Consider the following 115,343-nt stretch of genomic DNA (forward strand, 5'->3'; position numbering starts at 1 on the left):
AGCGCGCCAGAGCTGGTGACAAAAAGTATCAGGACTACTACTACACCTTCGAAACCCGCAACATCCCGGATATGTTCGAACAGAGCATGCCTGAAATATTTCCGGAGACATCGCCTGGAAACTTCACTTGGAACGAAGAAATGGGCCGCTGGGTTATGACCGTTTTCAACGATTTTCAGTGGGATCTCAACTACAGTAACCCTTCCGTTTTTATTGAGATGCTCAACATAATCCTTTTCTGGGCCAACCAGGGCGCCGATGTTTTGCGGCTTGATGCAGTGGCTTTTCTGTGGAAAAAAATAGGCAGTACCTGCCAAAATGAACGGGAAGCACATTTGCTCTTACAGCTTTTCAAAGACTGCTGCCAGGTCACCGCACCTGGGGTCGTCTACATTGCCGAGGCCATCGTTGCTCCTGTAGAGATGATCAAATATTTTGGGGAGGATGCGGTTATCGCCAAGGAGTGTGAGATTGCCTACAATGCAACCTTCATGGCGCTGTTATGGGACGCGGTAGCTACTAAAAATGCCCGTCTACTCAACCAGGGGATCAAGAACCTGCCGGTCAAACTGGAGAGAGCCACCTGGCTAAACTACGTTCGTTGTCATGATGATATAGGCCTGGGTTTTGATGACCGGGACATTTTGCTCTGTGATTACGAACCCGCCCGACACCGGAAATTTCTGGTCGATTATTTCACCGGAAAGTTTGAAGATTCCCACGCTCGCGGTTTGCCTTTTGGACAGAACGAGAAGACCGGCGACGCTCGTATTTCAGGGTCTCTTGCTTCACTCGTCGGTCTGGAACATGCCCTTGAAACCGGCGACAATAAAGCGATAGACGATTCAATCAAAATAATTTTGCTCCTGCACAGCATGATTCTATCCTTTGGCGGTATCCCGCTTATCTACTACGGCGATGAGATCGGCACCCTCAACAACGATTCCTACCGTGATGATCCCCTTAAAGCAGGGGACTCACGTTGGATACACCGACCATGGTTTGACTGGGAGAAAGCGGAAAGGAGAAACAGTCCAGGCACCGTCGAATATAAAATTTTCACTGCCTTGAAACAGATGATTTCCATAAGAAAAGAAATTACTGTCTTTGCCGATTTCAATAATCGAGAGCTTATCGAAGTAGAAAATCCGCACCTTTTTGTTTTTGGTCGTTACCACCTGCAACAGCCAAGCGAGCAGGTTCTGGTGGTGGCCAATTTCAGTGAGGACCCTCAGCATCTTAACCTCGACGACCTCGGGACATGGAAAGCGCAATACAAAACTCTGGTGGATTTGTACTGTGGGGAGAGCCCGGATATTTTTAAAAACAGTCTTGTCATTCCCGGATACAGTTTTTACTGGCTATGTGAAAAGTAGGGGGTTTACAAAGCGCTTACAAAAATCGGCGCAATGTCCGTGGCAAGTTTTAACTTTTTTATAGGTGGCGCACTTGGCACCTGGCTCAACGGTATGGTGATGAAACAATACGCTACTGAGCAGATATTTTACCCTACCTCATATATGATGCTGGCGGTGAGCATCCTTGCCGCCATATTTATTGCCCGGTTTGAAATGAGAAAGAGGCAACAGACCTGCAGCGTATTGAAAAACTGACGGGAGAAAGCGCTGGGGAAAAAACAGGTTACACATGTGGTCATGGCTATCGGCTCTAAAACATCAGTCTGCCTGATCCCAGGGCAGCCAGGGCAGGCCTTGTTTTAATCCTTCCCGCATCCGGTGGGCAGACCCCTGCCGGTAGCCGTATACCCTCATTCCGAAAATATTCAGCATCAGGCTTGTTGCCCGATCCCTGCTGACTTGGGAACCGAATTCTTTTTCAAGATAAGTTTCGTAAAGTGCTTCAATGGTACCTAATTTTTCAGATGCCAGTTCATAAAGTTCGTTACCTTCAGTAGCCAGTTCAAGTTGGGTCTTAACCAGAAAACAGCTGCAATAATCTTTTCGAGTCGATTCCTGGATATATTTTTCAAGAATGGAACAAATTCCTTTCCCTACGCTTGGTGCGTTATCCAGCACTTTGCGGATCTGCCGAAGTCCTTTTTGTGCATAATTGTCCAGCGCTTCCCTGAACAGGCCTTCTTTGTTGCCAAAGGCATGGTAGATGGAACCCGGCTTAAGGCCGGTGGCTTTTACAACCTGCTGCATGGAAGATCCGCTGAATCCGTTCTGCCAGAACAATTGGATGGATTTATCAATCACATCATCTCTATCAAATAGTGCTTTTGCCATAGGTCAACCTAATTTTTTAATAGTCTGCTAATTCCTTAAAATGTATGTAGTGTCCGACCGAAAATTGTAAATTCTTCTCGAGTACGAGACAGGTGAGAAAATTTCCAAGTTTTTGTTCAGACACTATAAATTTTAACACCACAATTTAAATTTACAAGATCTTTTTGATCGTTTGTTCAAAAAGTCATTGACACGAGATTTTTTGTGTTGTATTTTGAATGTACGTTCAAGATACATGTATTTGAAAATCATCAACACTGACAAATTTTAAAATTACATTGATATAAACAGCCATGGGCTGACTTGGTCTATCAATACCGAGGTTCAACCCACAACAAAGCATGAAAGTAATTCAGTGACTTATTGGAACCTTCATATAAAATTAACCATAAGGAGAAGTCCATGACTCTTAACGAACAACTGGCTGAACTCAAAGCCCAGAATGTTGCCAAACACCCCAAGAAAATCATCAACTTGCAGCTGGAAGATATGAAGAAAATGAAGGAATCCGGTATTGTTGACAATGCACCTAAAACAGGTGAGAAAATGAAGGACTTTACCCTGTCCGGCCCCCTTGGCATCCCCAGAAGCCTTGCTGAACTGAGAAAAAAAGGGCCGGTTGTGGTGACCTTTTACAGGGGAGGATGGTGCCCCTACTGCAGCCTTGAACTCCGTGCATACCAGGCGATTCTGAAAGACATTAAAGACGCCGGGGCTACCCTGGTTGCTATCACTCCCGAACTGCCCGATGCCTCCCTTTCCACGACTGAAAAAAACGAACTGGAGTTCGAGGTGCTGACCGACGTAAATTCCGAATATGCCAGGGAGATCGGCTTGGTCTTTACCCTGTCCGAACGCCTCCGCCCGGTTTATGCAGATTTTGGTATTGAGATTGAAAAACACAACGGGACAGGGCAATTCGATCTACCCTTGGCCGGTACTTTTGTGGTTGACACCGACGGCACGATTGCCTGTGCAGGTGTTGATGCGGATTACACCAAGCGGACTGAACCCTCTGAAGTGGTTGCCGTAATTAATTCTTTAAAAACCAAAAAAGAGAGAACTTGAAATGACAGCAAAAAATAAACTGACAATTTTGTGGACCAATGACAATGTGATTACCGCATAATCGGAGGTCAGCATGAGTTTAAAAGAGACTCTCACTGCAATGAAGCAGGAGTCCATCGCCACAAAACCGCCCGAGCTGGTTGGGCCTCTACTTGAGGAAACCGACACTCTGGTGAGAACCGGGATCGCAGACAAGGCGATCAAAATTGGCGAAGCTCTGCCTGAGTTTACACTTCCCGATGTAAAGGGCAGCATGGTCAGCTCAAAGGAGCTTCTCAAAAATATGACAGATAAAATAAAACTGGACATTCTTTCGGACGTGGTTTGCCCATGGTGTATTATCGGATACAAGCGGTTGGAAAGCGTGATTTTACAGATGGGAATAGAAGACAGGGTTGAAATTGAATGGCACCCTTTTGAGCTGAATCCCCATATGCCTCCCGAAGGTGAAGAGATCGTGGGGCACATGTCCGGTAAATACGGGATGACCCGTGCGGTTTCCCTGCAAAACCTAGGAAATATGGCCCAACTGGGTGAGGAGGCAGGGTTTAAACTCGATTTTTTCGACGGAATGAAAATGGTGAATACACGTGATGTTCACATCCTGCTTGATTATGCAAAATCTCATGGGTTGCAGACTCAATTGAAGCTCCGTCTCTTTGAAGCATTTTTCAGTGAACGCAAGGATGTTTCTGACCGTAAGGTTCTGGCCGGCGAGTTGGACGCTGTGGGCCTGGATGTTGAGAAGGGGCTGGCGGCCTTGAAGGACGAGGGCGCCCGGGAGCGTATTCAGATCCAGGAAAACTATTGGCTCGGCATGGGGATATCATCGGTGCCCACAATGGTCCTTAACCAGTCAGGCTTTCTTAGGGGAGCACAGGGCATTGACACCTATAAAATGGTCCTGACCGGGTTGATGAATAAAAAAGAAAAAATACTGATGTGATCGTAACTCCTGAAAGGTATAAAATGGCTTGTTTATGTGAACAGACAGCAGGGAACTTAGAGACATCGCCAAACTGTATCGGCAAACTCTGGGCTTTTCAAGATCTTCCCAGAAAAGAACTCATGGCAACCGTGAAAGAGGCCACAAGAAGAAAGATAAAAAAAGGTGATACCGTATTCATGCAGGGAGATGCGGCCGATGAAGTCTTTCTAATTAAAGGAGGGCGTATCAAGCTGACCAAGGTGCTTGAAAACGGGACCGAACTCATGCTTGATCTGCGCAGGGCAGGGGCCTTTGTCGGAGAAAATATGTTTTCCGAGGAAGGGGAATACCCTGTGTCTGCGGTCTGTCTTGAAGACACCTTGACCTGTGGGTTTACCCGGAAGCAGTTTGAAGAGTTGGTACCCAAGCACCCCAAGGTGGGGCTGCAGGTGATCAAAACCCTCAGCGAAAGGATTTCTTGGCTCACCACCCGTGTGGGCAACCTGACGGTAACCAATATTGAGGATCGGCTCTACCGGATGCTGAAAAACGTGGCAAAGGACCACGGTGCCAAAAGCCCTCAAGGGGTGGTGATTCAATTTCCTTTAACCCATGAGGACCTAAGCCTTCTGGCAAGGGCACACCGGGTGACCATTTCCCGGGCGATGAAAGCCCTGAAGGACGCCGGAAAAATTATTCTTGAAAATAAATTATTGATTTTGCCTGAGCTGGATGCGGCATAAAATACCAGAGGATAATGTCACATGGAAAACGAAATTTTAAAAATAAATATTCTTTCGAGGGATCGGTTTATATTCTTCCAAGTTAGCCTTTGCTTTGGGTGATATCCGTTATTTTCTTCCGATTCCTCCCATTGGGGTGGCCGCTTATATTTTTGTATTTAATCTGTTCAAATCCTATGATGGGCGGCTGCCGGAAAAAACAATGGTTGTGGCGTCGGAAATTTTTATTTCCACGGCAATATCCAGCTTAATTTTTTTTGCATTCACCGTTTTCTTAATAACGGCTATGGGCCGCCTTGAACGTTCGTCAGCGTGCCTACAACAAACCATGAAAGAATTCAGGTCGTTGGTGGTTCTTTCATATAAAACAGCCATGGGCTGACTTGGTCTATCAATACCGAGGCTCAACCCACAACAAAGCATGAAAGTAATTCAGTAACTTATTGGAACTTTCATATAAAAATCATCATCGGTATGTTCATAAAGTAACCGTAACGCATTCAGCTTAATCATGAAGGAGGGTTTTAAAATGCAGGCAAGGATTATAGGTATTTCAGGCAGTCCCATTAAAAACAGTAACACTGACCGGCTGATCCAGGCCATTTTAGGCAGCAGCGGACTGAATTCGGAATTCATAAAATTAAGCAAAATGAATGTGAAGCCCTGCATTGCCTGTCTGGGATGCAAAAAAGACAACATCTGTAAAGTTAAGGATGATTTCCCTGAACTTGCCGAAAAAATACGGAGGGCAGAGGCCATTGTTGTCGGTGGATATGCCCCATATGGTTCTGTGGATGGATTTACAAAGGCATTTCTTGAAAGATTGTTTTCTTTGCGGCATCAAAATGGGCTTAATCGGGGAAAATTTGCCGTTGTTGTGGCTTCGGGCATTGGGCGAGGTGCTCCGGGACTTGAAGAGACCGGTCAGCAGATTGAACATGCCTTGACTGTAGACGGAATGGAGATTTTGGGTAATCTGAAAATAACTGGGAATACGGAATGTCTGGTATGCGGGTTCGGTTCGACGTGCCCAATGAGTTCTCTTCCCTGGGTATTCGGAGACGATATTGAAGTCACCCCGGATAAATTCTGTAAAGTAGAAGATCAGTCCGATGTTTGGGAACGGGCCAACGAACTTGGACTGGAAATTGCTGAAAAAATTAAAAATCGGGCTTTGATGTAATCAATAAAAATAGAAATTATACCGATAAATTCGATCAAACAAAATTACATTCGTGGAGAAACCTTAATTCGAGCTGATGCCCTGCTGGTAGAACATCAAGAAATTTTATTATTGGCTAAACAATGGGGCGGTGGAAAGATGGTATCTGCTGATGGTATGCGTTTTGTGGCACCAATACGAACCATCAACGCAGGACCAAAATGACATTGCCCGAGGATCTGTAAATGTCCGAAGACGTTTGCCACTTGTATCCGTTTTTGTTTTCAGATACAAGGAAACCTTAGGAACAGGTCTTAAATAACTTGCCCATTTTGCTATATCTGAGAGCGCGGGTGTCCCGCCCGCATGTCCGTAAGTATTGTAACGATGTGGGCGGGGCGCCCGCGCTCCCAGGTTAAGTTATTTCGGACTCATTCCTTAAGAGCCTTTTATAAGAAGGCTTTAAATCACAAACGTAAGGATAGCCCCATGGCCCAAACAAGAAAACAGAATATCATCCCCAAAGAGCAGGCCGTTTTCTGGATGGATAAAGACGGCGCCTGGCATAATGAACACGGGAAACTGGAACACCCCAAAATTATAAAATATTTCAATCAATCCATTGCAAAAGACGACCAGGGATATTTTTTAAGCCAGATCATCAATGATGTTGAAGAAAAGGTCTATTTCCCTTACGAAGAAACGGCTGTTTTTGTGGTGGATCTCGTCAAAAAAGACGCCGGGATTGAATTGACTTTAAATACCCTTGAGACCATTGCCCTTGATCCCGACGTCCTTTACATCAATGCGGACGCCCTTTTTATGGAAACTGACGCCCATCTGGTCAAATTTACCCAGAACGCCTTGGCACAGATGACTCCTTTTTTAATAGACACCCCCCAGGGTCTGGCTTTAACTCTTAGCCGGACACAGACGGTTATTCGTGAAAAATAAATCAGCTTTTTGGGGCTCCATGATGAATCTTTTTAGATTTTGCATCGTCCGAACTTACCTGACCATCAGATATTTTTTTCATTGGGTGACGCGCACAGGCAGCTTTGGTCCGGGCCAGGCAAGGTCTCTTACTTCACCCCCCGAACTGTCCAAAGGACAAAGTCTTCAGGCGGCCCTGTTTCGCCACCATGTCAAGCAATACCATGAATCTTCGTGTTCGGTGGCTTCGGTGGTCTGTGTGGTCAATGTGCTACGGGAGCGGTACGGACGCCCCGGTCCCACAGTTACCCAGCAGGCCATTCTGGACAAGGTGAGAACTGCCCACTGGAAAGAGCGCATGGGGCCGGACGGGTATAATGGGCGGCGGGGGCTTCCTCTGGCGGTTCTGAGGACTGTGGTCCAGGACAGTCTTGTGGCCTATGGTGTCCCCTTTAAAGAGGTTGAAATGATCCAAGGCGCCTTAGATTCAGGCAGGAACAGGGTAAGGCGGCAGATTTTTGGGCACCTTAAAAAATTTCAATTCCTGGACAATTGTTTGATCATTGCCCACTTTGATCAGGGTACTTTTATAAAGGCGTTGAACATCCCCCATATTTCCCCTGTGGGGGGATTTGATCCGTCAACCGGTTTTGTCACCATCCTGGATGTTGATCCTGATCAGTTGGCATACGATATCCCCTTTGACAGATTTTACAAAGGTATCGCCACCGGATACGCCGGGGTATTCAGACCTTTTGGGTATGATCGGGGCGGGGTTGTGGTTGTTCATCTGGTCTGACGATGTAGACCCGGCAACATTGTTTTTTCAAGCCGGTCACGCAGGTCTTCAAAATTTTCATTTTCTTTGTCGCAGATGTGGATGGGGTCTGAAAAACGCAGCCGGACCCTGGCAAAGGGCTTGGGTAGCATGAACCGGTCCCAGGAATTAAAAAACCAGGCCCGATCTGCATCGGTGAAAAAAGGAACCAGCACGGCATTGGTCTGCAATGCCATTTTTATGATACCCGGTTTTACTTTTCCAATTGGACCGGTGGGGCCGTCCAGGATATGGGCGCCAAAGCCATGGGTATTGAGATGGGCAATCATTTCTGCCATGGCCTCTTTGCCGCCCCTTGAGGATGAACCCCGTGGTGTGTGCCATCCGCTACGCCGGGCTACGGCAGAGATAAGCTCGCCGTCCCGGCTTCTGGAAATCATCAACCCCGGATGATACCGGGCATATTTTTTAAAATGCCGAATGGCCGAAAAAAACTGCTGGTGCCAGGTCACCAGAATTACTGGCTGGTTTCCATTGAGCATGGCCTGCCAGCTTTTTTCATTTTCAACCTTTAATCTGAAGGTCGCAGAATAAAGGCGTACGAAATAATATATAAAGCAGATAAAGGGACGGGTATAAATAATAAATTTAAGTTGTTTGATCATTTCAAGGGTTCCTTGGGAGAGTAATGATCATGACGCTATCAGACAGGAAGAAAAAAGCAAGGAGAAAGTGGATACCCCTCCAGCGATTTTCGGGCCGGGCGGATAAATGGATTTATTATTGTTGACGGTGCAATGAATAGTGGGCTGGTGCCCAGGTTTTCATACTCGTACTTTCAGGGTTTAAATTTATTAAACCCCGTCGGAGAAGCCGCTTTGAGCAAGGCTTCCTTTTGGGATTTATAAAAACATCCCGATTGTTCTGTTTTCTCGTGGGTAATATCGTTGACAACGCAACTAACTTTACACGATACGCCCGTCATTCGGGCGGTTTTTTACTTGACTGTCGGGTTGCTCGGATAGTATAGGCCGATATCCTTAAAGCTTTTTATAGTTAAATTATAATCACTTTTAAATTGTGAGGTACCATGAAAAAATGGTCTGTGTTAATAGCTTTTTTACTGTGCCTGTCCTGGGTATTCCATGCTTCAGCCAAAACCACCCTTAGATACGCCAATTTTTTCCCGCCCACACACATCCAGAGCCAACTTGCTGAAAGCTGGTGCAAGGAAGTTGAAAAAAGAACCAATGGGGACGTGGTTATTCAGTACTTTCCGGCCTCCACCCTGACCAAAGCCCCCCAGACTTATGATGGGGTAGTCCAGGGTATTACCGATATCGGTATGACCGCTTTGGGATACTCCCGGGGCAGGTTTCCGGTGGCAGAAGCCATTGATCTGCCCATGGGATACACCTCCGGGGTTCAGGCAACGGCTGTGGCCAATGCCATGTACGAAAAGTTTAAACCCGAAGAATTTAACGAGAGCCACATCCTGTTCTTTCATGCCCATGGTCCGGGGCTGATCCACACCCGGGATAAGGGAATAAACACCCTTGAAGACTTAAAGGGTCTTAAAATCAGGAGCACAGGGACCAGCGGCCTGGTTATGGATGCTTTAGGTGCATCCCCCGTGGGCAAAAGCATGCGGGAGTGCTACCAGATGCTGCAAAAAGGCGTGGTGGACGGCTCCTGTCACCCCATTGAATCCAACAAAGGCTGGAAATTGGGTGAAGTGGTACATTATATGATTCAGAATTTTTCCACCGCTTATACCACCACATTCGGTGTATTTATGAACAAAAATCAGTGGGATAAGCTTACGCCGGAACAGCAAAGTGCCATTACACAAATCAGCCTGGAGTGGGCCGTGAAACACGGAGAGGCCTGGGATGAATCCGACAAGGCGGGCATGGCGTTTTTCAAGGAAAAAGGCGGGGTTGTAATCCCCCAGTCAGAAGAAGAATCTGAAAAGTGGCGTGGGGCTGCCCGGCCGGTCCTTGATAACTACATTAAAAAAGTCTCTGAAAAGGGTGTAGATGGAAAGGCTGTTGTGGATTTTATTAAATCCAACATGTAGTATCTATGAAATTGCTGGATCGTATTTTAAATCTTGTTTCCGACTTGCTTCGGTCTGCCGGTGCCCTTGCTCTGACACTGATGATGCTCATTACCGTGGCGGATGTGGCAGGGCGTTTTTTTAAACACCCTATTTTTGGGTCTGTGGAACTTGTGGGCTTTTTCGCTGTTGCCGTGGCCGCTGCGGCCCTGCCTCACACCTATAAAGTGGGCGGGCACGTGGGGGTGGAGATCATCACCCGTCTTTTGCCCCGCAAGATCCGTCTGCTGCTGGACCTGTTTACCCGGACCCTGACGCTGATTCTTTTTTCAGTGGTGGCCTGGCAGATGTTTGTTTATGCCAAAGACATGCAGCAGGCCGGTGAAGTCTCCATGAACCTGGAATTTCCACTGCACTATATTGTCCTTGTCCTGGCCGTGAGCCTTGCTTTTTTTTCAGGCACTATTCTCCAGCAGATTGTTGACACCGTCAACCAATTAAGAAAAGGCACAACCGGATGAGTCCCGTTCTTGCAGGAATTATCGGCATTGCCGTCATGATCATCATGTTCATGACCCAGATGCCTGTTGCGTTTGTTATGGCCCTGGTGGGGTTTATTGGCTTTTCAACCATGACAAGCCCGGATGCAGGGCTTGTCCTTTTATCCAGGAATATCTATGAAACCTTTGCCTCCTATGATCTGACCACGATCCCGCTGTTCATTCTCATGGGGCAGCTCGGATTCAATTCCGGCATATCCAAGCGCCTTTATTCCGCCGGTTATAAATTTTTGGGAAGCGTGCGCGGGGGCCTTGCCATGGCAACGGTCACCGCTTGTACGGCATTCGGGGCCGTATGCGGCTCAAGTCCGGCCACAGCCGCCACCATGGCAACGGTGGGATTACCCGAAATGAAGCGGTTCAATTATGACGATGCACTGGCCACGGGCTCTGTGGCCTCGGGCGGCGGCATCGGCATGATCATGCCTCCGTCCGTAGTGCTGATCATCTACGGTATTTTAACGGAGCAGTCAATTGGCCAGCTGTTTGTGGCCGGTATATTCCCGGCCCTTCTTGTTACTATGCTTTTTATCAGTGCTGTTTATATCACCTGTCTTCTGGATAAGAACGCCGGGCCTGCCGGGGAAAAATTCTCTTGGGCAGAGCGCTTTAAAGCGCTTTTTGGCCTTGGCGAGACCCTGATTATTTTTGCCCTGGTGGTGGGCGGTATTTTCTACGGACTGTTCACACCTACGGAAGCTGCGTCCGTAGGCGCTTTCGGTGTTCTGGTCATTTCTGTGATTCAACGCCGGCTCACCTGGAAGGGGTTCGTGAAGTCCTTAATGGAAACCTTGACCACCTCCTGCATGGTTTTAATGCTGATCACAGGGGCCGTTATTTTCGGTAAATTCCTGGCCGTTACCCGGATTCCATTTGAGATTGCATCCTGGGTGAGCGGGCTTAATATGGCTCCAGCCATGGTTATTGCCGTGATCATTTTCATCTATTTTCTGGGCGGTTGTTTTATGGATGCCTTGGCCTTTGTTACCCTCACGGTTCCCATATTTTTCCCGGTGGTCATGGAACTGGGGTATGACCCCATCTGGTTTGGTATTATCATTGTCATGGTCACGGAGATGGGGGTTATTACACCGCCTGTGGGCATTAATGTCTACGTGGTTTATGGGGTGGCCAAAAACGTGCTGTCCCATAACGTGCCCCTGGAAAAAATATTCAAGGGCATTACCCCGTTTCTGATCGCCTTGATTATCGGGATTATCATTCTCATTGCTTTTCCCTGCATCATTTTGTTCCTTCCCCATTTGATGTACTCCTGAAAAGCTGTTAAAAAGAAGATACATTCAAAGAGAAAAAATATCGGGGGGCTATTGAAAGATTTTAATACACTGCTGGAAGGATCGGCGCAGGTCCATGGTCATCTATGTTCGGGTCAGGTGATCGGGGTGCGTATGGCCATGCTCGGGTGCCGGCTCATTGGCCTGGATGAACCGTCAACACTGCCCCAGATCAAAAAAATCATTGTATATGTGGAGATGGACCGGTGTGCCACGGACGCCATCTCCTATGTCACAGGCGTAAAGCTTGGTAGAAGGTCCTTAAAATTCATTGATAACGGCATTATGGCAGCCACCTTTGTGAACCTTGAAACAGGGAAGGCGTTCAGAATCGTTTCCACGGAAACAGCCCGGGATCTTGCCCCGAAACTGATGCCTCACATTGAAGATCCAAGGCTTGCCCAACTTGAAGCCTACAAAATCATGGATGATTCAGAATTGTTTACGGTTACCCAGGTAAAAGTCAATGTCCCGGCGTCGGACATGCCCGGTCCCACACGGTTCAAGGCTGTATGTGCCCGGTGCGGCATTGTGGTCAGGGATAAAAAAGAAGTTTTTAAAAACAACCAGATTCTGTGCCGGCCCTGTGCCCTGGGAACCTATTATGAGCCTGTGGACCCCCATGAAAATGAGCCAAAAGAATAAGATGCCGTTTAAGGGAGACCCCCATGCAGACCATTGTCCAAATCATCGGCCAGCCCGGTTCCGGTAAAACCACCCTGGTGGCGGAGCTGGTGCGCCATTTCACTGAAAAAGGCCTGTGTGTCGGCACATTGAAACACTCCAGCCACGCTTATGAATTGGACAAACCGGGCAAGGATTCCCATTTACACAGGCAAGCAGGAGCCTGCCCCGCCGCCATGGTCAACGCTAAAATGGCCGCCTTATATTTCCCGGCCTCTGATCTCACCCGGCCCGAAAAACTGATCCAAACCTATTACTGCCATGCAGACCTTGTTTTCATTGAAGGATGGATTTCAGGACCCTATCCCAAAATCGAAATCTGGCGGCAACGTGTGGGTAAAGCGCCGTTGTTTACGCATGTGGAAAAGGTCTGTGCCCTGGTGTGCGACAGGGTGCCGGCGGACACAGGAAAACCATGTCCCCCAATTTTTGCCCTGGATGATATTCCGGACATTGCCGGTTTTATTCATTCATAGAGCCATTGCCTTATGTATATCATTGAAACGCTTTCATAGATCCAAAGGACTTTTGATTTCTTTCAATGTTTTAGATTTTATAAAAATAAAAGCTTCATCCTTAAACTATAAGGGTATTCAAGACAGTCTATCACCCGATGAACGTCATCCCTGGAAAGTACCACAAGTATAGTTTCCATCTATGGTAAAAGAATGCCTTTACTCTCGAACCAGAGGAATTATCATAGGAGGGTAATGCTCAGACATTGGTGATTGTGTTTGTTCTTCCAGCCCGGCATAGTATAATATCAGGGGCCTTCTGGGTCTGATCCTGCTGAAATGAATCCTGATTTTTGGATTTCAGTTTATCAACAAATAACGGCAAGCTTTTAATATCGGCATAGCCATGGTCATATTTTTTACAAAAATCAAGATAGTGCCTGAGCCATTTCCGGTAGGCCGGGTATTCTTTGGGCTGGGTTTCGCTGTTAATCAACAGCCGGTTATCTTTTTCAATTAATGCCGCCGTGAATCGCGGTGCTGACTTCGTCCAGTCACTGCACACCGATCAATCAAACTATCGTTTGCTTGATCGGCGCACAGCGCCGGTCAGCACCGCGATTATTTTTAATAAAGCTATCGTTGTTTGACATGACTTATTTAGCAAGCGACCTAAATTTAGTATGATATGAATTTATAGATAGGAGGATATTATGTATAGATTGAAGAGTAATCCATTATATGACAATTGGTTTAGCTTAGTATTATTACTGATAGTGGTATTTTGGATTTCAGGATGTGCAACAGAGTCTCACAGGATGGTAGCCTCAGATAAAGTTGAATCTTATGGCTTAGTTTACAATGGACCTAAAACGACAATGGTGGTTGGTAACTTTCAAAATCGTTCCGGTTACATGCAAGGCCTGTTCTCATCTAATACTGACAGGCTAGGCAATCAGGCCAAAACCATATTAAAAACTCATTTACAACAAACCAACCGATTTAACATTGTAGATCGCCAAAATTTGCAGCAAAATGAGCAGGAAGCAAAATTTCTGGGAGCCGAACAAAACATTTATGGCGCCCGTTACACGGTAACTGGCGATGTTACTGAATTTGGCCGGAAAGTAAGCGGAGATCGCCAACTATTCGGGATACTTGGCTCAGGCAAGAACCAGGTAGCTTACGCAAAAGTTTCACTCAATATTGTTGATGTCCTGACATCTCAAATTGTTTACTCCACCCAGGGTGCTGGCGAGTATGCCTTAAGTAATCGGGAAGTTATTGGTTTTGGTGGTACAGCAAGCTATGACGCAACCCTTAACGGAAAAGTATTAAATTTTGCCATTAAGGAATCAGTAAATAACATAGTACGCGATATCCAGAACGGCGTATGGACAATCCAACAGTGAGGTGAAGGAACAAATGATATGAATATGAACAAGTGGTGTGCGCTTCCGTTATTAATCATATTTTTGATGGCTGGGTGTGCAACCAATAAAGAGATATATTATTGGGGTGAATATGAACAATTGATTCATGATGCTTATATCAAACCAGGGTCCGCAGATCCAGCAACACAAATCGAAAAATTAAACGCAGATATTCAGAAAAGTGAGGCTATGGGTAAAAGAGTTGCACCTGGCATCTATGCTCATTTGGGCTTCTTATACGCCGTAGAGGGCAAAGATTCACAGTCAAAGGCAGCATTCAAGCAAGAACAGACTTTATATCCCGAATCAAATGCCTTTATTGAAGGAATGTTGAATCGCGCCAGGCAAAATGAGGAGAATCAGTTATGAGTACCTCAATCAGGCTGCACCATTTATTTTTTCTTTTTATCATTCTCATTACTTCAGGGTGTACAACAACACCCTATGACTACACTGCATTTGAAAAAAGTAAGCCAAGGTCTATCGTAGTTATTCCGCCAAACAACAACTCTATTGAAGTCAATGCACCATACATTTACTTATCCACTCTCACACGCCCCCTGGCAGAGAAAGGTTATTATGTTTTTCCGGTTTTTGTGATTGACCACTTCCTCAAAGAGAATGGCTTGCCTACACCTGCTGAGATGAATGGCATCCCACTGGATAAAATTGGCGAGCATATCGGGGCTGACGCGGTGTTGTATATATCCATAGAAGACTGGGGGCAGAAATACCAAATCCTACAATCTGTAACAAAAGTTCATGCGACTCTCAGGTTGGTTGATGTAAAAACCGGTGACTTTTTATGGGAGTCAATTGCCATAGCTCAACAGTCTTCTGGTGATGGCGGCGGCGGACTTGTTGGCGCACTTGTTGGTGCGGTTGTTACTCAAGTACTATCCTCTACCATCGTAGACCCTACACCTGATCTGGCTAGGCAGGCTAACAATATGGCAATATACAGTCAATTGCGAGGTATGCTTGATGGTCCGTATAAACGATCAACTGAAAAAGAATAAGCCACCTATAAATTTGTTTACAACATAACGGATAGGTCTGTTATGACGGAAGACGCCAAAACACGAACCCCGAAATGGCTTGTACCACAAAGAAATCGGCAAAAAAGCAGAGTACAAAACCACAGGAAACGCAGTACAGTCAGTCCCATGGTTTAAAATAAACAAATTTTGCATCAATTTCTAATGAAGGGGGGGGGGCTGCATTATTAAAAATCCGGCACATCTTCACACGAAGAGAACAAGTTGTGTGATCTGATCAACGTCTGAGACGGTGTCATCTAAATTTTTGCTTTGGCAGCCGGCCGTCATCCTCGGGCTGCCGAAACAAAGTGATTGATTTCCTTTTTTATCAACATTTTTTCGGTATTAATAATATCATTGTGACCGCATTGTTCGATTTCAAACAGTTCGGCATCTGATCTAAAGTTCTTAACCTGTTTTCTGGCAAATTTGATCGGAATAATATCATCCTCAATTCCGTGAAAAAGAATTGCAGGGGTGGTGGTTTCAGATGCCCAGACCGATGCCTCAAACCGGTGTCTCAACAGATATTGAACCGGAAGCCACGGATAGTGGTGCCTGGCGACATCAACGATGGCTGTGTAGGTTGAAATCAGGATAAGCCCGGATACCGGCGTCTGTGAGGCAACCCATGTGGCCACACCGGTGCCCAGTGACTCCCCCAAAAGAAAGACAGGAAGATGTTTATCGTTCCTGGTTTTGATCTCCTGGTTTTGATCTCCTGGTTTTTGATTTCTTTGACCAGCATCAATGCCTGTTCAAGGATTGTCTTTTCACCCGGTTTCCGGTTGTCTCCCCCGTATCCTGGATATTCGCATAACACTACATGGGATTTCAAATCGCTCAACAGATCAAAAAAATAAGTTCGGTCACAGGCGTTCCCGGCATTGCCATGGAAAACGATGATCCAGCTTTCAGCAGATTCTGTCCGTTTTAAATAATACCGAATCCCATTTGAGCTAATGGCCTCTGCTCCGTATCGTTCCATTTGACGGCAATTTCCAAAGATCTGACCCATGGGGAAAAACAGCATTTTCTCCTGGAAAAAATAAAGTACCGCCCCAAGCATTCCATAACAGGCTATCGCCATGGCAATTATCTGAATGACCAGTTTCATGATCGCTCCATGTTCAAACATTGATTTGTCTCAACCACCCAATCCTAACTGGGATGCGCAGTTGTAAAATCGCAATCCCCTTGCTATTATCTTCTGATAATACATGTAATATTCGAAATAGACCTTTTAATGTTTTGACATTCTAACAAATATGTAATTGGAAATCTAATTATGAAAGCCATGGTCCTGAAAAAACTTGGTCTTTTTGCTGAAAACCAGACTCCTTTGGATTTGGTTGATCTGCCTGTTCCTGTTCCAGGAAATGACGAAATTTTGGTTAAGGTATCTGTCTGTGGGGTCTGCCATACTGAACTGGATGAAATTGAAGGTAGAGCTGTACCATCAGTTCTGCCTGTTATTTTGGGACACCAGGTGGTGGGACAGGTTAAAACGGCCGGTAAAAATGTTAAAGGTTTTCAACTTGGTGACCGGGTTGGGATTGCATGGATTTATTCAACCTGCCGGACATGTGAATTCTGCCTGGCCGGCAATGAGAACCTGTGTGAGGATTTCAAGGCCACAGGGAAGGATGCCAATGGCGGGTATGCAGAATATATGGTCATTCCAGAGCATTTTGCCGTTCCTATTCCGGATGGGCTTAAGGATACAGAGGCTGCTCCACTTTTATGTGCAGGTGCAATCGGGTACCGCTCTTTGATATTAACAGGGCTCAAGAATGGGCAAAATATCGGGCTGACCGGGTTTGGTGCTTCGGGTCATCTGGTATTAAAGCTGGTCAGGTTTATATATCCTGATGCAAAGGTGTTTGTCTTTGCTCGAAATCCGGTAGAGAGAGAATTTGCAAAAGAGCTTGGGGCTGTCTGGGCCGGGGATACGGCAGAAGCGTCACCGGAACTGCTGGACTCTGTTATTGACACCACACCTGTCTGGAAACCGGTTGTTGAGGCAATGAAAAACCTTAAACCTGGCGGACGGCTGGTCATCAATGCCGTCAGGAAAGAAGAGATGGATAAGGATTACCTTTTAAAACTGGATTATCCAGCTCATCTTTGGATGGAAAAAGAGATCAAGAGTGTTGCCAATATCTGCCGTAAGGATGTAGTAGACTTTTTAACCCTGGCTGAACGGTTTGGAATCCGGCCGGAGGTTGAGGAATTTCCACTTGAAGAGGCTAACCAGGCCCTGGCAGCGCTGAAAAAAGGAACCATCAGGGGAGCAAAGGTCCTGAAAATAGGCTGATCAAGAAAGCTGAAATAAAACCATAGGCCAATGCGTCTAACTTTGTCATAAAGGTCTTCAATTATCTGGGAAATTGGGGACAGACCGAAAGCGCCGGGATAAACCGGCATAGAATAGGGGATGAAAGAGCCCTACATTGAAAGGAGAAGCTGCTCCATGATCTAAAAAGTAGCAGCAATGCTGGAGATTTGTTAAAACGCCAGGGGCAACGGTATGTTCAATATATCAACCGAACCTATAAAAGAACGGGTATCCTATGGGAAGGTATCGATCCTGCCTGGTTCAAGAGGAGAAATATTTGTTGACATGCCAGCAGTACATAGAACTGAACCCGGTTCGTGCGGGGATTGTAGAGCACCCGGGTGAATTTAGATGAGGGACTTATTCCGCTCTGATGAAATAGATCAAATCAGAAAAGCCACGAATGGGAATTTTGTATTGGGCCAAACGATTTCAGGATGAAATCAGCATAATGCTGGGCAGGCGTGCTTTTCCGGGTAAAGCTGGCAGACCGAGGACAAAAAAATGATAAAAACGTGGTCCGTACCTTATTTTTGTTTATGAACAACACACAGACATTTCAATCGCAGTTGCGTCCCTTACTTTTTCTGACTGCTATATTTTTTTTGAACTTCAGCATTCGTATTATCATATCCCCACTTTTGCCTACTATTCTACAGGACATGTCCCTGACAGGTGACCAAGCCGGCTCCCTGTTTTTGGTGTCTGCCTCGGGATATTTTATTACCCTGGTCTGCTCAGGATTTATCTCAGAAAGACTGCTGCATAAAAAAACCATTGGTCTGTCTGCAATCGTGACCGGTTTTTTTTTTATCTTAACAGGCTTATGTAACAGCCTGACCATGATGCGGGCCGGTATATTTATCACTGGCATGGGCGCAGGTTTGTATCTACCCAGTGGAATTGCCTTGCTCACTGCTTCGGTCGGTAGGCAGAACTGGGGCAAAGCCATCGGGGTTCATGAATTGGCACCGAATTTGAGTTTTTTATTGTCACCGATTATCTGTGAAGCACTGTTGTTGTTGATGTCTTGGCGCAGTATTCTGATGCTGACTGGAATGGTATCGGTGGTGCTTGGCATCAATTTTTTAAAATTCAGCAAAGTCGTGGATTTTCCGGGGCAAGCTCCTATGTTCAAAGCCCTTGTCCCACTGTTATTTATCCGTTCTTTCTGGATTATGATTGTGCTGTTCACGATGGGCGTACTCAGTACCATAGGGATCTATTCCATGCTTCCTTTGTATCTCGTAAACGAGCATGGAATGTTACAGTCCCAAGCCAATACATTGATTGCCTTGTCCCGAATTCTTACTCTGCCCGTACCCTTTGCCGCTGGCTGGATATCTGACCGGTATGGAATAAAAAAAACCCTGAACACAGTCCTTATCTTAACCGGGCTCTCCACCCTGGGTCTCGGAGTATTGTCCGGGACAGGACTTAAGACTGTGATTTTTCTGCAGCCACTTTTATCAGTCGCTTTTTTTCCTCCGGCATTTTCAGCTCTCTCCAGTATTGGAACCAAAGAAACCCGGAATATAATCGTTTCGTTTACTGTCCCGGTAGCATTTCTCATGGGGGGTGGCGGAGCTCCGACTTTGATAGGATTTCTTGCCGCTAATGGATTCTTTTCTATGGGGTTTATCGGTGCCGGAATTTCCATTTTAATGTTTGCATTTCTGCCGATTTTTTTAAAATTTAATGAATGATCTTTCATAACTTAAGAAGGCCAGGTACCAAAGGGCTGTTTTTCAAGTTTCATTGAACCGTCACTGTCCTTGTAAATGTTGATCCAGGCATTCCAGTTCTGGGTATCTATCTGGGGGTAATCCAGCCGATAGTGACTGCAGCGACTTTCTTTACGCATGATGGATGCCTTTAGCTTCATTTCAGCGCTGATAATCATGTTCGCGGTTTCAAAAGCCAACCGCAGTTCATGTAAGTTTGCCGCTTTAAGCATGGGCATGTGATGGTCTCTCAACTCTTCAACATAGGCTAATGCCGCTTTAAGAAGCTTTTCTTTCTTTATATATATTATGAAATTTGGAATCATGATGCCCTGCAAGGTTTGCGTCACCCATGCGGGGCTGTATCCGGCTTCTTTTTTTAACGGTGTAAGTATCTCTTCTTTTACTTCATTCATTTTCGTTTTTGAAATTTTCAGCATTTCAACATCCCGGCAATATTCAGCAGCAGCCTTCCCTGCAACCGCGCCCTGTACCGCAGAACCGGCCAATGAGGATCCTACCTGAGTATAGATTGCCCCGGCCATATAGGAGCCCAAAGCATCTCCGGCAGCGTATAGCCCCGGGATATTTGATTCACACTTTTCGTTGATAGGAACCAGGCCTTCTGATTTGTGAATGGACATCCCTGCAGAAGACCCGCCCACTATAGTTCCTGCCATTCCCGGAGGGGCACCTCCCTCTTCGTGCTGACCGGAAGGCCCGGGTCGCCCTTCGCCTTTGGGAGGGCGATTTCGTTTAAATTCATCCGGAACATAGGGCCCGCCTTCCGGTTCTTTATCCCCGGTTGCTCCGGGAGGGCCCATCTTAACGGGATTCCCGTTCATGTATGCCTTGTAATTCAAGTCCACACCCAGGTCATGATGTACTTCGACACCTGTTATGCCGGGCTTTCTTTCAAACATACCATGCCATCCGTCAAAGCAGGCGGCAGCGTTTTTCGCCTGGCCGGGATGCCCATCGTTCCATTCCTTACCCGTTACCTTGGCACCAATGTTATAGGCCATGACAGTACCGTCATGGGTGAGATCACAAATGGGAAATCCATTGGGCTTGAAGCCGCCTGCTCCGGTACACAGGATGATGCTTTTTGCCTTAAAAAAAAGGACCTTCTCTTTATCCAGGCTGAAACCGGCTGCACCACATATCCGTCCTTTTTCTTTAATTAAATGGGTGATTACAATCCGCTCTTTGACAGGAATATTTCTCTCTTTGACCGGGTTGCTGAAACTCTTATTATAAAGCGGCGAGTCAAAAAATCCCCATTCTTTGAGTTCATTGACACGGGCAAGGGAATGCTCCGCCATTTGCCGGGTATAAACCGGATTGTTGGTTCCCAATGCAGACCTGGAAACGGTGTCTGTAAATTCATCAAGACTGATTTTTGCGGAACTGGGATCGAATGCAAATATGCCTTTTGCAAATGGTGTCATGCCTGATGAACCCAAGCGGCCTTTGGAGACAAGCATCACTTTGGAACCTGCATCATATGCCTTGACGGCAGCAAATAATCCTGCCATTCCGCCGCCGATAACCAGCACATCCGTTTGGTTTTCAGTATATGTTATTTTATTGAGATCAATTTCAGGAACATTGGTGCTGCACGCTCCCTGCTCGGGAAGTAATCCCATGACAGACAGCGTTGCTATCCCTGCGGCTCCTCCTGCAAGGGTCATGAACCTGCGGCGGGACATGTCTTTTGAATTTTGAGATGTTGTCATTTTATTCCTCATTGGCTTTTATTTTTTTTAAAGTGTACGTTTTCAAAAGGAGCAGAACTCCGCTTGCCGTAAGCATGCTGATTAAAATTGACATGGCACGGTTTGCATGACGGCCAAGATCCATGACGTGCCATGCGGCAACTGAAATAAACAGCATGGCCAGAGTGCCGTGAAAAACGCGCCAGGTCTTGTATGTCATGGGTAGCCCGTTCCGTAAAAAAGAAGTAATACCCAATACCAGCATCAAGCACCATGCAATGATACCCAGCACACACCCCAGGTTGAAGGTGGTAATTATGGTAATAAACGCGTCAAAAGGGGATATGCCCGCTTCAAAGAACCGTGGAATCACCAGGTAAATCGGATGGAAAAATAAAATGGTAACGCATGTATACCCAATGAATTTATGGTATTTTACCACCTGGCTCATCTTAAGATCTGTCCTGACGGGCCTGCTGGTGCGTGTCCAGAAAAACTGTCCAATCATCTGGGAAAAGGACAAAATGGTTATGATGGAGAGTGATTCTTTTAACAAGGAACGCTCCGGGAAATTACCCGTGGACCAGATAACCAGGGGAATACCCACGAAAGCCAGTATGGATTGTCTAAAGAATCTGCTTTTTATATATGCGCCCATCTTTACCCCCATGAAACGACAACCGATATGGATTTTTCCGGTGAAATGGTGATGGCATCAACAGGACAATACATCCTGCACAAATGGCATATCTGGCAATCCGCCGGATATGCAATGAATGATTTCTTTGTCTTTGGGTCTTGGCGGATGACGTCGGTGGGGCATGTTTCTATGCATGTTCCACACCCAATACATCCTTGAATTTTTTCTATGGTCATTAATTTTTTCCTATATCATTGGTGGTTAAACTTACTATCCGTCATGCATGGATTCGATATTATATGCTTGGATCACAACCACCAAGGACGTTGCGAATTCTTTCAAGGGGATTGCGCAATGTATCAATTTCTTGCCGACTCAGTTCTGAACGGATATCCTCTTCAATCTGTGCCATCACGGTCAGGGCAAATTCTGCAGCCTTTTTTCCTTTAACTGTTAGTGTGACGATTATGATTCTGTCATCGTTTACATCTCGTCGACGTTCAATCAGCTTCGATGCTTCCATCCTTTTTACCATGTTTGTAACCGTTGCAGGTTTTATATCCAACCCTTCGCCAATCATCCTTTGCGTCAATTCACCATGTTCCATTAAGGATGTTAAGACTCGCGCCTGTCCAAAATGAATCCCACCCTTATCTAGGGAAATTCTCAACCTGTCATTTAGCAATTTTCCTATGTGCATAAAAAGATGCATCAAGGGTTTATCTGAATTTTTGTATTCCATAATCATCTTTGTTTTTTTATTTAGTAAGCTAATTATTAGTATGCTAACTGTCAAGTTGTTTTTTTTGAGTTTTTTTTAAAAATCAGGATAAATGCAAGGACTTTGCCTATGAAAAGGCTAATGTTGTGTTTTGGGGTTGTAAATTTAGGGACATGATGAAAAGGCCGGTTTATCCCGGCGCTTTCATAGATGTCCCCGGAATTAAAAAACTACCAGCTTCTTTTATTACCGGTGTCAATATGAATAAAATCCGATTCAGGATAGAAACCGACACCACCGTTGTTATATTTTATAGCTAAATTGCGAAGGTTCTTTGTATCGAACCCCGCCAGCCTGATATCTAAGGCTTTCCCCTTCATGTGGTAACTTTGTTTTGCGACGCCGCTGCTTTTTTTCCTCAACGACTCATTGGTTTTGGGCGACCTGTATCCGGAAATAATCTCGTAACAGGAACGACTGCCGCAAGAATGCTGAATGGTGGAAAGCACATCAAGAAGGTGGGGATCTATGGAATGAACTTCACCGGTACGAAAATCGCGGAAAAAATATTCAATTTTTTTACGCAACGAACCGGTATAGGTTTTTGAAGAATAATCTATGGAGATCCTTTCGCCGGTATGGGTGTGATAGAAACGCAACGGCCGGGGGGGTGATGATATCGCCAAAACCGATGAGGGGATAACTAACCCCATTACTGCTTGGGTCGATGCCAGTAAAAACGAACGTCTGCTTATTTTTTTCCTGAGATCAGGAATAAAGATAGATTCCAAGGTGAAAATCGCTTTCTTATTTTATGAATAATGCTTGATACAACTTTTCATCTCTTCTGTAAACATCCCCATTAAAATTGATTTGACCGTTTTTGTCAACCCATGCAGTTTGATAAGTGATGTGTATAGGTATCGTCGGACGAATTTTAAGCACTTTTCTTTTGCCCAGGTTAATCAGATGATTCACCCGTTCCCGATCCCATTTATTGTCCTTTTCGTTGAGGAGAAACGCTGCCAGTTTTTCCGGTTCCGAAACCCGGATACATCCATGACTGAAGGACCTTGTTTGTCTGGAAAATAATTTTTTTGACGGCGTGTCATGGAGGTATACAAAATACTGGTTGGGAAACACAAATTTTACCCTCCCCAGTGCATTGGCCGGCCCTGGATCCTGGCGAAGTTTGAACCCTGCCATCTGGGAAGGGGTGACCGCATTCCAGTCAATGACAGTCGAATCAATCTCAACACCGTCTTTCTGCCAGTTGGAAAAAAGCCGTATATTCTTATTTACAAGATAGTTGGGATTTTTTCTGAGTTTCGGCAGTTCCTCATTCTTGGCAATACTGGGTGGCATATTCCAATATGGATTGAGCTCAAGATATTTGATTTTGTCACTGAAGACAGGGGTCTGGTTCTGTAATTCACCGACAATCACAGGCATGCTGAATTTGAGTTTATCCGTTTCATAGGCAAAAAGCCTGTAGTTGGCGATATTAACCAGAATATACTTATCTCCCAGCGTATGATCATGCCAACGCCATCTTGTCATATTTACCTTTATCTGATCCAACCGCTCTTGTGGTGATTTATTCAGTTCACGCATGGTTTTAGGGCCTATGATACCGTCCGGTTCAAGACCATTATTCAGCTGGAAGCGAATCATTTTTTTCATCAGATCATCGTCAAAGAGTGAAAGATTGTCCGTCGTTAAACTCTCCACGCCGGCATTTTCCAGCAGTGCGATCCGTTTTTTGATCTCAATGATTTTCTCATCCTCATCTCCGGGCCTGATACTTTTTCTTAAGATCTCTTTTTGCCATAGCCCACTGTATTTCATGCCGCTATACTGAATAAGAGCATTTTTAAGCCCCATATATTGACGATGCTGGGGCGGCAATGATTGAAAAAACGCTTCAAGGTCTTCCGTTTTTCGAATGGTCTCCACCATTTTGAGGGGATCAAATCCTCTTTCACCGGCTTCGGCAAAAAGTTTTGGGTTGACCATGTAGGGCTTAAGTTGTCCGTAACTGACATCATGGATATATTTCACCATGTTGTAAGTTAAAAGCGTATCAAGTTCTGCCAACGAATTCAGGCTGAGATCAGCCCATTGCCTTTCTATTTTTTTTACCTGATAATCAGCCGGATTCAGCCCTTCATTGCCGGCATTTCTCAAATATTTCAATATGATTGCTGCGCGCTCCCCAGGTCCCTTCTCTGACACCCATAAGGGTTCAGCACCTGACTTATGATAAATGGCAGCCAGACAAACAGACTTCTTGATAATGATGGGATTTTGTTCCTCGAAGCTAAGTATCTCCAGAGGATAACACTGGAGATGGTCAGCCATTACCTTGGCAAGATCTCTTTCGCCGGCTTTGCTGTAAGCCGCAGATAGCCATAAACACATCAAACATACAATTCCAATAACTTTTATAATCTTCATTTTGATAGCGGCCTGCTTTTATTTTTATTAATTAAAATTTGGTATCTTGCTTTGTACCAAAAAATAAGTCAAATTGCTGATATTTTCTACCCCTTTTTTAGATGAAGATTATCAATCCTAATATTGATCGGTTCTGTTGCAAAGAATTCCGAATCCATGTTAAAAGCATTTCCTCAAACTCAAATACCGGGGAAAATGTGTTCATGATTTTAAAAAATCTGTTCAAATGGCGTCATTTTGAAAAAAAGATTATCCTTCTAAATGTTCGGTGGTATTTGCGTTATGCCCTTAGCTACCGGGATCTGGAAGAAATGATGCTGGAACGGGGGATAAAGGTTGACCACACGACCATATACCGGTGGGTTCAACGTTATTCCCCAGAAATTGAGAAACGGTGCCGGTCTCACCTTCGTCCGACAAATGATTCATACCGGGTCGATGAGACCTATATAAAGGTCAAGGGAAAGTGGAAGTACCTGTACCGGGCGGTTGATTCTCAAGGAAATACAATCGATTTCATACTGCGCGCGAAAAGAGATACCAAGGCTGCCAAACGGTTTTTTCGGAAAGCCTTAAAAGCCTCACATACGTCAACACCCCGGGTAATTACGGTTGATAAGAACCGCGCTTATCCTGCAGCGATCAAGGAACTCAAAGAGGAAGGATTCCTTCCGGAAACTTGTGAAGTCAGACAAATCAAGTACTTGAACAATATCGTTGAACAGGATCATCGGTTTATCAAGCGGCGGGTTAAACCCGGCCTCGGCTTTCAATCCTTTCACACGGCTTGGAGGACGCTCAGGGGGTATGAGACGATGCACATGATTCGAAAGGGCTCTGTTGAAAAAAATTTGAAGGAAAAGAGTAAGTGTTTGATCTTATTGAATATGTACCTTTACAGCGTGAAAAATTAATTCTAACTAAATCAACGACTTAGGGATTTTCAAGATTTTTTTGCAACAGAGCCGTTTTGACTGATGACCAACGCGAATTAATGCACAACCGGTTGATTCCGGGCTTTTACCTCCACAAAGTTGCCCAAAAGGAGACGGACCCCGAAAAAAGAGGGAAAATTCGACAAAAATCACAGGAATTACTTTCAGTTTTGAAGGACAAAACCGGGCCTCTTTCCGGATTTGATGATTGTGAAATCGACTTCATGGTAAGAACTGCCAAGGAGTGTGCTGGACTTTTTCAAAGATCAAGTTCCTGTGTAGAAGGACGAAATGCTCAACTATCTTTGCATCACCATGGAATGCACCGCCTGAGTGATCGAAAAATGAAGGGTTTGACAGTAATTCATAACTTCCATTTAAAAAGGCCTGACGGGACCACCGCGGCAGAACGATTTTTTGAAAACAAACCGATCAACATGTTTGAATGGCTTGTTGAAAATATGCCTTTACCTGCAAGGCCAAGAAGTAGAATAAAGATGGTGAGTTAGTGATAATGGCCGATCTTATGATCAACCCCCAAAATGGAGAGCCTGAATCAGGATATGTAAAAATTTAACCCCTGCCGGGCTCTCAAAAAAAGAGACCATGGACGGATCCGCATCAATTCGGTTCATACGGTTCAGCCAATTTTGGAGCGTCGTACGGGGAACACCGTTATCTTTAGCAAACTCCCGCTGGCTGAGTTTTTCTTTGTGGGTTTGAAAATCAATAATTTTCATGGAGACGTCGTCTCTATCCCACCTCTTTTTCAGATTTGCTTTTTGAGAAGACTCAGAGTATGTAATGGTCATGCTCGGTCTGTTGTTCCTTTATTTAGAATAGTTTTTGTTGGCGCAATATCTATTCTCAGACCGGGCTATTTTTGTCTATCTATTTTTCTCATAAATTTATTTTCTTTTGCTACCCCGTGGCCCATCTTATGATCAAGCCCGAACTGCATAAGCTGAAAAACTGGAAATCATGGCTGAAGGGAATTTATGACAAGGAAGGCATCCCGCCATCAATACTTGTTACAGGCAGCGCCAGGTTAGATACTTATAAAAAAGTGGGTGATTCCTTGGCAGGGCGATTTTTCCAATTTAGGTTGCACCCTTTGGATCTTAAAGAAATCAACACTTATTTGAAACCAGACGACCTTGAAATTGAGCTGGACAAACTTTTATCGATTGGCGGCTTTCCTGAACCTTTTTTAAATGGAACAACCCGTTTTTATAACCGTTGGAAAAAATCTCATCTTGATATCATTTTAAAACAAGATCTCATTGACCTTGAGAATGTTCAGCAGATCACTCAGATTGAAACGTTGATTCAATTGTTAAAACACCGGGTGGGAAGCCCAATTTCATATAGTTCCCTGGCCCAGGATCTGCAATGTTCAGACAAAACAGTAAAAAGGTGGTTAACGATACTTGAAAACATGTATGTGCTTTTTAAGGTACCTCCCTTTCATAAAAATATCGCCAGGGCTATTCAAAAAGCGCCTAAATTTTACTTTTATGATACGGGGCAGGTTATAGGTGAGCAGGGTGTTAAGCTGGAAAATGCCGTAGCATGCGCCATTCAAAAAGAGTTGCATTTCCGGGAGGATTGCCTGGGTGAAGAAGGAAAGCTGTATTATGTGAAAAATAAGGATGGCAAAAAAATTGATTTCTGTATTTCAAAAAACAACACTCCTTCCCTGTTAGTAGAGGTTAAATGGAACGACAATAACTTGAGCCCAAATTTTGATTTATTTAAAAAATTTTTCCCTGAAATAAAAATGGTCCAAGTTTCTAAAAAACTTAACAGGGAAAAGACTTTTCCAAACGGGGCAGACACCAGGCTTGCATCAAAATGGTTGTCAAAATTAACCTTATCCTGACAATTCAACAGGCACAGAAAAGAATTGCTAAACGATTTTTTCCAGGCAGGCGCTGATGGTTTCTTTCTGGTTCAATCCTTCTGCCCACTCCCGGGTTTTGTCATCCAGTCCTCTGTAAGCGGCCAGCACCATGGCCACTATCGCGGCCCGGGCGGCATTGTCCCCGCCGGCCATGACCGATTGAATGGCAGCGCCGGAGAGATCGTTCTCATGTCTGGTAATGACCTGAACGATGCCTGGAAAGGCGTCAAGGATCGAACAGGACTGACCGAACCGGATAATCGTCGGAACGCTTTCCTGATCAGCCGCGTCCAACCCCTGTTGGGTCCACATTGAAATTGGAGAATCCGAAAAACGACCTTGGGAAAGGCTTTTCATGGCTTCAGAAGGCGGTGTTCCCTTGAGGCATTCCACAACCAGCAGTGAAAAGAAAACCGCCGCGTCAACGGTATTTGTATCCTTGTGGGTCATTTGGGTCTGGGTCCTGGCTGCTTCAATCAATTGATCAGGATGATTGTACAGGCTTAAAATCAACGGGGGGATTCTTGCTGCCCCGGCAATATCATTGGACAGGGAGCCACAGTCAAAGGGCCCTTTTTTTTTGACGATATTTTTTAATGTGGTTTTTGTCGCTGAATCAAAATACCCGTTGTAGTTTTCAAAAAAGACCTTCCACTGCTCAAAAAAATCATTGAGATCAAAGCGGCCTGAATTTGCTACGGATTTGAGTAGAACCAGGGTCTGATCCCCATAATGGGTGAAATCACCTTTCTTTTTGGTGGGATGGTAAGAGTCCAGACCGGGTGCCATTAATTGATCTACAACGCCGTGATCTGATTTGATTGTTTCTGCATCATAAATCCAGTGGACCCCAAGTGCCAGAGAATCTGCTGCCAGGGATGCTTTGACCATGGCCCGTGCATTGTCTTTCATTATTTCTGCCTCCTTTTCGCTTTTTGTGATCACTGTTCACTATCAAAGATTTAAAACGAACTGAAAAATATTTTGGATTAGTGTTTTCTTTGCTGTTTATCTTGTTGCTTAATATCGGCTTTTTAAAAAGATATCTTCTATGGTTTCAGAAATGACAGCTGATGTAAATAACAAAAGTCGTATTCTTCGCATGAAAAGGGGGAGGGGAGCGCGGGCCAAGCAAATTATTGCCGAAAAGGGTATTTTAAGGGAATATGACCGAATAATTTAAAAAAATAAATAAAATCACGTGATGCAAAGACCTAACCGGACATCACTGTAACGGAATGTAACAGGATGATCTGCCGATGATCAAATGTTGATCAATTTGACCGACCCTGTTACGCTGAAAATAATTTTAAAATATCCATGCAGAAAACCTTGGGACCGCTTGCCCATTAAATGCCGGGATATCATCAATGCCAAGGTGTTGCTGACTCTTCCGGAAGGGGCATCAATGAAGGAAAGAAAAGCATTTTTATATGAAAAAGGCAGCAAAGGACGATTTCGAACATATTTTTCAGAAATCATACATCAGTCACAAGTCGGGCAAATTTTTCGAGGCGGAAAAAGGCTACAGGAAAATCCTGGAGATGAAACCGGAGTGGGGGGCGCCGATGAGTGCGCTCGGAATTCTGTACCTGGATCAGAACCGGCCGGAGAAAGCCAAACCGTTATTTGAAAAAGCAGCCGGTCTCACCCCACCGGATTTGTCTGCATGTTATCAATTGGGCCGGTTGAAACAGATGGAAAATGATCATCAAGGTGCCATCCCTTTATATCAGCAGATGCTTGAACAGCAGCCCGAGGCCGGCCTGATATGGAATAATTTGGGCGTGGCTTACCGGGAAACGGGGAAACCGGATGATGCAATGGAAAGTTTTCGTGCGTCTGTCCGGTTTGCGCCTGAAATGGCTGAAGCATGGAACAATCTGGGTGTGACCCTGGATGAGCAAGGTCAGGTAGAGCAGGCGTTAAACGCATATCAAAAGGCCATTGAAATTCAGCCGGATTATGTCTCCCCCCACTTGAATATCGGAATCATGCTTCAAAAACTCGAACGGTTCAAAGAAGCCGAAACCCATTACCGGAAGGTGCTTGAAAGTCAGCCGCAAAATGAAATCGCACAATTCATGCTCCAGAGCATCTGCGGGGGGGATACCCCGCCTGATGCCGCACCGGTGGCCCATGTTCGCAGTATTTTTAACCAGTGTGCCCAAAATTTTGAATCCATTTTGGTTGAAAAACTGGAATATAAAACCCCGGAACTTCTGTTCCATATGGTGCGTCCCTATCTAACCGAAAATATGGAGATCCTGGATCTTGGCTGCGGCACAGGGCTGGGTGCCGTGCTGTACCAGCCGTTTGCAAAAAGCCTGACCGGTGTCGACATATCGGAAAAGATGCTCGAAAAAGCGGCTGAAAAGAAACTTTACAGCTGCCTGGAGGTATTTGATATTCTGCAGGCATGGGTGTTTCCTGTAAAATTTGATCTTATTTACAGCTCTGATGTCTTTGTCTATTTCGGAGATTTGGAACAAATTATCAAATCAGCAGCAGCATCCCTTGCGCCGGGTGGGAAACTTGCATTTTCAGTGGAAAAATTAAAAGACAATTTAAAAAGTTATGAGCTTTATCCCAGCGGTCGGTATGCACATTCCCAAAAATATATTCAGACCTGTCTGAACCGGCATGGATTCAAACCACTGGCATTGGACAGCACGGATATCCGGAAGCAGTCCGGGGCGCCGGTTAAGGGCTTTTTGATTGTGGCGGAAAAATAAGAAGAGATACAAACAAGTTGTTGATTTCAAAATGTTGTACTGATAGGAGAGGGCGTTAAAAACATCTTTATTGGAGGCAAATTTTCATGAATCGAGATCTGATCCATCCCTCATTTTTATTATTGCTGGTGTTTTTTATTTCAGCCGTTTTTCTTGTCATGATAAAATCTTTTCTCATGGCTATTCTGCTGGCGGGCATTTTTTCAGCCCTGGCCTATCCGTTGTACCAGCGGCTTAATAAATGGCTGAAGGGCAGACAGGCCGCAGCCTCCGGGATCACCATCATGATTATTATTTTTATTGTTCTTCTTCCCTTAAGTGGTCTTCTCGGCATTGTAACCAGCCAGGCCATTAAAGTGAGCCAGACAGCAACACCCTGGGTCCAGAAACAATTATCTTCGCCCATAGCCATTTCCCAGTGGCTGGAAGATTTGCCGTTTTATGAACACATAGCCCCCTACAGGGAAACTATCTACACCAAGGCCGGGGAACTGGTCGGTGCCGCAAGTCAGTTTTTTGTCAACGGGCTTCAGGCCGCCACCATGGGCACAATCAATTTTATATTTATGGTGGCCATTCTTTTGTACACCATGTTTTTTTTCCTCATAGACGGAGATCTGCTATTAGAGAAAATCCTATTTTACATGCCCCTGGAGGATAAGGATGAAAGACGGCTTCTTGACCGGTTTACCTCTGTGGCGCGCGCCACGATCAAGGGAACGGTCATCATCGGTGTTGTTCAGGGCGGGGCATCCGGCATTGCGTTTGCCGTGGTCGGCATCCACAGTTCTGTTTTCTGGGGTGCTGTCATGACAGTTATGTCCATTATACCCGGCATTGGGACCGCCTTGATATGGATTCCGGCAGGCCTCTGGCTGGCCGTCCAGGGCATGTGGTTCAAAGCCGGCGCTCTGATTGTCTTCTGCGGGCTGATCGTGGGAAGTGTTGACAATCTTTTGCGGCCCCGGCTTGTGGGTAAAGACACGGAAATGCACGATCTTTTGATTTTATTTTCCACCCTTGGCGGCATTGCCATGTTCGGTATTATCGGCATCATCATCGGTCCGATTATTGCCGCATTGTTTGTCACCATCTGGGATATTTACGGCGTTGTGTTTAAGGATATCCTGCCTAAGGTTGGATCGTAAGGGCACCTGTCAGATAAAAAGTTATTTAATCTGTGGTCCTTCCTAAGAAATGCATTTAATATTCAAAAGATTATTTTGAACGGTCAATAGCAATATATGGAATAAAGGAAAATTATGAGACACGAATGTTATTTCTGTCATATAAGGACAATTGAAAAACTTATTGATAAGTTTAAACCTGATGAAAAAGTTGCAGAAAAATTTATTTTTTCAGTCCACAAACTTATTGAATCTAATCGGGAACTTCCGAACCCCCAATTGGCAACTGAAATTCACCGCATGGCCAAGGTTCATCTTAGCAATACGAACCTATATGCCGAAGAAAAATTAAAGGCCAATGATATCCTTCTAAAAGAATACCCATATTGGGAAACTATAGTGAATGAAAGCGAAAATCCTTTTTTTACAGCGGCAAAACTGTCGGTTATCGGCAATATAATTGATTATGGCGCCCAAAGTGTTAATGACGACATCTCGAATCAGATTGAATCTTTTTTCCATAAAAATTTAAAAATTGACATGACGCCGGAATTAAAAAATGAAATCAATAAAGCTAAAAATATTTTGTACCTAGGCGATAATTGTGGTGAAATAGTTTTTGATAAATTATTTATTGAAACAATGAAGCATCAAAACATTACGTTTGCTGTACGGGGAAAACCTGTCATTAACGACGCAACACTTGAAGATGCGAATCAAGTAGGCATTGATAAAGTTTGCAGGGTTATTTCCAATGGTTATGATGCGCCTTCAACACTTATTGAATTTTGTTCAGATGAATTTGTAGAAGCATATAATAATGCTGATCTTATCATATCCAAAGGGCAGGGCAATTTTGAAGGTCTTATGGAAAGTTCCCATCCAAATCAATTTTTTCTGTTAATTGCAAAATGTTACCCAATAGCAGATTTACTGGGTGTGAATAAAAATGATATGGTCATTTTAAAATCAGTTTTAGGCCCGCGAGCCTTATGATAACGAGACGTACATAAAATTATAAAATTAAGAAAAGGAGACAGATATAAATGCCATGGATAAATAAAGAGTCGTGTACGGGATGCGGAATATGCGTTGATGAATGCCCTGCCGGGGCAATTTGTATGGAAAACGACATTGCGTTTATAAATGACGACGAATGTATTCGATGTGGCATTTGTCACGATGTATGCCCGGAGGATGCTGCGCGTCATGACGGAGAGCGAATCCCTGAAGATGTGCAATCAAATTTAGCTTACGCCAAAAAGTTGTTAGCGCATGAATATTATGCCAATGATAATACAAAGCAAAAGCAGCTTATCGAACGTTTAAAACGCTTTTATACTAAACATAAAAAAGTGGCGGAAAAAACCATTGAGCAGCTTGAAGTTCTGAAGAACACGGAATACCTATAATAAGCTATTATTTTATAATAAGGATTTGAAGGTCACACACATTGGTGTTGGTAGGGCCGGGTTTAAACAGATGCCCTGCCGTATCAAAGTAGGTGTATGAATCATTTTGGACCAGGTATTCACTGATATCCAGACCTGCTTTTTTTCCTGCTTCCAGCACGGTCTGGGATGCAAATGCCCCGGCCGCATCCGTGGGGCCGTCATTGCCGTCCGTGGCCCCGGAAAGAAAGAATATGTTTTCAATTCCGGTCGGGCCGGCTTCAAGTTCCTGAAGAAAGGACAGGGCCATTTCCTGGTTCCGGCCACCTTTACCGTTCCCCTTTATGGTCACCGTGGTTTCTCCACCGGCAAGCACGCAGGCCGGACGTTGGGGAGGCAGGCTGCCAAGGGCGATATCCTGGGCCATGCCGGAAAAGACCCGGGCAATTTCCCGGGCTTCGCCGGTAATCCGGGAGCTTAACACCCGGGTATTGTAACCAAGGGTTTCCGCCTCTTGCCGGGCGGCATTCAGGGCAGATAAATTATTGCCTAAAAGAATGTTGTGAACCTTTGAAAAAATTTTATCATCACTGATCTGATTTTTGGCTGTTTTTTGCAGGGCACCGGATTCAAGCACCTTTGCCACCCTTGCCGGTAGCCTGGATGACAATTTGTATTTTTTGATAATGCCAAGGGCCTGGGCAAAAGTGGTGCCATCCGGTGCTGTGGGACCCGAGGCAATGGCGCTAAGGTCATCTCCCACCACATCGGAAAGGATCATATTCACGGATGTGGCAGGGTACATGTGCCGGGCCAATTTTCCGCCCTTGATGCCGGACAGCTGTTTTCTCACACGATTGATTTCGTTTATGCCGGCGCCGCAGGCCAGCAGAAGTTCAGTGGTTTTCTGTTTGTCTGCAAGGGTGATAGCTGCATCCCTGCATTCCCCCGGACAGGCAAGAAGGGCGGAACCGCCTCCGGAAATTAGATTGATGAACAGAGTGGTTTCATCTCCTTTTGATGCAATCTTAATGATCTGCTGTGCTGCCGAACGGCTGTTCTCGTCCGGGACCGGGTGACCTGCTTCAATGATTTCAATTTTGTTTAAGGTGTCGGTGTGCCCTTTTTTAACTGAAATGAGCCCTCCGGACAGCTTCGACCCAAGGATTTCTTCCATTGCCCTTGCCATGGGTGCTGTGGCCTTGCCTGCGCCAAGCACATATATATTTTCAAATTTGTCCAAGGACAGGTGCATATTTTGGTTGTCAAGACGGATATTAAGGGTGTTGTTGTCCAGGCTTACCCTTGACTGTACCATGGCGTAAGGGTTCACTCGTTTGATTGCTGCCTGGTATATGGCTTTCAGATCAGAAAATGGTTGTGAAGGATTCATGGCTTTTTCCTTTCAGCCTTGGCGGGTGGGTTAAATTGGGACGCGTCTTATTCCGTATGCCAGAATAATTCCGAAAATAGCCCCTATGGCCAGGTTGGCGGCAAGAGTTAAGGCGACGATGGTCACAATGACAAATAATTCATTTCTGGTGTGCATGTCGCTGATGGTCAGGGCAAGCTGGCCTCCGGCAAATACCAGCAATACGCCTAGGATGGACATGGGGATCAGAAAAAGCACATAAATAAATCCTGCCCCCAGAACCAGGGCAAGGCCTGCCATGATTCCGCCGATGATCAGATTTGAACCTGCGGTTTTGGCGCCGAACCGGTAGTGGGCGGCAAGACCGCCTGCCCCGTGGCACATGGGCATGCCCCCGAAAATAAAGCTTAAAAGATTACCGGCAGCCATGGAAAAGCACAATGCCGTGTAGGTCATTTTTTCGGCATTGTCTCCAAAATAGTCCTTTGAAAGATCGGCCTGGGCGATTACCGCATTGCCCAGGGTCATGGGTAGCTGGGGCAGAACCACGGCAAACAAGGCAAAGGTGAAGTCCGGCAAGGCAGGAAATCCATGGGGGAAAAGGTGGGGAAAATACAGGCCCGGTTTAAGGGTGTTAATGCCCTGTTTCGTGCCCAGAATCAGGCCGAATAACAGGCCTAGGGCAATCACGATAAGGGCGGCCGGCAGTTTTTTATTGTTTAAAAAGACCAGGGTAACAACGATTCCGCAAATGCCGATAATCAGGGTGATGGGAATAAAACCTGCGGACTGAATCGTAAGGTAGGGTTCCGCGACCTGCTCAGCCCCTTTAAGTAGGGCTTTGCCCAGGATCATTTTCATCCCCTTGACCATGAGCAGAAGTCCTGTGGATAACTGGATACCCCGGATTACGGATCGCGGGATGTATTTCCCGAATTTGTCCATGGACCCTGTGGCGCCGATCACCACAAGGCAGAGAAACATGAGAAATGCAGATGCCTGGATCTGGGGCGCTGTCATAGCAGTGGCAATGGCATAGGTGCCGATCACCTTCATGGGTTCCACCGGTACGGTGATGCCGTAATACACACCGCTGGCAATATAGAAGACGCCCATGGAAAAAAACAGCCCTACGGGGTCAAGGCCGTTGACCAGGATCATACCAAGTGCTATGGGCAGGATGGTGCCAAGATCCCCCATGGCGCCTGCAAATTCGTTTCGGTTAAATAGGTATCTGGGTTGCCGGGTTTCCATATAGCTTTCCGTGCCCATTTTAATAAGTTTTTAAATTATTTTCATGCGTTGTTGTGGGTTGATTCTTGCAAACCCATGGTTGTTATATCAAAATTTTAATCTGCGGTCCTAAATTACTTTATGCTTTGTTGTGGGGGGCAGTCTCGGTGTCATTCGATCAGATCAACCCATGGCGGTTAAATGACCAGTGGTTTATTGCCCAACAAAGCTCGGGCCTCAGGCCGGAGACCTGGGCTTTTCCAGGAGATCCGCCAGTAGCTTTTTTGCTTTTTGAATATAAGACACCGGCAGAAGGTCTTTCATGGCCTTGTCGTCTGCAAAGTGCATAAGCATGGCCTGGGCAAAGTACCTGTTACTCCTAAAAAATTGGGTAAAATGGGGAGCCTTGGGCCTGGGTTTGGAAATGACATAGGTATCAAAAAATATTCGGTAAAATTCCCTTTGGGGCCGGTAGTGGACGGCAAACGCCTGGAGCCGTTTATTGATTTCGGGAATGGCGTCTTTGGGCGGGACTTTTTTATCGGCATATTCTTCAAGGGTAAAAAAACTTTTTTCCATAAGTGCGGCACGTATACTGACCATGATTTCCAGGTCCGTATCATGGGTCACTTCACAGATCATGTCACAAAGGTTTAAGGTCGCTTCTAAAGATTTAAAGTCGGTTTTAAAAAGTAAAGAGATATAAGCTTCTTTTACCTCCTTTTTTTCATCCGTAAGCCGGGATTCGTCCAGAGCAAGGTTTTCAATGGCCCGCCGGATTTCAAACAACGCCCTTTCCACCTGCCCCAGGCCGGCACTGCTGTTATCCTCTTCCATGAACACCCGGTTCATTTTGTTTACAAGCCCCTTGAAAAATAGCTGGAAAAGATCATTCACCGGGGGCTGGAATGCCGGGTTCTGGGTAAATTCCCGGCAGAACTGTGTAATGTGGGGCACGCTAAACAGGATATTCATTCTGTGCCGCAGGGCGGAAACAGCTGTCTGATGAGGTATGTCTTCCTTTTCAAGCGCTTTGGGCCATACGTCGAAAAATAGCCACAGCATATTTTGCCTGAGCTGGGAAAATGTATCGCCGATGATGGATCTGGAAGGAATGTCCAGAATTTGACTCAACCTATAAGCCCTCGTCAGGAATCGGTCCATCTTTTTTAATATACCATAGATGGCGGCATCCAGCTTTTCCATGGAGCTGAAGTACTCTTTTTTGTTTTCTTGGCTGGTTACGGTCCGAGCACGGGTATAAAGCAGTTTGGTGAACATTTCATTGTAACTGGTGATTTCATGCCGGGATTTACTGGTAATGGAGCCCAGGGTTGTTTTTTCCATGCTCGGCAGCCTGGCACCGGCCAGACGGCAGATCAGGTCTGCGTCATTAATATCTTCGATATATTCAAACCATGGCTTGTCCTGGGCCAGGCTGAAAATAAGCCCTTTCAGGGTGTTGGCGACAAGACGCTTATAATCTCTGCCTGCCGTGCTTTGTTTAATAATGGACTGCATATCAGGGTTCAGCAGGCTGTCGTCCTGGTTTTCCAGATTGGATTGTGCCAGGTGAAAATAGGTAATGATGATATTTGTGGTGAGCAGTTCAATGGTGGTTCTATTATCTGCCTCCTGGATGTCCTCCTGGGAAATGCTGACCCCTATATCAAATGAGACCGCAGGCAGATCCTGGATCAGCAGCTTAAACAGCGTATAAAGTTCCTCGATATGCTGGTCCGGCAGCACAAATTGGGCCTTCCTCATCTCTTCAAGGAAAAATCGGGTAATTCTTTTGATGGGGACAAGGGGATAACCGCGCTCGTCTTCGGCGTATTTTTTTACAGGCGTTAGGCCTTCACCCCCCCGGCGCATGATTTCCGGCATGTCATTGGTATATAGCCTGTCCCGGAAAGCCCGGATTTTATTTTCATTTAGTATTGTCAACGATGTCTATTCCCAATGCAGTGTCTTCCTCTGTGGCGATAAGGGTTTGAAGAATTTTTACATTATTTCTGACCTCAATTATTTCCATGGATACATCCGGGCCGTTTATCATGGTTCCCGGAATGACCTGGCCTGAGACAACCGCCTGGGCGACCCCCGGATTGCGTTGCTGCCACTGGGTGAAATTGTTTTGTTCGCTTTTCAATTTTTCAAGGGTACTTTCCAGCCGGCTCCATTCAGCCTGGAATTTTCTTCTCTGACTTTTTCCCTTTTCAATACGGTCAAGCAGTTGGTTCAGCTCTCTGTCCAACCGCATCAGCAAATGGTTGTTCACCTGTATTTGGGATTTGAGTCCACGTGTGGTGGGATCTCCTGGGTTTTTTGACAGCAAAAAGTTTTCGTGTCTTGCCCTGTCGATTTCGTGAACCAGTCCCAACGTATTTGTTGTGTCACGCAAAATGTCTTCGGACAGGGAATCCAGCTTTTCATTGATGCGTTCCTGCTCGTCCATCGTGTGTTCAATCCGGTCCTGGATATTTTTCAGTTCCCGGGCAGTGAAGGTGTCAACACCAAACGTAACGGTGTTGGGCACGGATTTCTCGGTACCCAGGTGCTGGGTAAAAAGCCCTTTGTTGCAGGTGATGTCCGAAGAGATGATTTCTCCTCTTTTGATGATTACCGCACCGGAGGTGATGATCCGGCTATCCATAATTTCTTTGTCCACGGTGAGGTTGCCCAGGCAGTAAATAGTGGAGTTCTGCACAAATTTTATGCTGACATTGCCCCGGGCATATACACTGCCGCCGATCATCCCGTTGAGAACTGTGACATCTCCTGAGGCCCGGATTTTTCCGCCGTCCACCGTGCCGACACGGACCACATGTCCCACGGCTTTAAATCCGGCCTTGAGTGTACCTTTGATGACGATATCTCCGTCATAGTCAATGTGCCCGGTTTCGAAATTGACATCATTGGGCGCAGTAAAGGCATGGCTTACCTGAATTTTGTTAGATCGGTCAAGAGTCGGTGTGCCGCTGATTTCGGCATAGAGTTCAAGGCCGTCGGAAGAGCGGACAACCCCTGTGCCGTATTTCAGGGCCATGTCTGCCGCGGCAGGAACGGAAAGAACCTGGTCAAAGATATTTTTCCCCTCACCGGCTTCAGTCATGGGAAATTTTTTTGCCAGCAGACTTCCTTTTTTCACCCAGGGAATGGGGCCTCTGTCTTTGAAATCAATGTTGCCATCTTCGTCAATATCCCCGGCCTTGAGATGGTCTGTTTCAAAAAAATATTCGATCCTGGCATCCTTGCCCGGTACCGTATCCGTTCCCTGCGCCACCCGGAACGGCTTGGTTTTGAATCCAGAGGAATTTATGAATTTCTCCACTGCAGAGGATTCAACCAGACCGTAAACGATGCCGTTATCCTCCAGTTGTTCAATGATTTTTGCGGCAGCCACCGTGTCTTTAAACTTATCTGTTTTTCTTATAAATGCCGCCATACCGGAGGCATCCACTTTCAGCATTACGCCGCAGTCAAGTTCTTTGTCCATGGCGTAATCTGTCTGTTGAGGCTCAGGCGTTGCCGCAGACTTGGATGGCCGGGCCGTCCCCTGGGGGGCCTGTTCTCTTTGAAGCTGCTGCCTGATCTGCTGGTACTGTTCCTGGTTAAGTATCTGGGTTTGTATCCATATTTTACAGAGAAGCTCTGGTTGTTTCCTTTTCGCAAGTTTGTTTGTCTGCCGGGTCATCTCCGCATGGAATTGTTCTTTGCTGACAATACCTAGGTCAACGGCACAATTTCCGAATACCTGATTCTTCTGGATGGTTTTTAACGCAGCATAACTGGCCAGAAGCGCTTTCATCTGTTTGTCGGTAAGAATATTTTCTTTTTCAAAATAGTTTTTTAACGCAAGATCAAGGTTGTCTGCGTCACGACATGCTTCTATCGCTTGTGCGCACTGAGTTTTTGTAATGAATTTTTTTTGTATGGCTAGTTTTTCTAGCATATAGATCGTCGTATTAAATGATAAATCATATTGTGAAACTTAAAACGGCGCCTTTTATCAAGATTCATCCAGCTTGGAAATGAATTGTTTTATTGTGGCCTATCAAGGGTAAAACTTCAAGAAAAAACAAAATGGCCTAGTCATTTTGGATAATTCAGGAATGTTTTCCGGTAAAACCGTCGGGCGCTTGACACCCCCCAATTGATGTTTTTTAAGGCAGGGTCTTTGACAATAAAATTTGACAAAACCCGTGGTTTGGATTTATTACGGGGGTTGACCGCGTCTCGGGGCTGGCGGATGGGACATACCTGCACCATTTCTCATCTTAGGGTCAAGCGGAACCTGAGTGACTATAGTAAATGCATTTAAAAAAATAATGCCTATGTCTGTAGGAATATAGTTAAATAGGCAGATCTGCAAGGATGCATTTAAAACGATAACACGAAGGAGGTTTCTATATTGAGAAGCTACGCCATTGAATCAATCAAGAAAAAGAGCAGGCTTCCGGCCCGGCTGGATTTTCTCCAGAGCTTTACCGGTCTTGTTCTGGGGCTGTTCGTGTGTGTGCATATCGTTTTGAACGCCAGCATCATTCCTGGGCCGCGAGCTTTTAACTGGGTCTCCCAAAACATGGCTCTTTCATTCTTGTCCAACACCGGACAGGGCTATCCCATTGCCGTCTTTTTCGCCGTATTTGTTGTATCTACCGTGTTTATCGTCCATGCTTTATTAGGTATCAGAAAATTTCCCATTTCCTGGAAACAACACCGTATCATGAAAGACCAGATGGCCATGATGAAGCATCAGGATACCAATCTATGGTATATTCAGGCCTTGACCGGTTTTCTTATGCTTTTTGTCGGTTCTGTTCATCTTTACACCATGCTTACCCATCCAGGTTCCATTGATGCCTACCTGTGCGCCAACAGGGTGGTGTCCCACAATACGTGGTTTGTCTACCTGGTTTTGCTAGTGTGTGTGGTGTTTCACGGCAACATTGGCCTTTATAGGCTGTGCATGAAATGGGGTTGGTTCCAGGGGATTGATTATCAAAAGGGCAGAGCGAATCGGGCGAAACTGAAAAATTTGCGAAACAAGCTGATCATTGTTTTTTTGTCTGCGGGGCTCCTCGCTCTTACCGTCTTTATGATTAATGGCCTGCGTCACAAAGATGGTGAACTCGATCAGTCCTCCATCGCCGCCCAGACCTATGAGGCTGAGCCTGCAGCAGTGAATACGTTTCATGCAGAACCGCCTGACACTGAACCACTGCATGAACAAGTCGTACCCCCTATCGAAGAAACCGTGAGCCATGACAGCGTGCCTGCCGTTCATGAATTTGAACTCGCCTATGAAGAAAACGCCGTCGAAGGGGACGTCCAGCACATTATAGAAGGCAGTCATGGTCCACAAGGAACACTCTAAGAAAGGGAAAGCCCAATGAATATCATATATACGGATTCTCTCATTATTGGTGGCGGTCTGGCAGGGCTTCGCGTCGCCATTGCATCCAAGCAACGGGGCTATGATTCCATTATTCTGTCTCTAGTGCCGGCCAGACGGTCTCAATCTGCAGCGGCCCAGGGCGGCATGCAGGCAAGCCTTGGTGCCTGCATCAAAGGCGAGGGGGATGATGAAGATGTTCACTTTGCAGATACGGTTAAAGGTGCTGACTGGGGGTGTGACCAGGATGTCGCCAGAATGTTTGTTAATACGGCGCCTAAGGCCATCCGCCAGCTCTCTGCCTGGGGCGTTCCCTGGTCCAGGATTCGGGGTGGTGATCAGGAAGTCATTATTAATGGCAACAAGGAGACCATCACTGAGAAGCAGGAGGCCCACGGCCTGATTTCGGCCCGGAATTTCGGCGGTACTCAAAAATGGCGCACCTGTTTTACCGCCGATGGTACCGGTCACACCATGCTCTATACCATGGGCAACAAGGCCATTCAGATGGAGATCCCTGTCCATGACAGAAAAGAGGCTATTGCCTTGATTCACGAGGACGGCGTCTGCTATGGTGCCGTGGTCCGGGATCTGATCACCGGCGAACTTATCGCATATATTGCCAAAGCCACCACCATTGCCACGGGAGGATACGGTAGACTTTATGCCGTTTCCAGCAATGCCGTGATCTGTGAAGGCATTGGCTGTGCCATCGCCCTGGAAACCGGCATTGCCACCCTGGGGAATATGGAAGCCGTTCAGTTTCATCCCACCGGTATTGTGCCTGTGGGTATTCTGGCCGGCGAAGGGTGCCGGGGGGATGGCGGCCTGCTTCTGGATAGGAATATGTACCGCTTCATGCTCGACTACGAGCCCGATAAAAAAGAGCTGGCCTCCCGCGACGTTGTGTCCCGGCGTATGATTGAGCATATGCGAAAGGGTAAAGGGGTCCAGTCCCCTTACGGAGAGCATCTCTGGCTGAACATCACCCTTTTGGGCCGCAAGCATATTGAAAAGAATCTGCGCGAGTTCAAAGAGATTTGCGAATACTTTCTGGGCATTGATCCGGTTTCGGAATACATCCCTGTAAGACCCACCCAGCATTATTCCATGGGCGGGATCAGAACCAAGGCTACAGGCGAAAGCCCCACCCTTAAGGGACTTTTTTCGGCCGGTGAAGCCGCATGCTGGGACCTGCACGGATTTAACCGCCTGGGTGGTAACTCTGTTGCTGAAACCGTTGTGGCCGGCATGATCATTGGTGAATTTGTGGCGGACTATTGTGGTGCCAACAGCTTGAATATCTCCACCGCCACCATTGAACACTTTGTGAGCCGTGAAGAAGAAAAGATTGGCGGCCTGCTTACCCGGGAGTATGGGGAAAATCCCTTCCAGCTGAAAGCACAGATGCAGAAGATTATGATGGATAAAGTGGGCGTCTTTCGCAACGCATCGGATTTGGAACAGGCTGTGGACGCGCTTAAATCGCTTAATCAGCGGGCAAAAAATATAGCTTTGCGGAACAAGATCTCGTCGGCCAGCCCCGAGCTGGTGGAAGCCATTCGGGTACCCAAGATGATCAAATTAGCCCAGTGTGTAGCTTATGGTGCCTTGCTGAGAACCGAAAGCCGCGGGGCCCATGCCCGGGAAGATTTCCCGGAGAGAAACGACCGCGATTGGCTCAAGCGCACCCTGACGTCCTGGAAGGACGACGAGGCAGACTTGCCGGATGTCACCTATGAAGCGCTGGATGTCATGAAGATGGAACTGCCGCCGGGCGCCAGGGGATATGGTGTGGACAAGACCATTCACCATCCGGATACGGAAAAACGCGAGGCACAGATCAAAGAGATCAAAAAGGCCAATAAAAAAGCAGACCGCTTCGAGATGCAGGCGCTGCTTAATCCCACTCCCATCCCGGAAAAATTCAAAGGTAAAAACGAGCGTATCGGCAGGGGGTATAAATAATGAGTCAAGAAGGCAGAATTTTAAAATTTGAGATATTTCGGTATAACCCCCAGAAAAAGGGTGACGAACCGCGCATGGTACCCTACGAGGTCACCGAAACCCCGGGGATGACCCTTTTCATTGCATTAAACGAGATCCGGGAGCAACAGGACGCCTCCTTGCAGTTTGATTTCGTCTGCCGGGCCGGGAGCTGCGGTTCCTGTGGTATGGTGATCAACGGCAAACCTGATTTGGCCTGCCGGACCCTGACCTCAAAATTTGAGGATGGTCAGATTACCCTGCTGCCCCTGCCCGGGTTTGAACTCATTGGTGATCTGTCCGTAAACACGGGTAAATTCATGCAGGCCATGAGCGAGCGGGTGGAATCCTGGATACATGATATTGGAACTGATGATATGAACTTCAACAAGCTGGAAGAGCGCATGGATCCCGATATCATGGATGAGGTATATGAGTTGGAACGCTGCATAGAGTGCGGGTGTTGTGTGTCTGCCTGCGCCACAAAACGTATGCGGCCGAATTTTTTGTCCGCCGTGGGTTTCATGCGACTGGCCCGGTTTTATCTGGATCCCAGGGACAAACGGACGGATGAAGAGTTTTACGAGATCATCGGTGATGATGACGGGGTGTTTGGCTGCATGACCCTTCTGGGGTGCGAGGATCACTGCCCCAAGAATTTGCCTCTTCAGACTCAGATTGCATTCCTGAGACGCAGGATGGTCATGGTTAAATAGGAACACAGAAAAAATATAAAAGAAAATTGGACAATTGGTCCGGACTTTTATATTAAATATTTCAAATAATGGCGGCAGGCAGCAGGGAATTTAATACCTGTTACTTGTCAGATCTTCTAAAAGAGGGACAAACTACTAAAGAGGGAAAAACGAATGGAATTTAACTATGAACCCATGTTTCCGTTGAAAAAGGATGCAACGCAATACCGCCTGTTGACCAAGGACCATGTCCGGGTCCGGGAATTTGAGGGTAAGGATGTGGTCATGGTGGAGCCCGTTGCATTGACTCTGCTGGCCAATGCCGCGTTTAGGGATGTGGCCCATCTGTACCGGGCCGAACATCTGGCGCAGGTGCGGGCCGTGATTGATGACCCTGAAAGTTCTGACAATGACCGTTATGTTGCCCTGGAACTCTTGAAAAACGCTGTAATTTCGGCTGAAAAAGTCTATCCCATGTGTCAGGACACCGGTACCGCCATCATTATGGGCAAAAAAGGTCAGCAGATCTGGACCTGGTCCGAGGATGAGCGCGAATTGTCCAAAGGCGCCTTTGAAGCCTATACACAAACCAATTTGCGGTATTCCCAGAATGCGCCGCTTACCATGTACGACGAAGTGAATACCAAAAACAATATGCCTGCCCAGGTGGAAGTCGCTGCGGTCCAGGGCGATGAGTACAACTTCCTGTTCATGGCAAAAGGCGGCGGTTCTGCCAATAAAACAGCCCTGTTCCAAATGACCAAGGCCGTACTCAATACCGAAGAGGGCCTGATTGAATTCATGCTCAAGGAAATGAGACACTTAGGCACAGCAGCCTGTCCCCCCTATCACATCGCATTTGTCGTTGGCGGCACCTCTGCGGAACTTAATCTCAAGGCGGTAAAACTGGCATCGGCCAAATATCTGGATACTCTGCCCACCAAGGGCAGCGAAACCGGCCATGCGTTCAGGGACATTGACCTTGAGCAAAAAGTTCTGGATCGGTCCAGGGATTTAGGTCTTGGGGCACAGTTCGGTGGCAAATACTTTGCCCTGGATCTCCGGATCGTAAGGCTTCCCCGCCACGGCGCATCCTGTCCCATCGGCATTGGCGTTTCCTGCTCTGCCGACCGTCAGATCAAGGGTAAAATCACCCGGGACGGCGTGTTCCTGGAACAACTGGTTGAAAATCCGGCGGAATATCTGCCAGCCAGCGAACCTGAAATGGCACCCGCTGTTGAGATTGACCTGAACCGTCCCATGGATGAAATTCGCGCTGAACTGACCAAGTATCCAGTATCCACCCGCCTGTCTTTGACCGGTAAAATCATTGTGGCCAGAGACATTGCCCATTCCAAGTTCATGGAACGCCTTGAAGCGGGCGAAGGACTACCCGATTACACTAAAAATCACATCATCTACTATGCAGGGCCTGCAAAAACGCCCGAAGGCGAAGCCTCAGGATCATTCGGGCCCACCACCGCCGGGCGTATGGATCCCTATGTACCTATTTTTCAGAAAGAAGGGGGTTCCATGGTCATGCTGGCCAAGGGCAACCGCTCCCAGGTCGTTACTGATGCCTGCAAGACCTACGGTGGTTTTTATTTAGGTTCCCCTGGCGGTCCGGCCGCACGTCTGGGCAAAGACTTTATTAAAAAAGTCGAGCTGGTTGAATATGAAGAGCTGGGCATGGAAGCTGTGTGGATGATCACGGTGGAAAAATTCCCTGCGTTTATCATTGTTGATGATAAAGGCAATGACTTTTTTGAAGGCCTGGTATAAATATTAATCCAATACTCGATCTGTTTTTGTAGAAGAGCCTTTGTTTTTCTATGAAATCAAAAAAATAAACAGGACAGGAAGGGCTGCCGAATCTATTTACGGTGCCTGTCTGTCCTGTTTTCATCTCTGGACAGGAGAATTTTATGGACGTCATTTTGCTGATGGCCTCAACCGTGGACGGTAAGATTGCAAAGGATTCCAGCCAGATTGTGGACTGGGCCGGCAAAGCCGATAAAAAATATTATGTGGAAGTGACCAAAAAGGCAGGTGTCATGATCATGGGATCAAAAACCTATGACACCATTGGTAAACCCTTGCCGGGTCGCCTTAATGTCGTTATGACCCGGGATAAATCCAGGCAAAGTGATCAGGATAACCTGATATTTACGGATCAGCCCCCGGCTAAGATTCTTGAAGACCTTGAGCTTAAGGGGTACACCAGCGTTGCTTTAGTTGGCGGAGCTGCCATCAACACGTTATTTATCCGGGATAATCTGATCACCCAGATACACCTGACCTTGGTGCCCCGGTTGTTCGGCTCAGGGCTGTCCTTATTTGCCCCTCCGCTGGATCTTGATCGTGACTTGTTGTTGGAGTCCACTAAAGATCTCGGAGACGGGCACATTCTGCTCATTTATCATGTGGTAACCCATGAAAAACAGTAATGTTGCACATAAGAAAAAAAATTTCATTGTCCGCTTTTTTGAATGGATCGCAAAGGGGACTCAAAAGGCCAATCAACAAGGCCGTGGTCCTTGCAAATCCTGACGCCCGAAGAGATAATTGGCCCGGGGGGCCAACAATCCTTACGCTGTTTTTTTATATGAAAGTTCCAATAAGTCACTGAATTACTTTCATGCTTTGTTGTGGGTTGAGCCTCGGTATTGATATACCAAGTCAGCCCATGGCTGTTATAAAAAGGAGTGCTCATTATGTACAAAAAACAAAGAATCCGGGTTGCCCCCATCTGCTGCGGGCTTGCTTGCCTGTGTGTTTTACTGGTGTTGGCTGTACCCGTTGGTGCCTCTTCCAAGGAGAATACATTTAAACTGGATCAATTCATTGATCCCGAAACCTGTGGGGCCTGCCACGATGAGATTCTGGCCCAGTGGGAGGGTTCCATGCACCACCTTTCCCATAAAGACCCTGTTTATATCCGGGTGGCAAACTTTTTTCGTCAGGGACTGACTGATGCCGGTCAGATTGAGGAGGCCGAGTCCTGCGTAAAGTGCCATACCCCTGTGGGGGTGGTTACCGGTTTTCCGACAAAACTGTCCGATGATTTATCCCAGACCCCGGATATTCCTGCCCAGGGCATCCAGTGCGACTATTGCCACGTGGCTGTAGACGTCAGCCGGATGTATAATAACGGATTGGTTTTATCCCCGGGGCAGGGAGAGGATGATCCCGGTATCAAGTATGGTCCCTTTGATGATGCTGAACCTGATTTCCATGATGCCGCTTTCTCAAAACTGCATACGGATTCACAAATTTGCGGTACCTGCCACGATGTCAAGCATGCGGCCTTTGGCACCGACCTTGAAACTACATATACGGAATGGAAAAACAGTCCGTATAACAGCCCTGATCCTGAAAAACATGTTCCCTGCCAGGGCTGCCACATGTACCAGCGGCCCGGAGTGCCGGCCACAGGATCGACGCCTCGGCCTGAAAATCCGGGTAGTGCTGCGGCTGATGCCAAGCTGCGGCCTCATATCTTTACCCACAATTTTGTGGGCGCCAACTCAGGCGTGCCGGAAATGTTTACAGCCAAAGATAAATCCGTCATGGCTGTGGAACGTCTGAAACATGCGGCAGATATTTTCCTGGTCATGACAGATGATCACACCGCCCGGGTCGTTGTAACCAATACCGGTGCCGGTCACAGTCTGCCCACAGGGGTAGGGGATCTGCGTCAGGTATGGATTGAAGTCACCTTAACGGATAGTGACGGGAAAGCCATTTTCCAGACCGGTGTTCCCGGAAAGAACAATGAACTGCCGGAAAACACCGTGATGTTTAAAACCATCTTTGGGGACGGTCTTGGTAACCCGGTCATTAACATGGCCAAAGCAAAGGAAATTTTATCCGACACCCGGATCCCTGTGGGGAAAAGTGCGGCTCATTTATTTAATTTGAAGGCCTCACCCCAAAAGGGATACACACTGACCGCGCGGTTGCTGTACCGGTCCATGCCCCAGAAAATTCTTAATCAGCTGTCCGGCCCGGTTCTCGGGCCTTTGCCTGTGGTGGAAATGGCTGCGGTACAGAAAATGTTTTAATGCATTTGTTCGATATTGTTATTATCTCCATCGGACTGGCCATGGATGCCTCGGCCGTGTCCATGGCTGCCGCAGCCTGTGGGTATGCTCAAGACCGGCGGGCCGTATTCCGCCTGGCCTTTCACTTTGGCCTGTTTCAGTTCATGATGCCGGTGATCGGGTGGGTTCTGGGGACCGGATTTGTTTCATATGTCCGGGCTGTGGACCACTGGATTGCCTTTGGTCTTCTGGCCTTTGTGGGTGGGCGTATGGTCCGGGAGGGTATAGCTGATACCGAAGAATGCCTTCACAGGGATCCCTCCAAAGGCATGACCATGGTCATGCTTAGTTTTGCCACCAGCATTGATGCCTTGGCCATCGGACTGGGGCTGGCCGTGATGGATGTTAATATCTGGTACCCTTCGGCGCTTATTGGTATTATTACCTGCGCCATGTCCGTGGCCGCTATCGTCATTGGGAAGCGGGTGGGCGCGGCGTTCGGCAGCCGGATGGAAATTGTGGGTGGCATTATATTAATTGGCCTTGGCTTAAAAATCCTGCTTCCCGCACTTTTTTTAGGGGCCTGATTTAGGTATTAGAAATATTATTTGATTGTCCAAAATGAAAACAACCCATACGCATTATATTGGTAGTGCCGTAATGATGAAAAAGGTGGCTGACCGCAGTGTCGGCCTTGTGGTGACATCGCCGCCTTATCCCATGATTGACATGTGGGATGAAATCTTCAGTCGTCAGGACCGGAAAATTGAAAAGGCCCTTAAAAGATCGGATGGCATCCTTGCCTTTGAACTCATGCACCAGGTTCTGGACCGGGTCTGGAAAGAGGTGTTCAGGGTGCTTTCCCCCGGTGGATTTGCCTGTATCAATATCGGAGATGCCACCCGTACCATAGGGGATAACTTTGCTCTATATCCTAACCACGCCAGAATATTGACTGCCACCCAGGCATTAGGATTTACAGCCTTGCCCTGTATATTATGGCGCAAGCAGACCAATGCGCCCAATAAGTTCATGGGCTCGGGTATGTTGCCGGCCGGGGCCTATGTTACGTTAGAGCACGAATATATTCTTATCTTAAGAAAAGGGGGAAAACGCGAATTTACCTCTCCTGCAACCAAGGAAAACCGGCGGCAAAGCGCATTGTTCTGGGAAGAGCGCAACCAGTGGTTTTCAGACATCTGGATGGATCTTAAGGGCACCCGCCAGGCCATGGGAAAGCAAAAAAAACGTAACCGCAGCGGCGCCTTCCCCTTTGATCTGGCCTATCGCCTGATTAACATGTATTCCGTGAAACAGGATCTTGTCCTGGACCCGTTTCTGGGGACGGGCACCACAACGCTTGCGGCCATGACTGCCGGGCGAAATAGTGCAGGGTATGAAATCGATCCAAGCCTTCTGGAAAATTTTTACGATAAATGCAAAGATTCCCTTGGCCAATTCTCATCTGCCATCCAGCACCGCATAGACCTTCATAACGAATTCGTCCAAGAACGCCTGGAAGCCGGGAAACTCATCAAGCATGAAAATGCCTATTATGGGTTCCCTGTGATAACGCGTCAGGAAAAAGAACTTGTATTCAGTCTTCCGGTATCTGTTGAACAACAGGATGATGAAAGAATAGTTGTCAATTACGACGTCCCGTCTCGGGAAACCGCGACCACCGTTACTGCCACCCCCCAAAACACCCCGGCTGTGTCCAGGCCATCCGGGGCAAAGTCCAAGGCAGACGGGCTTTTATTTCCGGATTTTGATCCAGGTTCCTGATAGGCTCAGCCCACAACGAAAGTTGAAAGATCTGTGTCGCTTACACAGATCTTTCATATAAAAATTTAGGAGAAAAAAATGAAAAAATTAATTTTTATCGTCCTGTTGGTATTCTCCATTGCACTCCCTGCATGGGCAGTGGATGGCGTGGTTAGTGTCCAAAGCAGATTTAATGTAAAAGAAACTGCAGATCGAATGGAGAGCGTCTTGAAAGAGAAAGGAATGACTGTATTCAAACGAATAAAGCATTCTGAAGCAGCGAGTAAAGTCGGCGTCGAGCTACGAGATACTGAACTGATAATTTTTGGGAATCCAAAGATGGGAAGCCTTCTTATGAAATGTCAGCAAAGTGTTGCCATTGATCTACCCTTAAAAGCGTTAATCTGGGAAGATGGTAACGCTAAGGTCTGGATATCGTATAACGATCCAAGATATATAGAAAAAAGGCATAATATTACCGATTGCGAAGAAATTATATTAAAAATGGAAAAGGCACTGGCCGGCATAGCAAAATCAGCATCAACGAAATAAGGTAGTCTAATTGGGTAACCGGGGGTGGGCTTCTCCAGCCCTCACAACCCCCTGCATACGAGGCGGATGGTAACAATGTTCCCACCGCAAAACGATTCCTTTCAGAAGTTAAACAAGACACAGCTTGTCAAACGATTTGGAAATATAGCGACGTCGGGCACAACCAAGAAGGGAAAAAAGAAATTTAAATTTTGGCTACCGAATAACGCGGGATAGTTTGACCCGGTGATGAGAGTTATTTGTAATAAACCATAAAATTAATCCAAAGAATGTGAAGTACGATGTAGTGGATAGTTATGGAAAATTAATGGATGTTGTTGGCGTTGGTAGTGTTAATCCACGATTTTAAGCTGGAACGGTCAATCAATAATTCAAGCGTTTACATGGCAATGCCGGGAAGGTTTTATGGCTTTGGGCAGTGACCATCTTTTCATGTGGTTTGGAAAACTTGAAATATCAAATATCGCCATTATTCTTTACAAAAAGCAGGCATGGAAGATATTATAGTGCATAATTTTTCCAGATCGAATGTACGATTATTCAAACGAGACGTATTAAAACAAAAAAGGAGAACATTCATGGCATCTATTACACTTGGTGGCAATCCGGTAACTTTGGCTGGTGATTTTCCCCAGACTGGTGAACAAGCAAAAGATTTTACCCTTGTGGGACAGGATCTGTCAGATATCAAACTGTCTGCGTTTGCCGGTAAACAGGTAGTGCTCAACATTTTCCCAAGTCTTGATACCCCCGTATGTGCCACAGCTATTCGTAAATTTAATGAAACAGCGGGTACCAAGGAAAATACGGTTGTGCTTTGTATCTCAGGGGATCTGCCCTTTGCCCACAAACGGTTCTGCGTTGCCGAAGGCATTGAGAATGTTGTGACGGCTTCTGCCTTCCGTAATCCCCAGTTTGCCCTTGACTATGGTGTGGCCATGCAGGATGGACCGCTGGCAGGCCTTACGGCCCGGGCCGTGGCTGTCCTCGATGCATCCGGTAAAGTGGTTTATGCCCAACTTGTGCCGGAAATCAAACAGGAACCTGATTATGAATCTGCGCTGGCTGCACTGTCCTAACAGGTAAGCGCCAAAACACTTTGTAAAAAAGAGAACACGCGCCCATTCGGAAATCGGCTGAAAAGAGTATTTCCGGATGGGCATGACTAAAGAATGAGTCTTAAATAACTATATCCGGGAGCGCGGACGTTCCGTCCGCGCTCCCGGATATAGAAGAATGGGCAGGTTCTTTAAGACCCGTTCCTAAATACCTCAAGGAGTTTGGTATGGTCAGATTCTTAAAGTGGGTCATCGTTACGATAGGTATTCTCGCAGGTTTGATCATCGGAGCTGCTGTACTGGTCCCTATGTTTGTGGATGTCGGAAAGTATCTGCCGGACATTGAAGCTATGGTGACCCGGCAGACCGGACGCAGTTTCTCCATGGGCGACGATATCAAACTGTCCCTGTTCCCGTGGGCCGGGGTTCGTCTGTCTGACTTGACCCTGGGCAATCCTGAAGGGTTTGAGGACAAGCCCATGATCACGGTGAAAAGCTTTGAAGCCCGGGTAAAGGTCCTGCCCCTTTTTTCCAAACAGATTCAGGTGGACAAATTCATTGTGGAGTCTCCTAATATTGCGTTGGTTAAAAATAAGGCTGGTCAGGGGAACTGGGAAAATATAGGGTCCCTGGATATTGGCGCTTCGGATCAGGGTGATCAGGCCCAAGCCACCGACCCCGCGCAGGAGACCTCTGCAAAAACACAGACAGACAGCACAGACCTTCCCATTGAATCACTTATCGTTGACCGGTTTGCCGTTATCAACGGTTTCCTTTCCTATGTGGACAAGGGCAGCGGCCTGGCCAAAAAGATTTCAGATCTTAATTTAGATCTGTCCGACATCAGTCTTGATAAAGCCATTGACATTACCTTGGGTGCCAAGGTGGACGGAAAACCCGTATCGTTGACCGGAACAGCCGGGCCAGTGGGGAAAAATCCCGGTGCAACGGATATTGATTTTGATCTTATGGTCAAGGCGCTGGATCAGCTGGCCCTTTCCCTGAAAGGCCGGCTGATTAAACCCATGACCGAACAGGCCGTTGACCTGTCCGTTGATCTTGCGCCGTTTTCGCCTAAAAAGTTGTTTGTATCCCTGGATCAGATTTTTCCCATTGAAACCGGTGATGCTTCAGCCTTGGATAATCTCTCTCTGAAAGCTGTTGTCAAAGGGTCAGCTAAGGCAGTGAGCGTATCAGACGGGGTCCTGGTGCTGGATGATTCTATCATGAATTTTAGTGCCCAGGCCCGGGCGTTTGAAAAACCGGACCTTAAATTTATCCTTTCCCTGGATAAGATTGATGTGGACCGTTATTTGCCTTCGGCAACGGAGAATGATTCGGGCCGGGTTGCTTCAGCCAAGGACGGGTCCCCGGCCATGGACACCGGTAAGGACGGCAGAAAAACCAATACCATTGATTATGCGCCTTTGCGCAGGATGGTGCTGGATGCAAAAGTGAACATTGGCAGCCTTAAGGTCTCGGGATTAAGCATGGCCAATATTACAGCCTCTCTGGCAGGCAAAAACGGCGTGTTTACCCTGGATCCTTTTTCCATGGATCTCTACCAGGGAAAGGCTGGGGCAAAGGCCGGGATTGATGTGCGTAAAAATACCCCGACAACAAACCTGCACCTGACAACCAGCGACATTCAGGCAGGACCTGTGATCCGGGACAGCACGGGCAAGGATATTATTGAAGGGGCACTGGTCTCGGATATTTCCCTTTCCATGACCGGCGACACCCTGGATATGATTAAAAAGACCCTGGCCGGTAAAGGAGAGCTTAAATTTATTGATGGTGCTATTGTGGGTGTTGATATTGCCGGCACCATCCGTAATGCCAAGGCAGGCATTGGCCTGGGCGAGTACACAACGGAAAAGCCGAGAACCGATTTTGCTGAACTTAAAATTCCATATACAGCAGCCAAGGGCCTTGTGAAAATTCCTGAGGCCTCCCTTATTTCCCCTCTGTTAAGACTTGTTGCCAATGGACAAACCCATCTGGTAAAAGAAACTCTGGATTTCAGGATTGAGCCGAAACTGGTGGCCACGCTTAAGGGGCAGGGGGACACCAAGGACCGTTCAGGGCTGTTGATTCCCCTTTTGATAACAGGCACTTGGGGAAATCCAAAGGTGCGACCGGACCTTGAAGCCATATTAAAGAATCAGCTGCCCGACGCCAATGAACTCAAACAACTCATTAACGGTGATGGATCGGATTCTGGTAAGAAAACTGAGATTAAGGATACAGCCAAGGGGCTGATAAAGGGTTTATTTAACTAATTATTAGGAGGAGCGTTTAAAATGTGTAAAAAAAGAATCAGCGTTTCAGCGATAGCTCTTGTTTTTGCCTTTGTTCTGGGGGGGCAGGGATCTGCTCTGGCCGGAAATTCCCTGCTGGACCAGGGCTCGTCATTGATTAAATCCATGGGCAAGGGTGACACAAGTGAAAGCAGCAGTTCCGGGAGTTCCAGCAGCCTGAGCAACAGCGAAATTATTTCCGGTCTTAAGCAGGCGCTGGAAACAGGCGCCGGAACCGTTGTCAGCCAGTTGGGCGCTGAAAACGGATTTAATTCCGATGCCAGCATTCACATCCCTTTGCCCTCCTATCTTTCCACGGTGCAGACCTTGATGGATAAGGCCGGCCTGGGGTCCTATGCAGAAGATCTGGAACTGAAACTGAACCGGGCTGCCGAGGCGGCCACGCCCAAGGCGAAAGCGTTGTTTGTAAATGCCATTTCCCAGATGTCCTTTGACGATGCCAACAGCATTCTCAATGGCGCGGATGATGCTGCCACCCAGTATTTTAAGAAAAAAACCTCTGACGATCTCACAGAGGCCTTTACTCCGGTGGTGGAGGAGACCCTCGAAGACGTCGGGGCAATTAAATCCTATGAACAGATGATGGAAAAATATAAATCCCTGCCCCTGGTTCCCGATGTAAGGGGCAATCTGGCAGACTATACAGTTGACGAAGCTTTGGACGGCATTTTTTATTATTTGGCAAAAGAGGAAAAGGCTATCCGGGAAAATCCGGCGAAACAGACTACAGCCTTGTTAAAAAAATTATTTAACTGATGTTTAAGCCAAAACATTTTTTACCCCGGGCTATTTTCATAAACGGTTGAAGAAAGGGACAATCTATGGTTGACGTTGGATTTTTTGGAGCTGCTGGAGAGGTGACCGGATCCATGCATGTGCTGGATACAGGGGTTGATAAAATTTTATTGGACTGCGGTATGTTCCAGGGCCGGAGAAAGGAGAGCCGGGAGAAAAATGAGATCTTTAAAATAAACCGGTCTGAAATCACAACCATGGTTCTTTCCCACGCGCATATTGATCATTCCGGCCGGATTCCGCTGTTAACCAAAAATGGCTTTTCCGGCCGGATTGTCACCACCCGCCCCACTAAAGACGCGTTGAATTACATGCTTCTGGATTCAGGGCATATCCAGGAATCTGATGCCCAGTACCTTAACTACAAAGCCTTGCGTACGTTTCTGTATCAAGCTGAGCAGTCCAGAACCAAACAGCAGGTTTCCAACAAGGAAAAAGCCCGGATCAAAAAACTGTTGAAAAAAAGTTCCCATGAACTGAATGTGGATGTCATTGCCGCACTTCATAAGGAGTACAGCCTTGAAATGGTGACACCGCTGTATACCCAGGAGGATGCACTGGAATCCCTTTCTTTTATTGACGGATATCCCTTTGGCTCGGAAGTGACCATCGGAAAGGGCGTCACTGTGAAATTTTATGTGGCCGGCCATATTCTAGGGTCTGCCTTTTCTCTGATTACGGTAAAATCCCAAAACGGAGGTAAACCTCTTAAAATACTTTTTACCGGTGATGTCGGCCGGTTTGAAAAACCCATTTTAAAAGATCCCACCCTGGAATTTGATGAAGAGGACAGGGATATTGATCTGATGATCATTGAAAGCACCTACGGGGACCGGGAACATACCCCGGTGGCGGATCTTTCCGACAGACTGAAAGACACCCTGATCCGGACAATTGAACGGGGTGGCTCTCTTCTGATTCCTTCTTTTGCCTTTGGCAGAACCCAGGAGCTTATTTACATTCTTCACCAGTTGTATGAATCCGGCACTGTTCCCAAGGTGCCAGTTTATGTGGATAGTCCTCTGGCATCAAATATCACAAAGGTTTTTGGGGAACATCCGGAGACCTATGATGAGGACACCCATAAAGTATTCCTGGAAAAGGGTATCAACCCCTTTTATTTCAAAGATATCAAGTTTGTTGATTCGGTGGAGGAATCCATGCGCATCACCCAGGACGACACCCCGCATATCGTGATCTCGGCATCAGGCATGTGTGAGGCGGGCCGGATTCTTCATCACTTGCGTTATAAGATCCATAATCCCAAACATACCATTCTTACAGTGGGTTATATGGCCCAACACACCCTGGGCCGGCGTATTGAAGACCTTGGGTTGCAGGAACGTTCGACTGCAGACAAGGCGCCGGAAGTCAAAATTTTGGGGAAAGCTTATCCATTGAGAGCCCATGTGGAAAAAATAGGCGGATTTTCCGCCCATGCAGACCGCCATGAACTGATGAAGGTGGTTGCCGGCTCCAATCTTCGGGTGAAAGATATTGCCGTTGTCCACGGCGAAGCTGAACAGAGCGCGGCATTTGCCCAGCGCCTCAACGAGAAAGGATATAATGCCTTTGTCCCCAAATCTGGAGACCACTTTAAATTGCCGTGATTCAGGTTTACATTTATGAATAGGGAGGACGCAAGCAAGAGTCTGTAAAATATAGATACATCGGCTGCAATCACATGAGAATGGCCTCAATCCTCTCAAATTTTCGGCCAGTAGTCCGGCTGTGAATAGAAAATTTGAGAAAATTGGTTCTCATTCTCATGAGATTCGGAAAAATAATATTATTATTCTGTTTTTGTATCCTCATAGATTTTATAAAAACCTTGGAAATTCGGTTTTCCCGCATCCGGTTTCTTGGTGATACTTGTTTTTTTGGTAAAATATCTGCTTATGCGACGTTGGGGCAGACGCAGTATGGCTAAATTAAAATCGGAATCTATCAGCGTTTTTTAAAGGCCAGGCGTTCGCTGATTTTTGCAGCCTTTTCGTACTCCACAAAAGCCAGGATCTGGGAAGCGGAAACCTCACGCATTCTTAGGAATATTTCGTAGGCCACAGAAAGTTCCATTTTATTGACAATCTCTGCAGCCGCTTTGGGTTTCATACTGGCATACATTTTCACCAGACGGTTCATCTTTGCCTCAAATGCGGCTGCTTCTTCCCGTTCTTTTGCGGTTTTTTTCTTTTCAAGCCTGGCCATATCTGCTTCAATCTGCTTTTTAAGGGTCGTCAGCGATTCTATTTTTTCATCAATCTGGGCCTCATAGGTCTCGAGTTCTTTTTGTTCCTTGGCAAGCTGTTCACTGGCCTCAGCCACTGCTTTTCTTTTATCTTCAAGCCCCTGGAGAACGACCTTGGCAGGATCTGGACATTCGGGGCATTCCGGACAGGGTGCAGGCGCTTCTTCTGTGTTTTTATCTCCACCCGATGCAGTTTCAGGTTTATCCTGATCTTCTGCCAAAATCAGTGCGGGCTGACCCGAATGTATATATGAAACACCGACAAAGGCGATTGTGACGATAAGAACATTGACCCAAAGACCCGCTATCCAGCGCTTAAGTGCGTTCATTGTTCACCTCCCTGGCCGTTTTCAAGGATGTCATTTCATCCAGGCTTTTTTGCTCTTCCCGGATCATTTCATGTGTATATTCCCGGTCCTTTTTTTCCCGCAGCCGCTCCAGTGCTTTTTTGTCAATGGTTTTTTGTTTAAGGGTCTCCCGCTTTTCATCCAGAATTTTTTCAAGTTCGGTTTGTCTGTTACGTTCAAGATGGATCATCTGGTCTGTCGTAGTAATAAATTGTCTGTACCGGTTGAATTGGCCTGCCCCCATTCCTTTTTCCACCAGGGAATCAAGCAGATCCATCGCCGATATTCTGTCTTTTTTCAACTCAATTATGCGCTGCTCACAGGCCAGGACATCTGCCACCGCTTGGGCCATTTCCTGCTTGGCGACCTGCTCAAGATGGCGTTTGTACTTTAAAAGGCTTTGCAGTTTGAACTGGAATTTTCTCATGGATTAGGCTTGGTTTTTTTGGGTTCAGTCGGCGATCCTTTGATTCCCAACGCTCTTTTCAGGCCGGCTACACTGGCCTGCATATTCATTTTCTGGCCAATGTTCTGGCGCAGCAGCCGGTTGATGCCGGGCATCAGTTTCCTGGCCTGGTCCACATCAGGGTTTGACCCATCCACATAAGCACCGATGGTGATCATGTCTTCTGCATTTCGATATGCCGCCATGATATTGACGGCTTTGTCCCGCATGGCCATGTGCTCGGGTTTGCTGACATCCCGCATGACCCTGGAAACACTGGCCATGACATCAATGGCCGGGTAATGGCCGCGATTGGCAAGATCCCTGGATAAGACAATATGTCCGTCCGTTATGGAACGAACCGTATCGCCCACCGGGTCGTTCATGTCGTCACCCTCCACCAGAACCGTGTAAATGCCTGTGATTGAACCGCCGCTCTCAAGGACGCCGGGGCGCTCTAAAAGAATGGGAATCTGGACAAAAAATGAGGGCGTATATCCTCTGGTGGTCGGTGGCTCACCGGCCGCCAACCCCACATCCCTGGAAGACATGGCAAACCGGGTAATGGAATCCAGCATGAGCAGCACATCCTTTCCCTGATCCCTGAAGTACTCGGCAATGGTGGTGGCCAGATAGGCACCCCGCATACGGGTTAACGGCGGCGAATCCGATGTGGCCGCCACGAGGACAGCCCGCTTGAGCCCCTCCTCTCCCAGGGTCTCCTCCACAAAATCCTTAACCTCCCGGCCCCGTTCCCCAATCAGCCCGATCACCACCACATCCGCATTGGTATGTTTGGTCATCATGCCCATGAGCACACTTTTTCCCACGCCGGAGCCGGCCATGATGGCCACCCGTTGCCCCCGGCCCAGGGTAATCATGGAATTAATGGCCCCGATACCGACATCCAGGGGCTCTTTGATCCTTTTTCGTTCCAGAGGGCCCAGGGGTTTTCCATACAAATAATAGGAAGTTGAACCTGAAATCGGACCCTTATTGTCAATGGGATTTCCCATGCCGTCCAGTACACGCCCAAGCATGTCGTCGCCCACCGGCACCATGGGGGAAGAGGCCACCGGCACAATCCGGCTTCCCATGCTGATGCCCCTGATCTCACCAAAGGGCATAAACAGCGCTTTTTCCTGCCGAAAGCCCACCACTTCGGCCATCACTGCCAAACCATGGTCATTGATAATGCGACACACGCCGCCCACGCCGAGGCCTAAGCTGTCCCCTTCGGCAATCAGCCCGATCACCTGGGACACCCGGCCTTCGGGCGTCACGGTTTTAACCTTTTCCACCGCATTGGCATAAACGCTAAAATCCACTTTTTTAAAAAGATCGTTCATCATATGCCCGCCTTGGCAATGGCATCGTAAACCGCCTTAAGTTTAGACTCGGGATCTGTAGTAATGGTGGCGCCGGCACTTTCAATGCGACATCCCCCTTTGGGAATCATGGCGTCCGTATTCACTGTAATATGGGTCAAGGAGCGTATAGACTCAAAAAAAGTCTCTTTAATCATTTCTACATATTCATAGTCTTCGTCGGCCACACTCAGGGTAATTTCCTCCGGGGAGGCAAGTTGGGACAACGCGTCCAGGATTGTGTTTTTGATCACAGCATCGTCCGAGTCCAGTTTGGCCAGCACCACTTTCCCGGCAATCTGACAGACAAGTTCAACCAACTGGGTTTCATATCGTGCCAGCATATTTTCCAGCATCTGATCCGCGGTTTCCAATGCCTGCTGGAAAGGTTCCAGGATCTGCGCCATTTCCTGAACAATCTCCTGTTTCCCGTCATCACGCCCATCTTCTATCCCCTTTTCATAACCCTCGGCCTCGCCTTTGGCAAATCCGTCGGTCTCCCCTTGTTTAAACCCCTCTTTCCGGCCTTTTTCCAGCCCCTCTTCATAGCCCTTAGCATGGCCGGCTACCTGCCCTTTTTCCAGCCCTTGGGCCATACCCTGCTCATAGCCTGCGGCAAATCCCTGTTCTTCCGGTGTGGGGCGATCTTCCGGCTCATCCGAACCCTGGGCTTCCTCCAAGAGACCGGAGACATCCTTTTTTAGATCAGGCTTATCGGCATCCACATCCGCGCCCTGGATTAAGGGTTCAAACAATTCTTTTTTAAGTTGTTTGGTGATTTTATAAAGGGCCTCAAACCCACCTTCTTCCCTTTCAACTTCCAAGGGATCAAACAAAAGTTTAAACCGGTCAAAATCAGGCTGGGCATCCGACCGTGACACCTCTTTATCAAAATTGTCAAGGGAGCCCACATCAATGGCCTTGAATTCATCATCTTGTGACGGAAACGATTCATCTTTATGTTCGTCTTGATCAGACAAGGACATCATCTTTTCCTTTACCCAGGGTTATGGTACCGTCGGCCTCAAGCTCTTTAGCAGCCCTGACCACGGCCTGCTGGGCTTCTTCAACCTCTGCCAGGCGAACAGGACCCATGGCATCCAGATCGTCCTTAAGCATTTCACCGGCCCGCTGGGACAGGTTGGCAAAAATTTTGGACTTCATATCTTCTGTGGCGGTTTTCAATGCATAGGTGAGTTGCTGACCTTCAACCTTCTTGAGAATTTCCCTCATGGCAGTATCATCCACATTGGTCAAGTCCTCAAATACAAACATGAGTTTGCGGATCTCATTGGCCATTTCCGCATCATCTTCCTCAACATATTCCATAACTGCATCTTCGGTGGATTTGTCCACACCATTGATGATATCCACCAGGACTTCCAGGCCGCCTGCCTTACCGCCGGGTCCGACGGCGCCGCTGAGCTCATATTTCAAGGCTTTATCTACGTCCCGGACAACGTCTTCGGAAATCTGGCCTAGCCGGGCGATCCTCATGGAAATATCGCCCTTGAGTTCATCCGGTAAATTCATCATAATTTCCGAGGAAATTTCTGCAGGCATATGGGCCAGAATCATGGCTATGGTCTGGGGATGTTCACCTTCAATATATGTAGATAAAGTGCCCGTATTCACATTCCGGCTCCATATAAAGGGTTTGGCCTGTTTCTTTTTTTCCAAATCGTCCAGGATGGCTTTGGCTTCCTTGTCCTTCAGTGTTTTGGTTACCACATTCTTAATAAAGGAGTCCCCTTCAACAATCATTTTGGGCTCTCCTTCATATATGACATTGAAATCAGCACACACGGTTTTGAGCATGTCAGGCGTAATCTGGTCAACCTTGGACATTTCAAAGGCAATTTCCCCAATTTCCTGCTCTTTCATTCTTGAAAACACCTGGGTTGTATATTCTTCTCCCATGTACATGAGAAATACTGCTGCCTTTTGACAACCGTCTAAATTTTCCGGATCAAATGCTTTTGACATGGAATTAATCCTCCTCCTCTTCTTCCTCTACGTCACTGAGCCATCCCTTGATGATATTCACGGTCTTGAACAGGTCTTTTTCCGCATAATAACGGGCCTTTTCATGACTACTCATATTTGCTATGTATGCGTTCCGCTCAGCTGCAGTCATTTTTTGGATAAACTCTTCTTTCTGGTCTTCGGTCATCATTTCAAAAAATTCACGCTGCTGATTCGCATTCATCTCAATAAAGGCAGGTTCCTTTTCCTCTGTCTCAAGTTGGGCACGTTCTTCCGGCGAGGGTAACGCTTCCTGTTCCACCGTAACTTTGATGTCACGAACAGTTTTTATGATCGGCCGGATGATGAACAGGAACAATACAAAAACCAGCAGTAAATTGGCAATGAGACGCCCGTATTCCTTCTGGACCATGCGCCAGCCTGTAAGTCTCTCTTGGGTGCCCTGCATATCGTCGATGGAAGCAAAGGGGAAGCATTCCATGGAAACTTGATCGTTGCGCTCCTCGTTATAACCCATGGCTCTGGTTACAATACTTTGGAACTGCTGCATCTCTTCGGCAGACCTGGGCATATACACCCGTTTGGTGTCGCCATTGTCACCTGTCTGGAACTCATATTTCCCGTCAATCACGGCTGCGACCGAAAGCCTTGTGAGTTCCGCCATGGGTTTCTGGGTTTCCCTGGTCCGTCGACTGATTTCGTAATTTACCGTATCATCACTCTTATTGATCAGTTCCCGGTTTTTATCGCCGGCCTGGTCTTCATCTGTAATGGGATTGACCGATGAAGGAATACCAACCTGTTCGTCAAGCTGGACAACCTTTTCAGCTCTGTTTTTCCGGCTGCGTATGAATTCCCCGCCCCGCTCAAACGGATCATAAATTTCTTCATTCATGTTATTTTTGGAAAAATCCATTTCCGAAGTAACCCGGACAATGGCTTTATTCGCCCCCACGATGCGCTCAAGCATGGTCTGGAGTCTGCGTGTCAGGTTCTCTTCAAAGCGCACCTTATACTGATATTGCGCATCTGCAAGATTTTCTGCATTAATTCGGGCCTCTTCTTCTTCTGATTTTCCCTCAAACAGAATCCGGCCGGCAGTATCCACAATGGTTACCAGTTTTGGGGTCAGATCCTGGACGGAAGACGCCACCAGATGTGCGATGGCAGCCACTTCGTCTTTCTGAAGATCTGCGACCAGCTCCAGCAGAATGGATGCCGAAGGCTGTTTGGTCTCCTCCACGAAAACCGACTCCTTTGGCAGTACAATCATAACCTTGGCATCCTTGACAGCCTCAAATGCCGCAATGGTGCGTGCCAGTTCTCCCTGAAGCGCCCGCTTCTTATTTATTTTTTGGACAAACTCGGTGGTGCCGAATTCGCTTTTATCGAAAATCTCGTATCCAACCCCTGCGCCTTTGGGAATGCCTTCTTTGGCCATGGTCAGCCGGATATCATATACCATGGTGTCCGGAACCAGAATGGTGGTCCCGTCACCGGTCAGGCGATAGGGCGTATTGGAAGATTTTAATATTTCCACGACAGCGGCGGCATCTTCCTGGCTCAACTCTGAATATGCGGCTTTATAAGGGGTTTGGTTGGCCCATACAAACATGGTGATAAACCCTGCCACCACCACCAGGGCCAGCCCGCCTATAAGGACTTTACGGACCATGCTCATCTCTTTGAACGTGGTAATGATTTTTTCAATTACTGGATTCATTTAAGCGGCTCCTGCTCTGCAAAGGGTTATACCTGCAGACGCATAATTTCTTCATAGGCACTCATGGCCTTGTTGCGGACCTGTGCCAGTACTTTTAGGGAGGTGGAGGCTTTGCCTAACGCCATCATGCCTTCATGAATACCAAGCCTGCCTTCTATGACGGCCTCAACAGAATCATCTGCCACATGCTGATTATTATTCACTTCCAGGACGGCTGATTCCAGACGTTTCATAAATTCTGGGCTTCGCTTGGCTGCCCGGTTCGCCACGGATTCCCTGTACAAGGAGAGTTTGCCGGGAATTTGTGTATTTATTCCATCCATTGATTTCATCCTTTTCCCCCAAAAAATTATTTACCTATTTCAAGTGCTTTGCTAACCATATTCTTTGTGGTGGAAAGCGCCGTGACACTGGCCTCATAACTGCGCCGGGCAACCATCATGTCTGAAATTTCGGTTAAATGATCCACGTTGGGCATCTTCACATAGCCTGTATCCGGATCTGCATCGGGATGGGCCGGATTATACACCAGATGAAAATCTTCCTGGGACCTGACAATCTGATCCACTCTGACACCTGTGCCGTTATCCGGCTTTTTTTCCTCCTCAAACTCAATGTCCGATAATTCAATCCGGCCGGACCGCTCCTTTCGAATCTTTTCTTGGACCACGCTTTCAAAGGAGTCAATATCATCTCCTTTGAATACCACCATTTTTCTACGATAGGGTCCGCCGTCTTCGCTTCTGGTGGTATCCACGTTCGCCAGATTTTCAGCAATGACATTGAGTTTCATACGATGGGCCGCAAGGGCCGTGCCGCTGATTTTTGATGCATTCATTAAATCCATGGATTATTTTCCTCCTTCATCAATGGCATAGTTGAGTATGGTCATTTTACGCAGCAGCATTTCGGCAGTAGATCTGAATTTCACATTGTTTTCCATCAGATTCATCATTTCCGTATCAATGTTCACCGAATCCAGGTGATAGATATCCACATCCTCGCTGTCCATACCGTTAATTTGACCGGCTGACCCGTCAATATTGCCGGATAGATGTTTTTCATTGGTTTTGTCCAGATAGTCAGGTTCCGGTTCAGTCATGGCCCGTTTGAGCGCACTTTGAAAATCTATATCGCTGGGCGTATACCCGATGGTATCCATATTGGCGATATTGCCTGCGATCAGGTTATGCCGCCGGGTTGAGATGTCCATACTTTTCCCGATCATCTCGTAGGTGTTCCCGAAAATTCTTGAATCGGCCATGTTAACCTCCGTTTTTTAAATTGAGGGTTCCGGGTCTGCCTCTATTCGCATTTCCCTTAGATGCCCGGGGTTGATATCCGGGCAGGAATACCGGAATATCGACATCATAAACGAAAAATGCAAATTGCATGCCTGAAATGATAAACAGCAGGAATCGTCAGAGAGGTTCTTTGTATTCGTTCAGTTTATTGCGAAGAGTTCTAACACTGATCCCCAGAATTTTTGCCGCATGTGTTCGGTTTCCCTCGGTCTGATCCAGTGTTCTGAAAATCATTTTTTCTTCCATCTCTTTGAGGGATACTGCCGAAAAGTCCTCATTGGCAACGGAGTCTATGCCTGTGTCATCAAAAAAGGCTGTTTCTGCGCCATCATCCATGAGCAAATCAGAAGGGGTGATCATATCGGTTTCAGCAAGAAGTACGGCACGATGAATTATATTTTCAAGTTCCCGGACGTTGCCGGGAAAAGAATGATTCTTCAGCATGGAACGTGCCTGATCTGTCAATCCTTTGACAGACCTTGCGTCAATCCTGCAGTATTTTTTTATAAAAAAATCGCATAAGGGCTGAATGTCCTGACTACGCTCCCGCAAGGGGGGGATAATCAGCGGAATGGTATTGAGGCGGTAAAACAAATCCTCCCTGAATGCCTGGTCCTCTATGGCTGTCTTGGCATCCCGGTTGGTAGTGGCGATTATCCGGACATCCACATCCACGGGTTGAGTGCCTCCCACCCGGTCTACTACCTTTTCCTGGAGTACCCGTAGGAGTTTGGATTGAAGATGAAACTGCATCTCCGTGATTTCGTCCAGAAACAGGGTTCCTTTATCGGCCAGTTCAAACTTGCCGGCTTTTTTTGCCAATGCACCGGTGAAGGCCCCTTTTTCATGGCCGAACAATTCGCTTTCCAGAAGGGTTTCTGGCAGGGCTGCACAGTTGATGGCGATAAACGGCTGCTGCCGTCGGGTACTTTTTTCATGCAGAAATCTTGCAAGCAGCTCCTTGCCGGTGCCGCTTTCGCCCTGAATAAGCACCGATGCCGACGAATCCGCCACCCGGGCGGCAAGCTTAAGCAGACGCGCCATTTTGGGGTCTTTAGTAATAATCTGAACCGCTTTATGTTTAACTGTTTTTCCCTTTGCAGCAGGCACGGGTGCAAAGGCTGTGACCAAGGATTTTTTAACGCTGAGTTCAAGCTGTCTTGGATCAACCGGCTTGATCAGATAATCCATGGCACCGTGCTGCATAAGGCTGACGGCATAATCCATCACAGGATCCGGGGTAAGGATAATAGTCTTTGGCACCCCGGTGTCTGAATCCGCCGCCTGTTTAAGAAAATCCAAAGCTGAGAATCCCGGCGTACCATCGTCGGCCACAACTACCGCAGGTTTTTGAGAAAGCACGTGGGTGATGGCATCCGAGCCTTCGGGAACGGCATCAACCAAAAAACCCATCGTCTCGAACAGGTCGGTATAGGTCATTCGCTCTTTGGGGTTTTCAATTATGAGAAATAATCGTTGTCCAGGCACGTTGCCAAAGCATCCTTATGAATTTATCATTTTTTCCGCCAGTCCCATCGTGCTCAGCCGCTGCCGGGCAAGCCGGGCCCAGACCGAGTCGTACGACTGCGCTACCTGTTCAAAGGTTTCTTTCGCCTTATCCAGAACATTGCCTTTCTGGTAGGCGTCCCCCAGTAGAAAACCGATATTTGACTTGGCCCGGTCACCTTTTGAGAAATCAAGGGCTTTGGCAAAGGCATTGGCTGCCTGGCCATAGGATTTCATTTCCAGGTAAGTTGACCCCAGCGTTTTGTATGCGCCTGTCAGTATCTCGTAATTTTCGCCAGGCGATGCGGCAAACGCCTTCACCGCACGGGCCTGGAGTCCAGACGCCGTTTTTAAGTCTGACTTTTTTCGGTAAACCCCTGCGCGAAGCATGAGTATCCGCCCTTTATCCAGAGCGTCCTCCCCGGCCTTATACGCCGAGGCAAAAGCCTCATCTGCTTTTGAAAAACTGCCTTTTTCTATATAAATCTGCCCGATTCGGGTCAGGGCATCCACTCGGTTTTTATTTTTTGGAAATCTTTTCGTAAAGGCATACAATAATTTTAACGCATCATTGTCTCTGCCGGACTCATCCATGGCCTTGCCCAGTCCAAACAGTAGTAAAGCCGGCCGTTCTGCTCTTTTATAAAGTTTATAGGCAGAAATCAACTGATTAAATGCCTCTTCATATAGATTCGCCTGTAAATATGCACTTCCCACATAAAAGGGTATCAGTCGCCCCCCCATTTTTTTTAACTTGAACTGTTCTTTTTCATACCTCATCAATACAGATGTGTATTCATCGGCCTTCAACTGTTCTTTGAACAAGGCCTCATAGGCTTTTTGCATTAGTTTAACCGCCTCGTAGCGCAACCCCCTGGGATGAGTGGACAACAGGTCCTCAATTTCCTGGATGCATTTATCATACTCACCATTTTTTTGATAAATTTCAGCCAAGCGCATCATGGCGATCCGGGCATAGGTGTTTTCAGGAAACCGGGTCTTGATCATTTCGTAAATCTTAATTTTTTCAGCATTCGTTTTTAAGTACCTGGCAATTCCAATGGATGCATTGATATATCCAGGGGAGTCAGGATATTTTTCTCGGACCCGTTCGTACAACTTGATCGCCTTTTCTTCCTGATTCTCCATGCCATAGGCATCGCCGGCCTTGCTTAAAGCCATGTCAGGATCTTTAATGTCAGGATAAAGATTCAACAGCCGGATATAATTTTCCCGGGCGCCTTTGCTTAAACCCAATTCAAAATTGGCATCTGCCGTGTATTTGAGAAGGTCAGAAGAGTCATAAACTTTTTTTACATCATTTTTTATGACATAATTAAGAACGCTCAACGCGTCATAATACCGAAGGTTTTCAAACAGTGCCTTACCATACCCCAGCCCTGCATCCGATATATAGCCGTTACTTATTTTTGACTCAAATACCTTTTTATATAGGTTCAACGCTTTGTCATTATACCCTCTGTCATTATAAATCTGGGCCAGATGATACTCCACCTCCGGCATACCGGAATAGTCCGGAAAGTCCTTGCTGATAATATCAAAATATCCTTCGGCGGTTGCGCTGTTGTGCAAACGGGTATGAATCAATCCCATGGCAGCATAGGCAAATGGTATATAGCTTGATTTCGGAAAGGCGACCATGGCATCCTGAAACATACGTTCTGCAGTTAAAAGTCTTGCCGGATCATCGTTCTCAATACCCATAAAATTGACATAGGCCCTTAAGTAGTAGACTTGTTCCCGGCAAAAGGGGTTTTCTTCAAATAAATACTGTTCGAGAATGGCACTGGCTTCTTTGTACAATTGTTTTTTTACCAGAAGCATCGCATTTTCCAGCGCATTAACCTGACAACCCTGCAACGGATCCTCGTCCCGATACATATCGCTAATGTCGCCTTTAAAACGACTGGCCTGACGCTTTGGCGGTATATAAAGCGGTGGTTCCTTTATTCTCTCTTTTGTTTTAGATAGGCTGGCATCCTTTTGGGGACCGGTGTCCGACTTTTGGACAGTATCAAGGGGCTGTGCTTTCCGGGGCAGTTCGGTTTGGGAATGGGGAGCAGGTACTTGTATTGACGGCTCATTAGGGGCGTCGGCAAGGATTTGTTTTCCATCGGATTCCGTTGCCGGTGCTACCGACTGTTTTTCAGGTTTGGAAACAGCAGGCACAGCCGGTGCTGAAGGTTTCTGGATAGTCTTTGTCTGGGGTGCAGGAACATATTTGGGAACGGAAGAAGCAACATTTACGGCTTTATTTAAAATCACGGTCAACTGGTTATTTGCGGCATCAAAAGAGAATTTAATCTTTTTTTCACTGGCGTACTTACCCGTCACCATTAGGGCGATCACGTTGCCTTCAAGGGTTTCCACATGGACGGATTCGAGGTTGGGATTATCTTTTCCGCCAATGACAAGCCCTCTGGTAAGGCGTGCATTTTTAATGGCCACCAGGACTTCCCGCTCTCCGATACGGACAACTTTTACAGGGGCTTTACCGCTCATCTCAACCGTCACTGAAAAGGGATTGTCCTTGACGTGGATTGCTTTGACAACGGGGTGTGCGGCCATGGTCGTCGCAGCCTGAATGAATACACAGAAAACTACGGTCCAGGCCGATGATAAAACCTTCAGGTATGTGGGGATTAATTCTCTCATGATATATTAATATCCAAAAGGGTTCATGGTTGGAGAACTAAAAAGCAAGTAATATGCCATACCTATAATTGTGCATCATATCAGATTGAATGCCCTTTAAAAAGCACGTTCGGCAAATAAGTTCACAACGAGGGCTGGACAGGGAGTAGGGATTTCCGGCGGCAGGTGTCAAAAAACCGGCATCTCATCTTCCGGTTCGATATCCATTTTTTTTATTTTCTCAACCAGGGTCGTCCGGTTCATTTTCAACATTTCGGCGGCCCTGGCTTTTACCCATCCGGTTTTATTCAAAGCGTGGGTAATTAAAGATTTTTGATACGATTCCACTGCCTCATTAAAACCGATGTTTTTCTGGAACACGCCGGCCACACAGACCCGGGTGGTCTCTGTCTTGGCATCGGTCATACAACCCGGCAGATCAGCTATGCTGACGGTATCCTCTTCCACAAGGACTGACAACCGTTCCACCAGATTTTCCAGTTCTCTGATGTTTCCAGGCCATTCATAGGTCGCAAGCACCTGTTTTACCGAATCAGGAAATATTTTGGGCATGTATTCGGTATTGCGCCGTGCAAAACCGGACTGAAAATGGTCCACTAAGGGTATGATATCTTCAGGGCGTTCCCGCAGGGGCAGGATGTCAATGGGAATCACATTAAGACGGTAATACAGGTCTTCCCTGAATTCGTTATTTTCTATGGCTGCGGTCAGGTTTTTGTTGGTGGCCGAAATTACCCTGATATCCACCGATATGGTCTGGGATCCGCCCACTCGCTCGAACCGTCTTTCCTGCAACGCGCGTAAAAGTTTTACCTGCAGATCAGGGCTCATGTCACCGATTTCATCCAGAAAAATCGTACCTTTATCGGCAATTTCAAAACGCCCTGTCCTTGCACGGTGGGCACCGGTAAATGCGCCTCTCTCATGCCCGAACAACTCACTTTCGAGCAGCTCGCTGGGAATTGCCCCGCAATTGATTACCACCATGGGGCCGTCTTTTCTTGCTGAATTCTTATGGATGGCCCGGGCAATAAGTTCTTTGCCTGTACCGCTTTCTCCTGTGATAAGCACCGATGAATCAGAGCGCGCAACTTTACGCACCCGGTCAAGCACGGCCATCAGTCCTTTACTTATGCCGGCAATACCGTTGCGGTTGAAACTCGATACGTTTTTCGGCGGGGCGTCAACAGACCCCGTTGTTTTTTCAGCAGTTGCTTGGGCCATTGGAATTTAACTTACTTAAGAATTTTTTTGAGTTTGTCGGAAATAGCCTCTGCCGTAAACGGCTTGACCACGTAATTGGAGACACCGGCTTGTACGGCTTCTATAACGTTTTGTTTCTGGGCTTCTGCCGTGACCATCAGGAAAGGTGCGGTCTTGTACTGGGTGCTGGTCCGGACCTTTTTGAGCAGTTCAAGGCCCGTCATCTTGGGCATGTTCCAGTCGGAAATAATCAGATCAATCTTCTGGCTTTCAAGGACGTCCCAAGCTGTTGTGCCGTCATCGGCCTCCACCAGATTTTTAAAACCAAGCTGTTTTAAAATATTCTTCAGAATACGGCGCATGGTCGCAAAATCGTCAACTATCAAAATCTTGATGGATGTGTCCATTGCCACATTGTCCTCCTTAATTGGATTGAAACCCATCTTCTATCTATCAAAACACACCTCAATTGTAAATTCTCCACCATCGGTTTGGAAAGGGATCGCGATTTTAGGGCCATTCCCATAGTGCCTGATTGTATGTCTTCTCCCAGTGATCACTGATGGTATGGCAGCATTGAACATCTTGCCCATTTCATCAAGTTCCCGCCGGGCCTGTCCGGAAATCATATTTGTCAATTCCCCAACGGCATCGGCGATATCACCGTTGAGCCTGTCTATTTTTTCTCCGAACATGTTGGAAACAACTGTTAAAATACATTTCTCTTCAAAGGTTACGGCAATGGTTCCCTGGGCGACGCCGGTCAGTCCCATGACACCGGTGACATCACCCACGGCGATATTATCTTTTTTTAAATAGGGTTTCCCCGCAGAAACCGTAACAAAAGCCATTGTCTCCAATACGTTTATGGTTGCATTGATGAATGGATTTATCAGTGTGACATCCAAGGAACAACCCCTCCAGACGGTTTAAATTTAACTTCATATACTGCCGGGTAACTAATCAGAGCCTTCAATATTGTACAAAACCAACGTTTTCAGATGGGTATACGTATCTACGTCCATGGACTCGAACTCTACACCGAATCCGGTATTCGTGTGTCTGACGATTCGTCCTTGAATTTTCAGTTTGAGGTCGTCTATTCCTCCGGACAGATAAACATTCACCCGGCACGCCGTATCCAAGGAAGGCCGCTTATCTGTCTTGACAAATACGCCTTTCTGGCTCAGATTCTTTGAATGGGCCGTAAACTGTACGTTTTGTCCGGACTCATCAAGCATATGGATTTCGATTTTGGTTGTAAAAATTACCCTGGAATATTTTCGCCTATCGTCTTTGTCTGAAATGCTCAATGCAATTTCACTCCACGCTGAAAGATATAAAATGTTATACTCAATAATTTTTTAAATTAGATTAGCATATTTCATTTTCAGGCTCAAGTCATTAAGGACCGCAGATTAAATAAGTTGGGCAGAAATAACGCCGAATTTTGGTTCATCTACACGGCGCATGAAAGGTCGAATAGCAGGCCTGTTAAGCTTTTCATGCAACGAAGGAGATGGGCCAAAAGGCAAGCTATTTCGTTCAAGTTATTTAATTTGCGGTCCTAAAAGTCATCCGGCAGGTCCTGATTCGCCACCCGCAGAAAAACATCCACCACATCAGGGTCAAATTGAGTACCTGAATTTTTAATTATAATGCCGATGACGACATTCTTATCTTTTTTTTTCCGGTAGGCCCTGTCCGAGGCCATCGCGTCATAACTGTCGGCAACCGATAATATCCTTGCATGCTTAGGAATCTGTCCGCCTTTAAGGCCGTCGGGATATCCCGTGCCGTCAAAACGTTCGTGGTGATGCCGGATAATCTTCGCTTCTCTACCCCACAGACCCAGTTTGCTTATAATATCAGCGCCGATGGCAGGATGCTCTTTTACTTTTTCGTATTCATCTTCGGTAAGGCGTCCGGGCTTTAAGAGGATATCATCCCTAATACCTATTTTACCGATATCATGAAGGCTGCCTGCCACATTGATTATGTCCAGTTCTTCTTCAGTACACCCCATTTCCTCGGCAATGATCTGGGCGAATCTGGCCACTCTGCTGGAGTGTTTTCGGGTATAAAGATCCCGGACTTCAAGTGCGGTAACAAACGCAAACAGGGTGGAGAACAGATTCTCATATATATTTTCATATAAAGCTATGTTTTCAATTCCCGAGGCGGCTTTCTGGGTGATAAAATTTAAATAGTAAATATCCTTCTCTCCAAAAGAACGCGGCCCTTGGAAAATATAAGCCGACACAACACCGAAAATTTTATCCCGGATTTTCAATGGTGCAACCATAAAGGAGTTTACCTGCTCTTTCATTGATGGGATTCCGGACGCATCTGCGATGAGACAGGGCGTGTGATCGCTTCCCAGCGACTCTATAATAAATGCTTTTTCCTGTTCAGGAATATCTATGGAATAGGATGCCGGGCATTTTTTATTTTTCGCATCGGCTTTGTCCACAAGGACCAGGGAACTGCCCTGTTCTGAATACACATGGAAAAAGACCAGGTCCGCCTTGAGTTCTTCGACGCCTAATCGGACAACCTTGTTAAAAATTTCGTAACTGGAATCAATGGCGGCAAAATCTTCCATGACCCGGTTTAAAGTGTTGACATCCTCCACCTTTTTGATCAGTTCGTTGTTGAGTTGATGCAAGCGTTCCTGACGTTCCACCTCTTCTTTAAGGATCAGATTTTCAATAAAAAGTCCGCGTTCTCGCAATATCCTGCGAAGGGTCAACTCCATCTGTTCGAGGTTCACCGGCTTGATCAGGTAATCCACAACGCCGTTTTTCAGAGTCTGTATGGTATTTTCAAGGGAAGGATACCCGGTCATCACCACAACAGGCAGTGTATTGTCAATATGGCGAATTTGTTCGGCAAGTTCGAGCCCGTCCATCACCGGCATATTTATATCGGTGAAAACGCAATCTATTTTTTTTTGGTTGACAATAGCCAGAGCGTTTTCCCCGTTTCCTGCGGTATATACCTGGTAGCCTTTTCTTTCAAAAAATCCTTCGGTGACATCCAGAATGTCGTTTTCATCATCCACCACTAGGATTTTAATGCTATCCTTATTCATCCATCCAAACCTGTTGTTAATCGGAATTGACTTAAATTTTACATGTATACGAAACCCCACATTTTATCAACCAAAATCAAAATGTCTAAATCTTCGGCAAAACTCACGTGAAGAGAACTTGATTTGGTTTTTTTTTATTTATCAAGAATAATATTCTTGACTTTGTACAAAACAACGAATATTCTTTCTCGGGAATAAAACTTACATGATAAATTTAACTTAAATTGAATATAATTTAGTATGGATAAAACTGACCTGGAAATTCTTAAAATCTTGCAGAAAAAAGCCAGAATCCCCAATGTTGAGGTTGCCAGAACCATTGGCATGGCACCTTCCGCAGTGCTTGAGCGGATTAAAAAGTTGGAGGCAAAAAAGATCATCCAGGGCTATGAGGTGCGCCTGAACCCGGATATGTTCGGCTGTGCCATGACCGCCTTTGTCAGCATCCAGGTGACCCGCCCGTCCAAGATTCGGGAAACCGGCGAACAGCTGGCAACCATTGAACAGGTCCAGGAAGTCCATTATCTGGCCGGTGGCGACACCTTGATGATTAAAATAAAGGCATCCGGCAACATGGCGCTGGAAGAACTGATACAAACCCGGATCGCCGATGTGAGCAGCGTAAAGGCGACCAAAACATTTATTGCGCTTTCCACGTTTAAGGAAAGCGCCAAGATTAAACTGCCGGATGACGTTTAATTTGTGTTTGAGCGGAAAATCACCCATCTGCGGCGTTGTAAAAAACTTGCATCTGGACAACTTTTCACTCAAACACGGGTTTTCACTCCGGAACATTAATATAAAGGAATTATTATCATGCCCATGTCACCTGAATTCAAAGGAAGGCTGTCAGCGGTGGTCCAGGATGCCGTCGCAGCCTTTGGCAGCCCTTTTCACATCTACGATGAAACCGGGATCATTCAAACATGCCAGGCCCTGAACAATGCATTTTCCCCCATTGACGGATTCAAGGAGTATTTTGCCGTAAAGGGACTGCCAAATCCTACGGTGATGGCGCTTCTCAAAACCCAGGGGTTTGGCTTTGACTGCTCTTCGGTACCGGAAATAGAGCTGGCCCGTAAAGTAGGAAGCAATGCCGACGATATCATGTTTACCTCCAACAACACCACCCAGGAACAGCTGAAAGCCGCCATGGACAATGGAGGCAGCATCATAAACCTGGATGATATTTCCTTGATTGCAAAACTGCCGGCTATACCTGATCTGCTTTGTTTCAGATACAATCCCGGCGCGACACGCCAGGGGAACGATATTATCGGTAAACCTGAAGAAGCCAAATACGGCCTGACCCGGGACCAGATTTTTTCAGCCTATGACCAAGCGATATCCCTTGGTGTTAAGCGGTTTGGCCTGCATACCATGATGGCCTCCAATGAGCTTAATTTTCAATACATGATTGATACGGCGGACATGTTGCTGGAGCTGGTTGAAGAGATAAGCCGCACCCTTGACATCCGGTTTGAATTTATTAATATCGGCGGCGGGTTAGGCATTCCCTATACCCCGGATGCCAAGCCATTCAATCTTGACGGCATGGCCGGCGGCATCATCGCTTCTTTTGAGGCCTTTAAAGCGAAAAACGGCTGGGTACCCAAATTATATATGGAAAGTGCCCGGTTTATCACCGGCCCCCACGGCGTCCTTGTTACCTCTGTGATTAACCACAAAAACACTTATCGCAACTATGTGGGCGTGGATGCATCCATGTCGGCATTGATGCGCCCGGGAATGTATGGCGCCTACCATCACATCCACATCCATGGCAAACCGGAATCCGTCCCCTTGAAAATAGTGGATGTCGTCGGTGCGCTGTGTGAGAATAATGACAAGTTTTCCATCCAAAGACAGTTGCCCGAAACCCGGGAAGGCGACATTTTGATTATCCACGACACCGGGGCACACGGACATGCGATGGGCTTTAATTACAACGGCCAGCTTCGTCCCAAGGAACTTTTGCTTAAAACAGACGGCAGCATTGAACTGATCCGCCGGGCAGAGACCATGGATGATTATTTTGCCACATTAAATTTTGAGCCGCGAACCATCGTACCGGGACATAATTGCTGATGATCAAAATAAAAACAATTGATTATCAATTCAATGTATGGTTTGCTTTAGCCTGTACATGGGCCCAACGATTTCGACTCTGGCATTGACCCGGCAGGAGAAATAGCATGGATTTACAACAAATCTGTCCTGATAAGCTACTCACCGCACAAGCAAGTGTAAAAAAAATTCGCAACGGTTCACGGGTATTCATCGGTACAGGATGCGGAGAACCCCAGCACCTTATTCGGACCATGGTCGAGAATCAGTCCCTTCAGGATATTGTTGTATATCAGATGCTTTCAACCACCTTGGCGGAATATCTTAATGACGACAATTTTTCGTCCCGGTTTTCCATTAAACTGTTTTTTATTTCCATCCTTATGCGTAAATTTGCATTTGAAGGAAAAATTGACTATATCCCGGTCTACCTGTCACAGATCCCAAAGATTTTTCGGAACAATGAAATCGGCCTGGATGTTGCCCTGGTTCAGGTCAGTCCTCCAGACGCCCATGGTTACTGCTCTTTAGGCATTTCCGTGGATATCACCCTTTCCGGAATGAAAAGTGCACAAGTTACCATCGCCCAAGTCAATCCCCAAATGCCCAGAACCTGGGGAGATTCGTTGGTGCACATCGACGATATTGATTATTTAGTAGAATACGAAGAAGATCTTCTGGAGTCTCTGCCCAAGACCAAAAATAAAACCGTGGTCGAACGTATTGGGCATTATGTCAGCCAGCTGGTGGATGATGGTGCCACGCTGCAGATTGGTTTCGGGCATCTGCCCCATGCCATTATGCCCTATCTGGCTGGCAAAAAGGATCTTGGTATCCATACCCAGGTGATAACGGACGGCCTTCTGCCTTTATTCAAACAGAAGGTAATCACTAATCGCAAAAAGAATTTTCTCCCCGAACGGGCTGTAGCGTCCCTTTGCATGGGGTCAAAGGAATTATATAAATATATAGCTGACAATCCCATGTTCTATTTCAGTTCATCTGAATTTGTGAACGATCCCAATGTCATTGCCAAAAACGATAACCTGATCTCCATCAGCTCTGCCCTGGAGGTGGATCTGACAGGCCAGATATGCACGGATTCAAAAGGGTATCTGTTCTATTCGGGCATCGGTGACCAGGTGGATTTCATAAGGGGATCTGCCATGTCCAAGGGCGGATTTTCTATTGTCATCATCCCGTCCACGGCCCAGAACGGCCAGGTATCCCGCATTGTGACGCATTTAAGCGAAGGTGCCGGGGTTGCCACCACCCGGGGTGATATTGACATTGTGGTCACTGAGTACGGTATTGCAGAAATCCGGCGGAAAAGTATTTTTCAAAGGGTTATGGAACTGGCCCAGATTGCCCATCCCAAATTCCGCAAGCAGCTCATTGAACAGGCCAAACAGCGCCATTATATTTTCAGCGACCAACTGCCGCCCACAAATCAGGACCTGCTGTTTCTCGTCGGTTATAAATACAACATGCTTTTGCCCAGCGGAAAACAGCTGGAAGTCCGGCCGCTTCAGCCTTCGGATGAATTTGAATCCAGAAATTTTTACTATTCTCTCCAGGAAGATTCCATCTATTTTCGGTTTTTTAACCGCCGCAAAGTGTTCTCAAGGCGTATGCTCCAGCAGATGTGGGCCCAGGTGGATTACAGCCGGAATATGACCCTTATTGCCCTTATGCAGCAGGGCAAACGCAAACAGATTGTGGCGGTGGCGTCTTACGCAGAAGTGGACCCCAAGCATGCGGAAGTGGCTTTTCTGGTGCAGGAGGAACTGCATGGTCAGGGAATTGCCACCTTTTTGTTGAGCTGCCTTGAAAAAATTGCCCGGAAGAACAATTATTCCGGTTTTACTGCCCTTGTCCTGGCCGAAAACCGAAAAATGCTCAATGTGTTTAAAAACACCTATCCCCACGCAGAATTTATACGGGGGGAAAGTGGGGAAATTGAAGTAATCATGCCCTTTAAAATCATTGGAAAACCGAATACGACTGATGATCAATAAAGCTGACAGCCCGCCACACAGACCGTCTACACGGCCTTCCTTATTTGTTTTTTGAGCTTAATTCGGGAAAATCCCAGTAAAAATACTCTTTGATGGGCGCTTCCTCAACTCTTTGGGTTCCCCTCCGGTCTGCTTCGGTATCTCTCAAATCAATACGACGAATTTTTCCGGAAATGGTTTTTGGCACTTTATCAACAAATTCAATGACTCTTGGAATTTTAAATTTGGCAAGGATGTTTATGGTGTGCTTGAACAAGGCCAGGGCCATTTCCCTGCTGCCGGCTTCACCCGGACTGAGAATGACATAGGCTTTGACCAGTTGGTACCTCCTGGGATCAGGGGTCCCCACAACCGCAGCCTCGTCCACCGCAGGGTGTTCGATAAGCGCACTCTCCACTTCAAAGGGGCCGATGCGGTAATCGCTTGATTTAATGACATCATCGGCCCGACCCACAAACCACCAGTACCCATCGGCATCAAAGGACGCCTTGTCTCCGGTGTAATAATATTGGTCCACAAATACGGAATCCATTTTTTCCGGATTGCCGATATACTCTTTAAAAAGTCCCACCGGTACCCAGTTGTCTATTTTTACAACAATGTACCCCTCTTGATCCGGTTGTGTAATCTCATTGCCTTCATCATCAGCCAAGGTTACATCATACATGGAAGACGGCACGCCAAAAGAACCTGCCCGCATATTTTCGGCCATCCATGGCGGGTTACCGATCATGGCCGTGGATTCTGTCTGCCCATAAAAATCCCGGATACGGGTGCCGGTAAAGCCATGCCAGCGTGTAATCACTTCCGGATTTAAGGGTTCTCCGGCAGACACGGACTGACGCAGACAGGACAGGTCAATACCATCAAGGTCGGCATTTACAAACATGCGCCAGGCAGTAGGCGGCGCACAAAGGGTTGTGACCTTTTGTCTTGCAACCGCATCAAGGTAAACCTTTGCATCCAAGGAATCAAACCGGAATGCAGTTACTGTGGCTCCCACATTAAAGGGCGCAAAAAAAGAGGACCAGGCCCATTTACCCCATCCGGGTGCACTGAGATTATGATGGATGTCATCGGGTTTGAGCCCTATCATGGCCGTGGTTGATAAATGCCCCACAGGATAGGAAACTGCCGTATGTCCCACCCGCTTCGGCAAACCGGTGGTCCCGGAGGTAAAAAAGCAGAACAAAATATCATCGGATGCCGTGTTTGCGGCCTCCGCCTTGTCAGATGCCTTTTCCACCTCGTCGTAGGAAATCCAGCCCGGTGCCTGGCCAAGCACCAGTTTCACCTTGGGAGTGATCTTTGTTTCCCGGATAGCGTTTTCAATGATCTCGACACTGGCCATGTCTGCCAGAATGACATCAGGTTTATAGGTTTCAAACCGGAAATCCAGCTCCCTTGCGGTCATGGTGGTGGCCGTGGGCACGCTGACAATGCCGGCCTTGATGCAGGCAAGACTTGCAAACCATATTTCAGGACACAGGGGCACCATCATATACATATTATCTTTCATGCCAACGCCCTGGTCCGCCAGAAAATTGATCAGCCTGTTGGCCCGGCATGACAGATCAAAATAGGAAAAGCGGCTGGATTCAAGTGTGGTTAGATCTTCATACACCAAAGCCGTTTTATCCGGAGTCCGGGCCACATGAAGACCTTCAAACACCTGGTTTGCCCAGTTGAATGAATCCGGCATTACCATGCTGTTCAAAGAATCAAAAAATGCCTTTACCCGGACCTGTTTTTCAGAATCATCCGGCATACGGTTGATATGGATAATCTGTTTATAGAACTCTTTCATACTTTAGGAAACACTCCTTGCAATCCAAATTAATCTTATGTATAGCTAATCAAAAAATATTGACTCTATAATGGATCGTCCTCGGGTTTGTCAAAATATTTTATTGATCAATGCCTGACAATTAAGGAAAACACCCCTATGGCAGATAATCGTCCCTTTTTGATACTTGCCCCTTTGCAGGGGGTCACAGATGTGGTGTTTAGACAGGCCTATGTCAGGCATTTCAACGGCATTGACCAGGCCATGGCCCCGTTTATATCTACCATGAGCAGCAGGCGCTTGAAACCGTCCAGACTTAAAGACGTGGATCCGGCGTTGAACACAGCCCTTCCTGTCATCCCCCAGATTCTGGGTAATGATCCGGATGATTTTATCTATCTTGGGGATTCTCTTTTTGACATGGGCTATGCCCAGGTGAACTGGAACCTTGGGTGCCCTCATTCAAAGATTGCAAAGAAACTGAGGGGGTCGGGCCTTTTATCCCACCCGGATAAAATAGACGCTTTCCTTTCCCGGGTAATCCCGGTCATGAAACCCGCGTTAAGTGTTAAAATCCGCCTGGGGCGTAAAAGTAAGGAAGAGATCCGGGACCTGATTGCAATGTTTAATGCCCACAAACTTGACGAAATTATCCTGCATCCCAGAACCGGGGAGCAAATGTATACAGGCGCCGTTGATGTTGACGCGTTTGAAGCGGCCATGAACGCCTGTGACCATCCCATGGTCTATAACGGAGATATTGTGGACTCGGCATCATGGGAAATAATCCGGCAGCGTTTTCCGGACATCAGTCGCTTCATGATCGGCAGAGGTGTTCTTTCCAACCCCTTTTTGCCTGAGCAGATCAAGGGGATGAACATCGATTCCCAAAACACCGACTTCCAAAGGCGTGAACGATTGAAAAAATTTTATGCGGATCTTTTTAATAGTTACAAACAGGTCTTTTCAGGCCCGGGGCACCTTATCGGGCGCATGAAGGGATTCTGGAACTATCTGGGGCCTTCTTTTGAGAACAGCAAGAAACCGTTGAAAAAACTGCTTAAGTCAAATTCGGAACAGGACTATTTAGACCGGGTCAATGAATTCTGGGGCATGAACTTAAAATTTTGTCCGGGCAGGATAGAATGACGCGCCGGCCCGAATAGATAATTGTATCTTATATGAAAGTCAAAATAACTTATTGAATTACTTTTATCTTTTGTTGTGGATAGTAATGCATATAAACATGCCGTTGGCATATAAAATATTGTACCATGGATAATAGCCCTTGATTTATTAAAGAGAGAGGTTGATCATAACTTTGTGTTAATTTTTTTATTTTATAAGGAGGGATTAATGGGTTTAAATTTAAAATCAGTTTTTATGGTATTTATTGCTGTGCTTTTTATTGGATGCTTTTATTCTGCAAATGCGGATGAAAGCAACGATCCGTCGTGCTTTTCCAAAAGCCTCCATGCCAGTGGAGAAGGAATGCGTTACTGGTATGAGGAAGAGGGGGGATTCAAAAATCTCACAGGAATTCCCTACGATGAGCTTGACTGCAAAAATTGCCACGTTAAAAGCTGCGACCAATGCCACATTGGTGGAAAAGAGGGAAAATGCACTTATTCCACAGAAGTCGCCCAAAAAAACGAGACTTGCCTCAAATGTCATACACGGGCAAAAGCTACCATTAAAATCAATACAGCACAGGACGCGCTGGACGTGCATTTTAAAAATGGAATGACCTGCGTGGAATGCCACGAATCTCATGATGTGCACGGAGACGGCACGCAATATCACACCATGCGCGAAAAGGGAGCTGTTACTGCGACCTGTGAAAATTGCCACGAAGAAGATCCGGAAGATACCAACGAAGCGCACAAGCAGCATAAAAAAGATATTCACTGTTCGGCATGTCATGTGAAAGCTAGCACAACCTGCATGAATTGCCATTTTGGAAAATTTTTGGAAACCAAGCAAAGAAAAGGAAATTTTATTCCGCCTTCGCAAACATGGACCCTGCTTATGAATTATGATGGCAAGGTTGCTTCTGCGAACGTTCAATCGCTTGTTTACAAAGGCAAAAAATTTATTGCATATGCCCCATATTTTACCCACGCAATCCAGGAAAAAGGCAAGGATTGTTCGGATTGCCACGCAAACAAAGCAACGCAGCTTATTCAAAAAGGGGAATCCGTTCCAATGCTTTCTTTTAAAGACGGCAAGGTCGTTCATTGGGAGGGAATCGTTCCGGTGGCGCCTGATAATTTGGAATGGACATTTTTTGACAAAAAAGACGAGGATTGGGTTCCAATTGAAAGCGCTGAAAAGCCTGTTGTGCAGTTTGCAGGCTACGGCACGCCATTCAGTAAAGAACAGATAGACTTAATGTCTCTGAGTCCGGAAGACGCCAAAAAAGCAAAAGAGAAGACTGGCAAAAAGGGCAAGAAGGACAAGAAGGGCAATTCGTTCTTGAATTTTTTTAACCCCTCTTTTTAAGCGAGAAATGTAAGTGATTTTAAATCACAACATAACATAGCATGCCTTCAAAAAGATGAGTTAAGTAAGAGTATAAAATTTTTGCAGGGGCTCAAAATTTTGAGCCCCTGCTTCCCACCGGAAGCCATTTTTTGAGCCATCGAGCAAACTCATTTTTTCATTTATTTTTTCCGAGTTCCTAAATAGAGACAGCAGCCTCATAACCCCCATGCACGGCATCAAAAGCCGTTCCCACCTTTAAGGCATCACCGACCACACGGTAGTCAATGCCAAGTTTTTTGGCAACCTGCTCCAATGGATTGTAAGATACAGCACCTACAGCCACAACAACAGTGTCAAAGTCCAGGGTATTGATTTTGCCATCCTTTTCAATTTCCAGTCCTGTTTCTGTAATCCGCAACACTTTTGCGGCGGTCACAGTTTCCACATTAAAACGCCTAAGATCCTGCATCATCCCCCACCTGGTTGATTTACCGATATCCCTTCCAATGCTATTGGTCATCTCAATGAGACATACTTTTTTGCTGCCCCGTGTGGCCATGTCAAAAAGTGCTTCCGGAGTTTCCGCCTTGTTCACCAGCAGAAATTTGATGGTTTCTGCCGAAACTGTACCTTTTTCCGAAAGGACCAATGCCGTTTCAACCCCCACAGCCCCACCACCGATGATGGCCACATTTTTGCCGGTCCCCACCTTGTTTTCAAGAACATCCCAGGCCCCTGCCACATGGGGAAGGTCCATGCCGGGGATGGCCGGTTTAAGGGGAATCGCGCCTGTGGCGAGGATTAGAGTATCGGGTTTTTCCTTTGAAATAAAGGCTTCGTCCACCTTGCAATTTAACACCACGGGGATTTTTTCCACAGAGAGCTGAGTTTCAAGGTCATCTGAAAATCGGGAAAATGTTTTCCGGCCCGGAGGTGCCGCAGCCAGGTGGAGTTGTCCGCCTAAACGCCTGGCACTCTCATACAGGGTCACATCATGCCCACGCCGGGCACAGGCCAGCGCGGCCGTCATACCGGCAGGCCCGCCGCCAATCACCATCACTTTTTTGGCCGCCTTAACTTTGCCTGTTTTTTTGCAGTACTCATGGCCGGCCAAAGGATTGCAAAGGCACTCCACATGCTTGAGTTTGAACAGGTTGTCAAAACAGCCCTGGGCACAGGCAATACAATGGACAATCTCCTTTTCTCTGCCTTCACGGGCTTTTTTGGGCAGATCCGGGTCTGCGATCAGACTGCGGCCCATGGCTACCATGTCGCAAAATTCCTGATTAATCATCTCCCTGGCGGTTTCAGGGTCATCTATCCTGTGGCTTGCGATCACAGGGACATGCACAGCAGCGCGGATATCCCGGGCAAGATAGCCGAATGCCCCCTTGGGTACCTGGGCCACAATCTGGGGCACCCGGGCCTCATGCCAGCCCACATTGATACACAAGGCATCCACAGGCCCGTTGGATAGTTGTTTTGCATATTCGATGAGATCGGATCGTTTATTGCCCCCCGGCATAAAATCATTACCGTTCATTCTTACAATCAAGGGGTAGTCAGGCCCCACGGCATCCCGAACCGCCTGGGCCACTTCCAGGCCAAACCGCATGCGCTTTTCAAGGTATCCTCCGTATTCATCGGTACGCTGATTGGTCAGCGGCGACAAAAATTCGGAGATAAGATACCCCGTGCCCGACAGAATCTCCACAGCATCAAACCCTGCCTTTTTTACCCGGGCTGCGGCATTTGCAAAGGATTCAATGGCCTGCTGTATCTCCTTTATTTCAAGGGCTTTTGGCGTCTCCTTTGTCATTCTGGAGGCAATGGCAGACGGGGCCACGGGCTGTTTGCCATTGAGCAGGAATGAAAAATTATACCGGCCGGCATGGTTAATCTGCACGGCACAAAGACTTCCATTTTTCCGGATGGTCTCTGCCAGCCGGGTCAATCCAGGGATAAATTTATCATCATGGGCACCAATGTTTCGGGTGTTGCCGGATAGTTCGTCCACCGTGGCATACCCTACGCAGATCATACCCGGCCCGCCTTTGGCCCGTCTCGCGTAAAATTCAACGATTTGATCCGTCACTTCAAATGCCTGTGCCATGCCCAGGTGCATGGCCGGCATATAAATTCTGTTGGGAATGTTCAATTGATTGATTCGGATGGGAGCAAACAGAGGATCTGTCATTGTGCTTCCTTTCTGTTTAGAGTTAACCTTGTTTAAGTGGAATATCCCATTTTTTCATGTACTTCCAGACAAGGGTACGGCTTTTCCCAAGTTGTCTTGCCACCTCAGCCTTATTCCAGTTGCAGGTATCCAAAAGCGACACCAGATGCTCCCGGGTCAAGGGTGTCGGGGAAAAGGAAGGCGGATTTGAGAATGAAGCGTTCTCTGGGGATGCCGCATCGGATTGATTCTGACCGCAAACCTCGTCAGGCAAATCGGCACGGCTTATTTCCCGGGTGCGGCATAGCACAAATCCATGGGCAATGGCATTTTCCAGTTCCCGAACATTCCCGGGCCAAGGGTAGGCCATCAGCGCTTTCATGGTATCAGGGGGGCACATTGTGGATGTTCATGCCCTCGTGTTTATTCCCCTTTTCGATGAAGTTTCGGACCAGCATGGCATTTTTAATCTGCGGTCCTTATTCACACTTCACCCGTTATAGTTACTGTTTGACAACGGATAATGATACGGTAACGTTACTTAACAATCAATTTTTATCCTCAAACGGATTCTTTTTTTTCTTTTTGCCTGTCTCCTGACAGGCATCACGCATTCATGTGGATACACCCATTTTAGGAAGAATATAAATTTGGAGCAGCAGATAAACTGCAACAAAGCCGATCATAATTAAAAATTCCATTCATTATCTCCTTTAAGATTTAGAATTATGCAGGCCCATTGTGCTTATTTAAAATAAGTTACAATCACAGTGTTTGGCAAGCAATATGCCAAAATGGATATGTTTTTTATGAGATTATTTGTCCGCGCTACTGTAAAAAAGGGTATTAGCGCTTGCTTACTGATGACTATGAGCTATATTTTTGTTAAAATATAGGTATGCAGAAACCAAAATGGAGTTAGATTATGATCCAGAAACCAAAACGTATATTATTCGCCTCGGACCTGTCCACCAACATGAAAGAGGTATTTAAACATGCCGTATCCCTTTCCACTCTGAGCGATGCGAGCATCGTTGTGCTTCACGTCATGGAAGAGTCCGGCAAAAATGCGCAACGGCGCGTACAGCGTGCATTCGGTGAGACACTTTACAACACCATAAGATCCGAACAAAAAGCTGGCGCTCGGAACCTGCTTACGGGAAAAAATGTGGATGCCCTGGGTATTAAACAGGCCATTGCCGGTTTCCTGGAAGACAGGGAAAACAGTCCGTCAGATATTGAGATGAGTTCTCCCATTGAAAAAATCCTTGTTACGGAAAGTAAGTCCATTGCCGATGAAATTACAAGGACAGCAGTTGAAGAAGGATGCGATATTATTGTTATTGGGTGTGGGCACCGCAGTTTTATAGAAACTGCCATTGGGGATGACATTGCCCGCAAGGTCCTTAAACGAACTTCTGTTCCCGTGTTGGTGGTACCTTTGCTGCACTGATACCAGCCGTTCAACTGTGGTATATGTTTCCGGTCGGATGCGCTTTAATATTTAATGTCCGACCGGAAATAAAAATTTTAACACACCAACGCCTGATTATGGAGGCCGCATGGCTGAAATAAAAGATATTGTACTGATTTACATGGAAGACGCCCCCGTCAGTTTTGCCAGAATTGAAGATATTGTGCCGGACCATAAAAAAGACTGGTATCAGATCAGACTGCTGATGCTGCAGATACCGCTTCAGGTTGTTACCTGGATTTTAAAAGCTGATTACATCAATGGAGATGTATTTTCCATGAACGGCAAAAGTATGCGACTGGAAAAGGTGGTTGCCCCGGTCGTAGCCAATGAACATAATGACGCGCCTGAAACACCACCTGAAAACGGTAACGATTCTGAATCCCTTAAATCGGATGATTCTTCCGAAAAAAATCAGGGCAACATTATTTCCTTTTCCAAGCGGAAAAACCATAAAAACGGGCAGGAGTCATAGATTGCCCGGCCCTACCGGCATTTTGTCCGCCTCCAGGCGTACCGATATACCAGGGTGGTACATGCCCTGGTTTCTGGATAGAATTGAAAAAGGGTATTTTATTGTAACCAATCCATTTAACAGACAGTCCCGCAGGGTTGATGCAACCCCCAAAGACATTCACACCATTGTTTTCTGGTCAAAAAACTATGGCCCATTCCTGGATTTAAGAGCTCACAAAATTTTAGTCCAAAAAGGATTTCACCTGTTTTTCAATTTTACCATCAATACCCCCCTAAAAGAGCTTGAGCCCGGTTTGCCTGATCTCTCAGAGCGTTTGGCCCAGGTCCGGCGTATTGTCTGGGACTTAAGTCCAGGACAGGCTGCCTGGCGTTTTGACCCCATCTGTTTTTATGAGAAGGGTGGCCGAGTGTTTAACAATCTTGACACCTTTGAATATATTGCAGGGCAATTGTCACAGATGGGTATCAAACAATGTATTACCAGTTTTTATGATCCGTATAAAAAGGTGGCCGCAAGAATAAAACGCATGACTGGGCTCGGCAGCCCCATGCTCAAATTCATTGATCCGGGCATGGAGCGCAAAACAAACATTATCCGCAGTATGGCTCAATTTCTCAACCCCCTTGGCATGGACCTTTTTTTATGCTGTGAAAAAGAATTGATGGATGCAGCCGGATTACAGACATATGCATCCCCTAACGCCTGCATCAACGGACGCCTTTATAAAACTTTATTTGGGGGGAATCCGGAAACCCGCGGCGATTATGGGCAACGGCGTAAAAAAGGCTGTCAATGCACAAAATCGTTCGATATCGGTTCCTATGAAGACCACCCTTGTTTCCACAATTGCCTTTTCTGCTATGCCAGAACGGGCCTTGATATCAAAAAAACGTCCATAGGGTGACCCGGCTTGTTATTTCTCCAATTAGCCTACGATATAATATGAAAATAAAAGACCTAGAAATTAACGGCATTACTTTTTTGGCTCCCCTGGCAGGAATTACCAATCTGCCCTTCAGACAATTGATAAAGGATTGTGGGTGTGCTGTGGTATGCTCGGAAATGATCAGTGCCAAAGGCATATTCTATAACTCAGAAAAGACAATAACTCTGCTTAAGTCACAGAAAACCGAGCGACCCTTGTCTGTACAGATCTTTGGGTCGGATCCGGTATCCATGGGGCAGGCTGCCGCATTTATCGATGATCTTGGGACAGCAGATATCATTGACATTAATTTTGGGTGCAGTGTCAGAAAAGTGATCAAACAAGGGGCCGGTGTCGCACTAATGAAGGATCCCGCCCTTGCCCGAAAAATATTAAAGGCTGTCAGAAATGCCACATCTCTGCCTTTTACCATAAAAATACGCAGCGGTTGGGATACGTTTGGGGATCAGGCCGTGAATTTGGCGAAAATCGCCGAAGACCAGGGGGTCGACGCCATCGCCTTTCACCCGAGGAGTGCTGCTCAGGGGTTCAGGGGGAAGGCGGACTGGAAACTGATTGCACGACTTAAACAGGCCATCCGCATTCCCGTCATAGGAAACGGCGATATCATTACGCCCCAGGACGCAGGAGAAATGTTTTCCCAGACCGGCTGTGACGCCGTCATGGTGGGAAGGGCGGCCATGGCCAATCCGTTTATTCTTTCACAAATCGAACAGTATGTGGCCCACGGCACATTCACCCGTCCTGAGCCTTGGGCCATCTTTAGAAAAATGGAAGCATTAATCCAGGGGTATGTCACCTATTTTGGGGAAACCACGGCATGCAGGATGCTCAGGGGCAGGCTTGCATGGTTTATTCGGGGATTGCCCGGGGCCGCTGGGTTCCGCAAACAATTATCCACCCTTGTAAGCAGTGCCCAGGCCCGTGATATGATCCGGGATTTCGAGGCAGGCATCAAGGATTGAGGCCTGCCTCGAATCATTGCCTTGGGGCTATGATCTTTTCGCTGTGATAAAATTTAAATTATCAGGGTTTGATATATTCGGCAGATCCCACGGACGAAATCCCGCCGCGGGGGGTGAATTCGCCTGTCACCTTCATGTAAAGAGGATTTATGACCGAGACCATATCGTCCAGGATTTTATTTACCACATGTTCATAAAACATTCCGACGTTTCTGTACTGCATTAGATAATATTTAAGTGATTTTAACTCCACCAGATGGGCGTCCGGTCGGTACTCGATAATGATGGTCCCGTTATCCGGCAAACCTGTCATGGGGCAGACGGAAGTGTATTCGGGCTGGGTAATTTTAATATCAATGCTGCGTTTGGATTTATAGGCATATTCAATGGGTTCCAGAAGGTCCGATGTAATGACATCAGCCGTATCCACTGTAAAAGGTCTGTCGTAGTGCTTGTTTTCCATCTACAATCTTTCTTTACAATTCTTTACAATTTTTACCCGAAAATTCACTTCTAACGGGTTGCCAATTTTTCTGGAATTATGGTAACATACACCATGAAAGTATTCAATATGCTTCAAGACATACTGCCGGCGGTAAGTTTGCCTTTGATAGACAGTTGATAGGCCGCATCCGGGTGTACAAGATTAGGAAGTTGTTAAAAAATTTCTTGACAAGCGGGTTAAAAAATTAGATAAAGACGCCTGCGATATACCCAAAGAAAATTATTTATTAAATCCTTATTACTGCACGCATTAATTGATTAAGGAAGCCCAAGGCAATTCCTAAAGCCGATAAAAGGTTATATATGCGGCATAAGGAGAATCAAGGAGAAAGAGGTTATCACCATGAACGATTTTTTACAAAGCCTTCGTAACGGCCAGGCTGAAAAGCCGAGAACACCTAAAACAAGAAAAAATTTTGACAATTCGTACTATTCAAATACATCCAGGTTCAATTCATATGGGGGGGGCGGCTATCCCAGTAATAATAGAGCCCCGCAAATGAAACGACCTATGCCTCCAGGAGGGGCTCCCCAGGTACCCGGTAACCAGGTGGCTGAAGACCCCAATACCGTTCTTTTAGCGGATATTCTGGATAATCTAGGCACCCAGGTTGATATTCTGATTAAAAATCAGGAATATATGATTACGATTCAGGAAAGAACTGCAGATCTTCTTCAGCGTCAGGCTGACGCCATTGAGATCATCATGGACCGCCTGAGTCTCTCCCAGGACCAGGATGAGGATATCGCCCCGACGTTTGAGCATCATTACGTATCGTCCCAGGCTCCGGATGAAGAAGACATTGACGGTACTGTAGAAGATCTGCTCAAAGCGGAGATGGCTGAGGAAGAACGCTGTAAGACAACAATTCAGAACACCAGTCAAGACTCTAATCTTGTAAAAAAGCGCAGAAAGATTGTTGCATCACCAACACCGAAACCGGCCGAATCATCATCCGGTGAGGCAGTAGAGCTGATGTCCAGAGAAGAGATCATGGAGATAATTAACTCCATGCGGGAACAAGGTGCTACCTATGATCAGGTTGCCAAACAGCTCATAGATCTTGGACAGCCCACCTTTTCCGGCCGTGGCGAATGGCATGCCCAGACCATCCACAGGCTGTGCAGCAACAAATAGCAATTAAGCATAAAAAGATATAATAACCGACCGGATTTATTCCGGTCGGTTATTTTTATCGGCCCCTATCCGAACCATGTATTCATTCCACTCCGCTGGTAACATTCGCTGTTTTTGAGTATTGCATTCCTTACAGCATGGTACCAGGTTGAATTTCTCTGATCGCCCTCCCCGGGAGAGGGGAATCACATGATCCATGGTTAATTCTTTGGGATAGAATTTTTCCCCGCAATAGTGGCATATCCCGGACGATCGTTTTCGCTTCCACCACTGGCTGGCCCGAAGTTGCCTGGCCTTGGTCCGTTCCTTTTTCAGTGCAGCATCGTCGGGAAAAGAAAAAAAATTTTTTATGTCTGTCATATCGTCTGTATTTAAAATTTAGTATCAGAGTGGGACCTCTGCGTTTGGACGGCAAGTTGCAAGTTGCCCAGATGCAAGGCCAAAGCGCAGATATATGTACCTTTCCGTTTAAACACCTTAATATCCAAATTCACTGAGATGCCGTTTATTGGACACCCAATCCCGGGTCACCTTGACAAATAGCTTAAGCAGCACCTTGCTGCCCAGCATCTGTTCAATATCTTTCCGGGCATTTGATCCAATTCGCTTGAGCATACTTCCGTTTTTCCCAATGACAATCCCCTTTTGGGAATCGCGGACCAGATGAATGCTGGCATGGATGACAATCAGTTTTTTTTCCACTTCAAAGGCATCCACAGTAACGGCCGATGAATAGGGGATCTCCATACCGGTGAGCCTGAATACCTTTTCCCGGATAATTTCGCTGACCATATATTTTTCGGAAACATCGGTGAAGGTCTCCTCGGGATAGAGGGGTGGTCCCTGGGGCAGCCGGGATTCCACTTCATTAAGAAGCAGGTCCACCTGGATATTTTTTCTGGCAGAAACAGGTACAATGGTTTCAAAGGCGTATATATGCCTGAACATTTCCACCTGCTCATACACAGTCGCTTTTTTGGCCAGATCAATTTTGTTCAGCGCCAGGATCACAGGTTTACGCACGGTTTCAAACCGCTTTACGATCATTTTTTCCGACACATAGTTGCGGGATGCCGCATCCACCATAAAAAGAATCAAATCCACATCGCTCATGGCCTGAACCGCCTGATCCACGATTCGCTGATTAAGCAGGGTGGTGCTTTTATGAATTCCCGGCGTATCCAGAAACACGATCTGGGAATGGGGACGATTCACAACGCCAAGTATCCGGTCCCTGGTGGTCTGGGGTTTTTTTGATGTAATTGAGATTTTCTGACCCAGAACCTGATTGAGCAGGGTGGATTTGCCGGCATTGGGCGCGCCGATAATACCTACAAATCCCGAACGGGAGATTTTAGACATCTATTCTACCTCCTGATACCAGTCAATAAGGCTATGGATCTCATCCCATATGGTCTGACGACCCTGGCGGGTTTTAGCCGAAAAAAGAACGATTCCGTTCCGTTCCCGGTTAAACGCTGTACAGGCGGCATCCAACTGCTTTAACTGTTTGGTTTTTGACAATTTATCCGCTTTGGTTAACACCAGAAGACAGGGCATCCGCTTTGATTCAAGCCACCGGACCATATCAAGTTCCTCTTTGCCGGGGTCCCTGCGGATATCCATGAGCAGAATCAGCCCCAACAGATTGTTGCGCGTCCCTACATACGTTTCCACCATGGGCTGCCACTGAGCTCTGATTTTTTTGGATACCTTGGCATATCCGTACCCGGGAAGGTCCACCATGGACAGCTCCCGCTGAGGCACATCTCCATTGATCAGAAAAAAATTAATCAGCTGGGTGCAACCGGGCCGGGAACTTGTTTTGACCATATCCTTGCGGTTAATCAAGGTGTTGATCAAAGAAGATTTTCCCACATTGGATCTCCCCGCAAACGCGATTTCCGGGAAATCGTATTCCGGATACTGGGCGGGTTTTACCGCACTTTTTATAAATTCAACGGTACGGATTTTCATGTATACCTTTTCAAATAATTTTCCAGGCGGTCCATTCCAATTTTAAGATTGTCCAGGGAATTGGCATAGGAGAATCGCAGATATCCTTCACCATTGGCGCCAAAATCAATGCCTGGGGTAACCCCGATGTGTGCCTTTTCCAGGATATCAAATGCCAGGGCATAAGAATCGGTGGAAACATGTTTGAAATTCACAAAAACATAAAAGGCACCGGTCGGTTCCACCATCATTGATAGCCCCATCTCTTTAAGGCGCTTGATCATGAATTTCCTGCGCTCATTATATGTATCGCGCATGGCTTGGGTTTCCTTGTCGGCATCGGTCAATGCAACAGCGCCTGCCAGTTGGGTAATGGAATTGGCGCAGATAAAGAAATTTTGCTGCAGCACCTGAAGGGCACGGACAAATTTTGGGGGCGCAATCAGGTAACCCAGACGAAGTCCTGTCATGGCAAACAGTTTTGAAAAACCGTTGAGGACAAATGCTTGGTCCGTAAATTCCAAAATGGAGTGGTCTTTGTCTTCATAGGTCAGGCCATGGTAAATTTCATCGGAAACAATATACAGACCATGTTCTTTGGCGACGTCAACAATCTCCTTCATCCGTGCCTCGGAGATAACGGTTCCCGTGGGATTGGACGGGGAATTGATGAAAATCGCTTTGGTCTTAGGTGTGATTTTTTCCTTGATGGCTTCGGGCGTATAGATAAACCCGTTTTGTTCATGTACCTTGACAAACACAGGTTCTCCCTGGACATACCGGATGAAATTGGCATAGCAGGCATAATGGGGGTCTGAGACGATGACCTCATCACCGGGGTTCAGCAGTGCGCTGAACACAAGCAGCATGGCCGGCGAGGTCCCGTTCGTTACAAGTATGCGGCCGGGATCCACAGTCGTGCCGTAGATGCGTTTGTGATAATCACTGATGGCCCGGCGCAGGCGAAGGTCCCCTAAGCTGTTGGTATAACAGGTTTCGTTTTGCTCTAAGGCCTCCACACAGACCCGGTTGACGCATTCAGGCACATTAAAGTCCGGCTCACCGATCTCCATGTGAATGACATCAATCCCCTGGGCTTCCATCTTATGGATTTTTTCCATTACGTCCATGGCAATGAACGGTTTCATCTGTTCACATCGTTTGGCCACACTCATTTTCAGATCACCTTGTTCAATTCACATTCAATGATACCTTCGGCCCCTGCTTTCAACAGTTGGGGCACAAGGTCCCTGACCGCACTGTTTTCAACCACGGTCTCTACGGAGAACCAGTCGGACTGGTAAAGGGAGGCTACGGTGGGGGCGTTCAGGCTTGGCAGAATGTCAACTACGGCAGGCAACTTTGATTCAGGTACATTCATTTTAAGCATGACAAGCTTTTCCGCCACAAGGGCGGCCTGGAGCAACATGGCAATCTGCTCAATTTTTTCTCGTTTCACCGGATCTTGCCAGGCTGTTTTATTGGCAATGAGCTGGGTATTGGTTTTCATGACCTCATGGATGACCTTTAAATTGTGCGCCCGGATCGTGCTCTCGGTCTCCGTGATCTCTACAATGGCATCCGCCAGGCCGGACACGATTTTGGCTTCTGTGGCTCCCCAGGAAAATTTCACATTTACATTAATATTACGGGATTCAAAAAAGCGTTTTGTAAATTGTACAAGTTCAGTGGAAATGGTTTTGCCTTCCAGATCCTCAAGGGTATTCATCTCGGAATCACCGGCCACGGCCACCACCCACCGAGCTGGACGGGCAGAAACCTTTGAATAAACAAGATCCGTCACCACATGGACATCCGACTGGTGCTCAGCTACCCAGTCAAGACCGGTCAGGCCTGCATCAATAACCCCGGATTCCACATTAATGGACATTTCTTGGGCCCGACACAGGGCGCATTCAATGGTGTCATCATCAATATCGGGGAAATAGCTTCTGCCTTCCACGTTTATTTTCCATCCCGAGCGCCTGAACAGGTTGACGGTCGCATTCTGCAGGCTTCCTTTGGGAATGCCCAGTTTTAATTTTTTATTCATTATTTGTATACCTTTTTCGGGTCAAAGACCCGCTTTTCAACTATTTTGAATTCATTATTTTCAACAACTTTGTAAAAACAGCTCTTATATCCTTTGTGGCAGGCTGCGCCACCTACCTGGGTCACCTTGAGAAGCACGGTGTCATTGTCACAGTCCACCCGGATCTCCCTGACCTTTTGAACGTGTCCCGAGGTTTCTCCCTTTTTCCATAATTTTTTTCTGGACCGGCTGTAATATACGGCATTGCCGCAGGCAAGTGTTTCTTCAAAGGCCTCTTGGTTCATATAGGCCAGCATCAGCACCTCACCTGTCTCCGCGTCCTGGGCAATGGCGGGGATCAGCCCGCCGGTTTTGTCAAAATCAAGTTCCGGCATGACTCTTTTGTCTTCCTTATAATTTTGATAATTCGATAAATTGAAGGCGGCAAAAGCCGCTTGAGGCCGGGTCATTAAGGTGCCTAATTCTTTAGAAGCACCTTGATATTATACATATTTTATCCGGCAGACCATATCAAAACCTAAATATCTAATGGTTTAGGGGCAAAATGTCAATTTATATATTTATTAGAGGATGTGGGATACAGAATCAAAGATGTTTAAAGAAAAAATTTTGGTCAAAAACTAGATGTTTACCTTTTCTAACGCGTTCTCGCAAAAGCCCCATTTTTTTATCCAAATCAGCCAGGTAGGCAGCACTTTTTTTTTCCGCCTCTAAGGTTTTGACCACATCGACAATACCGCCGTTTCTTATCACAATGCGTCGGTCACAGGACAGGGCAAGCAATGGATCATGGGTGGAGATCAGAACAATTTTCTCTTTGTTAAGCAGCAGGGAAATGGCTTTAACACGGTCGATGCCTGCATTTTCAATCTCATCGATTAATACAACGGGGGAGGCACTCAGATAGGCCACGTCGGCGATCATCAGAGCCCGGGACTGACCGCCGGAAAGAGACGTAATGGCTGTGTCCAGGGCAAACGGTTCACCTGCAAGCATTACGGCTGACTGGTAGATCTGCTTGGTTTTTTCTGGAATATTGTCAATCAGGCGGCTTTCGGCATGCATTTGTAAAAATGCCTCCACGGTCAAATCCATGACAAAATTCATGTTCTGGGAAAGCTGGGCCACCAGCCTGAACTCGCCGGAAAAACGAGACTGTGCCTCCAGCGGTTTGCCGTCCGGCAACACGTTTCGACCCGAAGGGGTATCCCCTTGGGCCAGACACTCAATATCCGAGAGAAGCTGGCTTTTGCCCGAACCGGTGGGCCCCACCACACTGACCACCTCACCGGGGAAAAGGGTGATCCCCATGGCTTCCGGATGCCCGTTTTTATCAAATCCGGCCCCAATGACCAGGTGATCCAGCCTGCCATGACTTTTGCACCGGCACTGTTCCATCTTTGCAATAAATTCCAGAACCTGGGCGGACAGGGATTCATGATCCAGACCGAATTGGGACAAATGGTCCGGGGACAGGCTTTCAATGCGCATGGCCAGTGTCTTTTGATCCGGGCAAGGATCAATCTCCAGAGCGCTGAAAAAATCTTTTAGATAAGGATATTTTTCCATCAGCGTATCAAGTCCAAAATTCAACAGGTCTGTGTCTACGCCATTTTTTTTGTTTACTATTCCCATCACGTAAAATCCATGGTTTTGACATTGCCGATCTGACTGTCAGGCCCGATCCGGGTCTCCCCTAGACAATAGGAACACAAGGCCGCCGGCATGGTAAAACGAAGGCGCATGCCGTTTAACGACGTAATGGCAGGTGCTGTTTTAAAATGTCCGGCAACCAGAAGAGAACCCTGGCCCGTCAATCCATTGACCGGCAGTACCGCAGCCTTTGCATTGGCCTGGCGAACACGAAAGGAAAAGACTTCCCGTTCAGCCTGGGACACAATATCCCCCTTGGTCAGTACCACAAGATCGGCATTTTTTAACATGGGGCCGATTTTCCTGGGTGTATGGACCCCGCTTAAATGATCAATGACACATACGGCCAGGATACCTTTAATATGGGGAGAACACCGGTTACAAAGTCCTGCGCTTTCACTGATCAACAGGTTAAAGCCTTGATCTATACCCCATTGCACGCAGGCTTCAATATTGGCAATAAAAAAATGATCCGGGCACAGCCCCCCGGCCAGCCCTTTTTTCACAGGCAAGCCGGCACGCTCATATCTTTTGTGGTCGTCTCCGGTGAGGCAGTCAAATTTGATGATGCCAATACGAAGCCCTTGTTCCAAAAGTTCTGCTGCCGTATGCAGGATGAAAGAGGTCTTTCCGCTTGAAGGCGGTCCTGCCACCGTCACCAGTCTGATGGACGAATTTTCTTTTTTCAATGTCTGGTTCATGGACCATCAAGGCGCCAGGGGCATGAAAATTTTATCAATTTCAATATTTAAGGCAGGAAGATCGTTTTGCCTTAAAAAGTCCCACCCCAGCCATTGCAGTGGTTTTGTCTGGACATCAGCGGCCACATCTGCATGGGGCACGGGAAATCCGGCACTTGCAAGGATCTGTGCGAGCTGACGGCCCACAAGATAATCAAGAACCGGTTTGAGCTCTTCTTTCTTTTCAGGTTTGACTTGGAGGATGACCGGGCTTGCGAGGGCGCCGTCATCCGGCCATATTACCTTAATGCGGTCCTGGTGTCGGATGCGGTCCGCAAAAAAAGCCGGCATGACATACAGTGCACCCGGGCCATTATTGTCTATCCGGTTGACCATCTGTGCCGGGTGAAGCCCTTCAAGCACATTGCGGGCCAAGGCCTCTAATCCCTTGTTGCCAAACGCCTTAAACGTGGGCAGCAGAACCGCGTGGCAATAAAATCCGTCTCCCCCTCTGATGATCAGGCTTTTCTTCCACTTCGGTGCAAGCATATCTTCCCAGGTGCGCGGCAGCGCTCTATTTCCCAACTTATCAAGGTTGGCAATCACCACCAAAGGATTTACGCACAAAATGGTATATTCGTTTTTGGGATCTAAAATTTGCGCATCTGAAAAATTCGGGCCGGCCGGCAGCTTTCCATATCCTGTAAAATGCCCCGGGACCACAAAATGGTTGTAAAACCGCCGACCTATAAAAACATTAAAATCAGCTGATACAATAATATCAGGGAGTTCCTCCTTGGCCTCAATGGTGTCAACGTAGGAATAATAAGATAATTCCTGGTTTACATTCCCCTCAACCGCCGATTGAATGTCAATCCCCTCTTTGGCTTGAAGTTCGTTTAAAAATTGGGAAAAAGCCCGGCTAAACGGCATTTTTAAACCACAGGGCATAAGCCCCAGAAAGCTCAAGTCTTTTTGAGCCGCCATGGATGTCAGTCCGGGGGTGTCAATTACAGGATCCTGGGTGATGGAACCCTCAAGCATCTTAATGAATGCCTCAATGTTGATGAATCGACTTTTTAACGCTGTGCCCAGGGTTAAAAAAGGTGCCAGCACCCGCATGGCATCGTCACTGACCAGGGCGCCCAGGCCATTTGCCACAAAAACCGACCGGGTCTGGGGAAATCGCTGGATTATTTCATATATTTTTAAGTCTGCATGAATGTTTGTTGGCATATTATTTGGGGCTCCTTTACTATTCTCCTGATTATCGGGAATACTTCGCGTAAATCATAACAGCAATTCTAATGCCAGGCGGATCAAAAGCAGTCGCCCACACAACAAATCAGATAATAAAACGTTTGATTAAGGGATGATATCGTCGGCAAATTCATTGCTTTGTATATGAAAGCACAAGTAACTTATTGAATTGCTTTCATGTTTTATTTTGGGTCGGGCTTGGTGTTGATGGGCCGGGTCAGCCCATGGCTGTTATAAAATTATCGTTTCCGATGGATTAAGAAATGCTTACAATAACGATATTGTCATATTAATGTAGAACAACGATTATTACTTATTAAAATAAATACAAATTTGTTGCTTATGGTTTATGCCACATACAAACTACATCCTTTGTTAATCACATTAAAAAGCCTTCGTCCTGGATCTCACCGGTTTACTGATATACCCCAAATGCATTGTTCGACAAAGCGTTGCAGACAGATTAGGTCTCCAGCCTTTCTATTGCCATCTTAATTCTAATCTGATAGAAACAACTATTTTATCAAAATATAATACTATTTCGAAACCTTATGACAAAACAACAAAGCCGGACCCAGATTCTGAAGAAGCGAAGCAAGAAAAAAGAAAAAAGCATATGGTTCTCCCTTTTCATATGGCTATTCATTCTGATTATCCTTGCTGTTATTGCCGGATGTGCTGCTATTACCGCCGGATTTTTGTATTTTAGCCAGAACCTTCCCCAGATCAATACGCTCAATGATTACCGTCCGGCGATTGTGACCAATGTGTTCTCCGATGACGGCAGAAAAATAGGCGAGTTTTACAAAGAACGCAGAATTGTCGTTCCGTTGTCGGAAATGCCTGTCAATCTGCTCAATGCTTTTGTGGCCGCAGAAGATTCCCGCTTCAGGGAACACCCGGGCATTGATGTAAAATCCATTGTCAGGGCCTTTATTAAAAATTTTAAGGCCGGCTCCATTGTCCAGGGGGGCTCCACCATCACCCAGCAGGTGACCAAATCGTTTCTTCTTACTCCGGAGAAAACCTATGAACGCAAGGTTAAAGAGGCGATTCTCGCCTATAAAATCGAAAAAAAGCTCTCTAAAGATGAGATACTTTTCCTTTATTTGAACCAGATCTACCTGGGACACGGCGCTTACGGTGTTGAAGCGGCGTCTGAAAACTATTTTGGAAAACATGTCAAGGACCTGAGCCTGGCGGAATGTGCCGTGCTGGCAGGTTTGCCCCAGGCACCCAGCCGATACAGCCCCTTTCACCATCCGGAATTGGCCAGGCAGCGCCAGGTTTATACACTGAACCGCATGAAGGAAGAAGGCATGATTTCCAACCTGGAGGCCACCCAAGCCCTGGGTGCCAAACTGGATATTAAGCCCCGGAAAAATTGGTTCATAGAACGGGTTCCCTGTTACACCGAACATGTCAGACGGTATGTTGAAAAAAAATACGGCAAACAGATGCTTTACACCCAGGGGTTGAGCATTCACACTGCAGTGAATATTGAACTGCAGAAAATAGCCCGGGATGCAGTTAATAAAGGCTTGTTAGACTTAGATAAACGCTGCGGATACCGAGGTCCTGTAAAAAATATACCAGCCCTTCAGGTGGAGGAATTCAGTCGTACCATTGTCGAAGAACTCAACGGAAGTCGTCTGGTCAAGGGCGATATATATAAAGGGGTTGTCCTGAAGGTTGACGATCGCAACAAGGTTACCCATGTAAGGGTTGGTAATGCCACAGGCATCATACGGTTGACCACCATGACATGGGCCAGAAAACCAAATCCCAAAAATTCCTACAGATATGCTGAGATTAAAAAGCCCTCCCAGGCCTTAAAAACCGGAGATGTCATCTATCTGAAAGTCCTTGGGGAGAGGACAGAGGAAAAGGAATATGAATTTACCCTGTACCAGGAACCCATTGCCCAGTCAGCACTTCTGAGCATTGAAGCTGAAACCGGCCATGTCAAAAGCATGATCGGCGGAAGGGATTTCAAGGACTCCCAGTTTAACCGGGCTTTTCAGTCAAGACGCCAGCCGGGCTCGGCATTCAAGCCCATCCTGTACGCGGCGGCTCTTGACAAGGGATACACGCCGACCACGATTATCATTGACTCTCCTGTGGTATATGAGGACAGGCTGCATGACAGGGTGTGGAAACCCAATAACTATGCACATAAATTCTACGGTCCCACCTTGCTTCGCCAGGCCTTGACCAATTCCAGAAACATTGTCAGCATCAAAATCCTCCAGGATATCGGCATAGATTATGTTATCAGTTATGCAAGAAAGCTTGGGATTACCTCCCCATTCTCCCGGGATCTGTCCATCGCCCTTGGATCTTCAGGGGTTTCCCTACTCGAACTGACCAAGGCATATTCGGTATTTTCCAATTTGGGTTACCTGATTGAGCCGGTATTTATTACCGAAATTTATGATCGAGACAACCGGCTTCTGGAATCTTCCAAACTGATTCGTAAAAAGGTCATTGATATGGGCACGGCCTATCTCATGACAAGTCTGCTTGAAAGCGTAGTACAGTCCGGTACCGGCCAGAGAGTTAAAGCCCTGAATCGGCCCACGGCAGGTAAAACAGGCACCACCAATGATCTGCACGATGCGTGGTTTATGGGATTTACCCCCAGGTACACCACCGGGGTATGGGTGGGGCTTGACCAGGGGGGGGCCATCGGCAGGGGAGAAACAGGTTCCAGGGCCGCAAGCCCCATCTGGCTGGATTATATGCAACATGCTCTGGAAGGTAAACCCGTTCGGGAATTCACAGTACCTGAAGGTGTCATCCGCGTTAAAATAGATGCCGAAACCGGTCTTTTGCCCAGCGCCCAAAGCGAAAAGACTATTTTTGAATGTTTTAAGGACGGCACGGAGCCGACGGAGTATACACCAAGTCCGGATGAGGTCTTGAGTACGGAAGAGTTGTTTAAGGAAGGTTTTTAGGACCGCAGATTAAATAACTTGAACAAAATAGCTTGCCTTTTGGCCCATCTCCTTCGTTGTATCAAAGGTCCAATAGGCCTGCTATTCAACCTGTAGATGAACCAAAATTCGGCGTTATTTCTGCCCAACTTATTTAATCTGCGGTCCTAAGGGAAAAGTTTTATTTGTTTATGAGGAGCAGGGACTGGGCGATACCCTGCATTTTACCCGCTATCTTCCTTTGCTCCAGGTTTGGGCGCCCCGGTAGTTTTTGAAACAGGGCCTGCCCTGATCCGGCTGGTGGCGAAAAATCGTCTATACGACCGGCTCCTTGTGGGTTTAAGCAAAATGGCTACCCGGCCTGTTGACCGGTTTGATTTTCATGTTTCGCTATTATCACTTTCCTATATATTGAAAAAGGGCCTGGGTCCCGAAATTTCAGATTTTGCCGACACTGCGGCCATTATGGAACATTTAGATCTTATTATATCTGTCGACACGTCAGTGGTTCACCTGGCAGGCGCTTTGGAAAAGCCCGTATGGACACTTCTTCCCTTTGCATCGGATTTCCGCTGGCTGCTTGACCGGGATGACAGTCCCTGGTATCCAAGCATGCGGTTGTTCAGGCAAACGTCTCCCAAAGAATGGGGGCCGGTACTTGATCGAGTGGCCCTTGCGCTTGCACAACGTGTGGCCAGTGCAAGTTGAATAAAATAAAATTTAAATCAAAAAAATGGTTGACAATCAATTTTAAAACGGATAGATTGCTCCTGTTTTTGACACTGCCCACGGGCCGTTAACTCAGTTGGCAGAGTATCTGCCTTTTAAGCAGAGAGTCGCTGGTTCGAGCCCAGCACGGCCCACCAACTTAATAAGTGTCAAAAGTTAAGTGTCCCCATCGTCTAGCCCGGTCCAGGACACAGGCCTTTCACGCCTGCGACAGGGGTTCGAATCCCCTTGGGGACGCCACTTAAAAATAAAGGCTTTTCAGAAAATTCTGAAAAGCCTTTTTGTATTTTTATTCAAAGCCTGGGCCTGGTGTGATCTTGATCTTCTATCATCCAATGAATAGATAATGATAGGGCAGAATTAATTTTATTCCGGTGAGCTGAAAGTTACCAGATAGTTGTAGTCACCGATATCTGCAGTCTTTTCCTTTTTGAACCCCAATGCAGTGACCAGTTCTTCCGTTTCTTCCTGGGACAGGCGTATATGCGCCGGCGGACCAGGAGGGCCATCCATTTTTTTGAATTCAATTACGGCCAGGCATCCCCCCGGTTTAAGACGGTTGAGAACCTGTTTTAAGACTGTCTGGGCAGCGTCCATCTCCTTAAAGTCATGCAGTACTGTGGCCATGAGGCACAGATCCAAGCTATATGCTTCGATGTCTATTCCCTTGGTGGCATCCGTCTTGATGGTTAAAATATTGGCGGCTTCTTTTTTCTGTATTTCTTCTTCCAGCATCTGAAGCCCCTCTTCCCAGAGATCAACGGCATAGACCAGTCCGGATGGCCCTGCAAGGTTTGATAGAAAGCGCGAATACAATCCTTTACCGCAGGCCAAATCCAAAATCACAGAGCCCTGGTTCACTGGTAACATCTGTTTCAAAATTTCAGTGTTAATCAGTTCAAAACTGCTTTTTCCAGCACCTTTGGGTTTTGCCTGGTCCATTAATTTGCCTCCTTGAAAATTTTTGGTTTGCTTGATTGTCGGTCTTTAATATGGAAATTATGAACCCTGCCTGTTTAGGCTTATGTTCATGGAAATAATAAGCCAGAGGCGCATATGTCCGATATTGTATGCACTATATCATTGCTGCCGGTTATTTATCAGGCATATTTCACCTTAGGACCGCGGATTAAATAACTTGAACGAAATAGCTTGCCTTTTGGCCCATCTACTTCGTTGCATCAAAGGCCCAATAGGCATGCTATTCAACCTTTAATGCGCCTTGTAGATGAACCAAAATTCGGCGTTATTTCTGCCCAACTTATTTAATCCGCGGTCCTTAATTTGATTTGCACGGCTTGCCCGCGTTTTTGACCGGGGTATGATTATGTTCAATATCCCGTTTTTGAACCTTGCGTCAACCTTTGACTGATTCGCATCTACGGGCAATGATAGGGTGGGATGGAACGATCCGTAATTTTTTTTGACCCGGTAATCGTTTTAATATTCATGTCTGATCTCCTTTGGTTTATCCGGTTGGATGGCTGGGATGGCTGCGGCACATTTGTTTTGCCGCAGCCATCCTCGTCCTGGCAGAAAGAAGATGGTGTCCTTGTCCTAGGCAGCTTTGATTTCAATCAGTCTGGGTTTGGCGGCTTCGGATTTGGGCAGATGGAGGGTGAGAACCCCATCTTTGAGCTTGGCCTCTACATCTTCTACGTTAATACTCTGGGGGATGGAAAAGTTTCTGACATATTCAACGTCCACAAATTCTTCCCAGTTTGACACGCCCTGGCGATCAAGCCGGCGGATACCGGAGATGGAGAGCTTGCCGTTTTCAATATTTACCGTGACATCATCCTTGTGGGCCCCCGGCATATCCGCATAAAGCAGGATTTCATTCTCATTTTCATAAATGTCCACTGACGGTGTGGCGGTTCTCAGTTCACGGGTTTTTTCAATGGCCTTGTTTTCGGTTTTGGTGATATCTTTTCTGTCAGTCATGGTGACCTCCTGAGGTTTATTTTTTTGTTCATTTTATAAGAACATTTGCGTATTCTACACAGATGTTTCAACTTCGGTTGTGGGCTGAACCCACGGTGAAAAATCAGGTCAGCCCATTGCTCTTATCTTTAGTTAATGGCAATCAGTCTGGGTTTGGCTGCCTCTGATTTGGGCAGTGTGAGATACAAAATGCCGTCTTTAAGCGCGGCATCGACTTTCTCCACATCAACCTCATCGGGCAGGGTAAAGCTGCGTGAGAATGTGGTGGCCGACCTTTCATTTCTGTGGGCTTTATACCCTTCGGGGGATTCAATTGTTCGTTTTCCGCTGATTTCAAGATAATTACCCTGGATTTTAATGCTGATGTCATCCTTTGAAATGCCGGGAAGTTCTGCCCGGACTTCAAAGTTGTCACCGTTTTCCATAAGGTTGGTTCTGGGTGAATTGGTGCCTAGGGTAAATGTCGGTCCATGCAGGTAAGGTCTGTCCATCTCATTGAAGAGTCTGTCCATTTTGGTGCGGAGCAGATCCATGGCCCCAAACATTCTGTCGATTTCATTAATTTTTGCAAACATAGTTCACACTCCTTTTTATTTGTTGTCGTTTTCGGCGGCTGGCTTGTTTTAGTTTGCCTTCCGTTTGTTTGAAATAAAAATATATATAAATAATTCTCTGTCAATATAGTTTACATTATTTTTTCTAAAAAAATTGACAAAGTAATGCCAACCAATTAGTTTTAATAAAAAGAGGAGGATTAGAAAATGAGCGAATCGAAAATAAAGCCCAATGATTTCTCCCTGGATTCACTTAAAGGGATGCAGTCTGTTCGGGCAACGTTCACACTGCCACGGCATGCCATCAATTTAATAAGCACCGTTGCAAACCAGCTGGGTGTAAAACAAAAATCAATATTTGACCATTTGATTGAGAATAAAGATATTATTGACCAGATTGCTGATGAGGCAAAAGCGTATGAGCCTGAAAAAAAACAGCGCAAACAAAAGACCTTTGTCTTGAGCCGGAATTGTTTAAGCACCCTGGATACCTTTGCCCGGAAATACAAACTGTCGAGGGATGTGCTGCTTGAACTCTCCATCCGGCAGCTTGATCCTGTTATTACCCAGGAAAAGCAACGGCATGAAAATAGAAAAATACTGCTGGAACAGATGCGGGATTTTAGAAAACGTGGCAGCAATTTTTTGAACCGGGCACGCGGCCTGGCTGGCAGAGATGATGAAACGGTTCAAAAGATTGAATCCTTTTTCAGTCAGTATGACAAAACAATGGATGAGCTTGAAGGCATTATTGAAAAAGGCAAATCCGTGGAGCAGTTCCCTTCTGCCGGGGAGCAGCAAATGTTTGCCTGACATTTAAAACTAAAACAGGGTCTTCGCGTATTTAATTATACGCAGGCAGTTATCGGATAACCTGGGGGGGCTAAATGGTGTTGATCTCGTATTTGTCGATTTTGATATATCCGGGAGCGCGGGCGGGATGCCCGCGCTCCCAGGTTAAGTTATTTCGGACCCATTCCTAAACTATATCTCCCCGGTACGCCGCAGAAGAAGCCGGGCTTCGGCCTTGCGGATGCGTTCTTCCTGTTCGTCCTTGCGCTTCCAGGCATTGGTCAGTTTTTCACTGATATCATCAAAATCCGCCGGTTTCATCAGGTAATCAAAGGCCCCTTCCTTCATGCCTTCCACAGCCGTCTCCGTGGACCCGTGCCCGGTAAGGAGGATCACTTCCACCAGAGGATAGCTTGCCTTGATTTTTTTCAAGGTCTCAATGCCGTCCATGCCGGGCATGCGAATATCCAGGATTACCACGTCGATTTTGGTTTTTTCAAGCAGGTCAAGGGCCTCTTGTCCTGAATAAACGGCAGACACCTTTTCCCCCTGCCGGGTCAGGCGCAGGGAAAACATCTCTACAAAATCTTTTTCATCATCAACGATCAAGATTTTTACCGGTATTTTTATCATGGGTTTTTCTCCTTAAAAATTTATGAAAGAACTTGTAATTGTTTAGTCGGATTGCCATTCGGGCAGGCAGATCTTAAAAGTTGTGCCATGGCCGGGTTCTGATTCCACGTGGATGCTGCCTGAAAGCCCGGTCCACGCTTTTTTTATTTTCTCAAGCCCCTTGCAAAGCATCTCTTTTTCCGGAATCTGGCCCGAGTCCTCCAGGTTCAACAAATACCTCCTATATCAGGCCCAAAAACTTCCACCAGGTGCATACCACGCCTACCAGTATTAAAAGCAGCGCCGGAGTGGTCACAAGACCCAGTTTGGTCAGGTCCGAGGATTTGAAGTATTTGTATGAATAGGCAATGGCATTGGGCGGGCAGCCGATTACCAGCAGCATGGCAAAGGATGTGGCCATACCAAGACCCAGGGCCAGGATGGTCGGATTGACCCCTTCAAGCTGGGCCATGGGGATAACAATAGGCAGAATTAACGCAGCTGCCGCTACATTGGCCATGGCATTGGTAACAAGGGCGCCGAATACGCCCACACCCACAAAGAGCACCAGCCAGCCTTTGCCCTCAATCAGCGGGAAGAACAGGTTGGCAAAGTAGTCTGCTGCGCCGGAATAGCCCATGGCAAGGCCCAGGGAGATGCCGCCGCCGAAAATAAACAGAGCTGTGCCCCACTCCAGGTTGTCGTTAATGTCCTGCCATTTAAGTACGCCGAATAATACCAAAAAGGCCACACCCACCATACCTGTGACGGAATAGTCAATACCGTGGATGCCCTTGGTGAGCCACGATACAAAGGAAATGCCGATAATAATCAATGCTTTTTTTTCCGCAGCTGTCATGGAGCCTAAATCCTCATCAAAAGCCGGCATCTTGATTGTGGGGTCTGGCCGGTAAATCAGATAGGTGATTAAAACGGCAACAGGTACACAAATAATGGCTGCGGGCATACAATATTTCATCCAGTCAAAAAAGGAGATTTCAATGCCGGTGAACTCTTTTAAAAATGCGGCGGACACCATGCATCGGCCACCACCCACAAGGGTCCCCATGCCGCCGCAGGAGCAGGCAAAGGGCAGGGAGAGCATCATGAATTTTGCCGTATTACTATGGGGCTCAATGCCCCCGGCCCGCATCAGGGGCAGCATGGTGACAATACCGATGGCACAGGCTGCTGCATCATGCATGACTGAAGACGCAAGCCCCAGGCCTATGGCAATAATAAAGGTGAACCGTGTTACGGAATTGCCTGCTTTTTTGATAATAAAATAACCCAAGCGTTTTGTCAGCCCCACCTTGTCCAGTGCAATGGCAAAGATCAGGCAGCACATGATGAAAATAACAACAGGATGCATGTAGGGCGCCCATGCCCCTTTCACATCGGTAAGACCCAGAATAACGAGGGAGGCGCCAATGAGTACTGCCGTAATTTCAAGGGGAATGGGCTCCACCACAAACAGGATAACCAGCACCGCAAGCACGGATAAAAACCGTTTGGCCTTGGGACTCATTCCATCCACATAATCCACAGTAACGTCTGAAAGGCCCATTGCCTTGGCCTGGTCGGCAAGATATTGTGCCCGGGCCTGTTCAATTCCAGGGGCCTTGGCCGTCAGAATGACGGGCTTGCCGGGTGCAGTCTGCGGGGTTGCGAAATATTCTGAAACTGATTGGCTTAACTGTTCTGCGCCGGTACCGGACAGTTTAAATTTTGTTCCTTCCGGCCTGGGCAGAATAAACACGATTACACCTATTAACGCTGCTACCGCCAATTTGAATCCGCTTGATTTGAGTATCATTGGTTTGTTTCTCCATTCTGTTTGTTTTGGCCTGCCGTGCCAGGCTGATTTCTTCCATTCATTCTTCGAGTTCGCGTTTTTTAAGCCGTTTGATCTGGGTATCCAGAAAGGCTTTCTCATCATCGATAAATAAAAGTTTCATCTGCAAAGTCTCCCTAAATGTTATTGGTTGTCTTTCTTGTTGACGGTTTGGCTGTCTGGCGGACCTTTACGGGTAACCGGATCAAGAAGCTGATGCCCTGTCCCATCTGACTTCCCACTTCAATTGTGCCGCCCATTTTCTGAATAATGCCGTAACAGAGAGAAAGGCCTACTCCTGTACTTTTTCCCACGGCTTTGGCGGTGAAGAATGGATCGAAAATCCGGTGTTCTTGGGCGAGGATGGGTCTGGGGCGCTGTCCCTTGGCATTGACAAGGCGGAAGGGGCCTTCATAAGCAAACTGGGTGCCATCGGAATTCACAAGGCCCAGATCCGTAAATACATCTCCGTATTCAACCTGATAAAATTTTGTTTTTTCAGCTATGGGATCGTGCATAATATCACTGGCTCTTGTGAGGCCGTTTGATCCGGCTTGAGCTCATCTATCAAGATCTATGCCAGATTAAGAAAGACGCTGGAAATATAGATTAATTATTTGAAATAATAAGGTAATTTAAGATGTGGCAGGCGGCCAAAAAGGTTGGTACATGTCACCTTTTTTTACAGCATGTAAAGATTGCATTTTTCGATGTGAATAATAATTTCAAATTCCCCCGAGCAGGGGTGCTGATCTTTTTAAACTCTATTTTGTAGGAAAGGCAAATCATTTGCCTGTTTTTACGCAGCACCACATCAAATACCCGTTTCAGGCCGTATCGTTATAGTCACTCGAAAGTGGCGCTAAAATTATTATCTGCATGTTTGCAGTATATGTTGACCGCATGAAGAAATTTTTCGTCAACCAAAGAGAATGCTGTGTTTTATAACGGAACCTACCGGATAACTTGGGTGGACGAAATGGTATTGATCCCGTATTTGTCTATTTTTGCATGCAGCGTGGGCCGGGATATGTCCAAAAGCCGGGCAGCCTGGGATCGGTTGCCGTTTGAGATTTTCAGTGCTTCTTCCACGGCCATGGCGCAGATGGTGTCTGAAAAGAATTCAAAACTGTGATCGCCGGACGGGTGGGACAGGCAGGTGTGCACCCATTGGCGGATGGTTTCCTCCTGGTTTGCGTCCTTGGAAATTTCTCCAGCGGTTTCCTGTTTTCGGATAATCTGGCTTAAATCACTAACCGACAAGGGGTTACCCCGGTTAAATATCAGGACCTTATGGATCAGGTTGGCAAGTTCCCTCACATTGCCCGGCCATTCGTATTCTTTCAAAAGATCCAGAGCCTCATCCCGGATACCGGGGTTGTCGATTTTCAATTCATGGGAGAACCTTTCCAGGTAATGGGCGGTCAGGGGTTGAATATCTCCTACGCGGTCCCTTAATGGTGGCAATTCAATGGTTACGACCTTGAGGCGAAAATAGAGATCTTCCCTGAAAAGCCCCTGGGTAATGGCGGATTTAAGATCCCTGTTGGTTGCGGCAATGATGCGCACATCCACGGGAATGGTTTCATCGCCGCCCAGTCGTTCAATGCATCTTTCCTGGAGCAGTCGCAGAATTTTGGCCTGGATGGAAATGGGCATGTCGCCGATTTCATCCAGAAACACTGTGCCGCCGTCCGCTTGTTCAATTTTGCCGATATGCCGTCGTGCCGCACCGGTGAAGGCCCCTTTTTCAAAGCCGAACAACTCGCTTTCCAGAAGGTTTTCCGGAATGGCCACGCAGTTGATGATGGAAAAGTTTTTATCTGACCGGATGCCGTGTTGGTACACGGCCCGGGCCACCAGTTCCTTGCCGGTGCCCGATTCTCCCTGAATCAGCACCGTGGCATCGGTCTGGGCCACACGACCTATGGTTTTATATACTTTTTGCATGCCGGGGCTCTGGCCCACAATGGCGTTCGGAGAATAGGTTGCGGGTTCGGCGTCCACATGCACCGGGGTGCGCATACAATAGCCTGCATCAATGGCCTGGGTGATCAGCTTGAGCATTTCAGGGATGTCAAAGGGTTTGAGCAGATAGTCAAAGGCGCCTGCTTTGATGGCTTCAATGGCTGTGTCCGTGGTGCCGAATGCGGTGACAATGATCGTTGGCAGGGTGGCATCAAGTTTTTTTATCTCTTTAAATGTTTCAAGCCCGTTCATGCCCGGCAGGCGGATATCCAGAATCACCAGATCCAGACACGTTGTGTTGACGATCTCAAGACCGGCTTCTCCGGAAGCCGCAGAGACCACGTCATAGTTCTCTTCGGTGAGCAGTTTGGAAAAACTGATTCTTAGCTGGTCGTCGTCGTCAATGATCAGAATTTTTGCCATGTACATCCTCTCCTGCCGGCAGTGTGATAGTGAAACAGGTCCCCTGGCCTTCCTGGCTGTCCAGCACCAGACACCCGCTATGCTCGCTGATAATATTAAAACAGATGCTTAACCCCAGACCCGTCCCATCGTCCTTGGTTGTGAAAAACGGGTTGAAAACTTCGTCCTGGATAGATACGGGAATGCCGGGTCCGGAATCCTGGATTCTTATCACCGCAGTGTCCCTGTTTTTGTTAATGCTGTCCATGGTTTCGGTAATGGTGATCCTGCCTCCTTTTTTCATGGCTTCGCAGGCATTGATGATGATGTTGGCCAGGGCTTCTTTGAACTGGCCTGCATCCAGCAGCACATCATCCAAAGGCTCGCTGCGCACGATATGGATCGTTACCCCGTAGGATTTCAACCGTTGTTCCAGCAGCCGCAGGGTATTGTCCACCACCTGGGATGGACTTTGTTTTTTCATGGTCAGTTTCGGGGGTCTGGAAAATTCCAGGAAGTTTTCCAAAATTTTGTTGATCTGCCCGATTTCCGTTGAAATGACACTGATGTTTTCCTGCTGGTCCTGGGATAGCTTGGCTGACCGGCCCAGGGAAAACAGCCGCATTTTAATGGAGGTCAAAGGGTTTCTGATGGAGTGGGCGGTGCCTGCGGCAAGTTGTCCCACTATGGCCATTTTTTCGGACTGCATCAAGGATTCCCGACTTCGCATAAGTTCGGCATGGGTCTGTTCTGCATTTTCAATCAAGCCGTGGACACTGTTTTTTAATGCTGCCATCTCGTTGCCGGACACCCTGCCTTCGCCCAGGTGATCTGCTTCCGCCGCCAGTTTCCGGATGGGTTCCAGGATGTGGCGGGTAAAAATATAATTGATCAAAAGACTGAGCAGGACCACGGTGACAATGGCCAAAAGACCTATATAGCGTAAATTCCTGGCATCGGAGCGACTGTCTTCCACGGAAAGGTCTATGGCATTTTTATGTGCGGTTTTAAATTTTTCACATAGCTCATAAATTTTGAAGAAATTTGCCCTGACCTCCCGGTGAAGGGTGGCTCCGGCACCCGGGTCGCCTTTTTCATATAACGTCAGAACCCGATCCTTGGCCGCAATATAAGTTGTGTACACGGATTCAATTCTGCTCAGTGTCTCTTTTTCCCATTCCTCTGTGACCAAGGGCTTGGCAGAGGACAACTGGCTTTCAAAATCCAGTTTAAAGTCAGCCAACTGCCTGAGCCATTCAGGATTTTTGTCCAGAAGATAATAGGACAGATACCCTTTTTGGTTGAGCAAAGAGTTTTCAAGGGACTCAGCGGTCTGATACATGGGAATATGCCTTACAACAATACCGGTGAACAGATTTTCTGTTTTATAGGTATACCAGATCATGGCAATGGTCCCCATGACCGTTATTCCTAAAAGTACGGCATTGGCAAGATATACCCTTTGTCTCAGGCTCATTAATAACATCCCTTATTTCTTTTTTTCGGTCATACGGATTAAGGAACGGGTCTTAAAGAACTTGTCCATTTTGCTATATCCGGGAGCGCGGGCGTCCCGCCCGTGCTCCCGGGTTAAGTTATTTCGACTCATTCCTAAACTATATCTCCCCGGTGCGCCGCAGAAGAAGCCGGGCTTCGGCTTTGCGGATGCGTTCTTCCTGTTCGTCCTTGCGCTTCCAGGCATTGCTCAGTTTCTCACTGATATCATCAAAATCCGCTGGTTTCATCAGGTAATCAAAGGCCCCTTCCTTCATGCCTTCCACAGCCGTCTCCGTGGACCCGTGCCCGGTGAGGAGGATCACTTCCACCAGGGGATAGCTTGCCTTAATTTTTTTCAAGGTCTCAATGCCGTCCATGCCGGGCATGCGAATATCCAGGATAACCACGTCGATTTTGGTTTTTTCAAGCAGGTCAAGGGCCTCTTGTCCTGAATAAACGGCAGATACCTTTTCCCCTTGCCGGGTTAGGCGCAGGGAAAACATCTCCACAAAATCTTTTTCATCATCAACGATCAAGATTTTTACCGGTATTTTTACCATGGGTTTTTCTCCTTAAAAAGTTATGAAAGAACTTGTAATTGTCTAGTCGGATTGCCATTCGGGCAGGCAGATCTTAAAAGTCGTGCCTTGGCCGGGTTCTGATTCCACGTGGATGCTGCCTGAAAGCCCGGTTATGATCTTGTGCACCACAAACAGCCCAAGTCCGGTGCCGGACTCATTTTCCGCTACATTGGGTTTGGTGGTGAAAAAAGGATCAAATATTTGTTTCATATTTTCCGGCGTGATGCCGCTGCCGTTATCCCGGACTTCGAGACAGACCGACTGGTCCTTTCGGTAAAGGGCCAGCCGGATCTGCCCATTGGTATCCACGGCATCCACAGCGTTTTCCAAAAGATTGATCAATACCTGCCGCACCTGGAAAGGATCTGTGTGCATCAGCATCTGGTGTTCAGACTCAGTATCCCATTGTACAGATACTTTTTTAGCTTGTGTTTTCTGTTTGATCAACACCACGGTATCCTCGGTGAGTTGGCGGATATCCACGGGTGTCATTTCATGTCCGTGTTTTCGGACGTAGCCCAGCAGCTGGTGGGTGATGCGTCTGGCCCTGTCCACGCTTTTTTCTATTTTTTCAAGCCCCTTGAAAAGCATCTCTTTTTCCGGAATCTGGCCCGAGTCCTCTATCACCATGCGCATGAATCCGGCCGACTCCTTGATAATAGCCAAAGGATTGTTGATTTCATGGGCAATGCCTGTGGACATGGTACCAAGAGAGGCCAGTCGCTGGGTGTGGATCATGCGTTTTTCCAGACGCCGTCTGAAGATTTTATCCCGTTCCCGGGCCGCCTCCAGGCGTTTGAGTTCCCAGGCCTGGCGGATCTTTCCGGCCAGGTGGTCGATCTCCACGGGTTTGGACAGGTAGTCAAAAGCACCGGTCTTGATCCCTTCCACTCCCTCGGCTACAGCGGCATTCCCGGTTAGAAAAATTACCTTCAGGCCCGGATAGTATTTGTTGATAGTCTTAAATGTTTCCATACCGGACATGCCGGGCATCTTCATATCCAGCACCACCACATCGGTTTCGTTTCCGCTGAGGTATTCCAGGCAGGATGTCCCGTCCGGCGCCTGGCTGACAACCATATTTCGTCGTTCCAGACGCCGGGCAATGGCGTTGCGGTAGCTCTCTTCATCGTCTACCAGCAGGACGCGGACAACTTTTCCAGTATCATTTTCAAGGGTATTGATTTCCATTAGGTTCAGCAAATGCCTCCTATACTAGACCCAAAAATTTCCACCATGTAATAACCACGCCGAACAATGCCAAAAGCAGTATCGGCGTTGCCACAAGCCCGAGCTTAGTCAGATCCGAGGATTTAAAGTACTTGTATGAATAGGCAATGGCATTGGGCGGACAGCCGATTACCAGCAGCATGGCAAATGATGTGGCCGTACCAAGACCCAGGGCCAGGATGGTCGGGTTAACCCCTTCAAGCTGGGCCATGGGGATAACAATGGGCAGAATTAACGCCGCTGCCGCCACATTGGCCATGGCATTGGTAACAAGGGCACCGAATACGGCTACACCCGCAAAGAGCACCAGCCATCCCTTACCCTGGATCAGGGGAAAGAACAGGTTGGCAAAGTAGTCTGCTGCACCGGAATATCCCATGGCAAGACCCAGGGAGATACCGCCGCCAAAGATGAACAGGGCTGTGCCCCATTCCAGGTTGTCGTTGACGTCCCGCCATTTAAGCACGCCGAACAATACCAGACAGGCGACGCCCACCATACCAGTGACGGAATAATCCAGCCCGTGGAGGCCCTTGGTCAACCAAGATATAAAGGAGAGCCCAATGATGATCAATGCCTTTTTTTCCAGAGCAGTCATGGCACCTAAATCCTCATCAAAGTCCGGTAGTTTGAATTTGGGGTCTGGCCGATACACCATGTAGGTGACTAGAACAGCAACGGGCACACAGATAATGGCTGCCGGCATACAATATTTCATCCATTCAAAAAAGGTGATTTCAATACCCGTGAACTCCTTTAAAAATGCAGCGGACACCATGCACCGGCCACCACCCACAAGGGTCCCCATGCCGCCGCAGGAGCAGGCAAAGGGCAGGGACAGCATCATGAATTTTGCCGTCCTGGTATGGGGTTCAATACCCACGGCCCGCATCAGGGGCAGCATGGTGACAATACCGATGGCACAGGCGGCTGCATCATGCATGACAGAAGATGCAAGCCCCAGGCCTATGGAAATAATAAAGGTGAATCGTGTTACGGAATTGCCCGCTTTTTTGATAATATAATACCCCAGTCGTTTTGTCAGCCCCACCTTGTCCAGGGCAATGGCAAAGATCAGACAGCACATGATAAAAAGAACAACAGGATGCATATAGGGCGCCCATGCCCCTTTTACATCGGTAATGCCCAGGATAACAAGGGAGGCGCCAATGAGCGCTGCCGTGATTTCAAGGGGGATGGGCTCAAACACAAATAAGATAACCAGCACCGCAAGTACGGATAAAAATCGTTTGGCTTTGGGGCTCAACCCGTCCACATACTCCACATTCACTTCTGAAAGGCCCTGCTCTTTAGCCTGGCTGGAAAGATATTGTACCTGGGCCTGGTCGGTTCCGGGGGCTTTGGCTGTCAAAATAATCGGTTTCCCCGGTGCTGTTTCCTGGGTTGAAAAATATTGAGCAACGGACTGGCTCAATTGGTCTGCACCGGTGCCGGAAAGTTTAAATTTTGTTCCTTCCGGCCTTGGCAGAATAAACACGATTATACCTATCAAAACCGCTACCGCCAGTTTGAATCCGTTCGATTTGAGTATCATTTGTTTGTTTCTCCGTTCTGTTTGTTTTTGGCTTGCCGTGCCAGGCTGATTTTTTCCATTAATTCTTTAAGTTCGCAGGGTTTTGTCAGGTAATCAAATGCGCCTATGGTCATACCGTCCTCTGCAGCTGTTTTTGAACCGTGTCCGGTCAGAAAGATCACCGGCAAATCCGGGGCCATTTTCCTGACAATTTTCAACACCTCAATGCCGTCCATGTCCTCCATTTTCAGGTCCAGAACCATGACATCAAAGATGTTTTGGCGCAGGGCCTGCAGGGCCTGGGCACCGGAATACGCCTTGAAGACGTCTATCCCCCGGCGGTTCAGCCGGTTGGTCAGCACATCCACAAAGCCCTGTTCATCATCCACGATCAGCAGGCGGGTAGGGGGTATGGGTGTCTTTTTCATTTTAATATTTGCCTTTTATTCAAGAAACTAGAGACAAGATACAAGAGGGCGAAGCGCCTGTGGCACCCATTCTATCCCTGCATTTTGGGCGTTTCTAGTTTCATGGGTTGTTGTGGGCCCCACCAGGGACCGTGTTTGGATGAAGATTTGCCCGGATGCAAGGCGCAAGAAAATTTTCAACCGGAGCATACTTTAGTATGTGAGGATTGTAAATTTTTGCAGCAACGCCCCAGGTGGGTGGATCTTCATCCCAACACCTAAACCATGCGGCCTGTGATTTCCTTGGCCCTGGCCTCCATGATCTTCTCCTCATGCTTAAATTTTTTAGTTGCCGCCTCTTCAATCTTGGCGATAAGCTCTTCGAGATTACAGGGCTTCATCAAATAGTCGAATGCACCGCGTTTCATCCCTTCAATGGCATTTTGCACTGTGGCATGACCAGTGAGCATGATTACTTCCACCAGCGGATTTTCGTTTTTAATGACTTGGAGTGTTTCAAGACCGTCCATGCCGGGCATCTTCACGTCAAGGACCACCACATCCGTGTTCGTGTGTTCAGACAGAAAGTTTATGGCTGACTGTCCGTCATAAACGGCGTCTGCTTTGAATTCGCGTTTTTCAAGCCGTTTGATCAAGGTGTCCAGAAAGGCTTTCTCATCATCGACAAATAAAAGTTTCATCTGTAAAGTCTCCCTAAGTGATTTAAAGGTTATTGCTTGTATTATTGCTTGTTGACGGGTTGGCTGTCTTGCGGGCATTTAGGGGCAATCGGATTAAGAAACAGGTCCCCTGTCCCATATGGCTTTCCACTTCAATTGTTCCGCCCATTTTCTGAATAATGCCGTAACAGATGGAAAGGCCTAATCCTGTGCCTTTTCCCACGGCCTTGGTGGTGAAGAAGGGATCAAAAACCCGGTCCAGATATTGGGCCGGAATACCTGGTCCATTGTCATCCACCTTAATTTCAATCATATTATTGTCTTGGGTATTGATGTCGGTTATAATTTCCACGGTGCCGCCGTCTTTGCCCATGGCATCAATGGCGTTGTTGGTCAGGTTTAAAATGACCTGTTGCAGTTCAGAAGGGGAAAATCGGATAAAGGGCAGGTCAGGGGCAAGCCGGGTGGAGATGGTGACGTTGTTATACCGAGCCATCTGGGCGGTGAGCTCCACGATTTCCCGGATGGTGTCATTGATGTCAATATCTGCCTCTGTGGCATCGCTTTTCCGGGCAAAACTTAACAATTTGTGGGTAATATCCTTGCAGCGCCGGCCCTGGGTTGCGATCTGTTCAATGGCCCTATGAAACTCACTCCTATTGTCCGGGGTCATCCCGGTTTCCTCTTCAAGAAGATCGCTCATCCATCCGGCCTCTTCCACCATGATGGCCACAGGGTTATTGATTTCATGGGCAATGCCTGCAGCAAGTTCGCCAATGGTGGCAAGTTTGCCACTTTCCACCACCTGCTGGTTCATGGCTTCATTTTTTTGGTCTGTCATTGCGATGCGTTTGACAAGGTTTTTGGAGAGTGTAAAAGAAACTGACACTATGGCTGTGCAGCCCAGCAGGAAGATGATAAGCGTGAGCACTTCGGCCTTCCACATATTCCTTAATGCATCCCCGGTATCCTGACGAAATACCATACGCCAGTCCACTGTTTTAAACAGAGCCAGGGCATACAGATAGGTATTTCCTTGATCGTTCTCATGCTTGAGTATCAGTGACTGTTTGTCTTTGAAGATGGTGGGATCTGCGATAAATGAAGGGACAATTTCTATGGTTCCCGAGCGGGGGCGAGGATGGGTTTGCAGCTGTCCCTGGGCATTGACAATGAATGCCGTACCTGTCCTGCCGATCTGGACGTTTTCCACCAGACTGTTAAAGGTTGTAAAATTAATGGTGGATCTTAAGATATATGTGCGGCCCTGGGCGGACAGCTTGACTGCCAGAATAAAATGGGGATGGCCGCGAAGCCCTGCAAATACATCGGAAATATAATAGGGGCTGTCAATGGCCTTTAAAAACCAGGTTGCCTCGCTGTAATCGGCATTGACAAGGCGGAAGGGGCCTTCATAAGCAACCTGGATACCCTCTGAATCCACAAGGCCCAGATCCGTAAACACATCTCCGTATTCATCTTTAAGTTCAGATAGCTGTGATGTCAGAAATTGCTGGGCCATCTCCGGCTCGGTTACGGATAACTGCCGGGACAGGTAGCGGATATTCCCCAGCTTTTCTTTGAGAAATGTATCGATGTTCTGGGTGTGCTTGAGCACCAGTTCGCCGATATGGGCGCTGATTTTTTCAGAATAAGCAAGGTGAAACCGCCAGCACAAAATGCCTAGGGTCAACATCATGGGGATAATGGAAACCAGCAAGATACGGATTCTGATATTCCGGGTCAGTACTTGATAAAATTCTTTTCTGTCAGCGATAGGTTTGTGCATAATATCCATGGCTCCTGTGAGGCC

General features: G+C 46.9%; 113 protein-coding genes, 2 tRNA genes and 2 pseudogenes (1 of these 117 only partly in view). 54 read left to right on the plus strand and 63 right to left on the minus strand.

Annotated elements, in window-relative coordinates; all coding sequences use genetic code 11:
- Both EYB58_RS08170 and EYB58_RS08175 read left to right on the plus strand, forming a co-directional pair.
- Window positions 1-1,376, plus strand: the 3' portion of a protein-coding gene (locus tag EYB58_RS08170) for an alpha-amylase family glycosyl hydrolase (RefSeq protein ID WP_111952504.1). Its footprint begins 577 nt before the window's first position; only the last 1,376 of its 1,953 coding nucleotides appear in the window; the start codon falls outside the window, past its left edge; the stop codon is at window positions 1,374-1,376.
- Between the two features lie 39 nt (window positions 1,377-1,415).
- Complete coding sequence (locus EYB58_RS08175; protein WP_131072032.1) at window positions 1,416-1,613, plus strand: hypothetical protein; 198 nt, start codon at window positions 1,416-1,418, stop codon at window positions 1,611-1,613.
- 63 nt (window positions 1,614-1,676) lie between these two features.
- Here EYB58_RS08175 and EYB58_RS08180 read toward each other — a convergent pair whose 3' ends face one another.
- Window positions 1,677-2,249, minus strand: coding sequence for a TetR/AcrR family transcriptional regulator (locus tag EYB58_RS08180; RefSeq protein WP_111952506.1), 573 nt, complete (start codon window positions 2,247-2,249; stop codon window positions 1,677-1,679).
- A gap of 402 nt (window positions 2,250-2,651) precedes the next feature.
- Between EYB58_RS08180 and EYB58_RS08185 the strand changes: the two genes are divergently transcribed.
- The 3 genes from EYB58_RS08185 (at window position 2,652) to EYB58_RS08195 (ending at window position 4,988) form a co-directional block, all read left to right on the plus strand.
- Window positions 2,652-3,317, plus strand: coding sequence for a peroxiredoxin-like family protein (locus tag EYB58_RS08185; protein ID WP_111952507.1), 666 nt, complete (start codon window positions 2,652-2,654; stop codon window positions 3,315-3,317).
- Window positions 3,318-3,390: 73 nt separating this feature from the next.
- Window positions 3,391-4,263, plus strand: a complete 873-nt coding sequence (locus tag EYB58_RS08190) for a DsbA family oxidoreductase (protein WP_207309143.1) — start codon at window positions 3,391-3,393, stop codon at window positions 4,261-4,263.
- 23 nt (window positions 4,264-4,286) lie between these two features.
- Window positions 4,287-4,988: a Crp/Fnr family transcriptional regulator gene (locus EYB58_RS08195; RefSeq protein WP_111952508.1), complete on the plus strand. Its 702-nt coding sequence runs from the start codon at window positions 4,287-4,289 to the stop codon at window positions 4,986-4,988.
- Window positions 4,989-5,162: 174 nt separating this feature from the next.
- Here EYB58_RS08195 and EYB58_RS08200 read toward each other — a convergent pair whose 3' ends face one another.
- The gene (locus EYB58_RS08200; RefSeq protein WP_131072033.1) at window positions 5,163-5,363 is read right to left on the minus strand and encodes a hypothetical protein; all 201 of its coding nucleotides are present in this window, start codon (window positions 5,361-5,363) and stop codon (window positions 5,163-5,165) included.
- A 154-nt stretch (window positions 5,364-5,517) separates the two neighbouring features.
- Here EYB58_RS08200 and EYB58_RS08205 point away from each other — a divergent pair, with 154 nt between their 5' ends.
- From EYB58_RS08205 to EYB58_RS08220, 4 genes and pseudogenes are all read left to right on the plus strand, one after another.
- Window positions 5,518-6,171, plus strand: a complete 654-nt coding sequence (locus EYB58_RS08205; RefSeq protein ID WP_111952510.1) for a flavodoxin family protein — start codon at window positions 5,518-5,520, stop codon at window positions 6,169-6,171.
- Between the two features lie 33 nt (window positions 6,172-6,204).
- Window positions 6,205-6,366 (plus strand): annotated as a pseudogene (locus EYB58_RS08210) (Tn3 family transposase); the annotation flags it as partial.
- Window positions 6,367-6,639: 273 nt separating this feature from the next.
- The gene (locus EYB58_RS08215; RefSeq protein ID WP_111952512.1) at window positions 6,640-7,104 is read left to right on the plus strand and encodes an MFS transporter permease; all 465 of its coding nucleotides are present in this window, start codon (window positions 6,640-6,642) and stop codon (window positions 7,102-7,104) included.
- 19 nt (window positions 7,105-7,123) lie between these two features.
- Window positions 7,124-7,882 carry a phytochelatin synthase family protein gene (locus EYB58_RS08220; RefSeq protein WP_111952785.1) on the plus strand — a complete coding sequence of 253 codons (759 nt, stop codon included), beginning with the start codon at window positions 7,124-7,126 and terminating at the stop codon, window positions 7,880-7,882.
- Here the strand turns inward: EYB58_RS08220 and EYB58_RS08225 are convergent.
- Entirely contained in the window at window positions 7,870-8,526 is a 657-nt protein-coding gene (locus EYB58_RS08225) for a lysophospholipid acyltransferase family protein (RefSeq protein ID WP_111952513.1), read from the minus strand. The genes EYB58_RS08220 and EYB58_RS08225 overlap by 13 nt on opposite strands.
- Before the next feature lie 425 nt (window positions 8,527-8,951).
- On the opposite strand from EYB58_RS08225, the gene EYB58_RS08230 reads away from it, so the two are divergent.
- From EYB58_RS08230 to mobB, 5 genes are read left to right on the plus strand one after another with little or no spacing between them, the layout of a single operon-like run.
- Window positions 8,952-9,941 (plus strand): TRAP transporter substrate-binding protein, encoded by a 990-nt coding sequence (locus EYB58_RS08230; RefSeq protein WP_111952514.1) that lies wholly within the window; start codon window positions 8,952-8,954, stop codon window positions 9,939-9,941.
- 5 nt (window positions 9,942-9,946) lie between these two features.
- Window positions 9,947-10,441 carry a TRAP transporter small permease gene (locus EYB58_RS08235; RefSeq protein WP_111952515.1) on the plus strand — a complete coding sequence of 165 codons (495 nt, stop codon included), beginning with the start codon at window positions 9,947-9,949 and terminating at the stop codon, window positions 10,439-10,441.
- Entirely contained in the window at window positions 10,438-11,757 is a 1,320-nt protein-coding gene (locus EYB58_RS08240) for a TRAP transporter large permease (RefSeq protein ID WP_111952516.1), read from the plus strand. Before EYB58_RS08235 ends, EYB58_RS08240 begins: the two co-directional genes overlap by 4 nt.
- Before the next feature lie 51 nt (window positions 11,758-11,808).
- Entirely contained in the window at window positions 11,809-12,420 is a 612-nt protein-coding gene (locus tag EYB58_RS08245) for an FmdE family protein (protein WP_111952517.1), read from the plus strand.
- 23 nt (window positions 12,421-12,443) lie between these two features.
- The gene (gene mobB / locus EYB58_RS08250; protein WP_111952518.1) at window positions 12,444-12,935 is read left to right on the plus strand and encodes a molybdopterin-guanine dinucleotide biosynthesis protein B; all 492 of its coding nucleotides are present in this window, start codon (window positions 12,444-12,446) and stop codon (window positions 12,933-12,935) included.
- 238 nt (window positions 12,936-13,173) lie between these two features.
- Here the strand turns inward: mobB and EYB58_RS08255 are convergent, their stop codons facing one another.
- Complete coding sequence (locus EYB58_RS08255; protein WP_131072034.1) at window positions 13,174-13,410, minus strand: hypothetical protein; 237 nt, start codon at window positions 13,408-13,410, stop codon at window positions 13,174-13,176.
- A 217-nt stretch (window positions 13,411-13,627) separates the two neighbouring features.
- Between EYB58_RS08255 and EYB58_RS08260 the strand changes: the two genes are divergently transcribed.
- Genes EYB58_RS08260 through EYB58_RS08270 form a run of 3 tightly spaced genes read left to right on the plus strand, consistent with a single transcriptional unit; the run spans window position 13,628 to window position 15,366 of the window.
- On the plus strand, window positions 13,628-14,326 hold the full coding sequence (locus EYB58_RS08260; RefSeq protein ID WP_111952520.1) for a CsgG/HfaB family protein: 699 nt from the start codon (window positions 13,628-13,630) through the stop codon (window positions 14,324-14,326).
- 18 nt (window positions 14,327-14,344) lie between these two features.
- Window positions 14,345-14,716 carry a DUF4810 domain-containing protein gene (locus EYB58_RS08265; protein ID WP_111952521.1) on the plus strand — a complete coding sequence of 124 codons (372 nt, stop codon included), beginning with the start codon at window positions 14,345-14,347 and terminating at the stop codon, window positions 14,714-14,716.
- A complete protein-coding gene (locus EYB58_RS08270) occupies window positions 14,713-15,366 on the plus strand; it encodes a DUF799 domain-containing protein (RefSeq protein ID WP_111952522.1) in 654 nt (217 codons plus the stop codon). The genes EYB58_RS08265 and EYB58_RS08270 overlap by 4 nt, the downstream gene beginning before the upstream one ends.
- Before the next feature lie 305 nt (window positions 15,367-15,671).
- Here the strand turns inward: EYB58_RS08270 and EYB58_RS08275 are convergent, their stop codons facing one another.
- On the minus strand, window positions 15,672-16,028 hold the full coding sequence (locus EYB58_RS08275) for an alpha/beta hydrolase family protein (protein WP_131072035.1): 357 nt from the start codon (window positions 16,026-16,028) through the stop codon (window positions 15,672-15,674).
- The gene (locus EYB58_RS08280; protein ID WP_111952524.1) at window positions 15,980-16,504 is read right to left on the minus strand and encodes a hypothetical protein; all 525 of its coding nucleotides are present in this window, start codon (window positions 16,502-16,504) and stop codon (window positions 15,980-15,982) included. Before EYB58_RS08280 ends, EYB58_RS08275 begins: the two co-directional genes overlap by 49 nt.
- Before the next feature lie 171 nt (window positions 16,505-16,675).
- Here EYB58_RS08280 and EYB58_RS08285 point away from each other — a divergent pair, with 171 nt between their 5' ends.
- Window positions 16,676-17,704, plus strand: a complete 1,029-nt coding sequence (locus EYB58_RS08285; RefSeq protein ID WP_111952525.1) for a zinc-dependent alcohol dehydrogenase family protein — start codon at window positions 16,676-16,678, stop codon at window positions 17,702-17,704.
- Between the two features lie 560 nt (window positions 17,705-18,264).
- Window positions 18,265-19,431, plus strand: coding sequence for an MFS transporter (locus EYB58_RS08295; protein ID WP_111952788.1), 1,167 nt, complete (start codon window positions 18,265-18,267; stop codon window positions 19,429-19,431).
- A gap of 11 nt (window positions 19,432-19,442) precedes the next feature.
- On the opposite strand, the gene EYB58_RS08300 is transcribed toward EYB58_RS08295, so the two are convergent.
- The 6 genes from EYB58_RS08300 to EYB58_RS08325 all read right to left on the minus strand — a co-directional run bounded on the left by EYB58_RS08300 (window position 19,443) and on the right by EYB58_RS08325 (window position 24,949).
- Entirely contained in the window at window positions 19,443-21,188 is a 1,746-nt protein-coding gene (locus EYB58_RS08300) for an FAD-dependent oxidoreductase (RefSeq protein WP_111952527.1), read from the minus strand.
- Window position 21,189: 1 nt separating this feature from the next.
- Complete coding sequence (locus EYB58_RS08305) at window positions 21,190-21,825, minus strand: ferric reductase-like transmembrane domain-containing protein (protein ID WP_111952529.1); 636 nt, start codon at window positions 21,823-21,825, stop codon at window positions 21,190-21,192.
- Between the two features lie 2 nt (window positions 21,826-21,827).
- A complete protein-coding gene (locus EYB58_RS08310) occupies window positions 21,828-22,043 on the minus strand; it encodes a 4Fe-4S dicluster domain-containing protein (protein ID WP_111952531.1) in 216 nt (71 codons plus the stop codon).
- A 59-nt stretch (window positions 22,044-22,102) separates the two neighbouring features.
- Window positions 22,103-22,549, minus strand: a complete 447-nt coding sequence (locus EYB58_RS08315) for a MarR family winged helix-turn-helix transcriptional regulator (RefSeq protein ID WP_163354411.1) — start codon at window positions 22,547-22,549, stop codon at window positions 22,103-22,105.
- Window positions 22,550-22,758: 209 nt separating this feature from the next.
- Window positions 22,759-23,319, minus strand: coding sequence for a peptidoglycan L,D-endopeptidase MepK (gene mepK, locus EYB58_RS08320; protein ID WP_479723404.1), 561 nt, complete (start codon window positions 23,317-23,319; stop codon window positions 22,759-22,761).
- A gap of 16 nt (window positions 23,320-23,335) precedes the next feature.
- Window positions 23,336-24,949 (minus strand): L,D-transpeptidase family protein, encoded by a 1,614-nt coding sequence (locus EYB58_RS08325; RefSeq protein ID WP_242637596.1) that lies wholly within the window; start codon window positions 24,947-24,949, stop codon window positions 23,336-23,338.
- A gap of 239 nt (window positions 24,950-25,188) precedes the next feature.
- On the opposite strand from EYB58_RS08325, the gene EYB58_RS08330 reads away from it, so the two are divergent.
- Both EYB58_RS08330 and EYB58_RS08335 read left to right on the plus strand, forming a co-directional pair.
- Complete coding sequence (locus EYB58_RS08330; RefSeq protein WP_111952791.1) at window positions 25,189-25,899, plus strand: IS6 family transposase; 711 nt, start codon at window positions 25,189-25,191, stop codon at window positions 25,897-25,899.
- 80 nt (window positions 25,900-25,979) lie between these two features.
- Window positions 25,980-26,429 carry a DUF6399 domain-containing protein gene (locus tag EYB58_RS08335; RefSeq protein ID WP_111952539.1) on the plus strand — a complete coding sequence of 150 codons (450 nt, stop codon included), beginning with the start codon at window positions 25,980-25,982 and terminating at the stop codon, window positions 26,427-26,429.
- A gap of 21 nt (window positions 26,430-26,450) precedes the next feature.
- Here EYB58_RS08335 and EYB58_RS08340 read toward each other — a convergent pair whose 3' ends face one another.
- Window positions 26,451-26,732, minus strand: a complete 282-nt coding sequence (locus EYB58_RS08340; RefSeq protein ID WP_111952541.1) for a helix-turn-helix domain-containing protein — start codon at window positions 26,730-26,732, stop codon at window positions 26,451-26,453.
- A 128-nt stretch (window positions 26,733-26,860) separates the two neighbouring features.
- On the opposite strand from EYB58_RS08340, the gene EYB58_RS08345 reads away from it, so the two are divergent.
- Window positions 26,861-27,802, plus strand: coding sequence for an ATP-binding protein (locus tag EYB58_RS08345; RefSeq protein WP_242637597.1), 942 nt, complete (start codon window positions 26,861-26,863; stop codon window positions 27,800-27,802).
- Window positions 27,803-27,829: 27 nt separating this feature from the next.
- On the opposite strand, the gene EYB58_RS08350 is transcribed toward EYB58_RS08345, so the two are convergent.
- Window positions 27,830-28,735: an ADP-ribosylglycohydrolase family protein gene (locus tag EYB58_RS08350; protein ID WP_111952543.1), complete on the minus strand. Its 906-nt coding sequence runs from the start codon at window positions 28,733-28,735 to the stop codon at window positions 27,830-27,832.
- 521 nt (window positions 28,736-29,256) lie between these two features.
- On the opposite strand from EYB58_RS08350, the gene EYB58_RS08355 reads away from it, so the two are divergent.
- The 4 genes from EYB58_RS08355 to EYB58_RS08370 all read left to right on the plus strand — a co-directional run bounded on the left by EYB58_RS08355 (window position 29,257) and on the right by EYB58_RS08370 (window position 33,097).
- Window positions 29,257-30,558 (plus strand): tetratricopeptide repeat protein, encoded by a 1,302-nt coding sequence (locus tag EYB58_RS08355; RefSeq protein WP_111952545.1) that lies wholly within the window; start codon window positions 29,257-29,259, stop codon window positions 30,556-30,558.
- An 86-nt stretch (window positions 30,559-30,644) separates the two neighbouring features.
- Complete coding sequence (locus EYB58_RS08360; protein WP_111952547.1) at window positions 30,645-31,706, plus strand: AI-2E family transporter; 1,062 nt, start codon at window positions 30,645-30,647, stop codon at window positions 31,704-31,706.
- 114 nt (window positions 31,707-31,820) lie between these two features.
- Entirely contained in the window at window positions 31,821-32,681 is an 861-nt protein-coding gene (locus EYB58_RS08365; protein ID WP_111952549.1) for a damage-control phosphatase ARMT1 family protein, read from the plus strand.
- Between the two features lie 50 nt (window positions 32,682-32,731).
- Window positions 32,732-33,097 carry a DUF362 domain-containing protein gene (locus EYB58_RS08370; protein WP_111952551.1) on the plus strand — a complete coding sequence of 122 codons (366 nt, stop codon included), beginning with the start codon at window positions 32,732-32,734 and terminating at the stop codon, window positions 33,095-33,097.
- 7 nt (window positions 33,098-33,104) lie between these two features.
- On the opposite strand, the gene EYB58_RS08375 is transcribed toward EYB58_RS08370, so the two are convergent.
- The 4 genes from EYB58_RS08375 to EYB58_RS08390 form a co-directional block, all read right to left on the minus strand.
- Entirely contained in the window at window positions 33,105-34,469 is a 1,365-nt protein-coding gene (locus EYB58_RS08375; protein WP_111952553.1) for a glycerate kinase type-2 family protein, read from the minus strand.
- A 30-nt stretch (window positions 34,470-34,499) separates the two neighbouring features.
- Complete coding sequence (locus EYB58_RS08380; protein ID WP_111952555.1) at window positions 34,500-35,702, minus strand: putative sulfate/molybdate transporter; 1,203 nt, start codon at window positions 35,700-35,702, stop codon at window positions 34,500-34,502.
- A gap of 216 nt (window positions 35,703-35,918) precedes the next feature.
- Window positions 35,919-37,628 (minus strand): hypothetical protein, encoded by a 1,710-nt coding sequence (locus EYB58_RS08385; RefSeq protein ID WP_111952557.1) that lies wholly within the window; start codon window positions 37,626-37,628, stop codon window positions 35,919-35,921.
- Window positions 37,612-39,636, minus strand: a complete 2,025-nt coding sequence (locus tag EYB58_RS08390; protein WP_111952559.1) for a DUF342 domain-containing protein — start codon at window positions 39,634-39,636, stop codon at window positions 37,612-37,614. Before EYB58_RS08390 ends, EYB58_RS08385 begins: the two co-directional genes overlap by 17 nt.
- A gap of 459 nt (window positions 39,637-40,095) precedes the next feature.
- On the opposite strand from EYB58_RS08390, the gene EYB58_RS08395 reads away from it, so the two are divergent.
- The 13 genes from EYB58_RS08395 (at window position 40,096) to EYB58_RS08455 (ending at window position 55,903) form a co-directional block, all read left to right on the plus strand.
- Window positions 40,096-41,061 (plus strand): fumarate reductase cytochrome b subunit, encoded by a 966-nt coding sequence (locus tag EYB58_RS08395; RefSeq protein WP_111952560.1) that lies wholly within the window; start codon window positions 40,096-40,098, stop codon window positions 41,059-41,061.
- 15 nt (window positions 41,062-41,076) lie between these two features.
- On the plus strand, window positions 41,077-43,047 hold the full coding sequence (locus EYB58_RS08400) for a fumarate reductase flavoprotein subunit (RefSeq protein WP_111952561.1): 1,971 nt from the start codon (window positions 41,077-41,079) through the stop codon (window positions 43,045-43,047).
- Complete coding sequence (locus EYB58_RS08405) at window positions 43,047-43,781, plus strand: fumarate reductase iron-sulfur subunit (protein ID WP_111952563.1); 735 nt, start codon at window positions 43,047-43,049, stop codon at window positions 43,779-43,781. The genes EYB58_RS08400 and EYB58_RS08405 overlap by 1 nt, the downstream gene beginning before the upstream one ends.
- A gap of 153 nt (window positions 43,782-43,934) precedes the next feature.
- The gene (locus EYB58_RS08410; protein WP_111952565.1) at window positions 43,935-45,542 is read left to right on the plus strand and encodes a fumarate hydratase; all 1,608 of its coding nucleotides are present in this window, start codon (window positions 43,935-43,937) and stop codon (window positions 45,540-45,542) included.
- Window positions 45,543-45,685: 143 nt separating this feature from the next.
- Window positions 45,686-46,207: a dihydrofolate reductase family protein gene (locus EYB58_RS08415; protein WP_111952567.1), complete on the plus strand. Its 522-nt coding sequence runs from the start codon at window positions 45,686-45,688 to the stop codon at window positions 46,205-46,207.
- 267 nt (window positions 46,208-46,474) lie between these two features.
- On the plus strand, window positions 46,475-47,824 hold the full coding sequence (locus EYB58_RS08420) for a multiheme c-type cytochrome (RefSeq protein WP_111952569.1): 1,350 nt from the start codon (window positions 46,475-46,477) through the stop codon (window positions 47,822-47,824).
- Window positions 47,824-48,390, plus strand: coding sequence for a manganese efflux pump MntP (locus EYB58_RS08425; protein WP_111952571.1), 567 nt, complete (start codon window positions 47,824-47,826; stop codon window positions 48,388-48,390). The genes EYB58_RS08420 and EYB58_RS08425 overlap by 1 nt, the downstream gene beginning before the upstream one ends.
- Window positions 48,391-48,424: 34 nt before the next feature.
- Complete coding sequence (locus EYB58_RS08430; protein ID WP_111952794.1) at window positions 48,425-49,588, plus strand: DNA-methyltransferase; 1,164 nt, start codon at window positions 48,425-48,427, stop codon at window positions 49,586-49,588.
- 78 nt (window positions 49,589-49,666) lie between these two features.
- Window positions 49,667-50,119, plus strand: coding sequence for a DUF302 domain-containing protein (locus EYB58_RS08435; protein WP_111952572.1), 453 nt, complete (start codon window positions 49,667-49,669; stop codon window positions 50,117-50,119).
- A 578-nt stretch (window positions 50,120-50,697) separates the two neighbouring features.
- Window positions 50,698-51,198, plus strand: coding sequence for a thiol peroxidase (tpx, locus tag EYB58_RS08440; RefSeq protein ID WP_111952574.1), 501 nt, complete (start codon window positions 50,698-50,700; stop codon window positions 51,196-51,198).
- Window positions 51,199-51,404: 206 nt separating this feature from the next.
- Window positions 51,405-53,459, plus strand: a complete 2,055-nt coding sequence (locus tag EYB58_RS08445; protein WP_111952576.1) for an AsmA family protein — start codon at window positions 51,405-51,407, stop codon at window positions 53,457-53,459.
- 21 nt (window positions 53,460-53,480) lie between these two features.
- Window positions 53,481-54,254, plus strand: coding sequence for a DUF4197 domain-containing protein (locus tag EYB58_RS08450; RefSeq protein ID WP_111952578.1), 774 nt, complete (start codon window positions 53,481-53,483; stop codon window positions 54,252-54,254).
- 65 nt (window positions 54,255-54,319) lie between these two features.
- Window positions 54,320-55,903 (plus strand): MBL fold metallo-hydrolase RNA specificity domain-containing protein, encoded by a 1,584-nt coding sequence (locus EYB58_RS08455; protein WP_111952580.1) that lies wholly within the window; start codon window positions 54,320-54,322, stop codon window positions 55,901-55,903.
- A 337-nt stretch (window positions 55,904-56,240) separates the two neighbouring features.
- On the opposite strand, the gene EYB58_RS08460 is transcribed toward EYB58_RS08455, so the two are convergent.
- The 16 genes from EYB58_RS08460 to EYB58_RS08535 all read right to left on the minus strand — a co-directional run bounded on the left by EYB58_RS08460 (window position 56,241) and on the right by EYB58_RS08535 (window position 72,192).
- Complete coding sequence (locus EYB58_RS08460) at window positions 56,241-56,870, minus strand: MotE family protein (protein ID WP_111952582.1); 630 nt, start codon at window positions 56,868-56,870, stop codon at window positions 56,241-56,243.
- Window positions 56,857-57,315, minus strand: coding sequence for a flagellar export protein FliJ (fliJ, locus tag EYB58_RS08465; RefSeq protein WP_111952584.1), 459 nt, complete (start codon window positions 57,313-57,315; stop codon window positions 56,857-56,859). Before fliJ ends, EYB58_RS08460 begins: the two co-directional genes overlap by 14 nt.
- Complete coding sequence (locus tag EYB58_RS08470; RefSeq protein WP_111952585.1) at window positions 57,312-58,685, minus strand: FliI/YscN family ATPase; 1,374 nt, start codon at window positions 58,683-58,685, stop codon at window positions 57,312-57,314. Before EYB58_RS08470 ends, fliJ begins: the two co-directional genes overlap by 4 nt.
- A complete protein-coding gene (locus EYB58_RS08475; RefSeq protein WP_111952587.1) occupies window positions 58,682-59,686 on the minus strand; it encodes a FliH/SctL family protein in 1,005 nt (334 codons plus the stop codon). Before EYB58_RS08475 ends, EYB58_RS08470 begins: the two co-directional genes overlap by 4 nt.
- A complete protein-coding gene (fliG, locus tag EYB58_RS08480) occupies window positions 59,673-60,686 on the minus strand; it encodes a flagellar motor switch protein FliG (RefSeq protein WP_111952589.1) in 1,014 nt (337 codons plus the stop codon). The genes EYB58_RS08475 and fliG overlap by 14 nt, the downstream gene beginning before the upstream one ends.
- 4 nt (window positions 60,687-60,690) lie before the next feature.
- On the minus strand, window positions 60,691-62,409 hold the full coding sequence (gene fliF, locus EYB58_RS08485; protein ID WP_111952591.1) for a flagellar basal-body MS-ring/collar protein FliF: 1,719 nt from the start codon (window positions 62,407-62,409) through the stop codon (window positions 60,691-60,693).
- A 26-nt stretch (window positions 62,410-62,435) separates the two neighbouring features.
- The gene (gene fliE, locus EYB58_RS08490) at window positions 62,436-62,732 is read right to left on the minus strand and encodes a flagellar hook-basal body complex protein FliE (protein ID WP_111952593.1); all 297 of its coding nucleotides are present in this window, start codon (window positions 62,730-62,732) and stop codon (window positions 62,436-62,438) included.
- A gap of 26 nt (window positions 62,733-62,758) precedes the next feature.
- Window positions 62,759-63,256, minus strand: a complete 498-nt coding sequence (gene flgC / locus EYB58_RS08495; RefSeq protein ID WP_111952595.1) for a flagellar basal body rod protein FlgC — start codon at window positions 63,254-63,256, stop codon at window positions 62,759-62,761.
- Between the two features lie 3 nt (window positions 63,257-63,259).
- Window positions 63,260-63,673 carry a flagellar basal body rod protein FlgB gene (flgB, locus tag EYB58_RS08500; RefSeq protein WP_111952596.1) on the minus strand — a complete coding sequence of 138 codons (414 nt, stop codon included), beginning with the start codon at window positions 63,671-63,673 and terminating at the stop codon, window positions 63,260-63,262.
- A 157-nt stretch (window positions 63,674-63,830) separates the two neighbouring features.
- On the minus strand, window positions 63,831-65,201 hold the full coding sequence (locus EYB58_RS08505) for a sigma-54-dependent transcriptional regulator (protein ID WP_111952597.1): 1,371 nt from the start codon (window positions 65,199-65,201) through the stop codon (window positions 63,831-63,833).
- Between the two features lie 15 nt (window positions 65,202-65,216).
- Complete coding sequence (locus tag EYB58_RS08510; RefSeq protein WP_111952598.1) at window positions 65,217-67,895, minus strand: tetratricopeptide repeat protein; 2,679 nt, start codon at window positions 67,893-67,895, stop codon at window positions 65,217-65,219.
- Between the two features lie 168 nt (window positions 67,896-68,063).
- Window positions 68,064-69,119 carry a sigma-54 interaction domain-containing protein gene (locus tag EYB58_RS08515; RefSeq protein ID WP_111952599.1) on the minus strand — a complete coding sequence of 352 codons (1,056 nt, stop codon included), beginning with the start codon at window positions 69,117-69,119 and terminating at the stop codon, window positions 68,064-68,066.
- An 11-nt stretch (window positions 69,120-69,130) separates the two neighbouring features.
- Window positions 69,131-69,505: a response regulator gene (locus EYB58_RS08520; RefSeq protein WP_111952600.1), complete on the minus strand. Its 375-nt coding sequence runs from the start codon at window positions 69,503-69,505 to the stop codon at window positions 69,131-69,133.
- Window positions 69,506-69,544: 39 nt separating this feature from the next.
- Window positions 69,545-69,949: a chemotaxis protein CheX gene (locus tag EYB58_RS08525; protein ID WP_242637598.1), complete on the minus strand. Its 405-nt coding sequence runs from the start codon at window positions 69,947-69,949 to the stop codon at window positions 69,545-69,547.
- A 108-nt stretch (window positions 69,950-70,057) separates the two neighbouring features.
- On the minus strand, window positions 70,058-70,411 hold the full coding sequence (locus EYB58_RS08530) for a PilZ domain-containing protein (RefSeq protein WP_111952602.1): 354 nt from the start codon (window positions 70,409-70,411) through the stop codon (window positions 70,058-70,060).
- A 254-nt stretch (window positions 70,412-70,665) separates the two neighbouring features.
- A complete protein-coding gene (locus EYB58_RS08535) occupies window positions 70,666-72,192 on the minus strand; it encodes an HD domain-containing phosphohydrolase (protein ID WP_111952603.1) in 1,527 nt (508 codons plus the stop codon).
- Window positions 72,193-72,432: 240 nt separating this feature from the next.
- Between EYB58_RS08535 and EYB58_RS08540 the strand changes: the two genes are divergently transcribed.
- From EYB58_RS08540 to EYB58_RS08550, 3 genes are all read left to right on the plus strand, one after another.
- Entirely contained in the window at window positions 72,433-72,891 is a 459-nt protein-coding gene (locus tag EYB58_RS08540) for an Lrp/AsnC family transcriptional regulator (RefSeq protein ID WP_111952604.1), read from the plus strand.
- A 117-nt stretch (window positions 72,892-73,008) separates the two neighbouring features.
- Window positions 73,009-74,280, plus strand: a complete 1,272-nt coding sequence (locus EYB58_RS08545) for a diaminopimelate decarboxylase family protein (RefSeq protein ID WP_111952605.1) — start codon at window positions 73,009-73,011, stop codon at window positions 74,278-74,280.
- Window positions 74,281-74,387: 107 nt separating this feature from the next.
- Window positions 74,388-76,277: a bifunctional acetyl-CoA hydrolase/transferase family protein/GNAT family N-acetyltransferase gene (locus EYB58_RS08550; protein WP_111952606.1), complete on the plus strand. Its 1,890-nt coding sequence runs from the start codon at window positions 74,388-74,390 to the stop codon at window positions 76,275-76,277.
- A gap of 40 nt (window positions 76,278-76,317) precedes the next feature.
- Here EYB58_RS08550 and EYB58_RS08555 read toward each other — a convergent pair whose 3' ends face one another.
- Window positions 76,318-78,084, minus strand: coding sequence for an acetate--CoA ligase (locus EYB58_RS08555; protein ID WP_111952607.1), 1,767 nt, complete (start codon window positions 78,082-78,084; stop codon window positions 76,318-76,320).
- Between the two features lie 138 nt (window positions 78,085-78,222).
- Between EYB58_RS08555 and EYB58_RS08560 the strand changes: the two genes are divergently transcribed.
- Both EYB58_RS08560 and EYB58_RS08565 read left to right on the plus strand, forming a co-directional pair.
- Window positions 78,223-79,212: a tRNA dihydrouridine synthase gene (locus EYB58_RS08560; protein WP_111952609.1), complete on the plus strand. Its 990-nt coding sequence runs from the start codon at window positions 78,223-78,225 to the stop codon at window positions 79,210-79,212.
- Window positions 79,213-79,419: 207 nt separating this feature from the next.
- On the plus strand, window positions 79,420-80,565 hold the full coding sequence (locus EYB58_RS08565) for a cytochrome c3 family protein (protein ID WP_111952611.1): 1,146 nt from the start codon (window positions 79,420-79,422) through the stop codon (window positions 80,563-80,565).
- A 178-nt stretch (window positions 80,566-80,743) separates the two neighbouring features.
- On the opposite strand, the gene EYB58_RS08570 is transcribed toward EYB58_RS08565, so the two are convergent.
- Window positions 80,744-82,744 carry an FAD-dependent oxidoreductase gene (locus EYB58_RS08570; RefSeq protein ID WP_111952613.1) on the minus strand — a complete coding sequence of 667 codons (2,001 nt, stop codon included), beginning with the start codon at window positions 82,742-82,744 and terminating at the stop codon, window positions 80,744-80,746.
- Window positions 82,745-82,766: 22 nt separating this feature from the next.
- Window positions 82,767-83,123, minus strand: a complete 357-nt coding sequence (locus EYB58_RS08575; RefSeq protein WP_242637599.1) for an AAA-type ATPase lid domain-containing protein — start codon at window positions 83,121-83,123, stop codon at window positions 82,767-82,769.
- A 525-nt stretch (window positions 83,124-83,648) separates the two neighbouring features.
- Between EYB58_RS08575 and EYB58_RS08580 the strand changes: the two genes are divergently transcribed.
- From EYB58_RS08580 to dusB, 4 genes are all read left to right on the plus strand, one after another.
- The gene (locus EYB58_RS08580; RefSeq protein WP_111952615.1) at window positions 83,649-84,176 is read left to right on the plus strand and encodes a universal stress protein; all 528 of its coding nucleotides are present in this window, start codon (window positions 83,649-83,651) and stop codon (window positions 84,174-84,176) included.
- A 109-nt stretch (window positions 84,177-84,285) separates the two neighbouring features.
- Window positions 84,286-84,672, plus strand: a complete 387-nt coding sequence (locus EYB58_RS08585; RefSeq protein ID WP_111952617.1) for a hypothetical protein — start codon at window positions 84,286-84,288, stop codon at window positions 84,670-84,672.
- Between the two features lies 1 nt (window position 84,673).
- Window positions 84,674-85,579 carry a DUF1848 domain-containing protein gene (locus EYB58_RS08590; RefSeq protein WP_111952618.1) on the plus strand — a complete coding sequence of 302 codons (906 nt, stop codon included), beginning with the start codon at window positions 84,674-84,676 and terminating at the stop codon, window positions 85,577-85,579.
- A gap of 38 nt (window positions 85,580-85,617) precedes the next feature.
- The gene (gene dusB, locus EYB58_RS08595; protein WP_111952620.1) at window positions 85,618-86,586 is read left to right on the plus strand and encodes a tRNA dihydrouridine synthase DusB; all 969 of its coding nucleotides are present in this window, start codon (window positions 85,618-85,620) and stop codon (window positions 86,584-86,586) included.
- Between the two features lie 61 nt (window positions 86,587-86,647).
- Here the strand turns inward: dusB and queF are convergent, their stop codons facing one another.
- Window positions 86,648-87,049 (minus strand): preQ(1) synthase, encoded by a 402-nt coding sequence (gene queF, locus EYB58_RS08600; RefSeq protein ID WP_111952622.1) that lies wholly within the window; start codon window positions 87,047-87,049, stop codon window positions 86,648-86,650.
- A 384-nt stretch (window positions 87,050-87,433) separates the two neighbouring features.
- On the opposite strand from queF, the gene EYB58_RS08605 reads away from it, so the two are divergent.
- The gene (locus EYB58_RS08605; protein WP_111952624.1) at window positions 87,434-88,228 is read left to right on the plus strand and encodes a serine integrase family protein; all 795 of its coding nucleotides are present in this window, start codon (window positions 87,434-87,436) and stop codon (window positions 88,226-88,228) included.
- Window positions 88,229-88,264: 36 nt separating this feature from the next.
- Here EYB58_RS08605 and EYB58_RS08610 read toward each other — a convergent pair whose 3' ends face one another.
- The 9 genes from EYB58_RS08610 to EYB58_RS08650 form a co-directional block, all read right to left on the minus strand.
- Window positions 88,265-88,588 (minus strand): HNH endonuclease, encoded by a 324-nt coding sequence (locus EYB58_RS08610; protein WP_111952626.1) that lies wholly within the window; start codon window positions 88,586-88,588, stop codon window positions 88,265-88,267.
- A gap of 117 nt (window positions 88,589-88,705) precedes the next feature.
- The gene (era, locus tag EYB58_RS08615) at window positions 88,706-89,590 is read right to left on the minus strand and encodes a GTPase Era (RefSeq protein ID WP_111952628.1); all 885 of its coding nucleotides are present in this window, start codon (window positions 89,588-89,590) and stop codon (window positions 88,706-88,708) included.
- Window positions 89,591-90,205: a ribosome biogenesis GTP-binding protein YihA/YsxC gene (gene yihA, locus EYB58_RS08620; protein ID WP_111952630.1), complete on the minus strand. Its 615-nt coding sequence runs from the start codon at window positions 90,203-90,205 to the stop codon at window positions 89,591-89,593.
- On the minus strand, window positions 90,202-91,359 hold the full coding sequence (locus EYB58_RS08625; RefSeq protein ID WP_111952632.1) for a pyridoxal phosphate-dependent aminotransferase: 1,158 nt from the start codon (window positions 91,357-91,359) through the stop codon (window positions 90,202-90,204). Before EYB58_RS08625 ends, yihA begins: the two co-directional genes overlap by 4 nt.
- A 2-nt stretch (window positions 91,360-91,361) precedes the next feature.
- Window positions 91,362-92,237 carry an ATP phosphoribosyltransferase gene (gene hisG, locus EYB58_RS08630; protein WP_111952634.1) on the minus strand — a complete coding sequence of 292 codons (876 nt, stop codon included), beginning with the start codon at window positions 92,235-92,237 and terminating at the stop codon, window positions 91,362-91,364.
- Entirely contained in the window at window positions 92,237-92,611 is a 375-nt protein-coding gene (gene hisI / locus EYB58_RS08635; protein ID WP_242637600.1) for a phosphoribosyl-AMP cyclohydrolase, read from the minus strand. Before hisI ends, hisG begins: the two co-directional genes overlap by 1 nt.
- 211 nt (window positions 92,612-92,822) lie before the next feature.
- Window positions 92,823-93,872, minus strand: a complete 1,050-nt coding sequence (locus EYB58_RS08640) for an ATP-binding cassette domain-containing protein (protein ID WP_111952638.1) — start codon at window positions 93,870-93,872, stop codon at window positions 92,823-92,825.
- The gene (locus EYB58_RS08645) at window positions 93,872-94,591 is read right to left on the minus strand and encodes a GTP-binding protein (RefSeq protein WP_170299823.1); all 720 of its coding nucleotides are present in this window, start codon (window positions 94,589-94,591) and stop codon (window positions 93,872-93,874) included. The genes EYB58_RS08640 and EYB58_RS08645 overlap by 1 nt, the downstream gene beginning before the upstream one ends.
- 6 nt (window positions 94,592-94,597) lie before the next feature.
- Window positions 94,598-95,806, minus strand: a complete 1,209-nt coding sequence (locus tag EYB58_RS08650) for an ABC transporter substrate-binding protein (RefSeq protein ID WP_111952640.1) — start codon at window positions 95,804-95,806, stop codon at window positions 94,598-94,600.
- A 575-nt stretch (window positions 95,807-96,381) separates the two neighbouring features.
- Between EYB58_RS08650 and EYB58_RS08655 the strand changes: the two genes are divergently transcribed.
- The 4 genes from EYB58_RS08655 (at window position 96,382) to EYB58_RS08670 (ending at window position 99,735) form a co-directional block, all read left to right on the plus strand.
- Complete coding sequence (locus tag EYB58_RS08655; protein WP_111952642.1) at window positions 96,382-98,787, plus strand: penicillin-binding protein 1A; 2,406 nt, start codon at window positions 96,382-96,384, stop codon at window positions 98,785-98,787.
- Window positions 98,788-99,018: 231 nt separating this feature from the next.
- On the plus strand, window positions 99,019-99,474 hold the full coding sequence (locus EYB58_RS08660; protein WP_207309144.1) for a glycosyltransferase family 9 protein: 456 nt from the start codon (window positions 99,019-99,021) through the stop codon (window positions 99,472-99,474).
- Between the two features lie 82 nt (window positions 99,475-99,556).
- Window positions 99,557-99,632, plus strand: a tRNA-Lys gene (locus tag EYB58_RS08665).
- Between the two features lie 25 nt (window positions 99,633-99,657).
- Window positions 99,658-99,735 (plus strand) — tRNA-Glu (locus EYB58_RS08670).
- Between the two features lie 126 nt (window positions 99,736-99,861).
- Here the strand turns inward: EYB58_RS08670 and EYB58_RS08675 are convergent.
- From EYB58_RS08675 to EYB58_RS08690, 4 genes and pseudogenes are all read right to left on the minus strand, one after another.
- Window positions 99,862-100,437 carry a class I SAM-dependent methyltransferase gene (locus EYB58_RS08675; protein ID WP_111952644.1) on the minus strand — a complete coding sequence of 192 codons (576 nt, stop codon included), beginning with the start codon at window positions 100,435-100,437 and terminating at the stop codon, window positions 99,862-99,864.
- A gap of 270 nt (window positions 100,438-100,707) precedes the next feature.
- Window positions 100,708-100,917: pseudogene (locus EYB58_RS24705) on the minus strand (Hsp20/alpha crystallin family protein); the annotation flags it as partial.
- Window positions 100,918-101,052: 135 nt separating this feature from the next.
- Complete coding sequence (locus EYB58_RS08685; RefSeq protein WP_111952648.1) at window positions 101,053-101,439, minus strand: Hsp20/alpha crystallin family protein; 387 nt, start codon at window positions 101,437-101,439, stop codon at window positions 101,053-101,055.
- 128 nt (window positions 101,440-101,567) lie between these two features.
- Window positions 101,568-102,014 (minus strand): Hsp20/alpha crystallin family protein, encoded by a 447-nt coding sequence (locus EYB58_RS08690; RefSeq protein ID WP_111952650.1) that lies wholly within the window; start codon window positions 102,012-102,014, stop codon window positions 101,568-101,570.
- A gap of 186 nt (window positions 102,015-102,200) precedes the next feature.
- Here EYB58_RS08690 and EYB58_RS08695 point away from each other — a divergent pair, with 186 nt between their 5' ends.
- Complete coding sequence (locus EYB58_RS08695; protein ID WP_111952652.1) at window positions 102,201-102,806, plus strand: hypothetical protein; 606 nt, start codon at window positions 102,201-102,203, stop codon at window positions 102,804-102,806.
- Window positions 102,807-102,977: 171 nt separating this feature from the next.
- On the opposite strand, the gene EYB58_RS08700 is transcribed toward EYB58_RS08695, so the two are convergent.
- From EYB58_RS08700 to EYB58_RS08750, 12 genes are all read right to left on the minus strand, one after another.
- Entirely contained in the window at window positions 102,978-103,418 is a 441-nt protein-coding gene (locus EYB58_RS08700; protein WP_111952654.1) for a sigma-54-dependent transcriptional regulator, read from the minus strand.
- A gap of 42 nt (window positions 103,419-103,460) precedes the next feature.
- Window positions 103,461-103,628: a hypothetical protein gene (locus tag EYB58_RS23125; protein WP_163354449.1), complete on the minus strand. Its 168-nt coding sequence runs from the start codon at window positions 103,626-103,628 to the stop codon at window positions 103,461-103,463.
- 10 nt (window positions 103,629-103,638) lie between these two features.
- Window positions 103,639-105,213 (minus strand): SLC13 family permease, encoded by a 1,575-nt coding sequence (locus EYB58_RS08705; protein WP_111952656.1) that lies wholly within the window; start codon window positions 105,211-105,213, stop codon window positions 103,639-103,641.
- Between the two features lie 155 nt (window positions 105,214-105,368).
- Entirely contained in the window at window positions 105,369-105,749 is a 381-nt protein-coding gene (locus EYB58_RS08710) for an ATP-binding protein (protein ID WP_111952658.1), read from the minus strand.
- Window positions 105,750-106,185: 436 nt separating this feature from the next.
- Window positions 106,186-107,622, minus strand: a complete 1,437-nt coding sequence (locus tag EYB58_RS08715) for a sigma-54-dependent transcriptional regulator (RefSeq protein ID WP_111952660.1) — start codon at window positions 107,620-107,622, stop codon at window positions 106,186-106,188.
- Window positions 107,600-109,078, minus strand: a complete 1,479-nt coding sequence (locus tag EYB58_RS08720; RefSeq protein ID WP_111952662.1) for a sensor histidine kinase — start codon at window positions 109,076-109,078, stop codon at window positions 107,600-107,602. The genes EYB58_RS08715 and EYB58_RS08720 overlap by 23 nt, the downstream gene beginning before the upstream one ends.
- Before the next feature lie 139 nt (window positions 109,079-109,217).
- Window positions 109,218-109,658, minus strand: a complete 441-nt coding sequence (locus EYB58_RS08725; protein ID WP_111952664.1) for a sigma-54-dependent transcriptional regulator — start codon at window positions 109,656-109,658, stop codon at window positions 109,218-109,220.
- A 42-nt stretch (window positions 109,659-109,700) separates the two neighbouring features.
- Window positions 109,701-110,882 carry a hybrid sensor histidine kinase/response regulator gene (locus EYB58_RS08730; protein WP_242637601.1) on the minus strand — a complete coding sequence of 394 codons (1,182 nt, stop codon included), beginning with the start codon at window positions 110,880-110,882 and terminating at the stop codon, window positions 109,701-109,703.
- Window positions 110,883-110,889: 7 nt separating this feature from the next.
- Window positions 110,890-112,464 (minus strand): SLC13 family permease, encoded by a 1,575-nt coding sequence (locus tag EYB58_RS08735; RefSeq protein WP_111952668.1) that lies wholly within the window; start codon window positions 112,462-112,464, stop codon window positions 110,890-110,892.
- Window positions 112,461-112,871 (minus strand): response regulator, encoded by a 411-nt coding sequence (locus tag EYB58_RS08740; RefSeq protein WP_111952670.1) that lies wholly within the window; start codon window positions 112,869-112,871, stop codon window positions 112,461-112,463. The genes EYB58_RS08735 and EYB58_RS08740 overlap by 4 nt, the downstream gene beginning before the upstream one ends.
- A gap of 257 nt (window positions 112,872-113,128) precedes the next feature.
- On the minus strand, window positions 113,129-113,551 hold the full coding sequence (locus tag EYB58_RS08745; protein ID WP_111952672.1) for a response regulator: 423 nt from the start codon (window positions 113,549-113,551) through the stop codon (window positions 113,129-113,131).
- 22 nt (window positions 113,552-113,573) lie between these two features.
- Window positions 113,574-115,319, minus strand: coding sequence for a sensor histidine kinase (locus EYB58_RS08750; RefSeq protein WP_111952803.1), 1,746 nt, complete (start codon window positions 115,317-115,319; stop codon window positions 113,574-113,576).
- Window positions 115,320-115,343 lie beyond the last annotated feature (24 nt).

It is taken from the genome of Desulfobacter hydrogenophilus (assembly GCF_004319545.1).
Classification (GTDB): Bacteria; Desulfobacterota; Desulfobacteria; order Desulfobacterales; family Desulfobacteraceae; genus Desulfobacter; species Desulfobacter hydrogenophilus.

Bases quoted from the DNA above. Each gene is read 5' to 3' on its own strand.
- EYB58_RS08720 (WP_111952662.1), bottom strand. From the start codon at position 109,078: ATGAGCCTGAGACAAAGGGTATATCTTGCCAATGCCGTACTTTTAGGA.
- EYB58_RS08510 (WP_111952598.1), bottom strand. From the start codon at position 67,895: ATGAGAGAATTAATCCCCACATACCTGAAGGTTTTATCATCGGCCTGG.
- EYB58_RS08360 (WP_111952547.1), top strand. From the start codon at position 30,645: ATGAATCGAGATCTGATCCATCCCTCATTTTTATTATTGCTGGTGTTT.
- EYB58_RS08345 (WP_242637597.1), top strand. From the start codon at position 26,861: ATGATCAAGCCCGAACTGCATAAGCTGAAAAACTGGAAATCATGGCTG.
- EYB58_RS08405 (WP_111952563.1), top strand. From the start codon at position 43,047: ATGAGTCAAGAAGGCAGAATTTTAAAATTTGAGATATTTCGGTATAAC.
- EYB58_RS08180 (WP_111952506.1), bottom strand. From the start codon at position 2,249: ATGGCAAAAGCACTATTTGATAGAGATGATGTGATTGATAAATCCATC.
- EYB58_RS08365 (WP_111952549.1), top strand. From the start codon at position 31,821: ATGAGACACGAATGTTATTTCTGTCATATAAGGACAATTGAAAAACTT.
- EYB58_RS08540 (WP_111952604.1), top strand. From the start codon at position 72,433: ATGGATAAAACTGACCTGGAAATTCTTAAAATCTTGCAGAAAAAAGCC.
- EYB58_RS08310 (WP_111952531.1), bottom strand. From the start codon at position 22,043: ATGACCATAGAAAAAATTCAAGGATGTATTGGGTGTGGAACATGCATA.
- EYB58_RS08300 (WP_111952527.1), bottom strand. From the start codon at position 21,188: ATGACAACATCTCAAAATTCAAAAGACATGTCCCGCCGCAGGTTCATG.
- EYB58_RS08430 (WP_111952794.1), top strand. From the start codon at position 48,425: ATGAAAACAACCCATACGCATTATATTGGTAGTGCCGTAATGATGAAA.
- EYB58_RS08585 (WP_111952617.1), top strand. From the start codon at position 84,286: ATGGCTGAAATAAAAGATATTGTACTGATTTACATGGAAGACGCCCCC.
- fliE (WP_111952593.1), bottom strand. From the start codon at position 62,732: ATGGATGGAATAAATACACAAATTCCCGGCAAACTCTCCTTGTACAGG.
- EYB58_RS08565 (WP_111952611.1), top strand. From the start codon at position 79,420: ATGGGTTTAAATTTAAAATCAGTTTTTATGGTATTTATTGCTGTGCTT.
- queF (WP_111952622.1), bottom strand. From the start codon at position 87,049: ATGGAAAACAAGCACTACGACAGACCTTTTACAGTGGATACGGCTGAT.
- EYB58_RS08215 (WP_111952512.1), top strand. From the start codon at position 6,640: ATGGCCCAAACAAGAAAACAGAATATCATCCCCAAAGAGCAGGCCGTT.
- EYB58_RS08750 (WP_111952803.1), bottom strand. From the start codon at position 115,319: ATGCACAAACCTATCGCTGACAGAAAAGAATTTTATCAAGTACTGACC.
- dusB (WP_111952620.1), top strand. From the start codon at position 85,618: ATGAAAATAAAAGACCTAGAAATTAACGGCATTACTTTTTTGGCTCCC.
- EYB58_RS08225 (WP_111952513.1), bottom strand. From the start codon at position 8,526: ATGATCAAACAACTTAAATTTATTATTTATACCCGTCCCTTTATCTGC.
- EYB58_RS08520 (WP_111952600.1), bottom strand. From the start codon at position 69,505: ATGGACACATCCATCAAGATTTTGATAGTTGACGATTTTGCGACCATG.
- flgC (WP_111952595.1), bottom strand. From the start codon at position 63,256: ATGGATTTAATGAATGCATCAAAAATCAGCGGCACGGCCCTTGCGGCC.
- EYB58_RS08390 (WP_111952559.1), bottom strand. From the start codon at position 39,636: ATGCTAGAAAAACTAGCCATACAAAAAAAATTCATTACAAAAACTCAG.
- EYB58_RS08560 (WP_111952609.1), top strand. From the start codon at position 78,223: ATGGCAGATAATCGTCCCTTTTTGATACTTGCCCCTTTGCAGGGGGTC.
- hisI (WP_242637600.1), bottom strand. From the start codon at position 92,611: ATGCCGGAACTTGATTTTGACAAAACCGGCGGGCTGATCCCCGCCATT.
- EYB58_RS08625 (WP_111952632.1), bottom strand. From the start codon at position 91,359: ATGAGTGTGGCCAAACGATGTGAACAGATGAAACCGTTCATTGCCATG.
- EYB58_RS08295 (WP_111952788.1), top strand. From the start codon at position 18,265: ATGAACAACACACAGACATTTCAATCGCAGTTGCGTCCCTTACTTTTT.
- EYB58_RS08445 (WP_111952576.1), top strand. From the start codon at position 51,405: ATGGTCAGATTCTTAAAGTGGGTCATCGTTACGATAGGTATTCTCGCA.
- EYB58_RS08400 (WP_111952561.1), top strand. From the start codon at position 41,077: ATGAATATCATATATACGGATTCTCTCATTATTGGTGGCGGTCTGGCA.
- EYB58_RS08645 (WP_170299823.1), bottom strand. From the start codon at position 94,591: ATGAACCAGACATTGAAAAAAGAAAATTCGTCCATCAGACTGGTGACG.
- EYB58_RS08370 (WP_111952551.1), top strand. From the start codon at position 32,732: ATGCCATGGATAAATAAAGAGTCGTGTACGGGATGCGGAATATGCGTT.
- EYB58_RS08185 (WP_111952507.1), top strand. From the start codon at position 2,652: ATGACTCTTAACGAACAACTGGCTGAACTCAAAGCCCAGAATGTTGCC.
- EYB58_RS08415 (WP_111952567.1), top strand. From the start codon at position 45,686: ATGGACGTCATTTTGCTGATGGCCTCAACCGTGGACGGTAAGATTGCA.
- EYB58_RS08305 (WP_111952529.1), bottom strand. From the start codon at position 21,825: ATGGGCGCATATATAAAAAGCAGATTCTTTAGACAATCCATACTGGCT.
- yihA (WP_111952630.1), bottom strand. From the start codon at position 90,205: ATGAAAATCCGTACCGTTGAATTTATAAAAAGTGCGGTAAAACCCGCC.
- EYB58_RS08350 (WP_111952543.1), bottom strand. From the start codon at position 28,735: ATGAAAGACAATGCACGGGCCATGGTCAAAGCATCCCTGGCAGCAGAT.
- EYB58_RS08205 (WP_111952510.1), top strand. From the start codon at position 5,518: ATGCAGGCAAGGATTATAGGTATTTCAGGCAGTCCCATTAAAAACAGT.
- EYB58_RS08525 (WP_242637598.1), bottom strand. From the start codon at position 69,949: ATGGCTTTTGTTACGGTTTCTGCGGGGAAACCCTATTTAAAAAAAGAT.
- EYB58_RS08735 (WP_111952668.1), bottom strand. From the start codon at position 112,464: ATGATACTCAAATCGAACGGATTCAAACTGGCGGTAGCGGTTTTGATA.
- EYB58_RS08330 (WP_111952791.1), top strand. From the start codon at position 25,189: ATGATTTTAAAAAATCTGTTCAAATGGCGTCATTTTGAAAAAAAGATT.
- fliG (WP_111952589.1), bottom strand. From the start codon at position 60,686: ATGTCAAAAGCATTTGATCCGGAAAATTTAGACGGTTGTCAAAAGGCA.
- EYB58_RS08435 (WP_111952572.1), top strand. From the start codon at position 49,667: ATGAAAAAATTAATTTTTATCGTCCTGTTGGTATTCTCCATTGCACTC.
- EYB58_RS08545 (WP_111952605.1), top strand. From the start codon at position 73,009: ATGCCCATGTCACCTGAATTCAAAGGAAGGCTGTCAGCGGTGGTCCAG.
- tpx (WP_111952574.1), top strand. From the start codon at position 50,698: ATGGCATCTATTACACTTGGTGGCAATCCGGTAACTTTGGCTGGTGAT.
- EYB58_RS08450 (WP_111952578.1), top strand. From the start codon at position 53,481: ATGTGTAAAAAAAGAATCAGCGTTTCAGCGATAGCTCTTGTTTTTGCC.
- EYB58_RS08605 (WP_111952624.1), top strand. From the start codon at position 87,434: ATGAACGATTTTTTACAAAGCCTTCGTAACGGCCAGGCTGAAAAGCCG.
- EYB58_RS08475 (WP_111952587.1), bottom strand. From the start codon at position 59,686: ATGTCCTTGTCTGATCAAGACGAACATAAAGATGAATCGTTTCCGTCA.
- EYB58_RS08715 (WP_111952660.1), bottom strand. From the start codon at position 107,622: ATGGCAAAAATTCTGATCATTGACGACGACGACCAGCTAAGAATCAGT.
- EYB58_RS08705 (WP_111952656.1), bottom strand. From the start codon at position 105,213: ATGATACTCAAATCAAGCGGATTCAAATTGGCGGTAGCAGCGTTAATA.
- EYB58_RS08470 (WP_111952585.1), bottom strand. From the start codon at position 58,685: ATGATGAACGATCTTTTTAAAAAAGTGGATTTTAGCGTTTATGCCAAT.
- EYB58_RS08610 (WP_111952626.1), bottom strand. From the start codon at position 88,588: ATGACAGACATAAAAAATTTTTTTTCTTTTCCCGACGATGCTGCACTG.
- EYB58_RS08240 (WP_111952516.1), top strand. From the start codon at position 10,438: ATGAGTCCCGTTCTTGCAGGAATTATCGGCATTGCCGTCATGATCATC.
- EYB58_RS08580 (WP_111952615.1), top strand. From the start codon at position 83,649: ATGATCCAGAAACCAAAACGTATATTATTCGCCTCGGACCTGTCCACC.
- fliF (WP_111952591.1), bottom strand. From the start codon at position 62,409: ATGAATCCAGTAATTGAAAAAATCATTACCACGTTCAAAGAGATGAGC.
- EYB58_RS08425 (WP_111952571.1), top strand. From the start codon at position 47,824: ATGCATTTGTTCGATATTGTTATTATCTCCATCGGACTGGCCATGGAT.
- EYB58_RS08315 (WP_163354411.1), bottom strand. From the start codon at position 22,549: ATGGAATACAAAAATTCAGATAAACCCTTGATGCATCTTTTTATGCAC.
- EYB58_RS08640 (WP_111952638.1), bottom strand. From the start codon at position 93,872: ATGGGAATAGTAAACAAAAAAAATGGCGTAGACACAGACCTGTTGAAT.
- hisG (WP_111952634.1), bottom strand. From the start codon at position 92,237: ATGAATAAAAAATTAAAACTGGGCATTCCCAAAGGAAGCCTGCAGAAT.
- EYB58_RS08650 (WP_111952640.1), bottom strand. From the start codon at position 95,806: ATGCCAACAAACATTCATGCAGACTTAAAAATATATGAAATAATCCAG.
- EYB58_RS08725 (WP_111952664.1), bottom strand. From the start codon at position 109,658: ATGGTAAAAATACCGGTAAAAATCTTGATCGTTGATGATGAAAAAGAT.
- EYB58_RS08690 (WP_111952650.1), bottom strand. From the start codon at position 102,014: ATGTTTGCAAAAATTAATGAAATCGACAGAATGTTTGGGGCCATGGAT.
- EYB58_RS08550 (WP_111952606.1), top strand. From the start codon at position 74,388: ATGGATTTACAACAAATCTGTCCTGATAAGCTACTCACCGCACAAGCA.
- EYB58_RS08235 (WP_111952515.1), top strand. From the start codon at position 9,947: ATGAAATTGCTGGATCGTATTTTAAATCTTGTTTCCGACTTGCTTCGG.
- EYB58_RS08675 (WP_111952644.1), bottom strand. From the start codon at position 100,437: ATGGACCAGGCAAAACCCAAAGGTGCTGGAAAAAGCAGTTTTGAACTG.
- EYB58_RS08555 (WP_111952607.1), bottom strand. From the start codon at position 78,084: ATGAAAGAGTTCTATAAACAGATTATCCATATCAACCGTATGCCGGAT.
- EYB58_RS08190 (WP_207309143.1), top strand. From the start codon at position 3,391: ATGAGTTTAAAAGAGACTCTCACTGCAATGAAGCAGGAGTCCATCGCC.
- EYB58_RS08230 (WP_111952514.1), top strand. From the start codon at position 8,952: ATGAAAAAATGGTCTGTGTTAATAGCTTTTTTACTGTGCCTGTCCTGG.
- flgB (WP_111952596.1), bottom strand. From the start codon at position 63,673: ATGGCCGATTCAAGAATTTTCGGGAACACCTACGAGATGATCGGGAAA.
- EYB58_RS08325 (WP_242637596.1), bottom strand. From the start codon at position 24,949: ATGTGTTTATGGCTATCTGCGGCTTACAGCAAAGCCGGCGAAAGAGAT.
- EYB58_RS08695 (WP_111952652.1), top strand. From the start codon at position 102,201: ATGAGCGAATCGAAAATAAAGCCCAATGATTTCTCCCTGGATTCACTT.
- era (WP_111952628.1), bottom strand. From the start codon at position 89,590: ATGTCTAAAATCTCCCGTTCGGGATTTGTAGGTATTATCGGCGCGCCC.
- EYB58_RS08200 (WP_131072033.1), bottom strand. From the start codon at position 5,363: ATGGCTGTTTTATATGAAAGAACCACCAACGACCTGAATTCTTTCATG.
- EYB58_RS08535 (WP_111952603.1), bottom strand. From the start codon at position 72,192: ATGAATAAGGATAGCATTAAAATCCTAGTGGTGGATGATGAAAACGAC.
- fliJ (WP_111952584.1), bottom strand. From the start codon at position 57,315: ATGAGAAAATTCCAGTTCAAACTGCAAAGCCTTTTAAAGTACAAACGC.
- EYB58_RS08285 (WP_111952525.1), top strand. From the start codon at position 16,676: ATGAAAGCCATGGTCCTGAAAAAACTTGGTCTTTTTGCTGAAAACCAG.
- mobB (WP_111952518.1), top strand. From the start codon at position 12,444: ATGCAGACCATTGTCCAAATCATCGGCCAGCCCGGTTCCGGTAAAACC.
- EYB58_RS08420 (WP_111952569.1), top strand. From the start codon at position 46,475: ATGTACAAAAAACAAAGAATCCGGGTTGCCCCCATCTGCTGCGGGCTT.
- EYB58_RS08685 (WP_111952648.1), bottom strand. From the start codon at position 101,439: ATGACTGACAGAAAAGATATCACCAAAACCGAAAACAAGGCCATTGAA.
- EYB58_RS08265 (WP_111952521.1), top strand. From the start codon at position 14,345: ATGAATATGAACAAGTGGTGTGCGCTTCCGTTATTAATCATATTTTTG.
- EYB58_RS08410 (WP_111952565.1), top strand. From the start codon at position 43,935: ATGGAATTTAACTATGAACCCATGTTTCCGTTGAAAAAGGATGCAACG.
- EYB58_RS08460 (WP_111952582.1), bottom strand. From the start codon at position 56,870: ATGAACGCACTTAAGCGCTGGATAGCGGGTCTTTGGGTCAATGTTCTT.
- EYB58_RS08710 (WP_111952658.1), bottom strand. From the start codon at position 105,749: ATGCACGATCCCATAGCTGAAAAAACAAAATTTTATCAGGTTGAATAC.
- EYB58_RS08455 (WP_111952580.1), top strand. From the start codon at position 54,320: ATGGTTGACGTTGGATTTTTTGGAGCTGCTGGAGAGGTGACCGGATCC.
- EYB58_RS08260 (WP_111952520.1), top strand. From the start codon at position 13,628: ATGTATAGATTGAAGAGTAATCCATTATATGACAATTGGTTTAGCTTA.
- EYB58_RS08700 (WP_111952654.1), bottom strand. From the start codon at position 103,418: ATGATAAAAATACCGGTAAAAATCTTGATCGTTGATGATGAAAAAGAT.
- EYB58_RS08745 (WP_111952672.1), bottom strand. From the start codon at position 113,551: ATGAAACTTTTATTTGTCGATGATGAGAAAGCCTTTCTGGACACCTTG.
- EYB58_RS08740 (WP_111952670.1), bottom strand. From the start codon at position 112,871: ATGAAAAAGACACCCATACCCCCTACCCGCCTGCTGATCGTGGATGAT.
- EYB58_RS08270 (WP_111952522.1), top strand. From the start codon at position 14,713: ATGAGTACCTCAATCAGGCTGCACCATTTATTTTTTCTTTTTATCATT.
- EYB58_RS08375 (WP_111952553.1), bottom strand. From the start codon at position 34,469: ATGAATCCTTCACAACCATTTTCTGATCTGAAAGCCATATACCAGGCA.
- EYB58_RS08575 (WP_242637599.1), bottom strand. From the start codon at position 83,123: ATGTGCCCCCCTGATACCATGAAAGCGCTGATGGCCTACCCTTGGCCC.
- EYB58_RS08570 (WP_111952613.1), bottom strand. From the start codon at position 82,744: ATGACAGATCCTCTGTTTGCTCCCATCCGAATCAATCAATTGAACATT.
- EYB58_RS08280 (WP_111952524.1), bottom strand. From the start codon at position 16,504: ATGAAACTGGTCATTCAGATAATTGCCATGGCGATAGCCTGTTATGGA.
- EYB58_RS08195 (WP_111952508.1), top strand. From the start codon at position 4,287: ATGGCTTGTTTATGTGAACAGACAGCAGGGAACTTAGAGACATCGCCA.
- EYB58_RS08515 (WP_111952599.1), bottom strand. From the start codon at position 69,119: ATGGCCCAAGCAACTGCTGAAAAAACAACGGGGTCTGTTGACGCCCCG.
- EYB58_RS08655 (WP_111952642.1), top strand. From the start codon at position 96,382: ATGACAAAACAACAAAGCCGGACCCAGATTCTGAAGAAGCGAAGCAAG.
- EYB58_RS08340 (WP_111952541.1), bottom strand. From the start codon at position 26,732: ATGACCATTACATACTCTGAGTCTTCTCAAAAAGCAAATCTGAAAAAG.
- EYB58_RS08220 (WP_111952785.1), top strand. From the start codon at position 7,124: ATGATGAATCTTTTTAGATTTTGCATCGTCCGAACTTACCTGACCATC.
- EYB58_RS08355 (WP_111952545.1), top strand. From the start codon at position 29,257: ATGAAAAAGGCAGCAAAGGACGATTTCGAACATATTTTTCAGAAATCA.
- EYB58_RS08335 (WP_111952539.1), top strand. From the start codon at position 25,980: ATGCACAACCGGTTGATTCCGGGCTTTTACCTCCACAAAGTTGCCCAA.
- EYB58_RS08380 (WP_111952555.1), bottom strand. From the start codon at position 35,702: ATGGAAACCCGGCAACCCAGATACCTATTTAACCGAAACGAATTTGCA.